Below are 115,343 nucleotides of genomic sequence, written 5' to 3' on the forward strand. Positions count from 1 at the left end.
CTAAATTTTTATCACCCTTTCGATAATTCCGTCGACCGCACCTGCGCCGCGAAAATGCCTTTTTCGAGCGTTTTATCTAGCTCCCCGGCTTCGAACTGGCGCAATGCCGCCTCGGTCGTGCCACCTTTTGACGCTACCGCCTTGATCAGATCGTCGAGCGACTTGTCGGCGGTGTTGATCAGGTGGTAAGAGCCCAACATTGTTTGTTTTACAAGCAATGCGGCTACCGACTCCTCGAAGCCCATTTGCTTACCGGCTTCAATCATCGCTTTCACCACGTAAAAAAAGTAAGCCGGACCGCTGCCGCTCAATGCCGTTACCGCATTCAACTGGTCTTCGTCTTCCAGAAATACCGACCGGCCCGTCGCATTAATCAGGTTTTCTATTTTGCGCAATTGATGAATATCTACTTCGGGGGAGGCCGAATACGCTGTAATGCCCATTCCGAGCATCGCAGGTGTATTGGGCATCGCGCGGATCACCGCCTTGTGGTCCAACGCATTCTGAATGCCTTCGATCGTCACACCAGCCATAATCGACAGCACAACCTGATTGGGTTTGATTACCTCTTTCAACGCGCCGGCCACCGAGAGAAAATCCTGCGGTTTCACCGAAAGGATAATCAGATCGTACTCGCCAATCTGCGGGCCGATAATGCCGGTGATCACCCCCGGTTGGAAGCTTGTGAGGCTTTCCATGCGGTCGGTACTTTTTTCAACCAGTAAAAAGTCCTGGTTTTTGACGAGGTCAAATTTCAGGAAGGCGCGGGCGAAGGCCATGCCCATGTTACCGCAGCCGATGATAGCAATTTTCATTTTGGACTAAACTAATGGTATTGTAAGGATTTTGGCGAATTACGTAACTTTTAAGGAATTATCAGTCCTGGATGAGAGAGCAGATTAATTAATAATGAACGAAGTGGCCAAACAGGCATGTTCTTTACAGATCGTGGTTAGCTTCGCGGGAATATTTTTCCAACCCTGCCGATTGTTCCAAACGTCAAGAAATAAAATTCTGCATTATGGATTTGGATTAGTCGTATATTTTGAAAAATAAGCATAAAGCGTTTGTTTAGAATTATGTATTCTCCGTCGTGCCAAATTATTTGATTTTATAATAATACTCCTATTATGGCTATAAAAGTTGCTATTTCCCATAAGACAAAATATAAGTTCGACCGGAGTGTTTCCCTTTCGCCCCATATTTTCAGGCTTCGTCCCGCACCTCATTCGCGTACGCCGATCGAAGGGTATTCGCTGAAAATTACGCCCGAGAATCACTTCATCAACTGGCAGCAGGACCCATTCGGAAATTACCAGGCGCGTGTCGTGTTCCCGGAAAAAGCAACGGAGCTCAGTATTGACGTGGAGGTGATCGCTAAAATGCAGGTGATCAACCCATTCGACTTTTTTGTGGAGGATTATGCCGATAAATATCCTTTCAAATACGAACCGACCCTGGAAAAGGAGCTCGGCCCGTATCTTGAACCACGCGAGGCGGGACCACTTTTGATGGATTTTATTCAAAAACTGAATATTCAGCAGGATATTAAGACGGTCGATTTCCTCGTCTACCTCAATCAGGAACTGTACAAGGCTATCAATTACAATATCCGTATGGAAGCAGGCGTGCAAACCTGCGAGCAGACACTCACGATCCAAAGCGGTTCCTGCCGCGATTCGGCCTGGCTGCTGGTACAGATTCTGAGGCATCTGGGCATGGCGGCGCGGTTTGTGTCGGGTTACCTGGTGCAGCTTACTTCGGATATCAAATCGCTGGACGGGCCTTCGGGGCCGGAAGCGGATTTTACCGACCTCCACGCATGGACGGAGGCATACGTGCCCGGAGCAGGATGGATCGGTCTGGACCCTACTTCGGGGCTTTTTGCCAGCGAAGGGCATATCCCCCTTTGCTGTACGCCCGATTATGCGAGCGCCGCGCCGGTAACGGGTGCAACCGATATTGCCGAGGTAACTTTTGAATTTGACAACAAGGTTTTTCGCATTCACGAAGATCCGCGTGTTACCAAGCCCTATTCCGAGGAGCAATGGGCGGCGGTAATGCAGGTCGGCTATGATGTGGAAAAGGATTTGCAGGAAAACGATGTGCGCCTCACGATGGGCGGCGAGCCTACCTTCATTTCCATAGATGATTTTGAATCGGCCGAATGGAACACGGCCGCCGACGGGCCGTTGAAGCGCCAACTGGCTTACGACCTTTCGTTAAGACTGAAAAACCGCTTTGCGCACGGCGGGCTGCTGCATTTTGGTCAGGGTAAATGGTACCCGGGCGAGCAGTTCCCGCGTTGGCAATATGCTTTGTACTGGCGGAACGATGGTCTTCCGATGTGGAAGAATGACGATCTCGTGGCCAAGGAAGGGCAGACTAAATTCACATTCCGGGAAGCAGAGACGTTCGCCACGGAACTTACCAGATACCTCGGTATTGATACCAACAACATAACCCCGGCCTACGAAGACCCCATTTACTGGGCAATGGAAGAGGGGAAGCTCCCTGTTAATGTCGATCCGTTAAAAGTGAATTTGAAGGATTCCATAGAGCGCCGGACTTTGGCGAAATTGCTCGAAAAGGGCTTGAATAACCCCGCCGGATTTGTGATACCGGTCAAATGGGAGGAAAGCGGGAAGTACTGGACGAGCACAGCCTGGCAATTTCGAAGGGGCAACTGTTTCCTCATTCCAGGTAATTCGGCGATGGGTTACCGTTTGCCATTAAAATCTTTGCCTGAAATCGCCAAAGAACGCCGCGAGCAGCCAGTGGACCGTAGCCCGTTCGAGGATTTGCCTGTACTGGCGGATTATCAGCCGATCGTGCAGGCACGTTATGGCTCGGTAGCGCCGGAGTATCAGCTGCCTTTGAATCGGGAGCCGGTTGATGAAGACGAGGATTTAAAGAAAAAGAAAGAAGAGGAAGCACAAGATAACCTCCTTTTTGATGTGCCGGTGATCAAAACGGCACTTTGTGTGGAGGAGCGCGACGGCATTATATACATTTTCCTGCCGCCAACCGATTACCTGGAACATTACCTCGACCTGATCGCTTCCATCGAAGCAACAGCTGAAAAGCTCAGAATGCCGGTCCGCATCGAAGGTTATCCAACACCTTCCGATTACCGGGTGCAGAAACTCATCGTCACGCCGGATCCCGGGGTGATCGAGGTGAATATCCATCCGGCCCAAAACTGGCAGGAACTGGTGGACAACATCAGCGCATTGTACGAGGAAGCATTCTTTTCTCGACTGGGAACGGATAAATTCATGGTAGACGGCCGACATACCGGCACGGGAGGAGGAAACCACGTGACCATCGGCGGTGCCAAGCCTGCCGATAGCCCGATATTGCGTCGCCCGGATCTTTTGCGCAGCTTGCTCACCTACTGGCAGCACCATCCTGCATTAAGTTACCTTTTTGCAGGTCCGTTTATCGGTCCCACCAGCCAGGCGCCGCGTATTGATGAGGGCCGCGACGAGCGACTCTACGAAGTTGAAATTGCATTTGACCAGATACCGGAGGATGGCGAGGTACCGTTCTGGATGGTCGACCGTATTTTCCGTAACCTGCTTGTGGATATCACCGGCAATACCCACCGCTCGGAGTTTTGTATGGATAAACTCTATTCGCCCGATTCTTCGACCGGCCGGCTGGGTATCCTTGAATTCCGGGCATTCGATATGCCACCCCACAAGCATATGAACCTCGTGCAGACCTTGCTCATACGGGCACTTATCGCGAAGTTCTGGAAGGAGCCTTACAAGCATAAGCTGATCCGCTGGGGTACCGAGCTCCATGACCGTTTCCTGCTGCCGCATTTTGCCTACCTCGATATGGTGGATGTGGTAAATGACCTGAAGGCAGCTGGCTACAACTTCGATATTTCGTGGTTCGATCCGTTCTTTGAATTCCGCTTTCCGCATTATGGCGGCATTACGGTCGATAATATCCAGCTGGAATTGCGGCTAGGCATTGAGCCGTGGCATGTTCTGGGGGAAGAACTGTCGAATGCAGGCACCGCGCGGTTTGTGGATTCTTCGCTGGAAAGGTTGCAGGTGAAAGTGAGCGGATTTGTGGAAGGAAGGCATATTCTGGTCTGCAACGGTTGCCGAGTACCACTCCGGAGCGCAGGCATAAAGGGCGATCACGTGGCTGGCATCCGCTACAAGGCCTGGAACCCGCCATCGGCGTTGCACCCGACGATCGGGGCTGATGCGCCGCTGGTTTTCGATATTGTAGATACCTGGAATAACCGTATATTGGGCGGTTGCACCTATTTCGTTTCGCACCCCGGCGGGCGTAGTTTTGATACTTATCCGGTCAATAGTTTCGAAGCCGAATCGCGCAAGATCAGTCTTTTCCAGGGTTTCGGGCATACACCATCGGCTACCCGGGAGGTGCCGGTGATCGAGAAGACGACGTCGGGCGTATCCCGGTTTGTGGCGGAAACGAAGAAGGAAATGAAAAGCGACACCCCGATCGAACTGATCAATCCGGAGTATCCCAATACGCTGGATTTACGCAAATTCTGGAAATCGCGATAGATTTGCAGTATAACCCTGACTTTGAATATGCTTACCGAGGCTTCCGTGAACCTGTTACAATCCTATCAAGCCCGCCTGACTTCTTACGACGAGGTGCTGGATACCAACGGAAAGTTGAAGCCTCACTGGCAGGCACTTTTTGCCACCCTGGGAAAACTGGGCATTACGGAGCTTAAAAGCCGGAATCAGGAGATTATCAGCAAATTGCGCGAGAATGGTGTTACCTATAATGTCTACGGCAGTCCCGACGGCATGAACCGCCCATGGCAGCTAGACCCGATCCCGTTCCTGATCGAACACCGTGAATGGGACCGGATCTCGAAAGGTTTGCAGCAACGTGCGGTGTTACTTGACCTGATTCTAAAGGATTTATACGGGCCGAGAAATCTCGTAAAAGACGCTATCGTGCCCGTTGAACTGGTTTTTGAAAATACCGGTTTTTTACGTCCTTGCATTGATATCAAAGTTCCTGGCCCGCGACAATTAACCCTGTTCGCAGCCGACATGGCAAGGGGGCCTGACGGTCAGATGTGGGTACTCGACAGCCGCACACAGGCACCATCCGGATCGGGTTATACGCTCGAAAACCGCATTGTCATGAGCAAGCTCCTGCCCGAGCTGGCCGATGGTATGTATGTGAGCAAGCTCTCGCCTTTTTTTAACAGTATTCAAAATACCGTCCTGAGGCTTTCCGACAAAAGCCGCGATGCTCCGAATATCGTTTACCTCACACCCGGACCCGGCAATGAGGCCTATTTCGAGCACGCTTACCTGGCCTCGTACCTGGGTTACACGCTCGCACAAGGCGATGACCTGCTCGTGCGCAACGGGAGTGTGTGGTTGAAATCCATCGATGGGTTGCAAAAAGTGGATGTGATCGTCCGCCGCGTCGACGACGACTGGTGTGATCCGCTGGAACTGCGCGAGGACTCCCGCCTGGGCGTACCCGGGCTTTTACAGGCGATCCGCCTCGGCAATGTGCAGGTTATGAACCCACCTGGCTCTGGTGTGCTGGAAAACCATGCTTTTCTGGCATTTATGGAGAATATATGTCAGTATTTCTTGGGCGAGAAGCTCCTCATGCCGAACGTTGCTACCTGGTGGTGCGGACATCAGAAAGAACTGGCCTACGTACTGGATAATATCGATGAGCTGATCATTAAAAAGGCCAATCGAAAGTCGAAATTCAGCTCTGTGTACGGTCGTACGCTTTCCAATGCGCAGAAAGCGGAACTGATCGCGATGATCACCCAACGGCCCCATGATTTTATCGCGCAGCAGGAGGTAAGTCTTTCGACGACCCCGTCATTGATCGACGGTGTGATCGAGCCACGGTATGCGGCTTTGCGGGCATTTATGGTGGCGGATGAAAACGGCTATCACGTCATGCAGGGCGGGCTTACGCGTAGCTCGGCGGTGAAAGACCGGTTTGTGATCTCCAACCAGCAGGGCGGCTTTTCAAAAGATACGTGGATTGTTTCAGATAAATCCGACGAGCCGCAGGAAAGGATTGTTCTGAACACACCTGTTGCTGTCAACAAGCATGTTTCGCTTCCCAGCCGCAGCGCTGAGAACCTGTTCTGGGTTGGCCGGTATTGTGAGCGGGCAATGGCCGTGATCAAGTTTATGAACATCACCATTAATGTCCTTAACCTCGACCGGAACTTCGGCGGATCGGCGAAACAGGAGCATATCAAAGTGCTTTTGCAGTCGCTGACGCACGTTTCATCCACGTATCCCGGATTTTTGGACGGCGATGAAAAGCTGAACGATCCGTACAAGGAAATCATCTCATTGATTTCCGACAACGGCCGCCCGGGGTCTATCGCTTCGAATATAGGCTCTTTTTTGAATGCCGTCGGTGCGGTACGAAACCAGTGGGAGCTCGAAATATGGAGGATTGTGGATTTGATCGATAACGGTTACCAGGAAATCCGGAATGCTTCCCACATGAACAGTACCAACATCCAGCGGACGCTCGAAGGCCTGTTCAACAATATGTTTACTTTTCTAGGCGTGATAGCCGAAAGTATGCCGCGGGATAACAGCTATTTACTGCTGGAAACCGGGAAACTGATCGAAAGGATATTGTCACGCGTTAGTGTGATCCAATCCAATTTTGGCGTTGCGCGTACCGCTACGGTGGAGAACGAGCTGATCGAGGCTACATTGATCAACCATCACATGCTGGTGAATTACCGGCAGATCTACAAATCGCATCTGAGTGTGGAAACGATGCTGGATATGATTTTGCTTGAAACACGGTTGCCATATTCGCTGGCTTATATGCTCGATGAGCTGGGTAAAAACCTGGCTGCATTACCTGCGACTACACGTGGAGAGCGATTGAACGACGCCGAAAAGCTCGCACTGAAAGCATCGACATTGATCAAGCTCTCGAATATCCAGGATCTGACGAGGTGCAATGCCATCGATGAGCGCGACGAGCTTTTCAGCCTGCTTTCGGAAGTGGCGCGGCTGGTCAGCTCGGTGTCGATTTACCTGACCAACCAATATTTCAGTCACACGTTGATACACCACTCTTTTGAACCGATGGACTACGATACGGATGAAGTATAAGCTGATCCATAAGACCGAATACAAGTACGCTGAGGCTGTCAACAATTACCATAGCCTTGTGTGCCTCACGCCGCGCATGCTGCCGGACCAGCTTTGCCAGGATTTTAGCATTAAAGTAACCCCGGAGCCGACGCAGATCAGCGAGCGCGTCGATTTTTATGGCAATACCACGCATTATTTTTCCCTGCATTCTCCTCACAAAACGCTGACCGTGCTGACCACCGCGATTGTCGAACGTTTGAAGGAACGTACGGGGTCGCTGTTCATTCCGTCGTCGGTAACAAGCGGGGAGGCCAGGCAGCGGCTCACGGCCGACCGCGCGATGAAGGTTTCTTTTCTGGAATACACATTACCCAGCCCACTCGTGAAATGGGATGCCGATATCCGTGCCTATGCAAGCGATTGCTTCGATGATCATGTGCCTTTGTACGATTGCATTGCGAAGCTTTGTGCCAAGATTTACAGGGAGTTCAGGTTTATGCCGGATTTTACGACTGTGAACACGCCGATCAAGGAGGTACTGGCTGCTAAAAAGGGTGTTTGCCAGGATTTTTCACATCTGGCCATTGCCTGTATCCGCAGTTTCGGTTTCGCGGCGCGCTATGTGAGCGGCTATCTCGAAACATTGCCGCCGCCGGGAAAACCCAAGTTACAGGGCTCCGACGCTTCGCACGCCTGGGTGTCGGTTTTTATACCGGATTACGGCTGGTGCGATTTCGACCCGACGAATAATGTAGTCCCGGGTGAGCGGCATATTGTAACGGCATGGGGCCGGGATTACAGCGATGTGCCGCCCTTGAAAGGCATTATTTTCAGCTACGGAAAACACACACTTTCCGTAGAAGTGGATGTGATCCCGATTTAATACCGGAATGCCTTGCATTTACGACGTTTTTTAACAGAATGGTTCCTGCAAAGAATTTGAGAATTGGCCGGTGTTACCTAATTTTACCAGATCATTTTGAAATAAGTGTACAAACCTCTTTTAATGTAACCGCGCAGGTCGGTCTGTTTCAGATGAAATGATTTTTGCAGTGGTTTCTTCTAAGAATTAATAATTATCAGAATTACGAATGAAAGAAATAGCATTTAGAGATGCCATTCGCGACGCTATGTCGGAAGAGATGCGCCTTGACAAGAGTATTTTTTTGATGGGTGAAGAGGTTGCTGAATACAACGGTGCTTATAAGGCGAGTCAGGGAATGCTCGATGAGTTCGGCCCTGAGCGCGTGATCGATACGCCTATTGCGGAGCTTGGCTTTGCGGGGATTGCGGTTGGAGCTGCCGGAAACGGCCTTCGTCCGATCGTAGAGTTCATGACATTCAACTTCTCGCTGGTGGCGATCGACCAGATCATCAACAGCGCGGCTAAGATTCTTTCGATGTCAGGCGGCCAGTATGGTTGCCCGATCGTTTTCCGCGGACCGACAGGTAACGCCGGTCAGCTTGGAGCGCAGCACTCGCAGAACTTCGAAAACTGGTTTGCCAACACTCCGGGTTTGAAAGTAGTGGTGCCTTCGAATCCTTACGACGCGAAAGGCCTTTTGAAATCGTCTATCCGCGACAATAACCCCGTGATCTTCATGGAGTCGGAAGTAATGTACGGCGATAAAATGGCTGTTCCCGAGGAAGAGTACCTCATTCCACTCGGAAAAGCGGACATCAAACGTCAGGGTAAAGACGTTACCATCGTTTCTTTCGGTAAAATGATCCCCCGCGTGGTAATGCCGGCGGTGCTTCAACTCGAGAAAGAAGGTATCGACGCGGAAGTAGTGGATTTGCGCACGGTTCGCCCGATCGACTATCCTGCTGTGATCGAGTCAGTTAAAAAAACCAACCGCTGTGTGGTGGTAGAAGAAGCCTGGCCGCTGGCTTCGATTTCTTCGGAAATCGCTTACCACATTCAGCGTCACGCATTTGATTATATGGACGCGCCGGTGATCCGCGTAACCAGCCGTGATGTACCACTTCCTTACGCACCAACGTTGATCGAAGAGATCCTGCCAAGCGTGAAGCGGACGGTCGACGCCGTAAAATCGGTACTTTACAAATAATCCTCAGAGATTCCGGACAAAGCCAATACCGAACCAGGTTTTGGCTTTGTTGGTTATACCCCCTGATGTCAGTGTTAGTAAGTTTCTCATTTGAAAGTGGTTATTAATTAAATACTATTCCGAAAAAGGCAGAATACTAGTACTTTTGTGCTTTGAACGCTCCTTGATGTAGACTAACAAATCAATTCAGATTATGCAAGAAGAACGAACAAGATATTCGGAGGAAGAATTAAGGGAGTTTGAAGAACTGATCCGCGGCAAGCTGGAAGCGACAAGAAGTGAGCTCGAATACATTAAAACAGGTTTAAGTAAAAAAAACGATAGCGGCACGGACGTAACTTCCGGCGCGGCAAAACTAGTGGAAGACGGGGCGGACGCCAGTGAGCGTGAAAACCTGAGCCAGTTGGCCGCACGTCTTCAGAAATATTCGGTACAGCTCGAAAACGCGCTGATCCGCATCAAAAACGGCACCTACGGCGTTTGCATCGATACCGGCAAGCTGATCCCGAAAGAGCGCCTGCGCATCGTACCGCATACACAACAAACCATTGAAGCGAAGCTCAGAAGAGCCAGCTAATTTTATCAACGACAAGTAAGAAACAAACGAGGCTGTTCCGGAACCCGAGCAGCCTCGTTTGTTTAATGCGGCCGCAGAGCGGCCTCCTGTTTATAGCAACGGCGCGACGTCACCCAAAATGCGGCCACGGAGTGGCCTCCTGTTTCTATGACGGGCAATATCACAGGTTGACGTTCTCCGCTAGGAGACTCCTAACGGAGTCGAATGGCGGTTGGGCAGATCGATTTCTACAGACAGGATGCTCCTCCGGAGCTATTCAGCCTCGCTGCCCAACACCTCCCGGAAAACCTCCATAAGCCCTTCCGACGGCTCCTGGCCTTTATTTTTACTTTTGAAATACTCCTGGAACAACTTTTCCATACTCAGCGACAGATCGACTTCCGAAGAAGTATCCGCTACTTCACTTTTCTTAATCTGCGGAATGATTTGAATGATGCCCGAATGCGCCTCCATTAATCGTTTTTTGTCGGATGCTTCGAGGTAGTTATCGGAAATGATTGTTAGTTCGATCAGGTCGTCCTGATGCGCGCCCAACCATTCAATAGCGTCATCAATGCTGTGAAAGCTTTTGCGACGCAGTTTTTTGCCTTTTAATAGCTCAATAGGTTTGTAACCGACCAGTTTCCCGGCCTCCGCCTCGATCAGGATCACGTATTTGTTTTGATTAGCCTCTGAAAAGCTGTACGCCAGCGGGCTGCTGGAATATACCGCCGGTGCCGGTACCTTATCGACCTGATGAAACCGATGTAAATGGCCTAATGCAATATAATGGACCTGTTTCGGGAAGTTTTCGGTGTAAATGGCTTGCGCGCCGCCGATATGGAGGATCGGCCGCTCGTCGTCGGGCTCTTCGGGCATCGGGCCGCCCTTTTGCATTACAAACAAATGCGTGGCCAGCAGGTTAAAACCCTTGTCATCGAGATATTGGTCCGCGAGCGTTTGCCAGTGTTGCTGCAAATGCAGGCGGAGCGCTTCTTCCGATTCTTCGACGCCGAGGAATGTCTTCAAACGCTGCTCGTTCGCGTAGGGTGTGTGTAGGACGCGTAAAGGAAATGGTGCGTTGGGAAGCTTGATTTCGATAAATCCGGGGGCGGTTTTTACAATATCAACTTGCCCCTGCGTACAAAACGGCTTGACTTCGGTATTCGGGAAACCAACAAAGAGAATGCCGCAGACTTTCGCGAGCGCGTCAGGTACCTGAATGCGCTCGGGGGAATCGTGGTTGCCGGCGATGGCTATCACGGCCCGTGTGCCATTGGCAGAGAGCCGGTGCAATGTACTATACAAAAGTTCGGTCGCCTCGGACGACGGGTTGAAGTTGTCGAAGAGGTCGCCGGCAACGACGATCGCGTCGACCTGCTCACGTTCCGCTATTTCGCAGATTTCTTCGAGTACCAGCCGCTGTTCGTCGAGGCGGGAAAAGTTATCGAGCTTTTTGCCGATATGCCAGTCGGCCGTGTGTAGTATTTTCATCCGTGTCGTTAATTTAGCGAAAATAACAGATCATTTCCGAAGTTTTGAAATACCTCAACAACTGTTCGAAGGGCCGAAAGGGATTTCTTTTGCTGCTGCTGGCCGCGATGCTCGGGGCATTCTGGGGCTGTGGTAGCCCATCCGGCAAGCCCGGGGCAGGCGGCATCGCCATTTCATTCGACGACCATTTTATCAAAGAATGGTATGAGCTCAGGCCACTATTTCAGAAATACAATGCGAAAGCGACTTTCTTCATTACCTGTCCCGACAGCCTGAATGCGGAAGAGGTAGCAATGTTGAAACAGCTCGAAAGAGAAGGCCACGAAATCGGTTTCCACGGAACAGTTCATGCCAAATCCATCGAACTGATGGCGGCAGGCGGGCCGAAAGGATATATTGAAGCCGAACTCGAACCCGGGCTTCGGCATATGATCGCGGCGGGTTTTAAACCAACGTCCTATGCTCACCCTGGTGGAAACCATAACGATCGTGTCGATTCGGTGCTTTTGGCGAAAGGCTTTATAATTTTACGCGACGTAGCCATTTCAAGAAGGAAATACAAGGGCTTTCAACTCTATGCGTGGCCTCCGCGATGGATGAATGCTATTTACTATCCCTTCGACGGCGGGCAGAAAGTAGATGCCTTAATGATCGATTACGACGAGGTGAATGAAGAAGAAATTACCGAGGCGATTCGGGAAGCGAAGGAGAATGGCAGTGCATTGATGGTTTTTGGTCACGAGCCATTATACAGCGTGCCTCGAAATGGCAAATATGGTTTTAATGTGAGCTTTCTGGCCGTGGTTTTGCGGGAAGCGCATCACCAGGGATTGAAGTTTTACACAATGTCGGAACTGCCGAAGTTGCAATAGTTAGCGGCCGAACTTGCGATCTTTATAAGCGAGAAGTGGTTTTTCGATATAATTAAAAGAAAAAGTAGCCACTGCTACGGAGCCAATAAAGCTCACTACATAAAGCACTACCTGGTAACTGGCATCGCGCCATCCTGGCGCATACATTTCGAACAAGTTGATGATCACCACGATCACCGCCACGTGGTACAGATACAAGCCATAGGATATCTTGCCCAGATGATCCATCACCGGATGTCCCAAATGCACGAGTGTGTTCGGGTTACACGAGACATTCAACACAAAGAATGCGAAGAAAACCGCATATACTTCCAGAAATCCAAAGAAATGCACGCCTGAGAAGAACAGAGCAAGAAGGACCGTGTAAGCGACGATTTGTACGTCTTTCCGGAAAATGAAGTCGAGAAACTTCGTTTTATCCTTATAAACCAGCCACGCACACAAGCCTCCCAATGCCATCGTCTGAATGCGGAATTGGCCAAGGAAAGTGGTAATCATCGATCTGCGCGTCTCTTCCGACGGATCGACCATTTCAAGTCCCAGGTAAAGCAGTCCACCCGTTAGCAAAAGAAAGAATACCAGGATCGGAATGCGTTTTTTGGGATATTTGATCAGCCAGGGCCAGAGGTAGTAAAACTGCTCCTCTACGCCGATTGACCACGTTTGTGCACACCAATAGGGCAGATCGTAGAGGACGAACGCGTAGTTAGGCAAGACCAGCAATAGCAAGGTAAGTCGCTCGGGAAGGTCTACCGTCAGTTTTTCTTCAATACCCGGATAATCAAAAACAGGGATATGCGGGAAAACGAAGAAGGATAATCCAATGATGAGGAAGTAAATGGGCCAAATGCGGAATACGCGGCGCAAGTAGAACTTTTTGGCATCGACATCGCCGAAACGCCCACGTTCTTCGAGGAGCAAATAGGTGATGAGAAACCCGCTCAACACAAAGAAGAGTCCCACACCAAGCCTTCCGGCGTGTTGTATGATGGGTACGTCATATATATTGGCAATACCTAACGCATGCTTGGCCTGTTCGAGATGGTGAAATACCACCAGCGATGCCGCAATGGCACGGATACCGTTCAGATTGGGGAAATAGCGCTTTTTCTTGTCCACTACCAAGTTTTTTATTCAAACCAGGCCATCCATTTTCCCTGCACTTTCATGACCTGTTCGATCAGATCGCGAACGGCGCCACGGCCTCCGTTTTTGGGAGAAATATAGTCGGCAATGGCAAGGATTTCATCTGCTGAATCGGCCGGGCATGCGCCCATCACGCTCGTACGCATCACCTCATAGTCGGGCAGGTCGTCGCCCATAAACACGATTTCATCTTCGGTAAGGCCTGTTTCTGCGAGATACTTTTTGAAAACGGGCAGCTTGCCGTCGGGCGATGTGCCGATGAAAATATCCGTAACGCCGAGGTATTCGAGCCGTTTACGAACCCCGACCTGGCTTTGCGCCGAGATGATAGCGACGCGATAACCCATCCTGATTGCCCGGTTGATCCCGTAGCCGTCGCGCACGTTGAAAATGCGGGGTTGCTCGCCGGTTTCCAGGGCAATGACGCTGCCGTCGGTCATGACGCCGTCGATATCAAAAATAAAGGTAGTAATGCGTTTGAAACGTTCCGTAAGAGTCGAATTCATGAATAGCCGAATTGTGAATCCTGCAAATATAGCCTAACTTTTTTCGCGACAGTGAGGCTTCTTATTATTTTGAAATGTAGAGATTGCGGATTTTGTCGGTGAGCAGGCGGTAGATTTCGGTGTAATCCTCATTGGTTTCCTGCAAATATTCCAGATGGCGTGCCGTGGTTTTCCAGTCGCCGCGCCGGGCAGGGCCGGTTTGCCCGATGGAAGGATCGTCGGAATGCAGGGCTTTTTCAATGGTCGTTTGAATGAGCGGTTTAAGCAGGTCGAAATTGAGCTGTTCGCGGTCGAGGAGGTCGTGAGAGACGGTGAGCATGTAGTTAGTGAAATTGCTCGCAAAAACAGCCGCTACGTGCAAAATGAAGCGCTCGTCGGAGTCCATTCGCGTAACATTATTGCTCACACCCGAGGCAAGCTGCATGAGTTTCCCTTCGATCAGCTCATTACGTGATTCAATGCAAAAAGGCAGCTCGCTGTAATCCATTTCGACGTCTTTGGTGAATGTTTGTAAGGGATAGAACACGCCCGTGTGGACATATACGTCGCTATAAATCTCCACAAGTTTCTGAAATTCAGCGAGCGACCGTGTGCCTGACGTATGTACGAGTATCACGCCCTCCGGGAGTACGACGCGCTGGATCACGCTCTCGATCGCGTCGTCGGTCACGGCGATCACAATCACTTCTGCCTCGCTTTCGGAAAAGTTGAGATCAGGCTGGATATTGGTATCATACAACGATGAAGCCAACTGACGCGCTTTTTGCGTGTCGCGGCTGTACACCTCGCAAATCCAGTGCCCTGCGTCCTCAAAAGCCTGCGCGAGGTGCCAGGCTACGTTACCCGCGCCGATGAAGGAGATTTTCAATTATCTATCCAATTTTCAAGCTGAATATCAGCCAGGTTTGCAAAATCTTTCGTGTTTCGGGTCACTAAGGTAAGGCCGTATCGTAACGCGGTTGATCCAATCAACAGATCGAATTCACTAACAATCCGGCGGCTTCTTCTCAACCTTGCTTTTTCTTTGGCATAAATAGAGAAAGCCATAACGGTCGGTAATGTTTGGGCCGAAAAGACCAGTTCAAAGCTGCGAACACTTTTCAGGTTCTCCTGATATCTGGTTGGTGAACCATTTTCAGCACCGAATAAAAGCTCTGCAATGGTGATTTCGGAAGTATAGCAGTTGTGGAGGCCAGTTTGACGAACCCTATTCTTCAAGTCAAACTCCCCTTTTAAATAGTGTATGCAAATATTAGTATCTAGTAGATATTGACTCATAGTTCAATGTCCCTGGGTGAATCATTTCGATTTGAATATATCATTTTTACAAGTTCCTCCCCAGTTTCCTCACCTTCCCAACTACCAAATAAGCTGGCCAAAAGTGCTTCTTTGGATTCATTGCTTTCTGCAACGTCTTCTACCACGATCTTCAATTTTCTATCGCCAAAAATGTCCCGAACCGATTTGATAAAACGGTTGTCAAGCTCCGAGGCGTTTAACTGAAATGTTTGTTGCATGGCTTTTTAAGTAGGTTGTTAATGCTAATATACTATTTTGCCTACATATAACCCATTCGAGTGCCTTCAATGCACTACCGGTGCCACTTGCTCAGGGGTGGTAATCCCCGATGGCAGCTCCATAATCCGCATATTCCTGAAATGGATCTCGGCGCCTTCGGCTTCGAGGCAGATGTAGCCCTTCTTCCGCTCGGAGGCGCGGAGGCCGTTGACGAACTTGCCGTTCACGGAGAGTTTTACCGTGCCGTCTACCGCCACGACTACATATTTGTTCCATTCACCTTTGCCCTTGCAGCGCTTTTCGAGCGATTTGCTGCGGATGCCGCGCGGATTGTCGGGGATGGCCGTCATGCCCATGGTCGGGAAGAGTTCGCCGTGTACGTAGTCGTCCGTGGCATTATGCTGTGGGGCATAGTCGAGTTCGAGCATTTGTACTTCGATGGCCTTCGTGAGCGGGTCGTGTTCCTGAGGCGTCCCTTCACTCCATATAAATACGCCGGAATTGCCGCCGGCTTCCATATGCTTCCATTCGACTTCGAGGATGAAGTTTTCATATTGCCTGTCGGAACGCATCACACCGATCGGCTTGCCGGAACATATCAAGGTACCGTTTTTGACTTTCCAGGTTTCTTTGGAAGTGTTGACGTCGACCCAGCCGTTCAGGTTTTTGCCATTGAAAAGGGGAACAAACGTCAGGTGGTCGCTGATCTGGGCCTGTAACGGGCAGCTGGATAACGCGTAGAGCATTAATATAACCACTTGCAAACGCCTAAGGCGTGATTTCTTGCGGGTATGAGTTATTATTGTAAAATTCATCATCTAACTAGGGGTTCAGCAATGAAAATTTTAAAAGGACTGATTATTGTTTTATTACTGAATGCCACTTTCACACACGCGCAGCACTATACTTCACCTATCGCAGGCGGTGTGGATGTCGGGGCCGGTGTAGGAAGCCATTCCTGGGCGCCTTCCATCATGTACCACGAGGAAATTGGTTCGCAAAGGCTCCCCTGGCTCCGGCTGGGGCTCGGTTTCAGGGCCTGGGGCTATTACGCCGGGAGGACCAACCTCGATACCAAACGCATTGCGGGAATCGAGGATTATCTGGAATACCGTGATGTTTCAATTAACGGGATAAGCTTTCTTGCGGGAGTCAATGTGAGTTTCTGGAAGTTGGATATCGGTGTCAACACCGACTTGCTGGGCCTTACCTATGGCTCCAAACGGCATGGTTACTATGAGAAAAACGTCCCGACGAATGGCACAGGCAAGCCTTATTACGACAAATGGTTGGCCAGTAAGCCTACGCTGTTTAATGCATTGCCACTGGCCCTTCGGAGAAACAGCGGGCAATCGGAGGCTTTCGTGCGGTTCAAGGCAGGCCGGAGGCTTGGCGTAAAAGTCGGTTACACCTACGGGCGGGTTACCTACACGACCAAAAAAATCGACGGTTTCAATGTTTACCTCGATAACAGCCAGCGACATGTGTCCAAAGTTTACGGCCTTCCGTACGCTGCAGTGGCCTTTGCAGTAGGGGATTAACAAATGAATTTCTCAAACATACTTGTTATTCAATTTGTTAAACTCTATATTTGCACTCCCATTTTGCGATGGACTGTCTTGTTACAGTGTAAATTATTGAAAATCAATTAAATTTTTTGTTAATCGTGGATACGTTAAGCTACAAAACCATCTCGGCGAACAAAAACACAGTAAACAAGGAGTGGATTGTTGTGGATGCTGAAAATGCAATTCTTGGTCGTTTGGCCAGCGAAGTTGCTAAAATTATCAGAGGCAAACACAAAGCAAGCTACACTCCTCATGTGGATTGTGGTGATAACGTGATTGTTATCAACGCCGATAAGATCAAGTTGACAGGTAAGAAAATGACGGACAAAGTTTATGTTCGCCACACTGGTTACCCGGGAGGTCAACGTTTTCAGACTCCTCGCGAGTTGCTCGAAAAACACCCAGAGCGTGTGATCGAGAAAGCCGTAAAAGGTATGCTTCCAAAGAACCGTTTGGGACGTCGTTTATTTACAAACCTGTTTGTTTACGCTGCCGCAGAACACCCGCACAGCGCACAGCAACCAAAGCAAATCCAATTGTAATTCATGGAAGTGATCAACACAATAGGTAGAAGAAAAACCGCCGTTGCTCGTATTTATCTGACACCAGGTAAAGGAGATATCAAGGTAAACGGCCGTGATTACAAAGAATATTTCCCATTTGAAGTACACCAGATCGTTCTTCAGCAGCCTTTCGCTACCATCAGCGGAGGAAATGGTTACGATATCAAAGTAAATGTTAGAGGTGGTGGAATCTCTGGCCAGGCGGAAGCGATCCGTATGGCGGTTTCACGTGCACTGGTTCAATACAACGGCGAATTCCGTGGCGCATTGAAAAAAGAAGGATTCCTTACCCGCGACCCACGTATGGTTGAGCGTAAGAAATACGGACGCGCTAAGGCACGCAGAAGATTCCAGTTCTCGAAACGTTAATTGTTTGGAGTTCAGGGTTCAGGAGTTCAGAGTTCAGATTTTGCTTTACTTTCAACTCATAAACTTTCAACTCATAAACTCCAATTGTCCAGACGTCGCTTATCGTGCCCGATGCTTCGTGCTGCGTAACAAGTCTAAAAAAATATTTTTAAATCAAATTTGGCAATGGCACAAATAGAATATAAAGAACTATTGGATGCAGGTGTCCACTTTGGTCACCTTACCCGCAAGTGGGATCCACGGATGGCTCCATATATCTTCATGGAGAAGAACGGGATCCACATCATTGACCTGAACAAAACTTTGAGCTGCCTTAACGAAGCGGAAGCTGCGTTGAAACAGATCGTTCGTTCAGGACGTAAGATCATGTTTGTTGCTACTAAAAAACAAGCTCAGGAAATCGTAACGGAAGAGGCGAAACGCCTTAAAATGCCTTACGTGACTGACCGCTGGTTGGGTGGTATGCTTACAAACTTTGGCACAATTCGCAAGTCTTTGAAAAAAATGCAGACTCTCGAGAAGATGCTGAAAGACGAAGCCACGGTTAGCAATATTGCGAAAAGAGAACGCCTGATGCTTACACGTGAAAAGGATAAACTGGAAAGAGTACTAGGTGGTGTAGCGGACCTTACTCGCCTTCCGGCGGCACTTTTCATCGTTGATGTAAAACGCGAGCACATTGCGGTTGCAGAAGCAAAAAGATTGAACATCCCCATTTTTGCAATCTGCGACACCAACTCAAACCCTGAATTGGTTGACTTCCCAATCCCATCGAACGACGATGCTTACAAAGCGATTTCGTTGATCACACTGGCGATCGGTAAGGCTATCGAAGAAGGTTTGATGGAACGCAAACAAGACAAAGACGATCAGCGCCTGGTTGAGGAAGAAGAAGCAAAACGCGCGGCTGACAAAGGTGAAGAGGCAGCGCCTCGTGCCGAAGTTGCCAGTGTTGAGGTTGCTGAAAGCGACGAAGAGTAAAAAGGGCAATATGGTGTAGCTTTCGAAGCTGGCCATAGTTGAACATACAGAGTAGCCCATAGCCTCTTGCTATGGGCTACATTTTTTTAAAATTCATTGAGATCGAATTCTTTAACCATTCCATAATTCCCGGTTAACGGATCTTTCGCCACAAAACATTAATACAAATACTTATCACGATCATGGCAATTACCGCACAAGATGTAAACAAACTCCGCCAAATGACCGGCGCGGGCATGATGGATTGTAAAAAAGCCCTGCAGGAAGCAGATGGCGATTTCGACAAAGCCGTTGATATTCTCCGTAAACAAGGACAGAAAGTTGCCGCAAAACGTGCTGACAACGCTGTATCAGAAGGAACTGTTCTGATCAACATCAGCGAAGATGGTACCAACGGTAAACTCGTTGCGCTGGCTTGCGAAACTGAGCCCGTATCGAATGTGGAAGATTTCAAAAACCTTGCACAATCTATCCTTGACAAAGCGGTAGCGGATAACATTGCTGACAAAGATGCGCTTCTGGCAGCAACTTTGGCCGACGGCCGTCCTGTATCGGAACACATGATTGAGCTTACAGGTAAACTGGGAGAGAAACTGGAAATCAGTGCTTACGAGAACGTATCAGCTGATAAAGTAGTCCCTTACATCCACTCAAACGGTAAATTGGGCGTACTGGTAGCATTCGCCGGCGTAAACGGAACGGATGTTGCTGAACTTGGCAAAGATGTAGCCATGCAGATTGCTGCTATGAAGCCGGTAGCTTTGGACAAAGACGGTATCGATGCTGCTACTATCGAGCGCGAGATCGAAGTGGGTAAAGAGCAGGCACGTGCGGAAGGCAAGCCGGAAGCAATGCTTGAGAAAATCGCTCAGGGCAAGCTTCAGAAGTTCTACAAAGACAGCACCCTGTTGAACCAGGAATTTGTGAAGGATTCTTCACTGACCATCCGTCAGCTGCTTGAAAAAACTTCAAAAGGTTTGACAGTAACTACATTCAAACGTGTAGCGATCGGCGGTTAAGCCTTTTAGCAACAAAATATATTGACAACGCCTGGTATCTAATTTGTATACCAGGCGTTGTTTTTTCATATTTACGGAAAGTTAAATGCAATTTAATTTTCAGCACACGCTATCGGCGGCATTTCATCAGACAGAATGGTTGAAATACGGAACGCTCCGTATCAGGAGCATAATTCGACAGACGAAGAACTAGTTAGACTTTTCCTCGAATCGAAGGACAATCGTCATTTTCAGAAACTTTACGAGCGCTATGCTGTAAAGGTCTACCAAAAATGCGTCACACTTACCAGGGACGCTACCCGGGCCGAGGACATTATGCACGATGTCTTTCTTAAACTCATCCATAAAATGGGTACGTTCAAGACCGGTTCCAAATTCTCCACATGGCTTTTTACCATTACCCATAATCATTGCATGGACCTCGCGCGCGTGAGTAAGCGTAAGGTCATACTCGTCCATGAAGCAGCGCCCGGCGCGGGAGATAAGGCAGAAGTATGCCTGCAAGGGCTTTTCGAGGAGGAAGTTAATCTGGCGACACTGAAAGAGGCACTGGACCTGCTCGACCTCGAAGACAAGGCCATGGTCTACCTCCGTTACCTCGACGATCGCAGTATCCGCGACATCGCGGTTATCTTCCGGACGACCGAAAGTGCCGTAAAAATGCGGCTGTTACGGTCGCGCAGGAAGCTTCGCAAGTGGTATCATAAACTTTCAGATGGCGGTAATTTCTTTTGAAAGCATCAGAAATTGCTTTACTTTGACCGTAACCTCCTCATTCTTTATTCGTAAAAAGATGGAAATTAATGAGTATGGTCCCACTAAACACATTGACAATGAACCAAAAACTTCGACGCACATCCTTTATTGCTCTTACTTTACTCGCAGCTCTGACATTCCCGGCCGTTTCCCAAAACAAGGTTGATCTTTCCAATGCGATTGCCTCGGGCCGCCTGAAAACCGCTAACGATACCGCCTGGCACAAGATTGAATTCGGGGCTAACCTGAATCAGGGTTCTTTCAGCTCCAACTGGACGGGTGGCGGTGTGAACTCGATCGCGCTGGGTCTTTTTCTGAATGCATTGAGTGAAAAGAAGGTAGGCAAAAACTCCTGGAGAAATGATTTTCAGGGTCAGTACGGTATCGTCCGCAACAAGGGCCAGCAGAGCCGTAAGAACGTCGACCGGATTTTCTTCGATACCAAATATAATCGTGAACTGACGTCCAAATGGAGCTTATTCGCCAATGTCAACTTCCTGTCGCAGTTTGGTAACGGTTACGAATATTCTGATACCAGCGACGTCAAGAGAAAAGTGTCGGGCATCCTTTCGCCGGCTTACCTGACCGAGGCGATCGGTATCGAATATCGCCCTGTACCATACTTCTTTGTGGACCTCGCACCAGGTGCATTGCGCCAGACTATCGTTGTCGACAAGGATTTGTACGTCAATACGCCTGATCAAAAGAACTATGGGGTACCCATTGGCAAGCGTGTGCGTACGGAAGCGGCTTTAATCCAGCTTGTAGCCAATTTTGACAAGGATATAGCGAAGGACGTTAATTTGAAATTCCGTTATCTGATGTTTTCAAGCTTCAAACATCCTTTGAATATCGATAACCGCCTGGATGCGCAGCTGACGGCGAAGATTAACAAATACGTCAATGTCAATCTTGGTGCCATCATGGTTTATGACGATGACCAGAGCGACAAGATCCAGTTTGCTCAGGCCCTCAGCATCGGCTTTTTGTTTGCTTTTTAATCTATCAACTAACCTCATCTTATTATGTTAAAGGAGTTCAAAACATTCATTGCCCAGGGCAACGTGCTGGATCTCGCTGTCGGTGTCGTCATCGGTGCGGCATTCGGAAAAATCACTACTTCGCTGGTGGAGGACATTATCAACCCGATACTCGGCCTCGTTCTCGGTGGCGTGGATTTCACGCAGCTTAAGGTTGTGCTGAAAGAGGCTGTCGGAGAAACGCCGGAAGTAGCGATCCGATATGGTAACTTCATTCAGACCCTGATCCAGTTCCTGCTCATCGCCTGGGTGATATTCCTGATCGTGAAAGCGGCGAACAGATTGAGACTATCGGAATCACTTAAGAAAGAGTAGAACTACTTTAAGGTTGGAAAATGACAGAAAAGAGGCATATTTCGTGTGCCTCTTTTTTTATCCGTGTTATTGGGAGGGCATTAAAAAAAGTTTTCGGCAAAAGATTTACCTTCGTGGTTATTGCAGATTGTTCAACGTTTTAATTCGATTCTTGTGCAAAAAAAGGTGACGATTCTGGGTGGCGGAGAAAGTGGCGCGGGAGCCGCTATTCTTGCAAAATCCAAAGGTTTTGAAGTTTTTTTATCGGATAAGGGCCAGTTGCATCAGAAGTACGCAGACATTCTGAACAGTAAAAATATTCCATTTGAACAAGGGCAGCATTCGGACGAACGCATTCTTGACAGCGACCTCGTTGTGAAAAGCCCCGGCATTCCCGACAAAGTGCCTTTGATCGTCGGATTGAAGGAAAAAGGCATTCCGGTAATCTCTGAAATCGAGTTCGCTTCCCGCTATACGGACGCAAAGTTGATCGCCATAACCGGCAGCAACGGCAAAACGACCACGACGCTGCTTACCTATCATTTGCTCAAAACCGCAGGCCTGAATGTAGGCCTCGCCGGCAATATCGGCGACAGTTTCGCCTGGGCGGTTGCTGAAAAGCATTTCGATTACTATGTACTGGAAATCAGCAGCTTCCAGCTTGATAATATCATCGATTTCCATCCATACATTTCCGTTCTCCTGAATATCACTCCTGATCATTTGGATCGTTATGGATATGACTTTCAGAATTATGTCGATTCCAAGTTCAATATTATCCGTAACCAGACGGCGGCCGATTACTTCGTTTATTATAAAGAAAGTGAAGTGATTGAAAAAGAGCTAAAAAAGAGAAATCCTGCGGTAGCGAGGGTGGAGGTTTCGCTGGACAATGTGTTAGAGGAAGGCGCATATTTTAAAAATGGCGAGCTGATTTCCAATATCAACGGTCAGACGTTTGAGCAGGCATTCAGCGAGTTGCCGATCAAAGGCCCGCATAATGCCATCAATGCATTATCGGCGGTTTCGGTGGCGCAGTTGCTGGGTATCCGTGCTGAAAAGATCAGCGAGGGTTTGAAATCGTTCACCAATGCCCCTCACCGCCTCGAACAGGTGGAAGTGATCGGTGGTGTAACCTATGTAAATGATTCAAAGGCTACCAATGTGGATTCTGTGTTTTACGCGCTGGGAAGCTTTGATCAGCCCGTGATCCTGATTGCCGGGGGAGTTGATAAGGGAAATGACTATTCTCAAATCGATGAACTGGTGAGGGATAAAGTGAAGGGATTGATAGTTTTGGGAAAAGACCCGGCGAAGCTTGAAAACTACTTTTCGGGTAAAGTCCCGCAAATATATGCCACTGAGGACGTTCAGGATGCCGTCAATAAAGGACGGGAATGGGGCATTCCTGGCGATATCGTTCTGCTTTCACCCGCGTGCGCGAGTTTTGATCTGTTCAAAAACTACGAAGACCGGGGTGACCAATTCAAGGCTGCTGTCAGAAATCTTGTTCAATAACCATCCCTGACAACCACTGACTTTTCTTGATAACCAATCATTAGCCGGCAAAAGACATGGATTTCCTGAACAAGACAAGGGAAGATACCCAGGCATGGTTTAGCAAAAACCTTAAAGGCGACCCCTGGATATGGGGGATATGCATTATTATGCTGATGTGGAGCATTGTAGTAGTGTACAGCGCTTCCGTCAAGGACGCGTACAGCCAGATGGGTGGTAATACCGAATACTACCTCTACAAACACGCATTGCTATGCGTGCTGTCGCTGGGCGTCATGTATTTCGTGCACCGCGTCCCATATATCAAATTCGTCTACGTGACGAGGCTGGCCGTGTGGAGTTCCATTTTGCTGTTGATATTCACGATGTTTTTCGGAACGTCGGTGAACGACGCGGCCCGATGGATCGAAATTCCGGTGATCGGGCAACGCTTCCAGCCCTCGGAATGGGCCAAGGTGGCCTTGGTCGCCCATTTATCGCTGATCCTGGCGAGGCATATCAAAGGCGGCTGGAATACCCGTGAGCTTTTTATGGAGCCACTCGCGCTCGTAGGTGTCGTGTGTGGATTGATTTTCGTAAGTAATGTATCGACGGCGGTCATGCTGGCCGGCATTTGCTTTTTGCTGATGTTTGTAGGCAAAGTACCGCTGCATTACCTCGCATTTACGGCCCTCGGCCTCGTATTTTTCGCGACGATCGCCATTTTACTTAACTCTACTCAAAGATCAGGAACCGCGCAGAGCCGCATTTCGACCTTTTTCGATAAAGATGTAGTGGTTTACCAATCGCAGCAATCATATATGGCCATGGCCCGCGGCGGACTGTACGGCGAAGGAGTTTCCAAAAGCCGCCAGCGCCGTTTCCTTCCCGAGCCTCAGAAAGACTTCATTTTCGCAGTGGCGGTGGAAGAGTACGGCACATTAGGCGGCACTGCATTGATTATCCTCTATCTCATACTTCTTTATCGCGGTCTCAAAGCAATCGAAGCTACCAAGCGACCGTTTGGCGGACTGTTATCGGCCGGGCTTACATTCATTGTGGTGAGCCAGGCGTTTTCGGCTATGGCTGTTACGGTAGGGCTGGTGCCGGTGACGGGGCAGACATTGCCGTTTTTCAGTCAGGGTGGAACGTCGTTGCTCTTTACGGGTATTGCAATGGGAATGATCCTGAGCGTGAGCCGGGGCGAGATCGTCGAGGAAAAACGCATTTAACATGGCAAAAAGAGTAATTATTAGTGGAGGAGGCACCGGCGGGCATATTTACCCTGCCATCGCGATTGCCAATGCGTTGCAGCATAAGGAGCCGGATACGGAGATTCTGTTTGTGGGTGCTTTGGGTAAAATGGAGATGGAAAAGGTGCCCCGCGCCGGTTACAATATCGTAGGGCTGCCTATTGCAGGTATTAAAAGGAGCCTTTCGCTGGAAAACCTGACGCTTCCTTTTAAGATGTTCAGGAGTTTGATGAAGGCGAAAGAGGTGATTAAGGACTTTAAGCCGGATGTGGCGGTCGGCGTAGGTGGTTTTGCCAGCGGGCCGTTACTGATGATGGCGTCGATGGCCGGCATCCCAACCTTAATTCAAGAGCAAAATTCCTATGCAGGTGTTACGAACAAGTTCCTATCCAAACGGGCGGCGAAAATATGCGTGGCCTATCCTGGTATGGAGGCTTTTTTCCCAAAAGAGAAAATTACAATGCTCGGTAATCCCGTTCGAAGCGACATTACCTACGTGCATTTGAAAAGGGCCGCTGCTTTGGAGCATTTTGCATTGAGTGAGGGGTTGAAGACATTATTCGTGATGGGCGGTAGCCTTGGCGCGCGCTCGATCAACGAAAGCATTACCGAGGGGCTGGGCAAGTTGGTGGAAGCAGGTTACCAGGTATTATGGCAAACTGGTAAAAACGATATCGATAAGGCGAAAGCGGCCATTGAAAAACTGGGAACCGATGGCGTGAAGGCCTTTGACTTTATTTACACGATGGACCTTGCATATGCGGTAGCGGATGTAGTGGTATCGCGCGCAGGTGCATTGTCGGTTTCGGAACTATGCCTTGCAGCGAAACCGGCCATTCTTGTCCCGTTCCCGCATGCCTCGGAAGATCATCAGACCAAGAATGCGATGAACCTCGTCGATAGTAATGCAGCCATTCTCGTGAAAGACTCGGAAGCACGTGAGAGGCTCGTCGATCAGGCGCTGGCCTTGCTCGACGATGTAACGCGTCAGCGCGAATTGCAAATGAATATCAACAAACTGGCGCGGCCCAGTGCGGCCGACGATATTGCCGCGGAAGTTTTTAAATTGATACAGTAACCCCAAGATTTGAATATGATGTCATCCTCTGTGACAAACTGGAAATATATCTATTTTGTAGGAATAGGCGGGATCGGTATGAGTGCGCTTGCCCGCTGGTTTAAAGCCAATGGATTTGAAGTGGCCGGCTATGATAAAACGATGACGCCACTGGTCGGCAAGCTGATGGAAGAAGGCATTCCGGTGACGCTTGAAGATGAGGTTTCGACCATTCCAGAGGCATTTAAAGCCGATTCACAGCAGACGCTCGTGGTTTATACCCCCGCCGTACCGGTGCAGCATAAGCAAATGCATTATTTCCGCGACGAAAATTTCATGATCCTGAAACGCTCGCAGGTACTGGGAATTTTGACCAAAAACCTGAGAACGATCGGCGTCGCGGGCACACACGGGAAAACGACCACATCCTCGCTCGTAGCGCACATCCTGCGTCACGCGCACGTGAACAGCACGGCGTTTTTGGGAGGTATCACCCAAAACTATGGCACCAATCTGCTGCTTAATGAGCCTACCGACAACCTGGAAGAGGTTTTCTGTGTGGTGGAGGCCGACGAGTTCGACCGCTCTTTCCTGACATTATTCCCGGAAATCGGGATCGTAACGTCTACCGATGCCGATCACCTCGACATTTACGGCAAACATGAAGCCGTCCTCGAATCTTTCCGCGACTATGTGAGCCAGATCGATGAAAACGGTGCATTGTTTATGCGCGACGGACTCGAAATAGCGGATAGCAGCAAGGCCAAGGTATTTACCTACTCGTTAAACAGCGGACCCTACCATTCAACCAATATCCGCATTGAAAACGCCCGGTTCGTATTCGACCTGGTGTATCCCGAGGGGCTGATCGAGGGCATTGCCATGAAAATCCCGGGTTACCATAATATCGAAAACTCGATCGCTGCGAGCGCGGTCGCATTGTATATCGGAGTGGAGCCGGCGAAAATCAAGGAAGCGCTTGAAAGTTACGGAGGCGTAAAACGCCGTTTTGAATACCAGGTGGAGGAGGAAGGCAATGTATATATTGATGATTATGCCCACCATCCTACCGAAATTGAGGCATTTCTGTCCTCTGTGAAAGGTTTGTACCCCGGCCGCCATGTGACAGCGATCTTTCAGCCGCACCTGTTTACCCGCACGCGCGACTTTGCAGACGGGTTCGCAGAAAGTTTATCATTGGCCGACCGCCTTTTGTTATTGGACATTTACCCCGCGCGTGAATTGCCGATAGAGGGTGTGAATTCTGAAATGATCCTCGGCAAAGTAACCTCGTCGGATAAACAACTGGTTGCAAAAGAAGAAGTTTTACAACTTTTAAAAGAATTAAATACGGATATTGTAGTCACGATCGGCGCCGGTGATATCGATACTTTGGTAGGGCCGATCCGCGATTTGCTGCAAAATCCAGTTGCGAATAATTAGTCAAAGCATTTTTAATATTACTAAGATGTTACGTAAATTTGACTATTCATGGCTTTTGTTGAAACGTAGTTTGTGGCTTATTTTGCCAATTGCCGGGATCGGCATGGCGGAAAGCAGGCTCGGTCAACAGCGTTGTACAAATCTCGTAATATCGATCCAGGGCGATTCGGGTACACGATTCCTGAATCAAATGGACGTACAAATGCTACTGACGGAGAACGGCGGTGATCCGTTGATCGGAAGCAGGCTCAGCGATGTGGCTCTGCACGATCTGGAAAACCGCGTCAGCCGTAACAAACTGATCAAGAAATGTCAGGTTTTTCGTGACCTCAGGGGCAATATAGTAGTCGAAGTAGAGCAGGAGAAACCGCTTGCTCGCTGGATTAACACTTCGGATAATGGGGAAATGCGGAACACATCGGGATACTATATCAACCACGAGGGCGTTTTTTTTCCTCTATCAGAAAGTTATTCAGCAAGAACGTTACTGGTTTCAGGGGCGTATTTCCAGAACCCTCAAAAGCTGAGGTCCGAAAAGGGCGCTCAGGTTTTGGAGTTATTGCGTTTTCTGAACACCGACCCATTCTGGAAGGCTCAGGTTACGCAAATGAATGTGGATAAAGATGGTGAGATAGATCTGACAACATTGCTGGGTGACCAACGGGTCGAGCTGGGGATGGCGGAGGATTTCGAGTCCAAATTCAAAAAGCTCCGCATCTTTTATGACAAGGTGTTGAGCAAGGATTGGGGCAGGTATAAAAGAATTAGTGTTAAGTTTCAAGATCAAATAGTTTGTGAATAATAATTCACCATCAGCATGGCACACGATAAGATTGTAGTTGGGGTAGATATTGGAAGTACGAAAATAACCGTGGTTGCTGCGCAAGGTTCAGCGACGCGTCGGAACAATATCGAGATTTTGGGCTTCAGCGAAGTCCCTGTGCCGTCGGGAGCAGTAGTAAACGGCTCCGTTGAAAACATTAAACAGGTTGGCAGCGCGATCAAGGAAGCACTGGCGGAAGCGTCGTCGCGATCAGATCTCGATATTGGAGTAGTAAATGTAAGCTTTGGCGGTACGCACGTAAAAGTGAGCCCGCAGAGCGATGGAGTGATCAGGCCATCGGCATCGTCCGGCGAGGAAGTAACCCAGCGGGATGTGGACCAACTGGTCGACGATATGTACCGCGCGAAAATCGAACCGAATTTTGATGTGCTGCATGTGCTGCCGATGGATTTTACGGTCGACAACTCGACAGGCGTACGCGAGCCGGTAGGGCGCACAGGAATCAAGCTGGGAGGTAATTTCCTTGTGATTTCTGCTAACAGCCAGTCGGTGCTACGTACCAAGAAAAGCCTGGCAGAAGCCGATCAGGGGTTGAAATGTGACAAGCTGGTACTTGCCCCATTGGCAACCAGCCTGGCGGTTCTTACTGAAAATGAAATGAAGGCCGGCATCGCGATGGTGGATATCGGTGATCATACTACCGACCTGATCATTTACCACGACCGCATTGTGCGTCATATAGCCTCATTCCCTATTGGAGGAAGGCACATTACCGCCGACCTCGAAGTAGGATGCGGCATCCAGTTTGAGAATGCGGAACATTTAAAGAAAGAATACGGTGTGGCAGTTTCCGCCGACGTTCCCCTGAACGTGGAAATCCTGATCAATTACCTGGCTGGCCGCCAACCCAAACCGGTTCTGAAAAAGAATGTCGCATTGATCATCGAAGAGCGTTTGAAAGAAATCGCAGCGATGGTTTATGCGGAGATCATCAAGTCGGGATATGCCGACCGGCTGATCGGTGGACTCGTTCTTACCGGCGGATCGGCGAACATACCGGAAATAGAGGCCTTGTTTGAGAGGATTACCGACATGTCGGTACGTGTAGGTTACCCTGAAAACCTGGATCGGACCGCGAAAGCCGATGCGGTAAGCAATGCTTCGTTCAATACGGCTATCGGACTGGCCTGGGCGGGATTGAAATCGGTGGATTCGCGTATAAAGTCGGTTTGCAGACCCGCATCGGCATTCAATACAGGTAATGTGGTGCAGAAGGAGCCGGCGAAAGAAATAAAAGAGCCGCAGAAACGCAACGGAACGTTTTGGGACAATATAACCGGAATAATCGGAAAGAAAGACGATAGTCTGGGAGACTATTAACAGCCATATCACGCATACTCAACCCCGGAAAGAATATGAACAATAGCTTGTTGCACGCATTAGACCAGGACTATATAGTGAACGAAATCATCAAAGATCCAAACGGAGAAGGCCAGGGCGAGCCTGCTATCATCAAGGTGATTGGTGTCGGCGGAGGTGGTAGCAATGCTGTGAACTACATGTTTGAGAAAAAAATCAAGGATGTCGAATTTGCGGTTTGTAATACAGACAGGCAAGCACTTGCCAACAGCCCTGTGCCTGTGAAAATCCAGTTGGGTGCGACTTTGACACAAGGCCTGGGAGCCGGGACCGATGCTACGAAAGGTAAGGAAGCGGCTCTGGAAACGATCGAGGAGATTAAAGGTCTTTTGGGAGGTTCTACGCAGATGGTATTTATCACCGCCGGTATGGGTGGTGGAACAGGAACAGGCGCCGCGCCGGTAATCGCCCAGCTTGCCAAAGAAATGGGCAAACTGACGGTGGCCGTTGTGACAGCGCCTTACACCTGGGAAGGACTTGACAAGAAAGAGCAGGCGCTCGAAGGTATCGAGCAGCTGAAAGAATATAGCGACACCGTCCTCGTGGTTTTGAACGACAAGCTCGAAGAGCTATACGAGGACATGACATTGACGCAAGCTTTCGCGGAAGCGGACGGCATATTGCTCAATGCAGTGAAAAGTATCTCCGAGATCATTACGACGAACGGTAATATCAACACCGACTTCAAAGATGTGGAGAAAGTGTTGAAAAGTGCCGGGCAATCGGTCATGGGAACGGCGGAATCCACCGGGGCCGACCGTGCGCAGAACGCGATCAAGGAAGCGCTGGATTCGCCGCTTTTGAACGACCGCGACATTCGCGGAGCAAAAAGGATCCTCGTAACGCTTGCTACCAGCAAGAAAAAAGAGGCTACGATGCGGGAACAGCGCGAGATCTGGCAATATGTGCTCTCACAAGTGGGTGGCGAAGCACGCATGTTCAAGCTGGGAACGATCACCGACGATTCGCTGGGCGATAAGCTCCGGGTTACCGTTGTGGCTGCCGGTTTCGACAGTATTGAGTCGCCGATACCCGGTATTCAGCTCAAAGGAGTTAAAGGACAACCTCAGCAAGCCCCGGTTGTATTGGAAGAGCCGAAAGACGAACTTCCGCCCGTTGAAGTAGAAGAAGAGCTGGTATTAACCGGAGAACTGGAAGAAAATACGCCAACCGGTTCAATCGACCTCGTTCTGGACGATGAAAGGGTAACCCATGGCTTTGATCCTATCAATATTTCGCTGACGGAAATCGAGCCGACGAACGACTGGACCGATGAAGACGCGCTGAAAATGGAGATGATGATCAAATCATTCCGCGACGGGCTCGTGAAATATTCGGATCTGGAAGGTCCGGCTTTCCGCCGGAGCAGGGTAGAGCTCTGGAAGCGGCCCGCCATTCCGGCACATGAAATGGAGCAGCACTGGCTGAAATAGCAAAAAAGGGAGCGACGAGCTCCCTTTTTTAATGCACTAGAAATGGATGATCTGCCCGGCCTGTATTTCGAGCAGTTCCTTATATAATGCATTTGAAATCACATTCTCGTTGTAATGCGAGCGTATCTGCGCGAGTTTGACTCGTAATGCGAGCGTGTTCATGCCCAGGTAGCTGAAAACGTCGTTGAGGTGGCTTAATGCGATGGCTGCTCCCTGCATATTGGACGACAATCCTACCAATGCGGCTTTTTTATTGGAAAAACTGTTGGGGTAAGGGAGCCCATCGATAAATGCTTTCAGTACGCCCGGGTAGGAACCGTTGTATTCGGGCACGATGAAAACGAACTTGTCGGTTTGTTCCAGCAATGATTTCAGGTTGTTGAATGCTTCATTCTTGCCCGTATTTGCATACAATGCCGAGACCGTAAAGTCGTCGGGCAGGTTTACCAAATCGAGGATAATGCTGGGGGCATGCAGCTGTTGAAGAATTTCCTGATAATATTCCGCTATTTTCCTGGACATCGAGTTGGGCCGGTTGGTACCAACGATGATCACGATAGGAGATGTGGATGGAGTCATGTGCCGGTTAATGTTCTTGTAACTGGTAACAAATTATGTTTGAAATTGTTCTAACGGCGCCGTTATCAGCAGCAAAACTAACCGTCAAACCGACACGTTACCAGGGCGGTTTTCATGATACACAACAATTATTGTTATATTTGAGCCCGTTATTCATCTTGAAATTTCAATAATTATCTGGTTTTCAGATTGTTATACATAAATCAACCCACATAAATATGTCCTGGTTTATTCGCAAAGAAAAAGGTATTAATACACCGACTGAAATGAAGCGCGAAGCGCCGGACGGTTTGTGGTACCAATGTCCCAATTGCAAGAAAATCACTCCTACCAGGGAACATAAGCAAAATGCTTTTACCTGCCCGCATTGCAACTACCACGAAAAAGTGGGGTCGGATGTGTATTTCAACCTGCTTTTCGACGACAACGAGTTTATCGAGCTCGATGCCAACCTCATTTCTGGCGATCCATTGGGCTTTGTAGATACGAAGGCTTATCCTGACCGGATCAAGTCGACGATGAAGAAAACCGGGCTGAAAGATGCTGTACGTACAGGACACGGAAAAATGAATGGGCTGGACCTGGTGATCGCTTGTATGGATTTCAGCTTTATCGGTGGCTCGATGGGTTCGGTAGTGGGAGAGAAAATCGCACGTGCGATCTCGTACTCGCTTGAAAAGAAGATCCCGTTCCTGATGATTTCGAAGTCGGGAGGGGCGCGGATGATGGAGGCAGGGTTTTCGCTGATGCAGATGGCCAAGACTTCGGCACGCCTCGCGCAATTGTCGGAGGCCAAGGTACCTTACATTTCGTTGCTTACCGATCCTACAACGGGCGGTGTTACAGCGTCTTACGCGATGCTTGGGGACTTTAATATTTCGGAACCCGAGGCATTGATCGGTTTTGCCGGTCCGCGGGTTATCCGGGAAACGATCGGTAAAGATTTGCCCAAAGGTTTCCAAAGTGCAGAATTCGTTTTGGAACACGGCTTTCTGGACTTTATCGTCGATCGTAAGGATTTGAAAGATAAATTGACTAGTCTTCTGAGTATGCTCAGCTAGGCACTAATATTCAGCAAAGCGGCCCGTCAGGTTATCTGGCGGGCCGCTTTGCATTTATGATGTTGGTTGTATGGATCAGGGGCAGGCCTCCTTACGCCGCGTGTCGGTAATGTCGTTGATTTTCCAGCCCGTGCCGGTTTTGATCAGATTAAAAACATTGACGCCGCAATGCGAGAACTTGTCTCCAAGATAAAACTTGTATGGCGCCCAGACAACCGCCATCGGGCCATCAATGGACACCTTTACATCGTAAATGCGCTCGTCCCATTTGTCGTTATGTGGGGTGCCCACTGCTTTCACGAATCCATCAATGCTGCCTTTGTGCGTGACGGTGGAATCGGCTGCGTTTTTGGAAATGGAAGTCAACGCGGCGGTTTTGGTAAACACACTTCTTACGAGGGTTGAATCACCATTGCGCATGCCGGTGAAGAGCTTATCGACGACCTCACGTGCGGCTGCGGCCTCTTCCTGTGCATGGGCGCGATTTGGGGTTGAGATAATAATAGTAATGAGCAGAACTAGTGTCGGGAAATGGCTAATATGTTTCATTGGTATAGTTTTAACAAAAACTTAATTTTGAGGCCCCTTATAAATTCTGGGAATCGATATGTCGGAAAAAATAGTTAAAAAAGTAGATATAAGGAACAGACGGGCCTCATTCGAGTATTTCTTTCTGGAAGAGTTCACAACCGGTATGGTGCTAACAGGTACCGAAATCAAGTCGATCCGGCAGGGTAAGGTCAACTTTCAGGACGCTTACTGCCTTTTTATGGATGGCGAGTTGTTTATCCGAAGCCTCCATATTTCACCTTATACCGAAGGAACACATTATAATCACGAACCTATGCGGGATCGCAAGCTCTTGATTACCAAGCGAGAGCTCAGGAAGCTGACAGAAGGGTTGAAGGATCAGGGGCTGACGATTATACCAGTACGGTTGTTTACCAGTGAGCGTGGTTTAGCCAAGCTACATATTGCATTAGCCAAAGGTAAAAAGCTATACGATAAGCGCGACAGCATTAAGGAGCGTGACGTGAAACGCGAGAACGACCGCGCGGGCTACTGAGCAAGTGGTTGGATAAGCCCTCAAAAAGGGCTAATACAGTGATCCTCGGGCGTTTCTGTTAATTTCTTTCAACAATATTTGAGAATACCGGATCGTTTTTTCTGGTGAAAAATTCTTATATTGTGAGAATTAACTACCACAGGGCTCATGGGTAAAGTACTGGTTCTGAATCAAGATTATAGCGCACTAAGTGTTTGCACAGTTCCGAAGGCGTTTCTGCTGGTTTATATGAAGAAGGCTGAAATGCTCGCCGAATCTCAGTTGGAGCATCTCAGGACTGTCAACGACAGGTATCCCATGCCGGTCGTCATACGTCTCCATCGCTACATACATATACCGTACAGGGGGGTGGTCATGACCAGGCAAAACCTCTTCAAGCGGGACGGCAACAGGTGCCAGTATTGCGGAACCCACGATAATCTGACGCTGGACCACGTAATGCCGAAAAGCAGGGGAGGGAAAACCACCTGGGACAATTTGGCCACCGCATGTAAAAGATGCAACTCCCGCAAAGGAGACCATACGCCGGAAGAGGTTGACATGCCGTTAAAGCAGCGACCGTTCCGGCCTTCTTTTTTAATGTTCATCCGGGATTTTTCAGGCATGGCCGATGACGAGTGGCTGCCATACCTCGGATCGAAAGAGCGTTCTTGCTGATCTGCGGGCTTCATCGCTGATTGTCAGGCATTGTCATTTGTTGTCAGGAGGTTGAAAACAATGTCACGTACGGTCATTGATTGTCAATCTTGCTCTGCAACATCTGATCAAATTCTTCTCCAATTTATGTTCCTGACCATCTCCGGCCACTCCTGACACTTAATGACTACACCTGACAACTTCCTGACCACACCTGACTAACCCTGACCATTTTACGCCGAATCGGCACCATATCTCCCCGTTGCTAAATTAAATCGCTCAACCGTTCGGAAATTGTTTTCGAATCGCGTAATTTTGCGTCCTAATTTTTCAAAAATACTTGTTGAACTAATTTTCAGCCGATTAGCCTGGCGGCTGATGTATTTAAGGGCCATTATTCCTATTTATGTCTAAGGAAAAACAAAATCAACCACTTCCCGAATTCGATTGGGATAAAGCATCAGACAAAGGTTTCGGAACCGCTTATTCATCAGCTGACCGTACCCGTCTGGAACAAATGTATGAAACTACCCTTTCGCCGGTTTCGGAAAAAGAAGTAGTTAAAGGTGTTGTAGTAGGTATTACAGACCGCGAGGTGATCCTGAACATCGGTTTTAAATCTGACGGTATCGTATCATCCAATGAATTCCGCGACCTGCCAGGTTTGAAAATTGGTGACGAAGTGGAAGTTTACGTAGAGAACCAGGAAGACGCACAAGGTCAGCTGGTACTTTCACGCAAAAAAGCGAAAGTTATCACTGCATGGGATAACATCCAGAAATCATTCGATGAGGATGTTGTTATCGATGCAAATGTTAAGAGAAGAACCAAAGGTGGTCTTATCGTTGATATTTTCGGCATTGAAGCATTCTTGCCAGGTTCACAAATCGATGTGAAGCCAATCCGTGACTTCGACGTTTTCGTTGGAAAGCGTATGGAAGTAAAAGTTGTGAAAATCAACTACGCTAACGATAACGTAGTAGTGTCACACAAAATCCTGATCGAAAAAGATCTTGAAGCACAACGTCAGCAAATCCTGAACAACCTTGAAAAAGGTCAGGTATTGGAAGGCGTGATCAAAAACATGACCAACTTCGGTGTGTTCATCGACCTTGGTGGTGTTGACGGTCTGTTGCACATTACCGATATTTCATGGGGCCGTATCAACCACCCATCTGACCTTCTTTCACTGGATCAGAAATTGAACGTGGTTGTTCTCGACTTCGATGAAGAGAAAAAACGTATTTCTTTGGGTCTGAAGCAACTTCAGTCTCACCCATGGGATTCTCTTGCAGAAGAAATCCAGGTTGGATCGAAAGTTACAGGTCGCATCGTTAATGTTGCTGACTACGGTGCTTTCCTTGAAATCAAACCAGGTGTTGAAGGTTTGATCCACGTTTCTGAAATGTCATGGTCTCAGCACCTGCGCAATCCTCAGGAGTTCATGAATGTGAACGACGAGATCAGCGCGGTTGTATTGACGCTTGACCGTCAGGAGCGCAAAATGTCTCTTGGTATCAAACAATTGACAGAAGATCCTTGGACTCAGGGCTCATTGAAAGAGAAGTATGCTATCGGTACCCGCCACAAAGGAGTAGTTCGTAACCTGACCAACTTCGGTCTGTTCATCGAATTGGAAGAAGGCATCGACGGTCTGGTACACGTTTCTGACCTTTCATGGACTAAGAAAATCAAGCATCCTTCCGACTTCGTGAAAGTAAACGACGAATTGGAAGTAGTTGTACTTGAACTTGACGCGGACAACCGTCGTCTTGCTTTGGGCCACAAGCAGCTTGAAGAAAACCCGTGGGATACTTTCGAAAGCATCTTCGAAGTAGGTTCAGTACATAAATCTACGATCGTTGCGAAAGGTGATAAGTTTGCTACTCTCGAACTTCCTTACGGAATCGAAGGTGTTGCTTCTATCAAGAACCTTGCGAAAGAAGACGGAACGTTTGCGGAAGTAGGTGAGAGCCTTGACTTCACTGTTCTTGAATTCCTGAAAGACGAGAAGAAAATCGTTCTTACTCACTCTAAAGTGAAAGGTGTTCCTGCTGAGGAAAGAAAAGAAGCAAAAGCCCCTAAAGCTCCTGCTGCTGAATCAGCGAACAAAGAAGCTGAGAAATCAACTTTTGGAGACCTTAGCGTTCTGTCTGCTTTGAAAGAGCAGTTCGAAGAGAGCGAGAAGAAAGGAAAAAAGTAAAATAAAATATGGTGCGGAAGAATTTTTTAATACTTTTGCACCCGGATTAGCTGTCGGCCTTGCGCAGACAGCTAATCTTTAAAAATGGTTCCGTGGCCGAGTGGCTAGGCAGAGGTCTGCAAAACCTCGTACAGCGGTTCGAATCCGCTCGGAACCTCCCCTTGAATTGTGGCTTTTTTTCCCGGATTTGGGACACAATAAAATGCCTGAAAAATACCATTTGGAATCCGTTTTTTTAACGAGCTCTAAATGGTATTTTTTTTGCTAGTCACTTGAAAATCAGTCGGTAAAAATTTTGTAACCGATGTTAAATTAATCCAACAAATTAGACAAATTATAAATAAGAAGGTGGGGTAAAATATCCCTTAAATACTTTTGTGGATAAAAAATCGTAAGCTAGTTTTGTCTGTTGAAGAATAATGAATAGTTGATTATGAATATACCATTCCGAATGGACGCTAAGTTTTGTTCCTTCTTTAATTACTCAAAAACCTTTGTAGCTATCCTCTTAGCTATCTTTTTAAGCGTACCTACTTTAGTATCTGCGCAGGATAGCACTGCTGCTGCCGGTGCAGCTCCCGCTGGAGGTGGTGATGCTGCAAAAGGTGAATCGATCTTCAAAAACAACTGCGCCCAATGCCACGCACCTACTGACGAGCGTGTAGTTGGTCCGGGGTTGAAAGGAGCAAGCTCCCGTCACGATTTTGCCTGGCTTTCCAAATGGGTACGCAACTCTTCGGCAGTGATCGCATCGGGCGATCCTTACGCTGTCAAAATTTACAACGAATATTCGAAAGCTCAGATGACGAGCTTCCCGAACCTTTCGGACGATGATATCAAGGCGATCTTCGCTTACGTAGACCAGGCGTCTGCTGCTCCTGCCGCTCCTGCGGGTGGTGGTGCTGCCGGAGCTACTACGGCGGCGGCTGGAGATGCCAAGGGCAGTGCTCCTTCTGACTTGTTCGTGATCGTACTGGTTGCATTGGTGGTAGTAATGGTATTGGTATTGGGTGTTTTGCTCGTTATCGTATCGCTTCTTTCCAAAGCCGTTAAAGGCGGAGGCGCTGAAACTGAGGCTCCTGCCGGTGAAAGTTTCGGTGGTTTGCTGAAAAGAATCACTGTTGATCCGGCTATCCGTTCCGCGACACTCTGGATCTTCGTTCTCCTGGTTTTAAAGGCAACTCTGGACGGTGCGTTTAGTGTAGGGGTTCAGCAAGGATATGCCCCCAAACAGCCTATTTCATTCTCTCACAAGTTGCATGCAGGCGAATATAAAATCGACTGTAACTATTGCCACACCGGTGTTAACCGCGGTAAGTCGGCGCACATCCCTTCTGCTAACATCTGTATGAACTGCCACGGTGTTATCAAAAAGGAATCTCCTGAAATTCAAAAGATTTATACTTCCATCGAGAACAACCAGCCGATCGAATGGGTGCGCGTTCACAACCTGCCTGACCTGGCTTACTTCAACCACGCACAGCACGTGAACGTGGGTGGCCTCGAATGCCAGAACTGCCACGGCGAAGTTGAGAAAATGGAAGTAATACAGCAACGCTCGTCACTGACGATGGGATGGTGTATTGATTGTCACCGTAAAACTGAGGTAAATACCAAAGACAATCAGTACTACGATAAGCTGGTACAGTTGCACGCTTCTGAAAGCAAAGAGGCTTTGAAAGTAGCGGATATTGGTGGTTTGGAATGTTCTAAGTGCCACTACTAATCAAGAAATTAATACCGGATACAACTCATTGTATTGAATAGTTTTATGGAAAATACTAATAAAAGATACTGGCGGGGACTTGAAGAGCTGAGGAATGATGAGAAGTTTGTAAAAGACGCAAGTTCAGAGTTCCCAAGCGCACCGACCGAAAGCCAGTATGAAAGTCTGGTGGATGGCGTAGGTACCCATCGCCGTGATTTCCTTAAAGTTCTGGGCTTTGGAATGGCGGCGGTATCCCTCGCGGCCTGCGAAACCCCGGTTAAAAAAGCCATCCCTTACGTTAATAAGCCGGAAGGCGAATTCCCTACTATATCTAACTGGTATGCATCCACTTACGCAGAAGGGGGAGATTATGCGAGTATCCTGGTCAAAACCCGTGAGGGCCGACCTATTAAAATAGAAAGCAATTCCCTTTCAAAAGTTTCTTATGGTGTGAGCTCACGGGCACACGCTTCGTTGCTCGGTTTGTACGACAATGAGAAACTGAAAGGTCCTAAAAAAGGAGAAGATACAAAAGTAAGCTGGGAAACTGTTGATAAGGAGATCTCTGATCAGCTTGCACAGATCGCAGCAAAAGGCGGAGCGATCCGCATTCTTACTTCTACGATATTGAGTCCGTCGACAAAGGCGGTTATCGCAGACTTCACTGCAAAATATCCAACCACAACCCATGTGGTTTACGATGCCAATTCATCTTACGCATTAGTAAAAGGAAATGAATTGTCATTCGGTAAAGCTGTTATCCCTTCTTACGATTTCAGCAAAGCGAAAGTAATCGTTGCTATCGATGGCGACTTCCTCGGAACATGGCTTGCGCCCGATACATTCTCGAAACAGTTTGCCGATACACGTCGTGTAAGCAGCGAGAAAGACGGCAAAAAAGAAATGTCCCGTCTGTATCAATTCGAATCGACGCTTTCGCTGACGGGCGCCAATGCGGATTATCGTACTGCGGTGAAGCCTTCGCAAATCGGTCTGGTTGCAGCTGCACTATATAATAAGGTAGCAGCGAAATTGGGCGGTACTCCTGTTGCAACGGCTGCATTGAACATCGATAACCTGGACAAGGCTGCTGCTGAACTCGTTGCGGCGAAAGGACAGGCGTTAGTTGTATCGGGCATCAACGATCCTTCGGTACAAGTAGTGGTGAATGCGCTGAACAGCCTGCTGGGAAGCTACGGATCTACCATTAACCTTGACAAACCTGCTAACTACCGTCAGGGTAATGATATCGCTACCAACCAGTTGATCGACGAGATCAAAGGCGGCAAAGTTTCCGGATTGATTTTGTGGGGTGCCAACCCGGTTTACGATCACCCACGTGGTGCGGAACTGGCCGCAGCATTGCCGCAGGTTTCATTAAGCGTGTCATTCAACGACCGTGCTGATGAAACTTCTTCCCTTTTGAAATACATCCTTCCTGCACCGCATTATCTCGAATCATGGGGTGATGCAGAACCGATTGCAGGATCATACAGCTTGATGCAGCCGGCGATCAGTCTGATTTTCAGCACTCGCCAGGCACAATCTACCCTTTTGAAATGGGCAGGTGCATCAACTGACTACCACGAATATGTAAAGGCATATTGGAGAAAGAACATCTTCCCGCAAGCCGGAGGTGGTGATTTCGAGAAATTCTGGATTAAATCTCTGCACGATGGTGTGTTGGACGTGGCTTCCGCTGCGACCGGCTCCGGTGCCGTATTCTCCGGAAACCTCGCTGCTGCCGCTGCTGGTATTGCTAAAAGATATAAGGCGTCATCATCAAGCCTGGAACTTGCGATTTTCGAAAACGTAGGTTTAGGTACCGGTTTTGCTGCCAACAACCCTTGGTTGCAGGAAAATCCGGATCCTATCACGAAAGCTTGCTGGGACAACCACGCTGGTCTGTCACAAAAAACGGCGAAGGAACTCGGCCTTGCGCAGGGTGACGTTGTTAAAGTGGATGTGAAAGGTAAATCAGTGGAATTGCCGGTGATTATTCAGCCGGGTCTTGCACAAGGAACCGTAGCCGTTGCGATTGGTTTCGGCCGCGAGAAAGCAGGTAAATCTGCTAACGGTGTTGGTAAAAACGTTTTCCCGTTTGCAACATTCACCGATGGCTTCCTGAACTTCACTCCGGGCGAAGTAACCCTGACAAAAACAGGTGATACCCGTGAAATCGCTCAGACTCAAACGCATAACACAGTAATGAACCGTAAGTCGGTCTTGCAAGAGACCGTATTGGCTCACTTCCAGAAAGATCCGATGGCCGGACGTTTCGTTCCGAAAATCCAGACGTCGGATGGCGAGGTAGATGCGACTGATCTGTCGCTTTGGAACGGACATAAATACAAGAACCACTCGTGGGGTATGGTGATTGATTTGAACACCTGCTTCGGTTGCGGATCTTGCGTGATCAGCTGCCAGAACGAGAACAACATTCCGGTAGTTGGGCGTCAGGAAATTATCAACTCACGCGAAATGCACTGGCTGCGTATCGACCGCTATTACAGCAGCGATGCAGACGTCGAAGATTTGCGTGGACTGGAGATTGCTTCCGAGAATCCGGAAGTTACATTCCAGCCGATGCTTTGCCAGCATTGTAACAATGCCCCTTGCGAAACGGTATGTCCGGTATTGGCGACTACCCACAGCTCCGAGGGCTTGAACCAGATGACTTACAACCGCTGCGTAGGTACAAGATATTGTGCAAACAACTGCCCATACAAAGTACGTCGCTTCAACTGGTTCAAATATTTTGATAACGACAATTTCGATTACGCATTCAACAATGACCTCGGTAAAATGGTCATTAACCCTGATGTAACGGTACGTTCAAGAGGGGTTATCGAAAAATGCTCGATGTGTGTTCACAGAATTCAGGAAGCAAAACTGACTGCGAAGAAAGAAAGAAGACGCATTATCGATGGTGAAGTAAACGTGGCTTGTGCATCTTCTTGCCCGACTGACGCGATTACTTTTGGTGATATGAACGATCCGGAAAGCAGAATTTCGAAAATGCTCGAAGTCGAAAGAGAAGGACGTGCATTCCACATGCTGGAAGAAATCAACGTTCGTCCACAGATCTCTTACCTGACCAAAGTCCGTAACAAGGATGCTGCGAAAGCGGAGAAGGTTGAAAAAGAGCACGCCTAATATCAGAGTTTAGAATTATTGACGATCCAATCATTATAAATAAATAGTAGTATGCATGTTACTTCACCTGTAAGAGAACCGCTGATTCAAGGTGGGAAAACGTACGCGGACGTAACGGAAGACATATGCCGCCACGTGGAGGCGACTCCGACGAAAGAATGGAAGATCGCTTTCGGACTTTCGCTGATCGTTCTGGCATATGGATCTGTGTGTCTCGCATGGACCTGGTGGGAAGGCCTCGGAGTTTGGGGTTTGAATAAAACGGTAGGTTGGGCGTGGGACATCACCAACTTCGTATGGTGGGTAGGTATCGGTCACGCGGGAACGCTGATCTCTGCGATCCTCTTGCTCTTCCGCCAGAAATGGAGAACTTCCATCAACCGTGCAGCGGAAGCGATGACGATCTTCGCCGTTATTTGTGCTGCTTCTTTTATTTTGATGCACATGGGTCGTCCCTGGATGGCTTACTGGGCTCTTCCATTACCAAACGCATTCGGTTCACTTTGGGTTAACTTCAACTCACCACTCGTTTGGGACGTATTTGCGATCAGTACTTACTTCTCTGTTTCACTGGTTTTCTGGTACATTGGTCTTATCCCTGACCTTGCTACCATCCGCGACCGCGCTACCAGCAAAGTTTCGAAATTCATGTACGGAACATTTGCAATGGGCTGGGACGGTTCAGCAAAAACCTGGGCTCGTTACGAATACATTTCTTTGATCCTTGCGGGTCTTTCTACGCCTCTTGTACTTTCGGTACACACCATTGTAAGTATGGACTTTGCTACCTCGGTAATTCCGGGATGGCACACAACGATCTTCCCTCCTTACTTCGTTGCGGGTGCGATCTTCTCCGGATTTGCAATGGTACAAAACCTGATGCTGATTACACGCGTAGTTTACAAACTGGAAGACTACATTACGCTTGAACACATTGAGACGATGAACAAGGTAATCACGCTTACCGGTTCGGTAGTAGGTGTGGCTTACATTACTGAGTTCTTTATCGCATGGTACGGTGGTGTTGAATATGAATACTACGCATTCTTCAACCGTATGACCGGTCCTTACTGGTGGGCATACTGGGCGATGATGACCTGTAACGTAATCTCTCCACAGTTGTTCTGGTCTAGAAAACTGCGTCGCAGCATTACGTTTACATTCTTCATCTCCGTCATTGTAAACATCGGTATGTGGTTCGAGCGTTTCGTAATTATCGTGACCTCCCTGCACCGTGACTATATTCCTTCAAGCTGGGCTATGTTCTCTCCAACGAGATACGACATCGGGGACTACATTTTCTCCTTCGGTTTGTTCTTCACTTTGTTCCTCCTGTTCTCGAAATATCTGCCGGTAGTAAACATGGCAGAAGTAAAAGCGGTACTGCGTTCGACATCTTCGCAGCTGCCAGCAAAAATCGCCGGAGTTGCGAAAGTAAGACAGCGCGGAACTGCTGAACCCGTTTACAATAAGGATCAGGAATAAAAGCATAGCGAAAAAGCGAATTATAGAGATTATAATTAAGTAATAGTATGGCAGAATTATCTGGTAAATATTTGGTCGGAGTTTACGACGATGACGATACTGTTCTTCACGCGGTACCCAAGCTGAGAAAAGCCGGTGTGAAAATTAAAGAAGTATACTCTCCATTCCCTATTCACGGGTTGGACGAAGCACTGGGGCACCCAAGAACGCGTATTGGTATTGCTGCCTTTATGTTCGGTGTGACGGGCTGCTGCTGTGCATTGACTCTGATGATCTGGACGATGGGTATTGACTGGCCGATGATCATCGGTGGTAAAGATCCGATCTCGATCCCTAACTACATTCCCATCACATTCGAGTTGACAGTACTTTTTACTGCATTCGGTATGGTGATCACATTCTTTATTTCCAATGGACTAGGGCCCGGTACGCATTTCCACCCACGGTTCGATGTACGGTCAACAGACAACAAGTTTGTGATGGCGATCGACATGAGCAGAAACTCAATGAGCGAAGAAGAGATATCGAGAGCGTTGAAAGACAGCGGCGCAGAAGAAGTCAACATTAAGCAATTCTAATGGAGTTTAAAGCAATGAAATTTAAAAGTTTATATAGATATCTATTGGTTGCTGCCGTATTGCTTACTGCTGCCGCTGGTTGTAAAAAGGATCCCAGCAATCCTGGAAAGGAATATGCACCAAACATGTACCTCCCGGTAGGTTACGAGCCTTACAAGCAGGAAAAAGCCAACCCGATCAACCCGCAGGGATTGACGATGCGTTTGCCGGTGGCTGGTACAGTTGCGAGACGTAACTACCACACAAGCTTCGGATCATCTGATTCAGCAGTTGTTGACCTGATGGTTTATAACATTCCTGCAGACAGTATCGAGATTGCCGAAAGAGTACTTAAAAACCCGGTTCCTTTGAACGAGAAAACGTTGGCAGAAGGAAAAGTACTTTACGACAGATATTGCCAGCATTGCCACGGCGCTACCGGTGCCGGTGACGGAAAAGTAGGAGCGATGTACAAAGGGGTTCCCAATTACGCGAGCGATGCTTACAAAAACCTGAATGAAGGACATATTTTCCATGTGATCACGCACGGAAAAGCGCGCATGTGGCCTCACGGATCGCAAATCAATCCGGAAGAACGCTGGAAGATCGTACACTACGTACAGAAATTGCAGAAAGGGGCTTAAGTACAATTTTGAAAACAGAGAAATAATTTAAATAATGGCATCAGCACATTCGATTCCTTCTATTGAAGAACGGTTTGAATTTACATCGGGAGCTAAGAGAAGTTTGCTCATTGGTGGCGGTGTAGGACTGGCTCTTGTACTATTAGGAGCATACCTTGCAGCCAATGGCGGTGGTGGTCATGAAGTGGCTGCGCACGGAGCGGAACATGCTGCGGCGGCAGGCCATGCGGCTGCTGAGCACGGAGCGGCGGCTGCGGCACACGGTGCGGACGCACACGGCGCTGCGGCTGAGGGCGGTCACCACGCCAAGAGCTGGGTGGCACGCATCTGGGCTAACCTATGGGTAAATGGTGTATATTTTACCGGGATGTCCGTTGTGGGGATGTTCTTCCTTTCTTATAACTATCTGGCACAAGCTGGCTGGTCAGCGGTATTTAAAAGAATCCCTGAGGCGCTTCCTGCATTTCTTCCTTTTACAGGTGCAGTGCTTCTCATTACTTTCCTTTTAGGTGGACATGACTTGTTTCACTGGACGCACAAAGGATTATTTGAAGTAGGCGGCGCGGAATATGACAAGATCATTGCCGGTAAGCAGGGATACCTGAACACGCCTTTCTTCCTCGCCCGCCTGGTAGCGTACTTCGCGATCTGGTATTTGTTGTGGAAGAAAATTCGTACACTTTCATTACAGGAAGACGAAATCGGCGGAACTGACTTTTACGAGAAATCAATCCGTATCGGAACTGCATTCCTTGTTGTATTCGGGGTAACATCTTCTACTTCTGCCTGGGATTTCGTAATGTCGATCGACACACACTGGTTCAGTACCATGTTCGGTTGGTACACTTTGGCTAGCTGGCACGTTGCTGGTCTGGCCGTGATCACTCTTACGATCGTATTGCTTCGCGAAAGAGGTTACCTGAGAGCCGTTAATTCAAGCCACTTGCGTGACCTTGGTAAGTTTATATTCGCGTTCAGCATTTTCTGGACTTATGTCTGGTTTGCTCAATTCCTTCTGATCTACTACGCTAACCTTCCGGAAGAAACGATCTACTTCATCGAGCGTTTCCGCGGACACGGTGGATTCTACAAGGCGCCTTTCTTTATCACATTGTTCCTGAACTTCTTCTTCCCGTTCCTCGTCCTGATGACCCGCGATGCGAAGTTCACGCATTCAATCCTGAAAGTGGCTTGCTGGAGTGTGATTATCGGACACTGGTTCGATTTCTACACCAACGTTATGCCTGGAACAGTCGGTGCAAGTGCTGAGATTGGTCCATTAGAGTGGGGCTTCTTCCTGATCTTCCTTTGTGCATTTGCATATACAATCGCAAATCAGTTGACTAAGGCAAATCTGATCCCGAGAAATCACCCAATGTTGGAGGAGTCACTGCATCACGATATCGCCTAATTGCAAAACCAGTAAATCATCATGTATATTATTATCGCATTAGTTGCTCTTGTATTTATTGTCCTCACCGGGGTGGTTATATCCAGGTTGCAGGGTGTTTTGAAGAGTATCGACAAGACCGGTTCTGAGGAGGTTGAAACGTCTGGTAATAAAGTAAACGGTGCTATGTTTATCGTTATACTGATTGGGGGCGCTATTTCCATTACCTGGTCATATCTGCATGCACGTGAGTTTTTTCTTCCCGAAGCATCTTCGATACACGGTAGAAGAACCGACGACCTGTTCTGGTTCTCCATGGGAATCCTGACCATCCCTTTCATATTGGTAAACTTCCTTGTATTCTTCTTTGCGTGGAAATACCAGCATAAAAAAGGACACAGAGCTACATTTTATCCAGAAAACCACAAGCTTGAACTAATCTGGACGATCATCCCTGCTATCGTAATGGCATTGCTGGTATTCACCGGCTGGAAAGCATGGTCGGATATTACAGCAGAAGCACCACGCGATGCGGAAGTGATCGAGATCACCGGTAAGCAGTTCAACTGGATCGCACGGTATGGTGGTGTTGATAATAACAAGCTTGGTGATTACAACTATAAACTGATTGATGCACAAAACGAAGTAGGTATTGATTTGTCGGATGAAAATTCTTTCGATGACTTTACGAACCCAAGTGAAATGCACATCCCGGTAGGCCGTCCGGTGCTGTTGAAAATCCGCGCCCGTGACGTGTTGCACAGTGTGTTCATTCCTCACATGCGTGTGAAAATGGACGCAGTCCCAGGTATGCCGACCAAATTCTGGTTCGTGCCGGACAAGACGACCGCTGATATGCGTGCTGAAACCGGCAATCCGAAATTTGACTATGAGATCGCTTGTACGGAGGTATGTGGACAAGGTCACTTTTCAATGAAAATGAGATTGATCGTAGACGACGAGGCTACATACAAGAAATGGGTTTCAGAACAGGCTACTTTCCTGTCAACTTACCCAGAATATCTTGCAAAAGTTCCTGAGAATCTGAAAGCAAAGGCCATGAAATATGTGCCTGCCGAAGCAGCGACTCCTGCGGCTGACAGCTCAGCAACATCTGCTGGCGGTGCCGGAGCAAGTTCTAGTCTACGATAATTCTATTAATTAAAATTACAATAAAAGTATATGTCAGCTATTGAAGGATTGGAAACAGCTCACCACCACGCAGACGAGCATGACCACCACCACGAAGCACAAAGCTTTTGGCAGAAATATATATTTTGTGAAGATCACAAGGTAATTGCCAAGCAGTATCTGATCACGGGTATTTTGTGGGCTGTTATCGGGATTACCATGTCGGTGATCTTCCGTATCCAGCTTGGTTTGCCCGATTCTAACCTGTCATGGTTGAAGCCAGTTCTGGGCGGATGGATCAGCGATGCAGGGAAGCTGGACCCTAACTTCTACCTGGCTTTGGTTACAATGCACGGTACCATCATGGTATTCTTTGTATTGACGGCCGGTTTGAGCGGTACATTCAGTAACTTCCTGATCCCGCTTCAAATTGGAGCGCGCGACATGGCGTCAGGGTTTATGAACATGCTTTCTTATTGGTTCTTCTTCCTGGCGAGTGTGATCATGTTTGCGTCATTGTTCCTGCAACAAGGACCGGCGGCTGGTGGCTGGGTAATCTACCCTCCATTGAGCGCATTGCCGCAAGCACACCCGGGCTCGGGCATGGGTATGACATTGTGGTTGGCTAGTATGGCATTCTTTATCGTATCGCAGCTGTTGGGTGGTATAAACTACATTACGACCGTTATCAACCTGCGTACAAGAGGTATGTCTTTCGATCGCCTGCCCCTGACGATCTGGTCGTTCCTGATTACCGCGGTACTGGGTCTGATCTCTTTCCCTGTATTGCTTTCTTCCGTATTGCTGCTGATCTTCGACCGTCACTTCGGTACCAGCTTCTATCTTTCTGACATTTACATCAATGGTGAAGCGCTGCCAAACGTGGGTGGTAGCCCGATCTTGTTCCAACACTTGTTCTGGTTCCTGGGCCACCCGGAGGTATATATCGTACTTCTCCCGGCTTTGGGTATCACTTCAGAGGTAATCGCGACGAATTCACGCAAGCCGATCTTCGGTTACCGTGCGATGATCGCCTCTATGTTGGGTATTGCATTCCTTGCATTTATCGTGTGGGCGCACCATATGTTTGTAACTGGTATGAATCCGTTCCTGGGATCGGTTTTCATGTTCCTTACATTGATTATTGCAGTACCTTCTGCGGTGAAAGGTTTTAACTACATCACCACACTCTGGAAAGGTAACATCGTATTTACACCAGGTATGTTGTTCTCGATCGGTCTGGTTTCCCTGTTTGTGTCAGGGGGTTTGACTGGTATTATTCTGGGTAACAGTGCATTGGATATTCAATTGCACGATACATACTTTGTAGTAGCCCACTTTCACCTTGTAATGGGTGCTGCGTCGGCATTCGGTCTGTTCGCGGGGGTTTACCACTGGTTCCCTAAAATGTTCGGACGTATGATGAGCACCACACTCGGCCAGATTCACTTCTGGATGACGTTCATCGGAATTTACCTGGTATTTATCCCGATGCACTACGTAGGTATTGCAGGTTTCCCTCGTCGTTACTACCAGTTCACCAGCTACGACTTTACGCATAAGTTCATGGATATGAACATGTTTATCTCTGTTGCAGCGATATTCACGTTCCTTGCACAGTTCATATTCCTTTGGAACTTCTTTTACAGCATTTTCAAGGGAAGAAAAGCCCCGCAAAACCCATGGCGTTCAAACACGCTCGAATGGACTGCGCCTATTATTCCGGGTCACGGAAACTGGGAAGGCGAAATTCCTGCGGTATATCGTTGGTCATATGATTACAGCAAACCGGGTGCAAAAGAGGACTTTATCCCTCAGAACATCCCGTATTCTCAAACGCCTGAATCGAACTTCCCTCATGAGAATGAGCTGATTGCTACAGAAAAGGCGATTGAGTCACAAAACTTCAATGACCAGTTCAAAACACATCATTGATCTTAAAGCGAATCGCCGGTTCCGGCGATTCGCTTTAAATACACTCATTACGCTCTATTTGGTCGTAATAGCCGGGGGAGTTGTAAGAAGTACAGGCTCAGGAATGGGCTGTCCCGACTGGCCGAAATGCTTTGGCCGATGGGTACCACCCACCGAGGCATCACAACTTCCTCCCGATTACAAGGAGATTTACGGTGCCAAGCTAAAAGGAGAGGTCGAGTTTAATGCGACCAAAACCTGGACTGAGTATGTGAACAGGCTCGTCGGGGTGTTCACGGGTATCATGATTTTCCTGACGCTGCTCGCTTCCATACCTTTTCTGAAATCCGGAAACAAGCAAATATTTTTTTTAAGCCTAGCAGCTTTTCTGTTGACGGGCTTCCAGGGTTGGCTGGGTGCAAAAGTCGTTTCTTTCGAATTGCACCCGTTGATCGTGACAGTACACATGCTGCTCGCCATAGTGATCATTTTCATCGTGCTCTACGTGTTTACGTGGGCGGGTTACGCAGGGAAAGTGCTCACATTACGCGAAGGCAGTGAAAAGCTGCTAAATGGAATTGGGATACTGGTTATGGCGCTGTCGCTTTTTCAGATTCTCCTGGGTACGCAGGTGCGCGAGGCAATGGACGTGGTGATTATGCGGCTCGGATATAGTGCCAGATCTCAATGGATCGATGAATTGGGAGCTAATTTTTATATACACCGGTCATTTTCAATTCTGGTCTTTGTTGTGAATGCAATCTGGATCAACAAGGTTTTGAAATCCGGTAACCAGGGAACAGTAGCTGGCAAAATTGCCAAAGCATGTCTCTGGATTCTGGTAGCGGAGATCGCAACGGGTGTGATCATGGCCTATTTCGGGGTTCCCGCGTTTGCACAGCCGATACACCTGACATTCGCGATTCTTTTGATCGGCTTGCAGTTTATAGTCTGGTTGGTCGTGAATGGTAAGAAGTATTTAAAATACAATGGCGTGGCCGCGACGGTCGGAAGCCAGTTTTAGAATTTTCAATTTCTGTAATAATGATTTCAGTAGAGGAAAGTGTAAGCGGGGTTGCGAAGATCAGAGAGAGATTAGGGGTTTTATTTGAATTATTGAAATTCCGGTTGGCGTCGTTGATCGCCTTTTCGGGGGCAATGGGCTATTGCCTGGGCTCACGGGATGTGAAGACCGGCGACATGGTACTTTTTGTACTGGCGTCTATCGGTATCACAGGTTCAGCGAATATTATCAACCAGATTCTGGAAAAGGATCTGGATAAAATGATGAAAAGAACGGCTTCACGGCCGTTGCCAAGCGGGCGAATTACCGTGGAGCAGGCTATCGTATGGGCAGTGGTTCTGGGCGTAGCTTCGCTAGCCATATTTGTAATAGTATTTAACCTGACAACGGGGCTTATTTCCTTGCTGTCGCTCGTGCTTTACGGCTTTGTTTACACTCCGTTGAAGCGCGTAGGTCCGATCGCGGTGTTTGTGGGAGCATTTCCCGGGGCATTTCCCCCGATGATCGGTTGGGTAGCGGCTACAAACCATTTTGGTCTGGAACCTGGTATCCTGTTTGCGATTCAGTTCTTCTGGCAATTCCCGCATTTCTGGGCCATTGCCTGGGTATTGGATGAAGATTACAAAAGAGCAGGCTTCAAGCTTTTGCCAGCCAACGGTTTGAAGGACTCTGATACGACTTTGCAAATCATGATTTATACCTTGTTCCTGCTGCCGATTGGCTGGCTGCCATACGAACTGGGAATGACGGGTATCAATTCGGCATTCATTGCGACGGTTTTTGGGGTGTTGTTCCTCGCGCAGACGTTCCACCTGATGCGGAAGTGTACGGACAAAACCGCGAAGCAGCTGATGTTCGGATCGTTCATTTACCTGCCTATCGTACAGATTGCTTTTTTGTTGGATAAATTGTGATATTGAATCGAGAGAAAATGGAAAACGTTCAGCAATATAAATTGGAAAGAGAGCCGCAGGAGACGCTTGCAATGGACCCGAAGAAGTTTATTCTTTGGTTGTTCCTCGTAACGATCATCATGCTTTTCGCTTCTCAAAGCAGCGCCTACCTCGTGCGCCGCGCGGAAGGGAATTGGCTCGAATTTGAAATGCCGCAGATCTTCTGGTACAGTACAGTGGTGCTGTTAATGAGCAGTGTAGCGATGCAATGGGCCTATTTTTCGGCAAAAAAAGATCAGTTCCAACAATTGAAAATAGCAATTTCTATTACTTTTGTACTCGGCCTGATCTTCCTTTATATGCAGTTTCAGGGCTGGAAAGAGCTGGTGGCGATGAATGTCTATTTTGTTGGAAACCCGTCCGGCTCGTTCTTTTACGTGTTTACAGGACTTCACGGTTTCCACATCATTACCGGCCTGATTGTTTTGGTGTTTGCGCTGTTCTCAGCATTTAAGCTGAATGTGCATTCCAAAAATCTGAGAAGGATTCAGATCAGTGCAACTTACTGGCACTTTTTAGATATACTCTGGTTATACCTTTTTGTTTTTTTATTGACCTTTAATTAATAATTTTTTTATCAATGGCTGCAAATGTAACAACACCCGGCGCGGTAGAACCCAAAATGTGGTTGGGGGGTATTGAGCCTATGAAAGCGAGTTACGGTAAACTGATGATGTGGTTCTTCCTCATCTCGGATACCTTTACTTTCTCTGCCTTGCTGGTGGCATATGGTACAGCCCGGTTTAGTTTCCCTGCATTCACCGGAAAACACGAAGATTTTACATTCTCCAACATGTACTGGCCGGTGCCTGAAAGGGTTTATGAGGCCGTACCATTCCTGCATGGTATTTCTCTGCCGCTGGTGTTTGTTGGTATTATGACATTCATCCTCATCGCTAGCTCCGTTACCATGGTACTTGCAGTGGAAGCCGGTCACCGCATGGACCGCGCGAATGTTGAAAAATATATGCTTTGGACAATCCTCGGTGGTTTTACCTTTTTGGGTTGCCAGGCTTGGGAATGGAGCCACTTCATCCACGGAACCGACTCGGGTACGGTAATGAAGGTGATTGAAAATGGTACCTGGATTGAGAAAACCATTTTTGGGGCCAACCTGACTGAAAACCAATACGGTCCTCCTGCATTTGCCGACTTCTTCTTTTTCATCACCGGCTTCCACGGAACCCACGTATTTTCGGGTGTGATCCTGAACATTCTGATCTTCTTCCGTGCAGCGACAGGGTTCTACGATAAGAGGGGAAGCTACGAAATGGTCGAGAAGGTGGGTCTTTACTGGCACTTCGTGGATTTGGTTTGGGTGTTTGTATTTACATTCTTCTACCTGGTTTAAATAATAGGACAATATTAAAATTGAAGTAAAATGGCAGAAGTACATCATCACCACGTACATAACCAGGATCCCGAAGCAGGAGCTGAGCAGCGTAAGGCTATCTGGAAAACCTTTTGGATTCTTTTGATCATTACCTCACTCGAATTCTTGATCGCGTTCACAGTTCCCCATGGAATTCTTAAAATCACGATCTTCATTGTGATGACAATTGTGAAAGCGTTCTATATCGTTGGAGAATTTATGCACTTGAAGCATGAAACAAAGACATTGATCTGGTCGATACTCGTGCCGGTAATTTTTGTGGCTTGGCTGATCCTGGCGCTCATGCTTGAAGGAAATGCAATTTTCGAAGCGATTTTCGGATAATAGAATAGAATGAAGAAATTTCCCAAAGCCGGATTACTGATCGTCACATTAGTAATTCCGGCTTTGATTTTTGCTTTACTAAAACTGTTCGGGACGAACCATTACGACCTACCTTACTTTGTGGCGGAAAAGGATGGTAACGGCTCGATCATCGTGCAAAACGGCGACACGCTGTTTCATCAGGTTTCAGGGGATTGCGGTGTGTTCGAAGGTGTAAACCTGGATGGGCGATTGACAGTTGTAAGCCGGATGCCATCAAACTGCGGAGAACCTTGTGAGAGGGCAACCGATGAAATGGAACGCATTGCGGCATTGAAAGCTGCGATTCCCGAATTGCAAGTGCTCTCGATTGCTGAGGATACCGTAAGACGCGGTAGTTGGCAGTTGGTTAAAGCGGACAGCGCGGCGATTGCAAGCTGTTTTTCGAAAGAATTGACAGATGCTGTAAAAGGAAGCGACGCTTCGAATGGTCGGGCAGGACAAATTGTGCTGATCGATCGTAACAGACACGTGAGAGGCTTTTACAAGGCCGGAGATGGAGAGGAAACCGACCGGCTGATGGCCGAGATCAAGATCCTGGATTATGAAAAGAAGAATGAGAAATAAGCGGGTATGGCTACATTAACAATCGAAAGAAAACCAAAGTACGAACGTATTATCAATATCCTGGCAGTCGTCATTCCGGTGGTGGTTGCATTATTGTTGGGAATCCGGCAAAAAATTGATTTGGGCGAATGGACGAAGGTGCTGCCGCACGTAATTGGCGTGATCAATACCGTGACGGCCATGTTGCTGATCATGGGCTTTTATTTTATCAAACAGAAAAATATCTCCGCGCACCGGCAGGTAATGACAGGTGCTTTCTTGCTGGGTTCGGTGTTTCTCGTATGCTATGTGCTTTATCACATTTCGAATGAGGCAACCCCATTCGGCGGTACAGGATTTATACGGCCTGTTTATTACTTTTTGCTGATCTCGCATATCGTGTTGTCGATCGTGGTCGTTTGGTTTGTATTGCGTGCGGTATATTTTGGGTACACCAACCAGATCACAGAACACCGGAAAGCCGTTAAATGGGCGATGCCTATCTGGCTTTATGTGAGTGTTACCGGTGTAATCGTTTATTTGATGATTAGTCCCTATTACGTATGAAGAAGTTTTTGGCAATATCCGGATTGGTAATAATGTTCGTACTGAACAGTGTCGGCGTATTTGCGCAATGTGCCATGTGCCGCGGATCTGTAGAAAGTTCAATGGGTAACGGGCGGAATAATGTGGGTGTAGGTTTAAATACCGGCATTATATTCCTGTTTGTGATCCCTTACATTCTGGTAGCGGTGATCGGCTACCTTTGGTACCGCAACTCCAAGCGTGCGCAGGCCGAGCGGCAGTTTGTGGCGGCGCGGGTGCGGTCCGCATACGATAACTAATCTGCCGAAAGATATTTGAGGGCGGGGCCAATGCGGTCCCGCCCTTTTTTATGCATTTGTTTTTGACAAAATATTCCCTCGTAGTGGCGTAGATAATGCTTTGTGAGTCTTTAAAGAAAAACACTATCCAATCATGCGCCGGATTTTCTACATTCTCCTCCTGGTACTTGCCCGAATTGCCAATCTCAACGCACAGCAAATGTCCACAGCTAAGCCCTGGACCTATTGGTGGTGGATGGGTAGCGCGGTTACTAAGGCAGATATTACGGCCCAACTGGAGTATTTCAGTAAATCGGGTTTAGGTGGTGTGCATATCATCCCGATTTATGGGGTTAAGGGATATGAAAAGGCGGCGATACCATTCCTGGGAACGCAATGGCTGGAAGTAATGCAGCACACGATTCGTGAGGGGAAACGTCTCGGATTGGGCGTCGACATGACTACCGGAACGGGCTGGCCGTTTGGCGGACCTAATGTAACTCCGGCTACCGCGGCACAGACCATGTCGGTTGTAGACGGAAAGCCCACGGTGAAACCCACAGAGCAAAAAGTGAAACGCGCCGCGCCGGGGGGAGAGGGTTTCGTACTAGACCCTTTCAGCGCAACCGGAATGACGCAGTACCTATCGCGGTTTGATTCCGCATTCAGTAAGACCGCCGAGAAGCCAAGGTCGATGTACAATGATTCCTATGAAGCCTACGGGGCTAACTGGACGGAGGATTTTGCAGCGCAGTTCAAATCACGCAGAAAGTATGACTTGCTGGATAAACTAAACCTGCTCAACGACTCGACCGGCAATGCGGAAGCAACATTAGTCAAAATAGATTACCACCAGACGCTGGCCGAACTCCTTTTGGAACGATATGCAAAACCCTGGACCGATTGGAGCCGCCAACATGGCTTCGTGACGCGCTACCAGGCGCACGGCTCGCCGGGCAATTTGCTCGATCTGTATGAAGCCGCCGACATTCCGGAAACGGAATCATTCGGGACCAGCCGTTTCAATATCCCCGGCCTGCGCATTGATCCCGATTATTCGATCGATCAGTTCGGAACGCCTAATCCACTGGCGATGAAATTTGCTTCTTCGGCGGCACATTTGTCGGGTAAAAAGCTGGTGAGTTCTGAAACCGGTACCTGGCTCGCTAACCACTTCAAAGTGTCGCTTTCACAGGTTAAGCCGCAGATCGACGAGCTTTTTACGGCGGGTATCAATCATATTTTCTATCATGGATCAACCTATTCCCCCGAAAAGGAAGGGTTCCCGGGCTGGCTCTTTTATGCTTCCACTAATTTTGGCAAAACATCTCATTTCTCGGAGCATTTTCTATTGCTGAACGAATATGTGGAATGGTGCCAGAAACTATTGCAGGATAGCAGGCCCGATAATGATGTGTTGGTTTACTTTCCGATCCACGATTTGTGGGCTACCAAAGCAAAATCAGGCGGCGGTGTGCATTTGCTGGAAGTGCACCACGTCGACCGCTGGTTGCTGGATCTGCCTTTTGGAAAGCTGTCCGAGAGGCTTTGGAACGAAGGTTATGCATTCGATTTTGTGTCCGATTTGCAGTTGAAGAAATTTAAGGTTGATGCAAATGGTGCTTTGAGCTCTGGAAGCGTCACATATAAGACGTTGGTCATCCCTTCAACGACCTATTTGCCAGAGGAAACCTTGAAAGAGCTGTCGCGACTGGCTAGTGCCGGTGGAAAAATCGTGTTTGAAGGAAAGTTGCCCGATGTGGTTACTGGTAACGCAGACCATGACGACCGCCAGAAGGCATTTAGAGAGAGTTTAGCTCAAATTTCAAAACTTGGTAGTGTACGGGTATCGGACAACCTGCAAGCCGATCTAAAACGAAATGGAGTGGTGAAAGAGCAGTTGGCGGAAAAAGGGCTCACATTTATCAGGAAGACAGGTGCAAATGGCTTGCCGCTTTATTTCGTGGCAAATCTTGGAAATACATTCAAAAGTGATTGGGTTCGGATCGGGAAGGGCGAGATAATGTCACTGAATACACCGCTACGAGGCGAATCCCTCATGTACACAAGGACTGTAAATGGGCAGGAGGAAGTATTTCTAAGCCTCCTTCCCGGAGAATCAACCTTTCTGGAAGGTGCAGCGGATGGGTCGGATTTCCCATTCGCGAGCAAACCTGCGAAGGAATTAGAGATTAAGGGAAGTTGGGAAGTAACATTTGTCGCTGGAAAACCTTCCTTACCGGCGCCCGCGAAGTTAGCGACGCTTAAATCCTGGACTACATTACCCGATTCCGCTGAATATTTCTCGGGAAAGGCCCGCTATCGAATCACATTTGATTTGAAAGGGCCATTAAAACAATACGAAGGCGCAGGAATCAGTTTGGGTGATGTTCGGGAAGTGGCTCATGTAAAATTGAATGGGAAAGATTTAGGAACAGCCTGGCATATTCCATTTCAACTTTATGCTGGTGATGTATTAAAAGTAAAAGGCAATGTCCTTGAAATCGAAGTCACGAATCTCTCAGCCAATTACATGCGCCTCCGCGATCAGCAACTGCCCGATTGGAAGAAATTTTATGACATTAATATCGTAGACATTACCTATAAAAAATTCGATGCGACTCGCTGGTCACCGATGCCGTCGGGGTTACTCGGGCCGGTGAAACTGGTTTACTAATGCATTATTCCCACAGCGGATAATGTTCCAGCTGGATTTGCCGACCGAAGAAAATGTTGGTCGATTGCTCGAACGATAAGGTATAATCCGAAACATAGAACTGCCGCTTACCTTCTCCTTTCTCGTTGATAAGGTAATGCTGTTCGAGCCAGGCTTTCAACGACCGTGCTACAATGTCCGAAGTATCGAGCGTTTCCACGGTATCGCCGTAGAATTTGCGGATCTGACTTTTGATCAGCGGGTAATGTGTACAGCCAAGGATCAATGCCTCGATACCATTCAAAGATGGGTCAGAAAGGTAATTGGCAATCACGCTTTCACTGATATTGTTATCAAAAAAGCCTTCTTCAATCATCGGCGCGAGTAACGGCGTAGCCAGCGATTTCAGGTGGATGTTCCTGTCCAGCGCATCGACTTTCTTTTTATAAACATTGGAAAGTACCGTTTGCTTGGTCCCGATGAGGCCAATGGTTTTTCCTTCGTAATGCTCCTTCACATAATCGACCACCGGATCAATTACATTCAACACCTTCGCTTTGCTCCCTACGTACTCGCGCACGAGCTCATAGGCGGCCGCGGACGCGGAGTTGCAGGCAATGAGGATCAGTTTACAATTTTGCTGCAAAAGCATATTGCAGATTTTGATCGAATAAGCCTGGATGGCTGCTGTGGATTTGTCGCCGTAAGGCAAATGTGCCGTGTCGCCAAAATAGATGGTGTTTTCTTGGGGAAGCAACCGGGTTACGGCGCTGGCGACGGTCATACCGCCGATTCCGCTGTCAAAAATTCCGATAGGCGCAGAGGAGTCGAGCATTGGGGAAATGTCCTTTTGGTGGTAGATGAATGATATTCGCATCAAAGCTAAAAAAATATCAAAAAACTTTACCGGACACATGCAACCTCACGCAGAGGAATGCGCATCTTGCTGTTGAAACCACCAATGAGAATGGGTCGAATTTTAGCACTATTTAGTCAGGAAGCACAGCTCGTTAAAGCCCTCAGGAAGGAAGATCCTAAGGCGCAGCGACAGTTGTACGACAAGTACAGCCATCGAATGCTGGCTTTGTGCTTCCGCTATGTGTGTGACGAAATGGCGGCCGAGGATGTGATGGTGGAAGGATTTTTAAGGGTTTTTGAAAAAATAGGTCAGTTCAGCGGCGAGGGAAGTTTCGAGGGATGGATCAGGAGAATAATGGTGAATGAGTCGCTGGGATACCTCCGGAAACAGAAGCGGATCTTGGAAGACAACCTTTCCGACGAGGCCAATAACATCCCGGACTACATCCACGCCGATCAGAACCTGGAAACAGAAGAGCTAATGGCGCTCATCGAATCGTTGCCTGTGGGTTACCGGACAGTTTTTAACCTGTACGCGATTGAAGGCTACGCACACATTGAAATCGCCCAGATGCTGGGTATTACTGAAAGTACATCGAAATCACAGTTGCACCGCGCCCGGGCATTGTTGCAGAAAATGGTCGCGGAATGGCAGAATGATTATAAAAAAAAAGTAGACTATGAAAAAGCATCCTGTTGATGATCTTTTCAAACGTAAACTCGAAGGACTGGAAAGAACACCTTCGGAGCATGCGTGGCTGAAAATTCAGGAAAAGCAGCCCGGGAGTCATCGCTCAGCGAGGCATCGCTCGGTTGTGTGGGGTTGGTATGCTGCCGCCGGTGTAGCCGCGGCGGTGATGGGAGGTTACCTGGTTTGGCAAAATCAGCAGGCTTCACCGGGAGGTATCAAACCGGAGCAGACGATTGCTGCGACGAAACCAGATCAAAAGGATTCAGTAGTTTCCCCCATTGAAAATTCAAGAGTACCGGTTGATCAGCTGGCATCCATTGAAAAGGGAGGTAACGGATTGGTTAATGATCCAAAGGATTTGAAGCCGGCCGCTAATGCATCGGAAACTGCAAGGGCGAAAAGAGCCGCAAAACAAATACGCAAAACTGCCATTTCAGATGCTGAACAAATTCAGGAGGCACCGGTTGTGGCCATTACAGAAAAACCATCGGTTCCGGCCAACACAATACAACCGGAACCTGTAAATGCCCCTGTTTTACAGGGAGTAAAGACTTTGCCTGATGAGCCAGCTGTTAGTCAGGTAAGCAAGCCGGAACCGGAACCGACAAGAACGATTGTCGTGGCCGTGGAGACCGGTACTAATGAGGCGGATGACAAACCACGCGGTTCCCGGTTTTCACGGGTTTTCCGTCAGCTCAAAAACGCGAGGGCTGGTGAGAAAGTCGATTGGGATGAAGTGGGTTTTAATCCAAAAAGCCTTGTAGCACGTGTGGACGATCGCCTGCGTAACAAGGAAGAAAGAAGTTCAGACAAAGATCACCCTAAAGACAAGACAAAACTGTAATCTATTGTGCCATGAAAAGTAAAACATATGCGATGGCGATGCTGGTACTGCTGGTTGCCATTGGCGCGCGCGCTGGTTCTTTGAAATCCAACGATGAGTTTTTCCGCCCCGGCACCGGGGACAAGGATTCGATCATCGTAACATTCGGAGATAAAACACGGCTGATCATCTACGGAGAAAACCGGACCGAGCTTGAAAAGATCATGAAATATGACCTCAATGCATTGTTAAGGGACCTCAAAGTGAGATTAGATAGCACACAGGCCGACACGACGTTTTTGAGGGAGGAGTTCAACGGGAACAAATATCTGAAGAACCCGGACCAGGCGGCAGATAAGGATTACGTCAGGATTGGCCTTCGAGGTATTCACATTAAAGATGGCGACACGAAGGTTTCGATCGACGGCTCGGGTGTGGAAGTAAAGGAAGGCGACGAAGTCGTAGGTTCGGATTCAACTTACAGGCGTATCGGAAAGCGGTTTCACAGGAGTTCGTGGGGCGGTTCAAGTCCGAGGAAGGGATTTAATATCGCATTGGGCCTTAATACCTATGGTACCAATGAAAGCACACCGGGTTTCACAAAAAGCGATTACGACCTCAAACCGTTCGGCTCCCGCTTTGTGAGCCTGGGTTACGTGGCCAGCGCAAACGTGATCAAGGGGAAAGATGCCAGGCTGCACCTGGACTTCGGGATCGATTTTTCATGGTACAATATGATGTACGATGGCAACAATACGATCATCAAGACAGACGAGGGCGTCGAATTTCCGCTCGTGAAAGACGATGCCGGTCAGGAAGTTGAGTTAAAGAAATCGAAACTCGTCGTGCCATATGTGAACCTGTCGGTGATGCCGACGCTGAGTTTTTCCAGGTCGTTCATTTCCTACATCAGTGCGGGCGTATATGGCGGGTACCGCCTGGGCAGCTACACGAAGGTCCGGCGTGTGGGAACAAAGGATGTCGACCACGATAGGCGAAATTTCTACATCGAAGATCTGCGCTATGGTTTAGCAGCCGAAATAGGGATCCGTAACTTTCCTGACTTATTTGTGAGCTATGATTTGAACAATCTATATGAGGCTAATCGGGGGCCTTCGGTCCGTATGCTGAGTTTCGGGGTGAGATTGTTTTAAGTCGAAAAGTGCCTCTGGGGCCCGGAATCGCTGTTTTTGATTCCGGGCCGCTTTTTTTTTATTTTTTTTTCGAAAAGAATTTGAGAATCTAAAAAATGGGTATAATTTTGCGACTCCAAATTGTGAAACAAACGGTTTTCACGCTTGTGTTGAAATGTTGTCTGGGGGTGTACCAGAGTGGCCAAATGGGGCAGACTGTAAATCTGCTGGTGTATGCCTACGGTGGTTCGAATCCATCCGCCCCCACAGTTTGAGTCTGAAAAATGCTTCAAATATTACCAGTTTTGAGGCAATGACGAAAACAAATGCGGAAGTAGCTCAGCTGGTAGAGCGATAGCCTTCCAAGCTATAGGTCGCGAGTTCGAACCTCGTCTTCCGCTCCATTAGAAGCATCATCGAAGCGATTAGCGAAAACATTCAATAGATACTTTTTCGCTAATCGCTTTTTGGTTCTAATAAAGATTGCTTTTGTAGCTCAGGGCGGTCCGCCGATGCGGTAGAGCGTTTCCTTGGGAGGAAAGAAAAAGAAGTAATATTGCTTTTGTAGCTCAGGGGTAGAGCACTTCCTTGGTAAGGAAGAGGTCAGGGGTTCAAATCCCCTCAAAAGCTCACGATTTTTTGAGCACTTCCATTGGTAAGGAAGAAGTCAGGGACGGTCCGCCGCGCGGTTCAAATCCCCTCAAAAGCTCAGAAAGCAGGTTCCTCCTGCATTGGTTTTGATCCTGGTTTGGTAACGATTGCGGTGTTTGATTGCAGGAAGCCAGCGAGGATCAATTAGTAGTGTATAATAAATTCGTAATAACTTTTAATTTTAAGCGTACTTAAGTCATGGCAAAAGAGACGTTTGACCGCTCGAAACCCCACGTAAATATTGGTACTATCGGGCACGTTGACCACGGTAAAACTACCCTTACAGCGGCGATTACAACTGTGTTGGCTGATAAAGGTTTTGCACAGAAACGCGACTTCTCATCAATCGACAATGCTCCTGAAGAGAAAGAGCGCGGTATCACAATCAATACTTCACACGTAGAATACCAGACAGCCAACCGTCACTATGCGCACGTTGACTGTCCAGGTCACGCTGACTATGTGAAGAACATGGTAACTGGTGCTGCTCAGATGGACGGCGCGATCATCGTGGTTGCTGCTACTGACGGTCCTATGCCACAAACTCGTGAGCACATCCTTCTTGCCCGTCAGGTAGGTGTTCCTCAGCTTGTTGTGTTCATGAACAAAGTGGACATGGTTGATGATCCGGAACTTCTTGAACTCGTTGAGATGGAAATCCGTGAGCTTCTGAGCTTCTACGAATTCGATGGTGACAACATTCCAGTTGTACAAGGCTCTGCTTTGGGTGGTCTTAACGGCGATCCGAAATGGGTGAAAACAATCGAAGAATTGATGGATGCTGTTGATAGCTGGATTCCAATTCCTCCACGTATGACTGATCTTCCATTCTTGATGCCTGTTGAAGACGTATTCTCGATCACTGGTCGTGGTACTGTTGCAACTGGTCGTATCGAGCGTGGTGTGATCAACTCTGGTGATCCTGTTGATATCCTCGGTATGGGTGCAGAAGGTCTTAAATCTACCGTAACTGGTGTTGAGATGTTCCGTAAGATCCTTGACCGCGGTGAAGCCGGTGACAACGTAGGTTTGTTGCTTCGTGGTATCGACAAAGAAGATATCCGTCGTGGTATGGTAATCTGTAAGCCAGGTTCAGTTAAGCCTCACCTGCACTTCAAAGGTGAAGTTTACGTACTGTCGAAAGAAGAAGGTGGACGTCACACTCCATTCTTTAACAAATACCGTCCTCAGTTCTACTTCCGTACCACTGACGTGACAGGTGAAATCTCACTTCCAGCAGGTGTTGAGATGGTTATGCCAGGTGACAACATCACTATCGAAGTGAAGCTGATCAACAAAATCGCTATGGAAAAAGGTCTTCGTTTCGCGATTCGTGAAGGTGGACGTACCGTAGGTGCTGGTCAGGTAACTGAAATTCTTGACTAATCAAGATAGCAATAATAAAACAAGTGCATTTCTTCTGGAATGCACTTGTTTTTTATAAAAAAATCGTATCTTTGCAGCCCCAATGAGTGGGTTGCGCGATAAACGGGTGTAGTTCAAGGGTAGAATAGCGGTCTCCAAAACCGTTGATGGGAGTTCGAATCTCTCCACCCGTGCATAAATCGAAAAGGTGAAATGGAAAAATTTACTTCTTTTTTGAAAGCGTCCTGGGAAGAAATGACCCAGCATGTAACATGGCCGCCTTTCAACGAGCTGCAAGCCAATACCACTCTGGTGCTTGTAGGTTCGCTCATTTTTGCCTTTGTGGTAGGTGTGATGGATTTCGTTTTCGAAAACGCACTGAAACTGTTTTACCAGTCTTTCTAAGGCTATTTTATCAAAGATAACCCCTCGAAAGGTATGAGTAGTCTAAATTGGTTTGTATTAAGGGCAGTGTCTGGGCAAGAGAAAAAGATCAAGTCCTACATTGAAAATGAAATCACACGCCAGAAGTTAAACGAATTTGTTCCGCAGATCCTGATCCCTTCCGAGAAGATCTATGAAATGCGCAACGGCAAGAAGCGTGTGCGGGAAAAGAACTTTTTCCCTGGTTATATTATCATTTCAGCCGATCTGTCCAAAGGAGAGGTTCTGCACATTATTACAAGTATTCCCGGCGTAATTGGTTTCCTGGGCAATGCCGAAGGAAATTCCAAAGTGCCTGTACCTCTTCGCCAGTCGGAAATTAACCGGATCCTCGGTAAGGTCGACGAAGCAGAGCAGCACGAAGAAGCGCCAAGCATGTCTTTCATCAAAGGCGAGACTGTGAAAGTCGTAGATGGTCCGTTCAGCGGGTTTATCGGTCTGGTGGAAGAAGTATTCGATGAGAAGAAAAAACTCAATGTAGTTGTAAAAATATTCGGGCGTAATACACCCGTGGAACTCAGTTACGCACAAGTAGAAAAGGATAGTTGAGCGAATAGCGGGCAGGTAGGCTTCCAACTGCATGTGAGCCGCTAGTCAATCAATGAACCGACAAATTCCAAAACAATGGCAAAAGAAATAGGTGGATACGTCAAACTGCAGGTGAAAGGTGGCCAAGCCAACCCATCACCTCCGATTGGTCCTGCATTAGGATCGAAGGGTTTGAATATCATGGAGTTTTGCAAGCAGTTCAATGGCCGTACCCAGGATAAAATGGGTGTGGTATTGCCGGTAGTTATTACATACTACAAAGACAAGTCTTTCGACTTCGTCATCAAAACCCCCCCGGCCGCTATTCTTCTTCTGGAAGCCTCAAAAGTGAAGACAGGTTCGGCTCAGCCAAACCGTATTAAGGTAGGATCAGTTTCATGGGATCAAGTTAAAACGATCGCTGAAACTAAAATGCCCGACCTGAACTGCTTCACCGTAGAGTCTGCTATGAAAATGATCGCGGGAACGGCTCGTAGTATGGGTATCACCGTGGCTGGCAAGGCCCCATGGGAAGAAAACAACTGAGCGTAGATTTATAGATACGCCAAAGAAACAAAGAACATGGGAAAATTGACCAAAAAGCAAAAAGAAGCTCTTTCAAAATACGACGCAACCCAGGCTTATACCCTGGAAGCAGCTGCGGATGTTCTGAAAACGATTTCCTATACCAAATTTGATGCTTCCGTAGATATCGACGTTCGTTTGGGCGTAGATCCTCGTAAAGCTGACCAAATGGTACGTGGCGTGGTAACACTGCCACACGGAACCGGAAAAGAAGTTCGTGTATTGGTGCTGTGTACTCCCGACAAGGAGTCAGAAGCGAAAGAGGCAGGAGCGGATTATGTTGGTCTTGACGAATACATTACAAAAATCGAGCAAGGCTGGACAGACATCGACGTGATTATTACAATGCCGAGTGTAATGGCAAAAGTAGGTAGACTTGGAAAAGTGTTGGGTCCTCGTGGTCTGATGCCAAATCCTAAGTCAGGAACTGTAACTCCGGATGTAGCGAAAGCTGTAAAGGAAGTGAAGGCTGGTAAAATCGACTTCAAAGTCGACAAAACCGGTATCATTCACACCAGCATCGGAAAGGTATCTTTCGGGACTGATCAGCTTGCACAGAACGCAACGGAGGTTATCAATACCTTGGTTCGCCTTAAGCCTTCATCGGCAAAAGGTACTTACGTAAAAAGCATTCACTTGTCAAGCACGATGAGCCCGGGTGTTATTATTGACAAAAACACGATTCCAGGACTGTAATATGACACGGGAAGAAAAAGCAGTAATTATTGACGAATTAAGTCAGAAATTCGCCAGCACGCCATACTTCTACATTACCAACGCAACCGGCATGACCGTGAGCGAGGTAAACACTCTCAGAGGCCTTTGCTTCGAGCGTGGTGTTGAGTATCGTGTTGTGAAGAATACATTGATAAAAAAAGCGCTCGAAACACTAGATACGGACTATTCTTCTTTCGACGAGGTGTTGAAAGGATTTTCCGGAGTAATGTTTCACCCGGAGTCAGGTAAAGTACCTGCGCAACTGATTAAGGATTTCAAAAAGAAATCAGGTAGCGACAAACTGAAGTTCAAAGGAGCTTCTGTGGACACTGCCCTATTTGTTGGAGAAAGCCAGCTTGACGTTCTGATTTCACTGAAATCGAAACAAGAACTGATCGGCGAAGTAATCGGATTGCTGCAATCACCTGCCAAAAATGTTATCGGCGCTCTTACAAGCGGCGGACAGAACCTGGCCGGTATTCTGAAAACTTTATCTGAAAAAGAGGACTAATTTGAATAGCCAGGTTAAGCTCTCCGGGTTAAAATAAATAGAGCTTTTTTAAAATCATCTTATTGTATAATCAAAAAAATCTAAATAAAAATGGCAGATTTGAAAGCTTTCGCAGAACAGCTTGTTAACCTTACGGTTAAAGAAGTGAACGAATTGGCTGCAATTCTTAAAGACGAGTACGGTATTGAGCCAGCAGCTGCTGGTGCAGTAATGGTAGCAGGTCCTGCTGGTGGTGCTGGTGCTGATGCTCCTGCGGTTGAAGAAAAAACATCTTTCGATGTAATCTTGAAATCAGCTGGTGCAGGTAAACTTGCTGTTGTGAAGTTGGTTAAAGACCTTACTGGTCTTGGCCTGAAAGAAGCGAAAGAACTCGTTGACGGCGCTCCAAAACCTGTAAAAGAAGGTGTTGCGAAAGACGAAGCTGACGCTTTGAAAAAGCAACTTGAAGAAGCTGGTGCAGAAGTTGAAGTGAAGTAATTTGCTCCACAGCATTAGACGATAAAATTCTACGGGAATAGGCCTGACAACCGTCAGGTCTTTTCCTGTTTTGTATACCAACCAAACGAAAAAGGCTTTTTTATCGTTCTGGTAAAGGTGGTAACGAGATTGCCCCCTGTAATCCCCTCAAGCTGATTGCCCGAAACACTTCTTTACTCGTAGGAAAGGAGAACAGGGGCGTCAACTTTACTCTTCTACGAGGCAATAGATTAGGTTAAAACTAATTAGTTTTTCTGCTAACCCAAATCACACATAGCCTTGGCTACAATTAATCCAAAAACACCAAGAAAGAACTTCTCTCGGATTAATCAGATTATCGATTATCCGGATCTTTTGGGAATCCAGGTACAGTCGTTCCGTGATTTCTTTAGTCTGGATACCTCGGTTGAAGACCGTTCCGGAGAAGGATTGTACAAAGTTTTCGCTGAAAACTTCCCCATCGCCGACTCCCGTGAGAATTTCGTTCTCGAGTTCATCGATTATCTCCTTGAACCACCGAAGTACTCTGTCGACGAATCCATTGATCGCGGTCTGACTTACGCAGTACCTTTGAAGGCCAAACTGCGGCTGATCTGTAACGACGCCGATCATGAAGAATTTGAAACCATTGAGCAGGAAGTGTTCTTAGGGAACATTCCTTACATGACTGAACGCGGTTCGTTCGTGATCAATGGTGCTGAGCGTGTAATCGTTTCTCAGCTTCACCGTTCACCAGGCGTGTTCTTCTCGATGAGCAAGCACACCAACGGTTCTAAACTATATTCTGCGCGGATTATTCCATTCAAAGGTTCCTGGATCGAATTCTCTACGGACGTGAACAACGTGATGTATGCGTACATCGACCGTAAGAAAAAATTCCCTGTAACCACACTTTTGAGAGCGATCGGTTTTGGATCTGATAAAGACATCCTCGACCTGTTCGGCCTTTCGGAAGAAATCAGCGCGACACCTGCTAACCTGAAAAAGGCAGTTGGACGCCGGTTGGCGGCAAGGGTTCTCCGCACATGGACTGAGGACTTCGTGGATGAGGATACCGGCGAGGTAGTCTCGATTCAGCGTAACGAAGTATTGCTGGAACGTGATTCTTCCATTTCAGCAGATGATATCGATGTAATCCTGGAATCAGGACAGAAATCGATCATCATGCACAAAGAGGACATGAACGTTGCGGATTATAACATCATTTATAATACGCTTCAAAAAGATAGCTCAAACTCCGACAAGGAAGCTGTTGAGCAGATTTACCGCCAGCTGCGTAACGCAGAAGCACCGGATGAGCAAACTGCACGTGATGTGATCCAGAGCTTGTTCTTCTCTGACAAACGTTATGACCTGGGTGATGTTGGCCGTTACCGTATCAACAAGAAATTGGGATCGGATACCAGCCTGGACGTTCGCGTTCTGACAACTGGTGATATCGTTTCCATTGTGAAATACCTGATCGGTCTGATCAATGCGAAAGCGGTGGTCGATGATATCGACCACTTGTCAAACCGTCGTGTACGTACGGTGGGTGAGCAGCTTTACGCACAGTTCGGTGTAGGTCTTGCGCGTATGGCGCGTACGATCAAGGAACGTATGAACGTGCGTGACAACGAAGATTTCAAACCTGTTGACCTGATCAATGCAAGAACATTGTCATCGGTAATCAACTCGTTCTTCGGTACCAACCAGCTTTCTCAGTTCATGGACCAAACGAACCCATTGGCTGAGATTACGCACAAACGTCGTATGTCGGCACTTGGGCCAGGTGGTCTTTCCCGTGAAAGAGCAGGATTCGAGGTTCGTGACGTTCACTACACCCACTACGGGCGTCTGTGTACAATCGAAACGCCGGAAGGTCCGAACATCGGCCTGATCTCGTCACTTTGCGTATTCGCGAAAGTGAACGGTATGGGCTTCATCGAAACACCTTACCGTGTAATCGATAGCACAGGTAAGCTGACGAACGAGCTGATCTACATGACGGCGGAAGAAGAAGATTCCAAGTACATCGCTCAGGCTAATGCCTCTGTTGATAAGGAAGGAAACTTTACCGTTGAAAAAATCAAAACACGTTTCGAAGGTGACTTCCCGATGGTGGATCCTTCGCAAGCGTCATATATGGACGTTGCCGCGAACCAGATCGTATCTGTTGCGGCTTCGCTGATTCCGTTCCTGGAACACGATGATGCTAACCGTGCCTTGATGGGATCCAACATGCAGCGCCAGGGTGTGCCTTTGTTGCGTCCACAGGCTCCTATCGTAGGAACTGGTCTGGAACGCCGCGTGGCAATGGACTCACGTGCATTGGTAGTAGCGGAAGGCGACGGCGAAATCGAATTCGTAGACGCGAAGAAGATCGTTGTGAAATACGACCGTACGGACGAAGATCGCCTCGTTAGCTTCATCGAAGACAGCGTTTCTTACGACCTCGTTAAGTTCCGTCGTACCAACCAGGATACCTGCCTCAACCTTCAACCAATGGTACTTAAAGGCCAGAAAGTGAAGAAAGGCGAGCCGCTTTGCCAGGGATATGGTACAGAAGGCGGTGAACTTGCATTGGGCCGTAACCTTCTGGTTGCATTCATGCCTTGGCAGGGATACAACTTCGAGGATGCGATCGTAATCTCTGAAAAAGTGGTACGCGACGATATCTTTACTTCGATCCACATCGAAGAATTCGAACTCGAAGTGCGTGATACCAAACGCGGAGAAGAAGAATTGACCGCTGAGATCCCGAACGTAAGCGAGGAAACTGTTAAGAACCTCGACGAAAACGGTATCGTACAAGTAGGTACGGAAGTTAAAGAAGGTGATATCCTGATCGGTAAGATCACTCCAAAAGGTGAATCTGATCCTACCCCGGAAGAGAAACTCCTTCGTGCGATCTTCGGTGATAAGGCTGGTGATGTGAAGGATGCTTCCAAAAAAGCACCGCCATCGATGAAAGGCGTCGTAATCGATACCAAACTGTTCTCGCGCCCAACCAAAGAAGAGCGTGCAAAACACAAAGACGAGCTTCGTCTGTTGATGAAAAAATACAGCCGTGACCTGACCGCATTGCGTGGTCGTGTGATCGACAAGCTGGTTACATTGACTGACGGCAAAACAAGTTCAGGCGTTAAGCACAAATTCGGTGACGAGTTGATCAGCAAAGGAATGAAGTTCAACGTGAGAAATATCTCCGAGAATCTTTTCCCTGCCAATAACCCGTACCGCGATGAAAGCCAGTATGCGGTTCCCGAAGAGGTTAACCTCATCGGAGACGTTCTGACTGATTCTTGGACCGAAGATGCGGATACCAACCGTCAGGTTTCTCTGGTATTGAAAAACTACCTGAACGCCCGCAGCGAAATCATGGGCCGCTTCAAACGCGATCGTTTTGCATTGGAAGTAGGTGATGAATTGCCTGCTGGTATCGTGAAACTGGCGAAAGTATATATCGCTAAGAAACGTAAACTGAAAGTAGGGGATAAAATGGCAGGTCGCCACGGTAACAAAGGGGTTGTTGCCCGTATCGTACGTGACGAAGATATGCCATTCCTGGAAGACGGAACGCCGGTTAACATCGTGTTGAACCCACTTGGGGTACCTTCACGTATGAACATCGGTCAGATCTACGAAACCATCCTTGCATGGGCTGGTCTGAAACTCGGCCGCCGTTACGCAACACCGATTTTTGACGGTGCTACGGAAGCGGAAGTTGCTGCCGAGCTGAAAGAAGCAGGTCTGCCGGATTGGGGACGTACTTATCTGTACAATGGTTTGACTGGTGAGCAGTTCGACCAGCCGGTAACAGTCGGTCTGATGTACATGATGAAACTGGGCCACTTGGTTGACGATAAAATGCACGCGCGTTCTATCGGACCATACTCGCTTATTACGCAGCAACCGCTGGGTGGTAAAGCGCAGTTCGGTGGACAGCGTTTCGGTGAGATGGAAGTGTGGGCGCTTGAAGCGTTCGGTGCATCGCACATTCTTCAGGAGATCCTTACCGTGAAATCCGATGATGTGGTGGGCCGCGCGAAAGCGTATGAAGCGATCGTGAAAGGTGAAAACCTTCCGAAACCAAATATCCCAGAGTCATTCAACGTACTTGTTCACGAGCTTCGTGGACTAGCATTGGAGATTACACTGGACTAATTTCTAGTCGTTGGCGCGGGCAACCGCGCCATAGAAATGCAAACAAATTAGTTTCGACTAACAGACAAACGACTCTTTATTATGTCTTTCAAAAAGAATAAAAAATTAAACAGCGACTTTTCCAGAATGACGATCAGTCTGGCGTCACCGGAGTCTATCCTAGAAAGCTCCTTCGGTGAAGTAACCCAGCCTGAAACCATCAACTACCGGACCTACAAGCCGGAGATGGGAGGTCTGTTCTGCGAGCGCATTTTTGGTCCTGTAAAAGACTGGGAATGTCACTGCGGGAAATACAAGCGCATTCGCTATAAAGGAATTATCTGCGACCGTTGCGGTGTAGAGGTGACCGAGAAAAAGGTTCGCCGCGAGCGCATGGGTCACATTGAATTGGTGGTTCCTGTTGCACATATCTGGTATTTCCGCAGCTTGCCGAACAAAATCGGTTACCTGCTGGGACTTTCTACCAAGAAACTCGACCAGATCATTTATTACGAACGGTACGCGGTTGTTCAGCCAGGTATCAAAGAAGAGGACGGCGTTGGCTACCTTGACTTCCTGACCGAAGACGAATACCTCGACATCGTAGACAAGCTCCCACGCGAGAACCAATTGCTTCCTGACACGGATCCCAACAAATTCATCGCGAAAATGGGTGCCGATGCTCTGGAAATGCTGTTGAGCCGCATTAAGCTCGACGAACTTTCTTATGAACTCCGTCACCAGGCTGCTACCGACACTTCTCAGCAACGTAAAGCGGAAGCTTTGAAACGTCTGAAAGTGGTTGAAGCGTTCCGTGATGCGAACACCCGTATCGAAAACCGCCCTGAATGGATGGTGATCAAAATGGTACCGGTTATTCCACCGGAATTGCGTCCGCTTGTACCTCTGGATGGTGGTCGTTTCGCGACCTCGGATTTGAACGACCTTTACCGTCGTGTAATTATCCGTAACAATCGTCTGAAACGTCTGATCGAGATCAAGGCACCTGAGGTGATCTTGCGTAACGAGAAGCGTATGTTGCAGGAAGCGGTTGACTCGCTTTTCGACAACAGCCGTAAAGTGAATGCGGTACGTTCAGAAGGTAACCGCGCTTTGAAATCACTTTCAGACATGCTGAAAGGCAAACAAGGCCGTTTCCGTCAGAACTTGCTTGGTAAGCGCGTCGACTACTCTGGTCGTTCGGTTATCGTGGTAGGTCCTGAGCTGAAACTGCACGAATGCGGTTTGCCGAAAGATATGGCGGCTGAGCTTTTCAAGCCGTTCATTATCCGTAAGCTGATCGAGCGCGGAATCGTTAAAACTGTAAAATCAGCGAAGAAGATCGTAGACCGCAAGGATCCTGTGATCTGGGATATTCTCGAAAACGTATTGAAAGGTCACCCGGTATTGCTTAACCGTGCTCCGACACTTCACCGTTTGGGTATCCAGGCATTCCAGCCTAAACTGATTGAAGGTAAGGCGATCCAGCTTCACCCATTGGTTTGTACGGCATTCAACGCTGACTTTGACGGTGACCAGATGGCGGTACACGTACCACTGGGTCAGGAAGCCGTATTGGAAGCGTCCATGCTGATGCTTTCTTCACACAACATCCTTAACCCTGCCAACGGTGCGCCGATCACGGTACCATCTCAGGACATGGTTTTGGGTCTGTATTATGTGACCAAAGGACGTGTAAGCACAGAACAATACCCGATTATCGGTGAAGGCAAGATCTTCTATGGTCCGGATGAAGTGATCATCGCGATCAACGAAGGCAAACTTTCGAAACATGCCAATATCAAATGCCGTCTCCGCGTACGTAACGATGACGGAACATTTGAAACCAAATTGGTTGATACCGTTGCCGGACGTATCCTGTTCAACCAGGCTGTTCCCGAAGAAGTAGGTTATATCAACGAATTGTTGACTAAAAAGAAACTTCAGCAGATCATCGGTTTGGTGTTCAAACAAGCTGGTGTGGCACGTACAGCACAATTCCTTGACGAGATCAAGGAACTTGGTTTCCAAATGGCCTTCAAAGGTGGTTTGTCAATGGGATTGGACGATGTAATGGTTCCTAGTGAAAAAGAAAAACTCATCGAGCAGGCGAAAGCGGATGTTGAAAACGTCTGGAACAACTACCTGATGGGTCTTATCACTGAGAACGAACGTTACAACCAGGTTATCGATATCTGGACGCGCGTTAACTCACGCATTACAGAGACGTTGATGAAGCAGCTGGAAACAGACAAAGGCGGATTCAACTCTATCTATATGATGATGCACTCGGGAGCCCGCGGTTCACGCGAGCAGATCCGTCAGTTGGGTGGTATGAGGGGTCTTATGGCCAAGCCTCAGAAAAACATCGCTGGTGGTGCGGGTGAAATCATCGAAAACCCGATCCTTTCCAACTTTAAGGAAGGTCTCGACGTTTTGGAATACTTTATCTCTACCCACGGTGCGCGTAAAGGTTTGGCCGATACAGCATTGAAAACTGCGGATGCGGGTTACCTGACCCGTCGTTTGCACGACGTTGCACAAGACGTGGTAGTAGTGGAAGAAGACTGCGGCTCGCTCCGTGGTATCGCGATCTCGGCATTGAAAGACAATGAAGATATCGTAGAGCCATTGTCAGAGCGTATCCTCGGTCGCGTAAGCGTACACGACGTGTTCGATCCGTTGACCAACGAATTGATCCTTACGTCGGGACAGGAAATCACAGAAGAAATTGCTTCTTACATCGATGAGACGGCGATTGAAACTGTTGAAATCCGTTCGGTACTGACTTGCGAAACCCGTGACGGTGTTTGTGCAAAATGCTACGGACGTAGCTTGGCGTCTGCCCAGATGGTGAACATCGGTGAGGCAGTAGGTGTAATCGCTTCCCAGTCAATCGGTGAGCCGGGTACACAGCTGACACTCCGTACATTCCACGTGGGTGGTACGGCTTCCAACATCTCTGTTGAAGCCAACATCAAAGCGAAATTCGACGGTTTGATCCAGTTCGAAGATCTTCGTTTGGTACAATCTGTTAACTCAGAAGGCGACGAAGTGACAGTAGTAATGGGCCGTTCAGGTGAAGTGAAAATTATCCACCCTGAAACGAAACAACTCCTGATCTCGAATAACGTGCCTTACGGTGCGCATTTGCAGGTGAAAGAAGGTGATACCGTATTCAAAGGACAGGAACTTTGTACCTGGGACCCTTATCACGCGGTAATCCTTTCAGAATTCACCGGAACCGTTTCCTTCGACGCTATCGAGGAAGGTATCACATTCCGTGAAGAATTTGACGAACAAACAGGCTTCCAGGAGTCGGTGATCATTGAAACGCGTGACAAAACCAAAAACCCGGCTATCGTGGTGAAAGGTAAGTCTACCTTGTTGAAAGATCAGACTGAAAAAGGTTATAACCTTCCTGTGGGTGCACGTTTGGTTGTGAAGGCAGGTGCAGCTATCAAGGCTGGTCAGCCGCTGGCGAAAATCCCACGTGTTGTTGGTAAAACACGCGATATCACGGGAGGTCTGCCACGTGTAACCGAATTGTTCGAAGCACGTAACCCGTCGAACCCTGCAACGGTTTCTGAAATCGACGGTGTGGTATCTTATGGTGGCGTAAAACGCGGTAACCGTGAAATCCATATCGAATCGAAAGATGGAACGCAGCGTCGTTACATGGTACCTCTGTCGAAACACATTCTGGTTCAGGATGGTGACTTCGTAAGGGCCGGTGACCCGCTTTCCGATGGAGCTATTACCCCTGCGGATATCCTTTCTATCAAAGGGCCAACCGCGGTTCAGGAATACCTGGTGAACGAAATTCAGGAAGTATACCGTCTGCAAGGTGTGAAGATCAACGATAAGCATATCGAATGTATCGTACGCCAGATGATGCAGAAAGTGGATATCCTGGATGCTGGTGACACCAACTTCCTCGAAATGCAGGCTGTGGACCGCGTTGTATTCCGCGAGGAAAACGACAAGATCCTGGATATGAAAGTGGTTGAGGACTCTGGTAGCTCCGAAACACTGAAGCCTGGTATGATCGTTTCGGTACGTCGTTTGCGCGATGAGAATTCGAGCCTGAAACGTCGTGACCTGAAACTGGTTACCGCCCGTGATGCGCAAGCTGCGGTTGCGAGACCTACGTTGATGGGTATCACACAGGCTTCTTTGGGTACTGAAAGTTTTGTTTCCGCGGCGTCATTCCAGGAAACAACCAAAGTACTGAGCGAAGCGGCTGTTCGTGGAAAACGCGACGAACTGAAAGGTTTGAAGGAGAACGTGATCGTAGGTCACCTGATCCCTGCCGGTACAGGTATGCGTCAATACGAAAACCTGATCGTAGGTTCGAAAGAAGAATACGATGCGTTGTCAGATTCTCGCGAGAGACAATCACGCAAGAAAAAAGAGTTGGCGTAATCCAGCTGATTATAAGTAAACAAAGAGCCGGCCTGCATTAGCGGGACCGGCTCTTTGCTTTTCGATGCCCGGTATTTTTAGTAATTTCCCCAGTAAATTCAATAGCGCAGCTATTTAAAACCAGCAATGAAAGAAGAAACTAAGGAAAACGAACAACAGATCAATGTCGAACTGTCTGAAGAAATGGCAGAGGGCGTGTATTCCAACCTGGCGATGATCGCCCACTCCAATAGCGAATTTATTCTTGACTTCATCCGCCTGATGCCCGGCGTTCCCCGTGCCAAGGTGAAAGCGCGCATTATCGTGACGCCCGAGCATGCAAAGCGCCTCGTAGCTGCATTGCGCGATAATATTCAAAAATACGAAGACCAATATGGCCCCATCCAGAATTCACAGGACAGTGAGCCAACATTCAACTTCCCTATTAGTTTCGGAGGCCCGGGCGGCGAAGCGTAAGCGCGGCTATATCGCTATCAGTCAAGCACTTCGCGAATAAGGAGTTTGGCTTCATTGGTGATTTTTTGTAACTTTTGCCAAACTCTTAATCACCATGGCATTATTCAAACTTACAATCAACAACCGCGCATATAGCGCAGAAGTGGAGGGCGACACTCCGCTCCTGTGGGTATTGCGTGATAATCTGGGCCTTGTAGGTACCAAATATGGATGTGGTATCGCACAATGCGGAGCCTGCACCGTTCACCTCGATGGCAAGGCGGTACGTTCCTGTGTACTGCCGGTCTCGTCGGTAGGCAAGGCAAAAGTGACCACGATCGAAGGACTATCCGAAAAAGGCGACCACCCGGTTCAGAAAGCCTGGGACGAAGTGGATGTGGCACAATGTGGTTACTGTCAGGCAGGCCAGATCATGACTGCCGCTGCATTCCTCAAAGAAAAACCCAAACCAACCGAAGAGGAAATCGTGGGAGCGATGAGCGGCAACCTCTGCCGCTGCGGAACCTATCACCGCATTCGTGAAGCAGTGAAAGTTGCAGCCACTAAAACCAACTGACCATGAGCACAATCAATCAAGCATCGCGTCGCGACTTCATGAAGATCGCGGCGGCGGCCGGTGGCGGTTTGTTCCTGGGCTTCAACTGGTCGGATTCAAAGGCGGCACCTGTGGTGGTGGATGCCAAACATATAGCCGCAGGGTCAGTGAAATTCAATAGCTACCTGTCAATCGGTTCAGATAATAGTATTACCATTGTTTCTCCAAATCCCGAGATCGGGCAGGGCATCAAAACGGCATTTCCGCTGGTAGTGGCCGAAGAACTCGACGCCGACTGGAAACTGGTGAAGACCGTACAGGGTAACCTGGATACTGCGCACTTTGAACGCCAGGTAACGGGCGGCAGCGGCGCGGTACCGCATTCCTGGGAGCGCTTGCGAAAGGCCGGTGCCACCGCACGTCATTTGCTGATCAATGCGGCCGCCGCTAAATGGGGCGTGCCGGCTTCCGAAATCACCACGGCGGATAGCAAGCTCTTCCACAAAGCATCGGGCAAATCCGCTAGCTACGGGGAGTTTGCAGAAGCGGCGGGTAAGCTCACAGCACCAGGCGACATCAAACTGAAAGACGAAAAGACTTTCAAGCTGATCGGACAATCGGTCAGGAATGTTGATAACAAGAATATAGCAACCGGTAAACCGCTTTTCGGGCTTGATTTCTATCGGGAAGGAATGCTTTTCGCATTGATCCAGCGCCCTAAGGCATTTGGATTGAAACTCAAATCGGTGGATTCGGCAGCAGCCAAGGCCATGCCGGGTATCGTCGATGTCGTTACTTTCGAAAACAGCGTTGCGGTAGTCGGAAAATCAACCTGGCAATGCAAAAAGGCGAAAGACGCCCTTAAAATTGAATACGAAAAAGCCGCCGAGCTGGAAAGTTCCGAGGACCATAACCGAATTTTCTCCAATCTTATGGACAATGGCGAAGCCACTGTCCGTCGTAAAAACGGAGATGTGGAGGCGGCATTCAAGAGCGCTGCGAAAGTCATTAAGGCAGAATACCAATGCCCGTTCCTGCCCCACAGCCCGTTGGAACCGATGAATTTCTTCGCACACGTACGCGAGGACGGCGTGGAGCTCGTAGGCCCGACGCAAACGCCTGACCGCGCACGTGGGGAGGCAGCCAAAATTACCGGCTTCCCGCCCGAAAAAATCACCGTGGAAATCACACGCCAGGGCGGTGGTTTCGGACGCAGGCTTTCCGCCGACTTTGCGATCGAGGCCGTACACGTATCCAAACTGGTGAAAGCGCCGGTTAAGGTAATATGGACGCGGGAAGATGATATGACCGGCGGCACGTACCGTCCGGCAGTGCGCTATCGCTTTGAGGCTGCATTGGATAAAAACGGCGAAATGATCGGTTATAAGCTGCGTGGCGTAGGTATCAACTCGGGTAATCCTACCCGCGAGGATAACTTCCCGTCCGGTTCGGTGGATAATCTCCTGATCGATTCGGTGGAGCACAAATCGGCCATTACCACCGGCCCGTGGCGCGCACCGATTACCAACTTCCTGGCCTATGCCGAGCAGTCGTTTATCGACGAAGTAGCGGAAGCAGCAGGAAAAGACCCCATCGAATTCCGGCTTGCGCTTTTGGAAAAGGCAAAAAAATCGCCGGCAGGCGAAGTGAAATATGATGTCGACCGGATGATTGCGGTGATCAAACTGGCAGCCGAGAAAAGTAATTGGGGTAAGAAAAAAGGCGTTCACCAGGGTTTCAGCGTTTACTTCTCGCACAGGTCGTACGTTGCGCAGGTGGGGGAAGTAGTCGTTGAGAAAGGAAAACCAACTTTGAAAAATATCATCGCGGCGGTGGACTGCGGCATTGTGATCAACAAAAGCGGCTCATTGCAGCAGGTACGCGGCGGGGTTGTGGACGGGATCGGCCACGCAATGTTCGGCAATATGACTTTCAAAGGCGGCGCGCCCGACCAAAGCAATTTCAACGGCTTCCGGTTGATTCGCATGAATGAAATTCCGGAGGTGGATGTGCATTTTGTTGACAATGGCATATCGCCAACCGGCCTGGGAGAACCCGCATTGCCGCCTGCCGGAGGTGCGGTAGCGAATGCATTCTATAAAGCTACCAAACAACGCCTTCGGAATCAGCCTTTTATTAATGAAGAGGCATTCAAAGGCATTTCGTAAGTATTAATTCGTGCAAATTCCAAGACAGTAAGATGAAAATGTGGTACCGCATTTTTATCTTACTGTTTTTATTTATGTTCTTCCTAAACCATTGAAATACAAATGAAAAAAAATATTACCCTGTTCTTTGCATTGCTGTGCCTGGGTATAGCCGCATTCACGGCTGCGGATTTCCCGGAAACCGATATTTCCAACGGCATTATCAAAGCTAAGCTGTATTTGCCCGATGCGAATGAAGGTTATTACCGCGGCGTCCGGTTCGATTGGGCAGGTGTGGTGCCCAGTTTGGAATACAAAGGGCATTCCTACTTCGGTACATGGAACCAGGCCCCGTACGATCCGAAACTGCACGACGCGATCATGGGTCCCGTGGAAGAGTTTACGCCGCTGAATTTTGACGATACAAAGCCCGGAGAGCAATTCGTCAAAATAGGCGTCGGCGTACTGACTAAGCCCGACGACAAAAAGTATTCGTTCGCGACGAACTATGCCATCAAAAATGCAGGTAAATGGTCGGTAACGAAAGGGAAAGATCAGGTGGCTTTTGCCCATGAATTGAAGGACGAAACCGGGTGTGGCTATGATTATCACAAGACTTTGAAGCTGGTGAAAGGAAAGCCACAACTGGTTCTGGAACATACTTTGAAGAATACCGGCTCGAAACCCATTGTGGCGAGCACTTACAATCATAATTTTTTCATGATCGACAACGAGCCGTCGAATGAGAATATCCGCATTGTGTTTCCTTTTGAAGTGAAAGGTGAGGGCAAAGGTTTTGGAAGTATTATCAATGCAAATGGTAAAATGCTGAATTACTCTCGGGAGGTTGGAAAGGGCGACCAGGTTTTCAGCGCTGGCTTGCAGGGCTTCGGGACTACTGCGAAGGATTATGACATCCGGATCGAGAATACCAAAACAAAGGCAGGTGTGAGGATCACGTGCGATCAGCCGCTGGAAAAGCTCGTTTACTGGGCTTGTCCAACTACTTCCTGCCCCGAGCCTTACATAAAGATCGCTGCCCAGCCGGGACAAGAGATCAAATGGAAGGTGACTTACGACTTTTACACCTTTTAACGTAGAGCGGCCGGATTTTTCTAAATTCGCACCGCATTTCAACAAACTAGTCAATGGGTTCGCATAAACACCTGGATAAAGCATCGGCCGCCGGGCTTCTGGTCGCATTAGGAATTATTTACGGCGATATCGGGACGTCGCCCCTTTATGTAATGCAGGCGGTAATCGGTACCAGTCAAATAACCAATGATGTGGTTTATGGGGCCGTATCTTGTATTTTCTGGACGCTCACGTTACAAACGACGATCAAATATGTGATCCTGATACTCAGGGCCGACAATAAAGGTGAAGGAGGGATTCTCGCACTATTTGCCCTCGTACGGCGGCGCGCAGCCTGGCTGACGGTCCCGGCTATCATCGGGGCAAGTACCCTGTTGGCCGACGGGATCATTACCCCGCCCATTTCGGTTTCTTCGGCGGTAGAAGGTTTGCGTATACTTTATCCGGACATTCAGACGATCCCGATCGTAATCGGTATCTTGACATTGCTCTTCATTATCCAGGTTTTTGGGACCACCATCGTGGGCCGTGCATTTGGCCCGGTGATGATGATATGGTTCATTATGCTGGCTGTGCTGGGTATTTCTCAGGTGATCGATCATCCGGAGATCATGAAGTCGCTTAGCCCGGTTTATGCATATCGATTGCTGGCGAACCACCCCGGAGGTTTCTGGCTGCTAGGCGCCGTGTTCCTCTGTACTACGGGTGCGGAGGCGTTGTACAGCGACCTCGGGCATTGCGGGCGGGGAAATATCCGTATCAGCTGGATTTTTGTGAAGACTTGTTTAATCCTCAACTATTTTGGCCAGGGTGCGTGGCTTATCGTTCATTCGGGCGACCTCCTGGACGGCCGGAAGCCTTTTTATGAGATCATGCCCGACTGGTGGCTGCTGCCGGGGATCGGTATAGCTACAATGGCCGCCATTATCGCCAGCCAGGCCCTGATTACCGGCTCATTTACACTCATTTCTGAGGCTATCCGTCTGAACTTCTGGCCAAAAGTAAGGCTGGTTTACCCAAGCGACCAGAAAGGTCAGCTATATGTGCCGAGTGTGAACTGGCTGCTTTGGGCGGGATGTATCGGTATTGTCTTGTATTTCAAAGAATCCTCGCACATGGAGGCCGCGTATGGGCTCGCGATCACGCTTACGATGATCATGACGACGATCCTGATGTCGGTGTACTTGCATGTAAAGCGGGTAAGTAAATGGGTGGTAGTGGTTTTTCTCGTCATTTACCTCGCGATTGAAGGCTCGTTCCTCGCTGCCAACCTGTTGAAATTCACACACGGGGGGTGGGTTTCGCTCGTACTTGCCACCGTCATTGGACTGGTGATCACCGTTTGGCTGAAAGCATACTATATCAAATTGAGGCTGACCGAATTTGAAAGCCTGGAAAAATACATCGGCCCTCTGAAAGAACTGAGTAACGACATTAGTATTCCCAAATATTCGACGCACTTGATCTTCATGTCGAACGCCTCGCGCGAAAGCGAGATCGAGAACAAGATCATTTATTCGATCTTCTACAAACGTCCGAAGCGGGCTGATATTTATTGGTTTGTACACGTGGAAACCACCGACGAGCCCTACACCATGGATTACCATGTGAATATCCTGGCGGAGGACGACGTGATCAAGGTGACATTCCGTCTCGGCTTCCGGATCGAACAGCGCATTAACCTGTTCTTCCGTAAAGTGGTGGAGGATATGGTGCTCAACAAGGAAGTGGACATTACCAGCCGTTACGAGTCGCTGAGCCGGCAGAACATTACGGGAGACTTCCGTTTCATTGTGCTCGAACGCTATCTGGCGCTGGAAAACAATCTGCCTTTCATGGAGGAACTGATCATGAAGATCTATTTCGCGATTAAAAGCATTACTACTTCGGAAGATAAATGGTTTGGCCTGGATAGTAGTTCGGTGAAGGTTGAGAAAGTACCATTGGTGCTGACGCCAAGTGAGAAAATCCGGATGAAAAGAGTGTATAGCTAAGAAATTGAATGCGAAGTATTTCGAAACCAAAGTTTCATTTCAAAACCAACACTTATCTAACGGCTTATCGCCCATTCTGGGTATATCGATACGCATTTTGGGGATGAGCCAGCGGCATTGGTACAATGCCGTCAGGTACTTATGGCAGTCAAAAGGGATCTTTGATAAGTAAAATGATCACTAGGTAAAATTATATTTAGTAACGGACTAGCTGACGAGTTCCTGGAACGCTTTTAGTGCAAACAAGCGCCGGAGTATTGGTAACTTTTTGTTCACTAAACCAGAATGGTCATGAAATACCTTGCATGCATATTCACAATGCTTCTGGCGATTGCCGGGGCATTTGCACAGAACCCGGTGACGCCGGAACCGTCTGTGCCACAGCCAGTACCGCAAACAAGTCCTGTTCCAACGACAGCACCTGAAACGAAGCCTGAATTCAATTCACCGCAATCGCCTGCCCGACCTGCCCAGATTCCTTCTGAGGATACGCTAATCAAAGGACAAAAAAGCTCGGGCGCCGTAATACACGACACGCTGATGCCTACTGATAAGCGAAAAGACCGTTCGGAACGCCGTAAAAACCGTAAAGGAACCGCGGAAACTGACGATACACTTTCTACGCAGCCACAAACAGACCCAGCCAAAAAACCCTGACACAAACAAGCAAGCCCGGAGTCGATTCCGGGCTTGCTTGTTTTAATGTCGAAGAGAGGAACAGTTTTCGGGATTAGTGTGTGTGATTAAGAGAGGGATAGTCATGGCTTTCGGCTTGCCTGTGGGTGGCTGGTTCGAGGTCGTCTTCCCAAAACGGTTGCGTAATCACCGCTTTGTTCTTATTAATCCAGGTACACCAAACCTTTCCACTGAAAATCCGTCTTGGAACGGGGAACGTCGCCGATCCGTTCAGGCTGTCAACAATCTCGACGATCTGGTATTCGTCAACCTGCATTAGCTGGCTGCCGCCTTTTTCCTTCACCCAATCGTCTTTCATAAACTTAAAAGTATCCATCGGTCTTGCGGTTGATTTTATGCAGGGAAACAGGACTCAAATCCTATGCCACGAATTAAACATTTTCAAGAATGCAATGAGTTGAGTGTGTCTATCGAATTAACTAGTAGAACTATTTCAACAAAGCTACGACACAGCAAAACCGCCCGCCTTCCTATCACTCACCCGCAAGCTACGCTTGCTGGATAAAAATGGATGAAGCCATCAATGAATGTTTTATTGAGGATTTGATAGACATTCTTGAATATGAAGGACTTCATTAGATTAGGATTATTTGCTGCTATTTTGCTAATCGGCCATCATTTGCAGGCGCAATGGGGTGCTCCCTACGCCAACAGCTGGATCGACTACGGCAAGCCTTACGTAAAAATCGGAATCCTGAAAAAAGGTTTACACCGGGTCCCGTTTTCATCGTTACCCAAAGGTTTCCCCACCGATTCTCCCGAGAAATTCCAGCTTTGGCGGAGGGGAAAAGAAGTATCCATCGTCAGCACTGCCAACCGGGAGATTCTTTTTTATGCCGTTCCAAACGATGGTGCAAGTGATTCGCTGCTGTACCGGCCTATGAGCTCGCGGGTTAATCCTTATTATAGTTTGTATGGGGATGAGGGGGCGTATTTTTTGACGGTTGCGGATAAACCGGGTAACAGGACCAAGGTAGTGAATGAGTCCATGAACGGAAATGCATCCCTATTGATGTACCACAATGAACACTTGCTTACCGTTTTTCAGCAGGACTATTCCTTGGGAACCAAAAGTTCGGTCAATCCGAGCTTCTTCAACAGTTTTTTCGAATTGGGCGCAAGCCGCACGGGCGAGGTTTATAAGGAAGGAACCGATTTGTTACTCAATTTCAAACTGGAAGACTTTGCCGGTATTTCCCAGAATCCCATTGCCAGATTGCTTTTGCACGGAAGGAGTAACAATGGCCGAAAAATTGAAATATATGTTGGCAAAAACAAGAACACGCTACGCCTTGTCAAAGTACTGGACAATTCCGGCTTCGCCGCCACTGAGTATGCATTTGAAATAGAGCCGGACGATATGGACTCCGGAAAAAATGGTGTGTTATCGATCCGGTCGGTAAGCGGTGAACGATTGGAGCGGTTTTCGCTGGCTTATTATTCGATCGAATATCCCCGGCAGATCAAAATCGGGAATAAACCCAGCATGGAGTTGAGGTTGGGTGAGGTTTCTGAAAAATGGAATAGACTTTCGGTCAAAGGCGTTTCCCCTCAATTTGCATTTCTGGACATTTCCGATGCAGATCATCCGGTTGTGTTAAAACGTGCCGCCGAAAGCCTGATGGTACCGCGCGAGCCGGGAAAAAGGCTGATTTTGTTAGCTACAAGTGAATTGATCGAGGTGGGTCCCGCAAAAATAAAGGAGGTACACTTTAATGCCTATGACCGCGATGCGCCCAACTACGTCATTATTACAACCGAACAACTTCGTGCCGGCGCAACGGCTTTCGCAAACTACCGTGCATCGCAGGCAGGAGGAAATTTGAAACCTGCGATTTTCGAAATCCAGGATATTTATAACCAATTTAATTATGGCGAGCCAAGCCCGGTTGCGATCAAGAAATTCATGACTTACATGCTTGCCGATGGCATTAGGGATAAGTACTTGTTTCTGATCGGGAAATCCATTTCGCAGAATGAGCGGATGATAAGAGAGTTACCGGAGGAGGTGCCAACGATCGGCTTTCCTGGCTCGGATGCATTGTTGGTCGAAGGGATTGCCGGAGCGCCACTCAATGTGCCGGCTATTCCCGTCGGGCGTTTGTCGGCCGTTACCAACGAGAACATTACCGATTATTTACAAAAAGTAAAGGCATATGAGACTAGCGAGCCCGGAGAGTCGGGCTGGCGTAAGAAAGTGCTTCATCTCAGTGGGGGCAAAACTACTGGCGAAATCGTGGAGCTACGGGAAAACCTCCGCGCATTGGAGCCTGTGGTAGTGAAAGGCGTTATGGGTGGGACTGTCAAATCCTACGTAAAGCAGCAACCTGGCGAAGAAGTGGAATATGTGGATATCACTAAGGATGTGAATGAAGGTGTTGGAATGATCACATTTTTCGGGCATGGGTCCACGATCGTCACAAATCCGGATATCGGCTACGCCAGGGATGTTGCCCGTAACTATCATAACCGGAATAAATACCCGGTGATGTATTTCAACGGTTGTGGAGTAGGAAATGTGTTCAGCAACCGGTTCAACGCCAATCCGGCCAACCCAAAAGCAAGCGACCGGATTACCCTGTCGCTCGATTGGCTCGTAGCGCCCGACCGTGGTGCGATCGCGATTATTGCGAATTCATTTGAAAGCTTTGTCAGCCCGGGAGTTACGTATCTCGAATCGCTCTATCGGCATATGTTCACGAATCCAACAACGGTCGGTTTGCCCATCGGCAAAATTCAGCTTGCCGTCGCCAACGACATTTTATCCAAATACAAAGACAAATACAATATCGCTTACGTCCATCAGTCGCTACTGCAAGGCGATCCGGCATTGCGGCTGGCAACGGTAGCCGAGCCCGACTACGCAATCGGACACGATGAAGGCATTACATTGCTTTCCGAATCAGGCGATAAAACGATCGGAGAATCGGATTCGCTGAAAGTAAGCATTGTCATTGCCAATTCGGGAAGGTTTGTGAAAGGTCAGCTTGTGCCGGTTGAAGTGACATTGACGTCAAAAAACGGAACATATACCAAAACGATTGAGGCGGAAGCATTTGCTGCTGAGAAAATTTTGCAGGCAGCATTTTTCAACAAAAAGGATGTCAGATCCATTAAAGTTCAAATCGATCCAAACCAGACGCTGAGGGAAGTAAGCCGCGACAATAACGTATCGGAATTGCATATCGACTGGGATTTCGTAAGGGACCTGTCCTTGTTTTCGAATAAAGCGGCGAAAGACAATATCCCGCCACTACTTTCGGTGAAGGTTAATGGCCGGCCCCTCAAACAAGACAAGCCCTTATGGCCTGAGCCGGAGATAAGCATTGCGCTCTCCGATGACCGGCAACTTTCTCCCGACACGACGCTGGTCGATCTTTTTATCAAACCCTGCACAACGGACGCCTGCGAGTTCGAACGGATCACCTATGAAGGCAACAAAGTGGTCATAAGCGCCTCGGGCGGGGAGCTGAGGCTTAGTTTTCCGACGCACCTGATTCCAGGCGACTACGAAATGTTGGTGAATGCAAAGGACGTTGCGGGAAATGCAGTCCTGCAACCGTATCGGATGGCATTTGAAATTGGCAAGCCGGAAGAGACACAATACAGCCTGGTCGTGAGTCCCAATCCTGCTACTTCCTACTTACGGTTTGAGTTAAAATCCCCGAAGGCGATGTTCGTTAAATCGGTTCGTTACCTTATTTACGACCAGCGGGGAAATGAACTGGAAAACAAGGCCCTAATGGTTTCAAATGAGTCATCAACAACCGAATGGTACTGGGAGAGAGGGAAAGTTGGAGCAGGAATTTACACTTATAAGGTTCTTCTGATAGGGGAGCAAGGCAGGATACTTAATACAAAGAGCGGCAGGGTGGTGCTAGTGCCGTGAAATAGCAGTAAGGGCAGCTTTACCCCGGGAAAATCTTACTGATCATCCGCCCGATCTCCACAAAATCGTCATGGTTACTGACCGACCGCTTTTCTGTCTCGTCCACGTTTTGTTTTGAGAAAGGATATATCAGCAAAAAGTTATTTTCGAGCGCGTGCTCGTTCAGGAAATCCGGTATTAGTCCCATTTTTGGGAAATAGGATTCCATCCCGCGTTTGGCCATAAATACGATCAGCCCTTCGTCTACCGTGATAGCCGCAGCTGCCTGTTCGGCTTCACCCCAGTAATCAATGGTATGCAGGGACAGTTCTATTCCGGATTTTCGTGCCACTCTTTCAAGGATCAGGATGATGGGCGCGCTGGCATAAAATGCCATTTCGGCTCCTGATGACTTTCCGATGTTCCAGATACGAAGTAGTGCGTGAAAAAAACCTGGCTCCTTGTCTGCTTTGGGCGGAATAAGTACGATGTATCGTTTGATGGTAGAAATGGGCTGAGCAGCGTGGTAAATCAGCGTGTTTACATGGTCGTTTTGTAAGTAGCCATTAGTAAGATTGTAAACGAGCGAGGGGGTAAAACCATTGTCGGCCTGCAATGCGAGCACCAGATCCGTGATTTTTTGTTCCTTGATGACATTGCTGATTCCGGTAGCGACATCGCTGTCGTATCTGGTGAGTGGCTGAATCTGAACATCGGCTGCCGCAGCTGTAGCGACTGCTGCATGGAGCGTCTTCTCGGCATTTCTGACAGAAGACTCGTTTTTTTCGTCATTGATTACATTCAATGCAAAAAGCCGGTTTCTGTTGTTCGCCGCCTTAATTAACAAGCCAAAGTTCACGGTCCTTTCGACCGTTTCCTCGTAATTCACAGCAAGCAGAATGTTTTCGGACTCAGGGTTATTACCCGATGCCGTCGCCTCGTTATCGGCTTCCGCGATTTTTGCCGCACTGGACATCGAGACAAATGAAGAAACGGTACATGAAATCAATATCAGCAGGATGCTGCCATTAAGCACGTGTTCGCTCAGCAGGCGTACCGGTTCGCCGCTGTCGGTTTCTGAAACGATAATATTGTAACCCACCATTACCGCCGCCAGTGTCGCCGCGGCTGATGCCGAACTTAATCCGAAAATGACCATTCCTTCATCCTTTGTCAGTCTGAACGTCTTTTGTGTAAAAACCGCCGCCAGGTATTTTCCGCCGATGGAAGCAACGAGCATTACTGCAGCTACGCCAAGCGTTTCGAGGCTTTTGAAGAAGACGGTGAAGTCAATCAGCATTCCTACGCTGATGAGAAAGAAGGGAATGAAAATAGCGTTGCCCACAAATTCTACCCGGTTCATCAGGGCTGAATTGTGAGGGATAAGCCTGTTGAGGGCAAGTCCCGCGAAGAAAGCGCCGATTATTGCCTCGATACCCGCCAGCTCAGCCAGTACCGCGGCCAGATAGATCATGACCAATACAAATATGTACTGAGATATTTTATCATCGACCTTTTTGAAAAACCACCTTCCTATGATTGGAAAAATAAACAATACAGTGAGGCTGAAAGCCAGTACGGAGAGACCAAGGCGTAGCCAGAATGCCGTAGTTACTTCCCCCTGGGTCATCCCGACTACCACCGCCAAAACGAGCAGCGACAGAACGTCCGTGAGCATTGTGCCGCCTACGGTGATGTTAACGGATAAGTTTTTGGCAATGCCCATCTTGCTAACCAGCGGATAGGAGATAAGTGTATGGGAAGAGAAAAGGCTGGCAAACAGTACTGTTGTGAGCACGGGAAAATGCAGTACGTAATAACCGCCAATCATTCCTAAAATGAAGGGAATAGCAAATGTGAAAACTGTAAAAGTGATGCTCTTACCCATATTCTTCTTAAAATCGCCCATGTCGATTTCAAGTCCTGCGAGGAACATGATGTAAAGCAGGCCCGTCGTGCCGGTAACTACAACACTGCTGTCGCGGGAAAGCAGGTTCAGGCCATTTGGACCTACCAGGGCACCGGCAATGAGGAGGCCCAGGAGGTGTGGCACCTTGATTTTATTGAGCAGAAGCGGAGCACTGAGAATAATGATCAGTTCAAGGAGGAACTTTAACACCGGGTCTTCAATCGGTAGACTGCCGATGTGGATGTTGAGCAACGGCATAAGCTAGCGGTTTGTTAAGCGGGTTAGCTCGATGGAAAATTTCGCGGTGCAGGATTTGTCAATACCCGCAGTCTGCATTCCTTTGATCAGGTTTGGGTTATCGCGGTTGAGCTCGACGGTCAGGTCGAGGTTCCTGGTAGCCGACGTGTCGCTGCTGTACCGGAGCTGAATGCGCGTACTGTCCAATGTCGCGGTAAAGACGCGAACCACCTGATTGTTGTTGATCACGCGGGTGTACAGACCTGTCGAATCGCTGATAAATTCCCAGGTATTTGCGCGCTGGTCTCCAATGACATATTCGCTGCAACTGGATTCGCGGCAGACCGATCTGGCGCTCCACAAGCCCGCAATATCGTCGGGCCATTGCCGGATGAGTACCGATGTGTCTCTTTTTGTAAGAAGACTGTCGCGCATTCGGAGCAGAGATTGATAGTCGGCCTCCTTCATGGCAAATTCGTTCTCCCTTTCAAGAATTTTCTGCTCCCGGAGTTCAAGATTACGCTCCCTTTGTCTGTCCCGGCAGCCCCAGCAAAGACAAAGGATCGTCAGGCCAACAAGATAGTATTTGTGATTTACCATAGGAGAAGGTTCTGATGGGAAATACGGCGCTAAGTAGCTGTTTTTCTTTTGTGTGGCCAGGCAAGTTAAAAAAGTATTCTTTTAAACAAGGACAAATCAACCTGAATGTGCTTGCAAAAGGCTGCGATAGCGGTCGAGTAGTCTCGTTTTGGAAATAAAGCCGATATAACGGCCGTTGGGATCGGTAACGGGTAAATGGCCCGAGCTGGTCTGGTCAAATCGTGCTATGACCCTGGCCACCGGTTCGGTATCCGCGACAGTTGCCGCCGGCTGCCGCATCAAGGAAGCAATGGACAAATTCTGTTCATTGGCAGAAGTAAACAGGTATGGATACAGATCTTCTATGGAAATGATCCCGCGCAAAATCCCTTCATTATCGACCACTGCGATCTGGCTATGCCGGTTTTCGTGCACAACATCCAGAAAATTTCCAAATGGCAGGTCGATGTTCACTACCGGGGCGTCCCTATCGATAAATTCCCACGTATTCAGCTGGGAGAGGAGGTTACGGTCATGTTCCCGGGTAAATATTTTGCCTTCGTCGGCCAATCTTTTAAGGTCGGGAGAAATAGGCGAGAACCATTTTGAAATAAGAAAGGCCATTACGCCTACTACCATTAGTGGAATAAATAGATCGTAACCCGAGCTTGATTCGGCGATGAGGAATATCGCTGTCAACGGCGCATACAGCACACCACTCATTACTCCTGCCATTCCCACCAACACCAGGTTGGCGACCGGGACATCGGATATGCCGATGAAATTACAGAATACCGCAAATACAAATCCGAGTGTTCCGCCCGCAAAAAGCGAAGGGGCAAAATTACCACCATTGCCGCCACTGAAAATGGTGATGGAGCTGGCAAAAGCTTTTAATAGACATACGATTGTAAGGAACACCAGAACAGCCCACCGCTGGCCGCCGATCATTCCAAAAAAGCTATTTTCCATCAGTAACCCGACCTGCCCGTTTACCAACGCCTTAATGGTTTCGTAACCTTCCCCGAAAAGTGGCGGGTACAAAACGCAGAGTGCCGAAAGAATGGCTCCGCCGATCATAGCTTTACGAAGCCGGCCGCCTTTGAGATTTGCGAAAAATCTTTCGACCTGGTGCCCGATCACGACAAAGTACCGGGCATAAAGTCCACATAAAATACCCAAAACGAGGTAAAAGGGCAGATTGTAGTAATTGAATGGATGGCGGCTGCTGAAATGAAACAGTACTTCTTCGTTGAGCAGCATCCTCGAAAGAACATTGCCGCAGACAGCCGCTAATACGAGCGGAATAAAGTCGGTGAAAACCACACCGGTGAGCAGGATCTCGACGGCGAACATCATCCCCGCGATCGGCGCATTGAATGCCGATGCGATGCCCCCGGTTGCCCCGGCCGCCAGCAGCAATGTGCGCTCGCGGTAATCGAGCTTGTAGACACGCGCAAAATTGGAACCGATGGCCGACCCGGTTACCGCAATGGGGCTTTCGAGCCCGGCCGACCCGCCAAGTCCGACTGTAATAGCGCTTTGTATGACTTGCGAATACATTTTTACCGGAGCAACAATACTGGAATTCTGGGCTATTTCGTGGAGAATTGCTGGAATTCCCTTACGATCCTGGCCGCCGAAAAACAAGATGACGACTAGGGAGGTCAGGACAATACCCAGGAAGGGGAAAATGGCATAAAAGAAAATCTGAGTCTCGAAATGGACTTTATGGGTAATCAGGTTATGGATGGCGTGCACCAGCGATTTGAGTATGACCCCTGCTAATCCTGCGCTGCCTCCCACTAAAATCCCGGAAAGGATGAGAAATTGTGATCGCGTCAGAATGCTTTTGAGCCAAAAGATGATGACTTCATATAGTTTGAATTTCCTTAAACTATAAGCAGTAAGTCCTCTTTTGAATTTCAAAAATGAATGAAATTTCCTGATCGTCGCCTGTTTCACAGTGATAGTATAGTCATTTACGATACACGCCGGTTAGCCCGTTAAAGTAAAGGTAAAAATCCAGGCCTGGCAAATCAGGCAATGCGTACTATAACATCCTGACCCCATCAAGACTTCGATACTCAATTTAATCACAATCGGTTACAACCAAATGCATTCAAACTTCATCTTTCTCGTATATGCTAATTCACCTTAACGAATTGTCTTATGAAAATTTCAAAATCAGTATTACAGGCCGTTGCCGTTGCAGTTACTGTTGCTGCGCTTGCCACAGCTTGCACCGACAACGCTGTTGGTCCGAACGGCGAAAAAACGAGCAAAACTAAAACTGTGGACCCCTGCCCGGCTTGTGGAATGGGTTGATCGCGCTGATCAATGTCTGGAATCTACTCATCAATTGCCTGCAATCTGGATGCCCATATTTTGCAGGCGTCCCTGCCGTTATTCGAACAAGAAAAGGTGGAGGCCATTGAATGGTCGTTTGATACGCTTTTCAGGTTTGACGAAATCCCGGCATGGTTTACCGACCTGGTGACCGAGTTTAGTAACGGTGACCGGTTAATCGGGCACGGCGTGTATTTCTCATTATTTTCCGGAAAATGGTCGTCCGGGCAGCAGGAATGGCTCGATAAACTCCGGAGGCTATCCAGGCAATTTCAATTCGATCATATTACCGAGCATTTCGGTTTTATGACCGGGGAGGATTTCCATAAAGGCGCTCCGATCAGCATTCCTTTTACTTCCGGCACGCTGGCGCTGGGCAGGGACCGCCTGCGAAGAATCCAGGACGCATGTCAATGCCCGGTCGGACTGGAAAACCTGGCTTTTTCCTATTCAATTGATGAGGTCAGGAAACATGGGACTTTTCTGAACGAACTGGTGGAGAGTGTCAACGGCTTCATTATTCTAGACCTTCATAACATTTACTGCCAGGTTCATAACTTCGACATCGCTTTTGATGACATTATAAAGTTGTATCCGCTAAACAAAGTGAGGGAAATCCACATTTCCGGCGGCAGTTGGGAAGATACGCAGATGCTTCCGGGCAAGCCGGTGAGGCGGGATACGCACGACGAATCGGTTCCGGAAAGGGTGTTTGAATTGTTAAGTGAAGTAATCCCCAAATGTCCTAATCTAAAATTCGTGGTGCTCGAACAGTTGGGCACTGCCCTTGGTGACCATGCAAGTCAGGCAGTTTTCCAGTCGGATTTTCTTCGTATGGATAGCATTATCAAATCATCGGCCTCTGATTCTCCTCAAAAATCCGCATACGCATTTGCCCCTGTTACAGGGAAAGCGAACGCCATTCCACTAGAAGATCCCGATTTATACCGGCAGCAGGTTCAGTTATCGCACATTCTGGAAACAGCCGCAAGTGTGAGCGAGGCAAAGGCAATGTTACTTTCTTCGGACTTGCATAACACCGCCTGGGAGGTTGAAAATTGGGCTCCCTACATGCTTGAAACGGCCATAGCTATTGCACAGAAGTGGAAAAATGGCTTTGCCTGAAAGAGCAGTTTCAATACTCCAGTTTGCAAGTGGCTTCGTTCTACTATTCGTTTCGAAGTGAATTTACAGGATTAGTCAGCGCTGCTTTTACACTTTGAAAGCTCACGGTTAGCAATGCAATAGCTACCGTCACCAATAGTGCCAGTACGAAGATTGCAGGCGTTAGCGCAATCTTGTACTCAAAGTTTTTCAGCCAGCCGTTCAAAGCCCACCACGCGGTGGGCGTAGCCAGGATAAAGGAAATGCAGATCAGCTGTATAAACTCCCGGCTGAATAACCACAGAATGCTCTCCGCACTCGCGCCCAGGACTTTACGTACGCCTACTTCCTTCCTGCGTTGCGTTACCATGAACAGCACCAACCCATACAAGCCCATGCAGCCGATAAGCAGGGCAACTCCGGCAAAGAAGTTGATCAATCGTCCCATCGTCTGCTCCTGCTGGTAAGCCAGCTGGATTTGGTCGTCTACAAACTCCGGATCGAAGAAATTATCTGCATAGATTTGGTTGTAGGCTTTTTCCAATTGTTTTAACGCTCGTGCGTAGTTGTTCGAACGCAGCTGAATGTTGGCCGAATAGTAGCCGGTTGCCATCGTGGTAAGGAACATAGGCCTGATCTGCTGCCTGAGATCCGATTGGTTGTAATCTTTCAAAACACCCACGATTTCCATGGGTACGGAGCTTTTATAAAGGGTTCTACCCAATATATCCGCTGGCTTGCTGAACCCGAGCCGTCGCATGAACGTCTCGTTGATGAGCGCTTCGCGAATTGTCTCCGAAGGCCGCAGGTTGCGTCCGGCAACCAGTTTCAGAGCATACAAACCTACATAATTGGCGTCCACCCACACCTGCTGGGGCGCATAAGGTTCTTCTTCGGGTCGCGAATCGAAGCGTACAATGGTCTGGCTAGTCGAGCCTGACTGAGGCGGCCCGGACATGGAGTAGCTGAAATTATTCACGTCGGGCGAGGCAATGGCCAGGTTACGGAATGCGGTCATTTTGCCGATATCCTGGGAAGGAAGGTTAGGTAAGCCTACCGTCAGGATCGCGTCCTTTCGAAACCCTAAATCTTTCGTCCGGACATATTTGAGCTGATTGGCCACGACAATGAGGCCGATGATGAGCATTTGCGAAATCGCGAACTGTGTGACGACGAGTCCGCGCCTGACAGAAAAACCACCCGTCCCGGAGGTGGTGAGCCGTCCGGCCAACGCCACCACCGGGCGGAAACCTGCGATGATCAAGGCCGGATAGAGACCCGCGATGAGTATCACCGTCACGGCCAGAAGGGCCAGCCAGCCCAATATCGATGGCGAGAAATAGAATGTAAACCGAAAAGCACCGTGCAGGTAAGTATGGGCGAGCGTATGGCCATATTGGAATATCACTATTCCCAGCGCCAGCGCGACCAGCACGATAAGCGCCGTTTCGCCCATAAATTGCCAGAATAACTGCGTTTTTGTACTACCCAACACTTTGCGGACGCCCACTTCCCGCGCCCGGTTGAGCGCCTGTGCCGTGGCAAGGTTGATAAAATTGATGCTCGCGGTGCCAATGAGCAAAAGGCCGATCAGGGTCAGCGACAGCAACAATCCCTTGCTCACACCGCCATACTCGGGCAACAAGTGCATTTTACTGAATGGAATGGCCGGGTACGACGTTTCCCTGATCTTTTTGGGGTTGTATTTCCGGACGAAGGCAATCTGCTGGCGATTCCAGTCGGCGGCCGTAAAGCGGTCGCTGAAAAGTGCGAAACAATGGGTACTTCCATTGGTATTATCGAACGGTTCGTTCTCGGGACGTGCATTAAGCTGTTCTCTGAGCGATCCCCACGAAGCCATAATCGAATAATCCAGGTCGGTATCGTCCCGCTTATCAGCGTACACACCTACCACACGGGCTGGGATACGGGCTTCCAGGCGAACGATCCTGCCTATGACGTCGGTGGTGCCGAAGCATTTGCGGGCCATCCCGGCACTCATCACCACGGTCCCAGGCTGGGCAAGGTCGTCGGGGCCACCCGCGATCCATGTGTAGTCGAATATTTGGAAAAAGGCGGGCTCTACAAATGCGCCCTCGTGGCTCTTGTCCTTAATTTTCTTATCCGCCCGGCCTGCGACGGGTACCGCAATCAGCGGCCCATACCATTCGTCCAGCATGGTCACACGTTCGATTTCCGTGTGCTCGTTACGCACGGCCTGACCGAACGGATACGGGACTCCCTGAATATTGAAGTCGCCGGTAGCCGATGTGAACCGGGATGTAAACTGATATATCCGGTCATAATTCCGGTGGTGACGATCGGTTTGGTAATGAAAGCGGACAAGCGCAAAAATCAGCAAGGCGCATCCCATGCCGAGGGCAAGCCCGGATATATTGATGAATGCGTAGGCTTGATTTTTACGCAGATTACGCCAGGCAATCTTGATATAGTTTCGTAACATGTTTCTGAGCCGTGTCCCTCCGGTTTGGGCGGTTTAGTTTGTTGTTACCCGACGAGTCAATTACCGTACCAAGCACCAAAATCGTGAATAGCAATAAGTCTGAGCCGATTTTGAGCGGAGGACTGTACGAATTCGGACAATCCCTGTTCATTTATAATAGGGTTTGTTCTTAAATAGTCTGTCCTGCATGCTATTTAGCTACCTGAAATAAAAAGACAATCCAAGCCGAAAGAGGTTGCCTCTGATCATCTCATTTATGTTCGAGTCGACAATGATCGGCAAGTTATATTGCGTTTGCAATGCCGCGTACTTCCCGACCCGCAGGCTTAAACCAACCGCACCGAACATGACATAATTGTTGGTATTGATGGATACTTTTTTGTCGAAAAAATCATCCCTTGCTTTGAATTTACCGAAGTTATAACCTGATGACAATTGTAAAAATGGAGTAAACCGAAACGGTAGCACATAATAACGTGCATATACCTCCGGTGTGAATGCGTATTCCTTTATTCCCCCACGTTTCATGCTTATCCAGCTTCTTTCTTCCTTGGAAAATCGATTGGCCAGAGACAATTGAAGTCCAACCACCAGACGATCAGCGACTAAATATCCGGCCTGGGATGTCAAAGACCAGCCTGCCTTTTGCACACTGTTATTGCCGGAACCGTTCAATGAAAAAGTAAAAGCTCCTTTCTTCAAGTTTCTATAAGCCGGAATATCTATTGAATTATCAATTTTATTGGATTCTGTGCCCTGTTGTGCAAATAGGTTAATGGAAAGCATCAGAAGACTGGTAAAAAGGAAGATGGACGCATTTTTCATAGTCAATGTTGATTATTATCAGGAATACTTTAAAATTTAAGGGTATAACCTATATACGGCAGTATAGGGAAAAATGAAACCTGCTTGAATGTGATGCCGGTTGGCACAAAATCTCGATTTCGTTCAGTTTTTATATCCAGATATAAAGGATTGTTTCTGTTATAGGCATTGTACACGCCCAGGCGTAACTGAGCATTGCGCTTGCGAGGAGTTACTACCGATTTGCTTGCGCCGATATCCAGCCGATGAAATGCAGGCATTCTCCCGTTATTTCTTTTATCATATATAAACCTCGGGCCGTTACTGTTTTCAGTGATAAAAGCTGCTTCGGGTAAAGTAACAGCATGCCCCGTCTGGTAAATAAAACTCGCACTTAATGTCCATTTTCTACCAATGCCGTAGTTTGCAGTTGCTGCCAAAAGATGCCGCCGGTCATACTTCATCGGGAACCACCAGGCACCATTGATTTCCGAAAACTTTCTTTCCGACTTGGATAGCGTATAGGAAACCCACCCATTAAAACGACCGGATTTTCTACTCAGCATTACTTCAATTCCTTTTACACGCCCCACGCCATTTTTGATAACAATATCATCCCACGAGGCTGCAAGTAAGCCTGAAAAATTCGTTCCGTCGGGATAATCAATCAGATTTTTCATCCTTTTTATATAACCTTCCAACGACAGATCCAGACCGAGCTGAGGAAGATTCTTATATAGTCCGATGGATAATTGCGAGCTTCGTGAAGGTGTTACCTTATCCGTTGAAGGTACCCAGGCATCGTAGCCGAATCCAAAACCATTATTAGTGAGGAGATGCACATACTGATTCATAATTGCATAGCCTCCCTTGATAGACCAGTTCGCAGGAAGCGACCAGTTTAATCCTAAGCGCGGCTCCGGATTTGAAAAAGTCCGGTTATTGACATGGTACAAGCTATACCGTATGCCAGGATTAAATCGCAAATTGTGAGTAATATTTATAGAAGCATCCGCGTAAAAGTCCAACTGCGTGGCAGGGAATTTTAGTTTTCCCGTATCATCGTGCGGGCTACTGTAATTGCTTTTTGTAATAAAGGGACTAAATGAATGCCGGGTGGCGTCCAAACCAAATTTCAGGTTTGTTCGATTGGAAAGGAAATAATCGAATTGAACCTTGCCGCCCAGATCCGCTACTCCCGCATTCGTGTTTCGGTAAAGCCTGATGTGTTCGGTGTTCGGATTATTATCCTCAAAGCTATTGGTCAATTCACTGGTGTATTTGGAGTAGAGCAAAATGAACCTGGCAAAAAGCCTTTGCGAGAAGATCTTGCTATATCTTAGGGTTGCAGTGGTGTTTCCCCAATTATTGCCCACGGAAGTTTCCGTTTCCCTTCCATCATTTGCGCTCCATTCGCTGTACATAAAGCGGTCAAAACCATTGTAGAGGCTCAAATAAATCTGATCCGTTTTACTAATCTGATAATTGAGTTTTGCATTGAGATCATAAAAGCGATACTTCCGGCTTTCCCCGTATCCGCTTGATTTCTTTGGCCGTAATAAGGAAGAGAGTCCTAATGTGGAAACCCTTCCTGATACGATGAATGAGGCTTTATTTTTAACGATCGGCCCTTCGAGAGCCAGGTTTTGATTGAGAATGCCAATACCTACTTCCCCGCCAAATTTTTGGTTGTTACCGTCTTTCATGGCGAGATCTATTACCGAAGCAAGCCTGCCGCCGTAACGCGCGGGGAATGCTCCTTTGTATAAGTCAACTGATTTCAAAGAACTTGGATTGAAAACTGAAAAGAATCCACCCAAATGCGTGACATTGTAAACAGGGACTTCATCCAGCAGAATCAGGTTTTGATCCGGGGTTCCTCCCCGGATATATAGACCGGCGCTGCCTTCCGTGCCTGTGGAGACACCCGGTGTAAAGCTTAATGCTTTCAGTACGTCTACTTCACCTAACAGGGCCGGCATTAGTTTTAATTTATTCATTGGGATAGACAAACTTCCAACGGGCGCTTCCTTGTTTTTGACTTCCTTTACCGTCAGTTCTTTCAGAAAATTAGCGGGTATTAGTTTGATGTCCAGAGGGAATTTATGTTTGGTAAAATCCTGAATGTACTGAGGGGTATAACCTACAAAGCTGATTTTAATGGAGGATCTGCTTGCGGGAATTTCCAGACTGAAAAAACCATAGGCATTGGTTTGCACGACCGTTTGAGAAATACTGTCCTGAACAGTGGCACCCACCAGGAGTTCTCCGTTTGCCGCATCCCGAACGGTTCCGTTGATAGTTAGTTTCTGAGAGAAGACTGTGTGCGCATTGGAAGCAAATAAAAGGATCGTTATTAAGTATTTTATCATGGTATTTCGATCACTTTTTCATTAGAAGCAAAAATTAGCCCGTAACCATTTTTGATATTGGTCAAGGCTCTTTGCGGAGGAAGTACGAGGTGATCGACGCCCTCTGGCTGATCATATTCTATTTTCGCATAATCAAACGCTTCTTTTGTAACGACTTCAATCCTCATGGTAACCTTACGCGCCCATTGCGGATTGTCGAGTGATCCTTTGCCCGTTTCGATATAGAATTTTATTGGCGTATTCGGGCCAGGCAGGCATGTACTTTTCATTAAAAAAATGGAAGCGAAACGGTCAAAAGTAATTCCAGCAACATCATTGCGATAGGCAGATATCTTTTCATAGGCCCAGGTATGACAATCCTCTTCTTTGGCAGGTATATTGTCCGTTGCACCATAAGGATTAGCCGATACGGTATCTTTCTCATAATAAGATAAGAATGTGAGTGTGAAATATTTTTCTGCCTCAGTCTGTTTTTTTGGAAAATACAGATCTACTAAATCCTGGGGCGTTTGATGGTTGATTTCACCCGGAACGTTCCGGATTCTTAGTGGTTTAATATCCGGTACCTCGGAAGGAATAAATACAGGAGCAGATTCGGCGCTTGGCAGCATCGGCGCTGAAACTTTTACGATGTAGGTTGCTCCTGGTTGTATAACATGATCCGATATATAGATGCCTTTTTCATTGGGTGCCGAAAACAATTCAATATATTCCTTGTCATTTATTAATAATCCCACTTGCGCATCTGCGACACTGATATCCAGCGGAATAGCTCCGGCTGGGTTAAAGGTTTTCGTTACTTGAATTCTAGCGGGTGCCCCTGCTTTGAGTTTTCCCCATAAAACGAGCTTGTCACCTGAGTAGGGAATATTGAGATCGAGATTGGTCTCCTTGCAACCAAGTACAAACAGTAATAGTAAAAAGCACACAAACTTCATGCGTAAAATTTTTAACTGGGTATATAACAGATATTAATATTATTAAAGCCCGGTTCAACCAAAATATAAGGATGTTGCTGATGGTATCGATATGATAAATAGTTTAGGATACCATTGCGTATCTAGTGAAATTCAAGATGGCTGAAAGTATTGTGGCCGTTACAATTTAGGAGTATTACCATTCATTTCGTAATTTCTGATCAAATAAACTGATATCGTTATGATACGCTTTTGCAGCATGATTTTGTTGATTTTATGCTATGAATTATTTACGAGAGAGTGTTATGCCCAGCCGGGAAACGCTATGCCATGTAAAGAAGTAGAGAGGATTGATCTTGAAAATGACCCGGTGAAAAGTAAAATTCTATTTGATTACATCTAATATTGCGAGACCAAAGGAATGGAAGAATGATAAGGGAATTGGCATGTTGATCGAATATATCAATTAAGACGGCAAGCAATGTTGGTTGCCTGCCCCGAGTATAGATGATCGCTACAAGGATAACCTACCCAGGAAATTTGCGACGTTTCACGGCGATATTGTATTGATATTCGAGGGAGATTGAATGCATAACATCAAGCCTGCTTCCGGGGACGAGGACAGGCTGAATAGCTGCTTGGAACAATTGATCGGCGACCGTGTTTATATCGACCAACTGTGAAAACTCGTTGGGCCGATGGTTTTAGACCATTTACGAATGAAAAAAATAAAGAGGGGCAACGAAGGATATACGGTGGTAATGGCGGGACTCTGATGATCATTTTTAATGGTGACGGAACTTACAAAAAAGGGATACCTGTATAGCGGGGGTAGATATTTGTGTAACGAAGCTGTTCGACCTAATGAAAAAAGCCACTCACAATTTTCATTGTAAGTGGCTTGAAATCAATGTCGGGATGACAAGATTCGAACTTGCGACCCCTAGCACCCCATGCTAGTGCGCTACCGGGCTGCGCTACATCCCGAACTTTTGCAGATTGCTCCGCGGTATTCTTTGGGGTTGCAAATCTAAGAATGTTTTGGATTATTGTCCATTTCAGGCTGAAAAAAATTGATTTAACCTGAAATGAACAATAATTAAACGGTGTGACTAGATCGTCTCGCTCTGCCAATTCGGGTTTACGACCTCGGTTTTGCCCTTGCGGAACCATTTGTCGCGGACACGCTCGTTGACGTAGTACATACACGGTACCATGATCAGCGTCAGCAAGGTTGAGAATGTGAGACCGAAAATGATCGTCCAGGCGAGGATGTTCCAGAATACGGAGCTAGGTCCGCCGACGATCAGGTGTGGTTCGAGGTCACGGAAGAGGCCTACGAAATCGACTGTGATACCCAATGCAAGTGGTACCAGGCCAAGTACGGCGGCAGAGGCGGTAAGCAATACCGGTGTCAGACGGATTGCACCGCCTTCGATAATGGCCTCGCGCATCGGGTACCCGCGCCCACGGAGCTCTTCGATAAACTCGATAAGAAGAATCCCGTTTTTAACCACAATACCGGCCAATGCGATGATCCCTACGCCGGACATGATGATCGAGAAATCTTTGTTGAAGATGATAAAACCGAGCAACACGCCGATCAGCGACAGTATGATCGTGAAGAAGATAATGAACGGCTTGATCACGGAGTTAAACTGCGTGGCCAGTATCAGGTAAATCAGCATGATCGCAGCACCGAATGCAGTCCCGAGGAATGACATCGACTCATTTTGTTCTTCCTGCTCACCACCCATTTTGATAATATACCCGTTGGGCACTTCCATATCTTCTATCAGCGTCTGGATCTGCGCAACAACCTCGTTGGCGTTGTAGCCCGGCAGTACGTCCGATCCCAATGTAACGATACGACGCTGGTCCTGGCGGTTGATCTGGCTGAATGTAGTGGAGTAATGGATGTTCGCCACAGACGTGATCGGGACCTGGCGTAATGCTCCGCCCATGTTCATGTCGCGGTACACTACATTGAGGCTCAAAAGCTTCTCAATCTGCTCACGGTCGTCTTTTTCAAGTCTTACCATGATCGGGTATTCGTCTTTGTCGTCGCGGAATTTAGATACTTCCAAACCAAACAGGGCCGTACGGACCGCCAATGCGATTTGCTGAGAACTGATGCCTTCGCGTTGCGCCTTTTCACGGTCAATGTCGATAACGATCTCAGGTTTGTTGGTGACAAGATCCGAACGGAGCTGGTCTATCCCTTCAATACCCGAATTCTGGACGCGTTGCAATACCGTCTTTTCAAGTTTCTGGAGCACTTCGAATTCATCTCCCGAAATCTCGATGGAAATAGGCTTGCCGGTCGGTGGGCCCACTGCCTCGCGTTCTACGGAGATTTCGGCACCCGGGATACCCGCGACAGCGTCGCGGATCTTGCGGAGTATTACTTCGGAAGATCTTCCGCCACGTTCGGTACCATACACGAATGCAACCGTTACTTTCGACTTATGTGGTGTCGCCGAACGGTCCGGATTGTAAGGGTCTCCGGCGTTTTTGCCGACGTTGGCAATCACCGAATTTACCATGTCCATCGCTTTTTCTTTTTCGAGAACATCAAAAACACGTTTCTCGATAATCTTGGTCACGGAGTCAGTTACCCGCGCGTCGGTACCGATCGGTAGCTTGTTGTAGACATACACATAATCCGGGTCACCGCTTGGGAAGAACAACACTTTGGGTTGAACAATGCCGGTTAGTACGAATGTGAAAATCAATAACCCAAATACCAAAACAATGGCCACAACCGGTCTCCAACCTCTCAAAAGCCAGTCGATCAGCTTGCGGTAGCCGTTTTTCAATGCCGGCAGCAGGTTGTCCTGGAACGGAACGAGAATTCGTGGCGTCAGTATGTAGTGGTTGAAAATCCAGAGTATCAATATAAATACAAAGAAGTTACCCACACCGCGGTCGATCAGGTAACCGATTGCTGCGGCTACTACCAGGATAATTACCGGCCGGCGGATCGCTTTGAAACTGGTATCGTGGGCTTCTTTTTCGTCTTCATGACGACCCATGAACGACACCGCGAACACCGGGTTCATGACATAAGCTACAAAAAGCGAGGCTCCGAGCGTGATAATGAGCGTCAAGGGCATGAATTTCATGAATTCCCCGACTATACCCGTCCAGAAAAGAAGTGGGAAGAACGGCGCAATGGTTGTGAGTGTACCGGAAAGTACGGGAATAAACACCTCGCCGGCGGCCGCTTTTACCGCCTGCTGGATCGTCCAATCCTTATGCATGTTGAACAAGCGGTGCGTGTTTTCAATCACCACAATCGCGTCATCGACTACCAGACCGATACCCAGCAAGAATGCGAAGAGTACAATCGTATTCAGTGTGAATTCAGTGCCTACCATCGGACCGATAATCGGCATTAATACAAATGCGACCAATGCTGATAGTGGCACCGAAAGCCCCACGAAGATCGCGTCACGCACGCCCATGAAGAACATGAGCACGAGCACGACGAAAATAAAGCCAAGTACAACCGTATTGATCAGGTCATGCAGATCGGCACGTGTCTGGATTGATTGGTCAGCGGTGATTTTAACGTCCAGACCAGCCGGAAAGCGGTTTTCTTTAAAATCCGCGATGACATTTTCAATCTTATCCGCTGCCTCGACCAGGTTTTCTCCCGACCGCTTGATCACGTTCAGTGTGATGACCGATTTGTTGGCCAGACGGGCGAAATCCTGCTGCTCTTCAAAGCTATCGGCCACTTCCGCAATGTCGCCCAGGCGGACCGTCGCGCCCGTGGAGGTGCGGATACGGATATTTGCCATATCGCTCACGTTCGTATACTCGCCTTTCACGCGCAGCGTGCGACGTACGCCCTGCACGTTCAATTCACCACCCGAAACGTTGATGTTTTCCCCCTGGATCGCCGTTTGGACATCGTAGAATGTCAAACCGGTCGATTTCATGCGGTCGAGATTCACATTGATCTGGATCTCGCGGTTCAATGCACCCAGAATATCCACGCGGGTAATCTCAGGCAATGCTTCGATCCCGTCCTGCAAGTCTTCGGCATATTCTTTCAATTGTTTCAAAGAATAATTGCCCGCAATGTTGACGTTCATGATCGGGAACTCCGAGAAGTTCACGTCCTGGGCCGTCGGGCCGGAGTCGAGGTTTTGAGGCAAATCGGTTTTGGCTTTATCCACCGCATCCCTTACACGTTGTAAAGCTACTTCCACCGGTACATCCGGCGTAAACTCCACGAGGATTACCGAAACATCCTGCAATGCATTGGATTTGATCTTTTTGACCCCGTTGAGGGATTTGAGCTGCTTCTCGATCGGTTTGTTGATCGTGTTTTCGATATCGGCCGGGGCGGTTCCGAAATACACCGTGTTGATGTAGATCTGCGGAATTTTAATGTCCGGGAACTGCTCCTTGGGCAGGTTATTGTATACCATGAACCCTGCCAACGTGATGATGAACGTAAAGATGTAGACCGTCGTCCTGTTCTCGACGCACCAGTTGGTGAAGCCTAAGGTTTTATATTCGCTGAATTTCATAGAATCAATTTTGAATGATTGACCGGGTCGCCGGTGCGATGACTGAATGAGTGAATGAGCGTTTGCATTCCTGACAACTCTTGACTATAACTGACTTTTGACGGTCTGTCACTCTTCATATTAGTAGCTAATCGGCTGGCCGTCTGAAACTTCCTGGTAACCCAGTGTAATCAGGGCGTCGCCTGCTGACAAACCGGAAAGGATCTCGACCTTGCCATTGTAGCTGAGGCCGGTCTTAACTTCTCTCGCTTTGGCTACCTTTTTGTTGCCTTCGGTCACGGCTACGTACACCACATTCCCTTTCTCCGTGCTCTGAACATAGTTTTGGTCGATAGCCAGCGCATTTTTGCTGGTAGCGTCATTGATCTGCACCTGCGCCATCATATTCGGCTTGATATCGCGGTCGGAAGGCAAACTCGCTTCGATCGTAAATGTGCGTGACAATGGGTCCACCGCCGTACTCACGAATGTTATACGCGCTTTGTACTCCTTTTTCAAATCAGGGAACTTCACGATCACTTCGTCGCCTTTTTTCACGCTGGCCGCATAAACATCTGATACTTTCGCCGAAACTTTGAGGTTGCTCAGGTTTACAACACGCACTACGCCTACGCCCGGAGAAGCCATTTCACCGACTTTGACATTGACCATATCGACCACACCTGCCATCGGTGACACGATGTTCGTCTGGGCAATCTGAGAATTCAGTGTAGCCAGTTTTCTTTCCAGCGCTTCTTTATTGTTTTTGGCCTGAAGGTATTGCAGCTCGGTGCCGATCTTCTGGTCCCAAAGGTTTTTCTGCTTCTCAAAAAGCGTGTTTGCCAGGCTTAGTGAGGTTTTCAGTTCCTCCACGGATTCGGTCAGAATGCTGTTATCGATCTTGCCGATCACGCTTCCCGCTTTCACTGCGTCGCCTTCCCTCACGTACATGGCCACGATGGCGCCACCTGTTTTAGGGGTAACGAGCACATTGTTTTTGGCATCAACCGTGCCTTGTAATTCCACGTAGTGCTTGAAAGTTTCCGCATTCAGTGTGTCGATCGATACGGGTTTCACCTTGGCTTCCGTCGTTTTCTTGGGGTCCAGTTTGCCGATTTCGATTTCGAGTGCTTTAATTTTCTTTTCGTTCTCGACCTGCTGTGCTTTCAGCTGAACGAGCTCTTCTTTTTTGCCTTCCAAACCTTCTTTCTTGGCTGAGCAGGAAGCCAGGATGGTGGCAATAGCGGTTATTATCAGAATATTGCTTTTCATGGTATTGGTAAGTAGCTGTTTCAAATTTTGTTAAGTGTTAATGCTTTTATTCGGAATAGAGCTCGCCTTTGGCCTTGCTTAGATCGACTTTGGCGATCATCAAGTCATACAATGCGGTAAAGTAGTTCGTCTGCGCTTCCTTTAATGAAGATTCGGCATTGATCACCTCGATGTTCGAGCCTACTCCCTCTTTATATTTAATTTTTGTCACCCTGACGATTTCTTCTGCCAGCGTGAGGTTACGCTTTTGGGTTTCCAGCGTAGCGAATGCATTTTTGATATTGATGCTCGCCTGGCTGTTTTCCAGATCGATCGACTGTTTCAGCAGGTTCTGATTGTTCTTAACCTTGTCGATAGCGATCTTTTTCTGGTTGATCTGGTATTTTTTGGAAAAGCCGTCGAAGATCGGAATGTTCACGTTGACGGCCAGGACCATATTATTGAACCACTTGTTGGTGAATACCTGCGAAAAGGTGTCGGCACCGACATTGTACCCGTAACCGAGGGAAGCCGAAACGCTGGGCAGATAACCGCTCCGTATATTGCGTAAATCAAGGTCCGCCAATTTCTCCTGCGTGTTAAGCAACGAGAATTCGATTCGGCTTTCATAGTTGACACCGGTGCTTTCGGAGGCAGCCCTCACGGCATCGACATCGACTACATTAATATCGTCTGTCAGTTTGATCGGCTCGTTAGCAGCCATTCCCATCTGGAATCGCAGCAATGCATAGCTGAGTTCGATCAGGTTCTGCACTTTCTGACGTTCGGTTTGCAGATTGTTGACCTGCACTTCGAGCCTGTTCACATCCAGCAATTCCACAAAGCCGCTTGCATTCAGGGCTTTCGTCTCGCGCATGGACGAATCCACGCGGGCGATGTTCAGGTCGAGGAGCTTGGCGCGTTCTTCGGCTACCTGAGCGGAATAGTAAGCTTTCGTAACTGCCTCTGCTACCGACACTTTCGACGAAGTTGTGCTCTTCTGGGCCAGTTCGCGATAGGTCGCGGCCGCTTTCAAACCGATAAAGTAGGATCCGTTGAAAACGAGCTGGTTCAATGTGGCGGATGCGGAACCCTGCCACGGAATCCCGAATTCTACTGCCGTCGGCGGCGCGTCGGCGGGTTGCGATGGGTCGAAGGTGCTGGCTGGGAGGAAGAATCTCGGGATGATAATGTTATTGGTCAACGAAGCGGCGCCGGTCACTTGCGGCAAACCGGTGGCGCGAATCTCTCCAATGCGTGCTTCGGCAGAAACGGCGTCGAGCTGCGCATTTTTGACATTCAGATTGTGCTTAACTGCGTAATCAACGGCCTCTTTGAGAGAGTATCCGGTTTGTGCATGTAAAGGGACAAAACTTATCAGTGCCGCGAGCAGCATCAAAGTGCTACGTATTGTTCTGGCATTTTTCATGGATATTGAGTTCAGTTGCTGGTTTATCTTTTATGGTGTTGTAGTATTCAAATCCTTTTTCCGAAAGTATTCCCCTTAAAAAGTGCATGAGAAACTGGGTTTGCACATGCATCATGTTGAATCTTTTGGCTGGGTAAACGGTCGGGTCGAAAGCGAGTACAATCTGCTCCACACGCAGGAGCGAAAGCACATCCACGTCGATATCAGGGCGGTAGAGGCCCATTTCGATGCCTTTTACCAGATTGTCACGGATATTCCGGATAATGTACTCATGCTTGTAGTTCTGGAAAAGCTCCCAGGCATTGGGATAGTATTTTTTCAGATCGTACAAAAGCGTCGGGTTCATGTCCGCGAGTGTATCCTGCATCTGCACCGTGGCATACATTGCTTCCTCTATCGGGTTTTCGGCGAGCTCTTCCAGTTTCTCCATTTCGCATTTCTGCGCCCGGATCTCCTCCTGGATCACGAGTGCAAGGATGGCCTCCTTGTCCGAGTAATGCTGGTAAATAGTTCGCTTCGAAATTCCAAGGTCACGGGCAATGTCGTCCATTGTGACGCTTCGGATGCCATAGCGCCAGAAAAGGTTCAATGCCGATTTTATAATTCGCTCTTTCACAGCGACAAATTTGAAATTTTCGAATGAAAAAAACCAAGAAAACTTTGATAATGTTTAAAGTTTTCTGCGAATTAGTAATCGAATATTGATAGAGCAGGCACAAGAGGAGCTACTATAAGTGCTTAAACAGCGTTAATTAGCGGATTTTGGCAATATTTTGGTCTTTTGACAAGTATTGCCGCGTCGGGAAGAGTCATAGGAATGGTTTTTAGCTGTTGAGAAATGTAAATATCTTGAATAGGATTATATCGAGAATAAATAGTCTCAGTACAAAACACTGGAAATGAGGAGAGAACCGGGGAAGTGTGCTCCGATTTCCGGATTTCCGGCCTGAAAATAGGCAGTGAGCAGCCGGTTGGTCAATTAAAAAATTATTAAGCGGGTATTTTCAGGTATGAACTTGGCAAATAGAGAGATAAATTGCTTTCGAATGGGAATGATTTGACGGTGATCCGTGTTTGGAAATGACACATATTCTGCCCAATTTTCGGGTCGTTTTCGTTCCTATTTTTTAACACCCAATTCACTAATTGCCATCGCGACAAACAAATCAATGAAAAGCTACATTGACCTGATTCAGCAGACGTTCGAGTTTCCAACCATGGAGTTCAACGTCGATAATAATCAATTGCTGTTCAACAATGTACCCCTGATGGATATCATCAAGGAACATGGTACGCCATTAAAGATTAATTATCTGCCTAAGATCGGGGAACACATCGAGAATGCCAACATGTTCTTCCGGAATGCCTTCAAAAGACATAACTACAAGGGCACCTATACCTATTGCTACTGCACGAAATCGTCCCATTTCAGCTTCGTGCTGGAAGAAGCGTTGAAGCATAATATCCATATCGAGACGTCTTCCGCTTTCGATATCCCCATTATCCGGGAGCTTTACCGTCGCGGCAAGGTGAACAAGGGCACGTATATTCTTGCGAACGGCTACAAGCTGCCGCGTTACACACAGTACCTGAGCGAGCTGATCAACGAAGGATTCAATGTGGTGCCTATCCTGGATAACCTCAAAGAAATCGAATCGTACGAGCAGCAGGTGACGGCTGACACGGTCAATTTCGGAATGCGCATTGCGACGGACGAGGAACCGAATTTTGCATTCTACACCTCGCGTCTGGGCATCCGCTATAACGATGTACAGCAGCTTTATAAGGAGAAGATCGAGTCAAACCCTCGCTTCAAGCTCAAAATGCTGCATTTCTTCATTAACACAGGTATCAAGGACAGTGCCTATTATTGGAGTGAGCTGACGCGCTTCATGTTCAAATACTGCGAGATGAAGAAGCTCTGTCCCGATCTCGATTCGATCGACATTGGCGGCGGTCTTCCGATCCAGACTTCATTGCAGGCCGGCTACGATTACCAGCAGATGATCGACGAGATCATCGAGAACATCCAGTGGATCTGCAACAAGAACAACGTGCCGGTACCACATATTTTCACTGAATTCGGTAGCTACACCGTGGGCGAAAGCGGCGCGGTGATTTATGAAATCATTGATAAGAAGCTTCAAAATGATAAGGAGCTTTGGTATATGATCAATGGATCATTCATTACCCAGCTTCCCGATTCGTGGGGCATGAACCAGAAATACATCATGCTGCCGATCAACAACTGGGATAATCCTTATCAGAAGGTTAACCTCGGTGGTTTGACGTGCGACTCGCAGGATTTTTACAACAGCGAAATGCACAGCGCCGATTTGTACATGCCGATTTTCGAGGATAACGAGCCGCAATACATCGGTTTCTTCCACACGGGCGCTTACCAGGAATCGCTAGGCGGTTACGGAGGTATTCAGCATTGCCTGATCCCTGCGCCGAAGCACGTGCTCGTGGACCGCGACGAAGAAGGCCGCATTACCACACGTGTTTTTGCCGATGAGCAGAACAGCGATTCGATGTTGCGGATCCTGGGTTTCAAAGAGGAGCCCTTCGGAGCGCAGGATGGAAAGCAGGTTGTGGAAAAGCCACGCGTGGAGCCCGAAGAAGAGTTGGCAGAAACAAAAATCTGATGCCGTATATAAAGTTCTTTGAATGAGTTCGTTATTAGTCAGGCTAAAACGCTCATTCAAAGAACTTAATTTTATATTTTTGTAGTGACAAAAACTTATACGAACTGGAAAATGAAAAAGATCTTACTTCTTCTGGCTGTTTGCGGAACATTGGCGGTTGCATCATCTTGCACCAAACACGCCTGCCCTGCTTACGGATCAGTACAAAAAATCCAGCCTGCACCGGCAGTAAAAGCTTAATTTACTGCTCCAATATCAGCCTGGCGGCTTCCAGCAAATTTACAGCGGCATAATCTCCCGTCGACTCTTCTGCATGCGGGATAATATGCACCGTTCTCAAACCCACATTCTTTCCTGCTTCCATATCCCTATCCCGGTCGCCAACCATCCATGATTGCGTGGGATCGATGTCATATTTGGCCATTGCTTTTTCAATCAGCAGTGAGCCCGGCTTCCGCGACAACGAATTGCCGGAATATGCCGGGTGATAGGGCGAGAAATACAGGTCATCTAAGGCATTCCCCGACACTTTTTGCATTGCCTCGTGGATGGCGTACACGTTATCGGCCGTGTAAAGCCCTTTTGCAATCCCTGCCTGATTGGTAATGACGATCAGCAAATAGCCTGCTTCTTTCAGCAATTTCAAAGCTTCGGGAACTCCTTCCGGAATCACCAACTCTTCCAGCTTATACAGATAATCCGGGCAGTCCTCATTGAGCACTCCGTCGCGGTCGAGGAATACGCATTTATTTTGATGCAAAGCCATATTTACAATGAAGAGTACTCTTTGACGGCCTCTATAAAGCACCTTACCTTGTCGGGATCGGTGTCGGGATACACGCCGTGGCCGAGGTTGGCAATATAGCGCTGCGTACCAAACTGGCCTACCATTTTCTTCACTTCCGCCCGGATCTGATCGAAAGAAGAATACAGTACGCAAGGATCAAGATTGCCCTGCAATGTCTTATTCGGGATCAGCTCGCGCGATTCGGCGATGTCCATGTTCCAGTCGAGGCCAACGACCGAGCAGCTTAGTTCACCGATTTCTTTTCTGGCGAAGAATGCACCCTTGGCAAATACGGTCACCGGCACTTCGGTAATGGCATCGCAGATTTGTTTGATATAGGGCAATGAAAATTCGCGGTACTGTTCAGGCGACAGTATGCCGGCCCAGGAATCGAAAAGCTGTACAATGTCAGCACCGGCAACGATTTGCGCTTTCAGGTACGCGATTGTGCTGTCGGTAATCTGTTGTAGTAATGTATGTGAAAATTTGGGGTCGGCATACAAGTGTTTTTTGGCGACCGAGAATGTCTTGGAGCCTTTGCCTTCCGTCATATAACAGAAGATCGTGAAAGGCGCTCCCGCGAAACCGATCAGCGGAACGCGGCCGGCCAGGCCTTGTTTGGTGATCTTGATAGCGTCCAACACATATTTCAGATCCGTTTCGGGCTCTGCGATATGTAACTTTTGCAGGTCTGCTAAATTATGGACGGTCGATGGGAAAACCGGCCCCCGCTGTTCCGCCATTTCGTAAGGCAGCCCCATTGCTTCGGGGATTACGAGAATGTCGGAAAATATAATGGCAGCATCTACGCCCAGCAAATCCACAGGTTGCAGGGTCACTTCCGCTGCCATTTCAGGTGTAGTAGCAAGCTTGATAAAACTCCCGGCCTTCTCGCGAACGGCCCGGTATTCGGCCAGGATCCTTCCGGCCTGGCGCATCATCCAAACAGGCGTGCGTTCGGTCTTCTCCCCCCGCGCCGCCCGAAGCAAAAGGTCATTTTTCAGATTCATGCGGCAAAGGTAGGGAGAAAGTGGTTATGGCTGAGCAATGGGGTGGATTTATAGTAGCTCAAAGTCGGTTCGCGATGTACACCTAAAGGCAAATGGTCGTTTGCCTTTGCAATGCTTCTTTATATCGCGCCAGCGTTTGATGATTTGTTCGACCATCTCCCAATATTGATAACCGGTCTTGGAAGGCGGGCTTAGAAAGAACACACCAACATTGTGCTGCCGGTATAGCTCACGCTGATGATGATTTCTGTGAATATTGTAGTCTTGCGTAATAACGACTGCATTTTCGTGGCCAATTTTAGCGAGCCAATCTTCGTCAGAAGTGCCGGTTCCAAAAACCTTCTTGATAGAGAGTACTTCAAATCCGTCACGGTTCGGAGCTTCAAGAATATTCAATCCTTCTGCAATGTTCAGGGGAAGGTTCTCATCGATGTAAATTTTTGTCATGCCGCCTTACTATAATAGTTGATTACATCATTGACCTGGTCTACTGACAGTGCATACAAGCTGGTGATTGTTTCAACGGACTCTCCGCCGCGGTGAAGGTTGTAAATGGTTTCCGCCAGGATATTGGTATTGCCAACCACCGGCTGGCCGAATTGTCTCTTGGGGTCGATGACAATGCTGTGATCCTTGCCCATTGGGTAAAAACGTTTGACCAGGTCGTCGTCGCTAAATTCCACCTTTTTGCAAAACGGTTCAATCGCTTCTTTGATATTGATTTGCAGTGTTTCATCAGCCTGAATAATGTTTCCTGCATCGCCGTCGAATAGAACCTGTTCCCCGTCGGTCAGAAGATTAGATTTAGCAAAAGGGTATTTTGTACGGAATGTCTTCGACAGAATCTGGTGGGCCTTTACAATTTTTTGCGCACTAACTCCTTCCTGCCGAAGCTGGTAGAACGTGAAAAACTCGATTAATGTGAGGAAGTTGGTGACAAGTTCTTTCCCCGATCTATAAGAGAATTCTGAATATGATGACGAACTGAACCGGAGCTGCCAATACTCATGCATCCATCTGCGAACTTTTGCGGCAGGCAACCGAAGAATGCTGGCAACATCGGCAAGAGTATAAATGCCAGTGCCTACACCAATAACATTTTGTGTTTCGAAGGTTTCCATCTGTGAGTGTGAGAATGAAGTAGAACCAATACGGCAATTTAAGAAATAAAAAACGGTTCAGGCAGCATTGCCTGAACCGTTAGAAAAGTGATGTTTGGGTTTAAAACCTAAAATTAACCCCAACCAAAAAATTCCGTCCCGCCTGCGGAAAGTAGAAATTCTCCTGCGTGAGCGCACCTCCGGCGATGTATCCGTACGTGTAGCCGTTCGATTCGTACTTCTCATCCAGTACATTGTTTACGAGCAGGTTGAATGCGATTTCATTCGCCCAAGATGGTTTGATAGTCCACGACAGACGAATGTCATTGGTCAGATAGGCGTCCAGTTTGCGGGTTTCGGTCGAGGTGTTGTCCAGGTATTGCTTACCCACATATTTCGTCAGCAATGCGAGTTCGAGGTTCTTTCTGAGTGAATAAGTGAACTGGCTCCCGGCGATCACATTCGGGGAGAATGAAATATCCGATTTGCCGTGATCCACTGTCGTGTATCCGCCATTGTCGTAGTTGACGATGTACTCCGTAAAGTTTTTGATCTTGTTCTGACTGAAAGTGGCATTCGCATTCCATTTCAGATAGCGGTTGAAAGCCACGGCTCCTTCCAGTTCGATGCCGGTGCGGTAGCTTTTAGGCACATTCACTCGCACCGAACCGCCCACATCGTTGATCTGACCGGTGAGTACGAGCTGGTTTTTGTAACTCATCAGATAATAGTTCGCCGCGAAAGCCCATTTGCCCTGCTGCGTCCGGAAACCGGCTTCGATATTCTGCAAACGCTCGCTTTTCGGGAACAGATCAGCAGTGGAATTGGTGAAATCATCTCGGTTAGGTTCGCGGTTCCCGACGCTATATGAGGCATAGACAGAACTTTGTTCTGCCAATTGGTAAGTCAGCCCAGCCTTTGGATTAAAGAATGAATAGGATTGATCAAATGCAAGGTTCACCAGGTCATTATCCGTTCCGTGAATGGCATGGCTCACGCGACGGTATTGCAGGTCGGCGAAGGCCGTCAACTGATCTGTAAATGTGTAATAGACTTTTCCGTATAGGTTAAAATCCTTCTTTTTGCCCGTACTGTAATAGTATTGATGCTCATTCTCGATGTTTCCGGCATTGCGCGCCCAAATGATCTGTCCATAGTGATCGCCATCATATTGGTTCCAGCCACCGCCAAAACTTGCCGTCAGCTTTTTGAAGCTGTTATAATCGAATGAAAAAGTGGTTCCGTAAAAGTAATTGTCCAGCCAGCGGCGACGGATAAAATCGGTGCTGGTGAGGGTGTCTTTGCCTACGATCACATTTGGAAGGTTGTATTTGCTGTAATCGTCGCCGGCGCGGTATTGTTCGTAATAGCCAAGGCCCCGGACGAGGAAAGCGTTGAGGTTAAATGTCAGTTTATTACTCAGGTTATGGGAAGAGACGATCTGGTAATGGTCCTGGCGATAGTTATCGACTTCGTTTTTGTATGTGTAGGAATTATAAGTGCGGTTATCGGAATTGAGGAGATTTGCGGCGTCTTTTTCGCTTAAATAATTTCTGTCGATGTAGGATAGAATGCCTTCACGATCGCCACGTAGCTTAGCTTCCGGTACGCCGTTCCACGACTGGTAAGTGCGCTCCTTACCCGAAAACACATTCACCCTTACAAAACTCTTCTTGCCAAAATACCCGCCTGACAAGTAGTGGGAATGCAGTTCCGAAGAAGCCCGGTCCACAAAGCCATCCGACGAAACCCGGGATAACCGCGCATCGAATGTGAATTTGTCTTTGATTAATCCCGAACCCACTTTCAATGTGTTCTTAAATGTATTGAAAGACCCGTAAGAGTTATTCAATTCCGCATAAGCCGTCTCACGAAACGCATTGGTATTGATATTCACCGAAGCTCCGAATGCACCTGCGCCATTCGTCGAAGTACCCACTCCGCGTTGTATCTGAATGCTGCTGACCGACGAGGCGAAGTCGGGCATGTTGACCCAAAAAACACCCTGACTTTCAGCATCATTATAAGGAATGCCGTTGACGGTCACGTTAATGCGCGTCGCGTCGGAGCCTCGTATGCGTATGCCTGTGTAGCCCACGCCCCCGCCCGCGTCGCTTGTGCTCACGAGGGAAGGAGAAAAGTTAAGGAGCACGGGCAGGTCCTGCCCCATATTCTGCTTGTCGATTTGCGCGGCTGTGACGTTGGTATAGGCCATACCGGTCTTATCGTTCACGCGGGTGGCGTTGATGATCACCTCGTCGGCCTGGTAAGTGCTTTTATTTAGTTTGATTTCGAGTTCATTAGGAGTGCCGAGAGATACTTTCGAGGTTTGGTAACCAACATAGGAAATGTCGAGGGCGTCGATATTCGCGGAGATATTTTTCAAAACAAAATTCCCGTCCTTATCGGTACTTGTCCCGCGGATTGCGCCCGCTTTAATCGTGGCACCAGGAAGCGGTTTGCCGTCTTCGGCATCGGTAACACGCCCGGAAACAGTTCTTTGGGCCAAAGAGAGGAGTGAGGCGGTGCTCAACAGCAGCACCAGCAGATAGGTAGTAATTTTTCGCATTGCGATCAATAATTACAACAGGCAGGGGCCACCTATCAGAAAGTTCGATAAAATGTGTAATAGAAACAGCCGGTTCCGGCTTTCTCTCCCTACGCCGGCATTACCCGGATCAGGTTAAATGGGTATGATCTCAGCCCGTTCGGTAGGGCACCCCTTGAGATTATGATGTAAAATTAAGTGTTCGCGCGGGATGTTTCAAGTAAAAGCGCTTATTGTTTGCGGCCCTGTCCTTCACTAAGGTCCTGACTTGTATGCCAAACACCCAATATGACAACAATCCGCTGCTGTGCATCCACGTCAAAATGAATCATGAAAGGGAAACGCCAGAGCAATGCCGTCCGTGTTTTTCTGTAACGAACTGCGTATTGATAAGGATTTTCACCGATCAAGACAAGTTTACTTCTTATAGCGTGTGTGAATCGCTTGCCTAAGCCCGATTGCTGTTTGTCATACCATTGCGCAGCATCCCGGATGTCCTTCCTGGCCCGATTCAGGAATACGGTTTTGTACATTAAAGTTATTAGTACAGGTCTTTTTCAATGTCGTTTAAAGCTTCGTCGGTATCAAATAATTCTTCAAGCCCATTTTCATATGCCTCGATCCTTTCTACCAGCAATTTTTTATGCCAATCGGGTATTTCGGGCATTTCCTCCCTGCCGACATTCCGAGATTTAGCTTTTAATCCATTCCATTCGCCGATTGGTATCAAAAAGCCTTTTGTTACGCTTCTGTGCCCCGATATATATTGAAGTTTCATGATAGCCTGCCGAATAGTGTCGCTTTTTGCCTTTTAACAAATATAGTGAAAGTCGGCCAGGCGTTTAAATCTGTTTCGCCCCAATTTTCTAACGGTTTTGCTTAATTTTACCTAACTTAAACCAACATCGTATCGATACTTACACCATGCCAAACTATACAGACACAATGAATATAACCTTCTCCCAACATGCCATAGAGCTCGAATACCGCTATGGGGCGCATAACTACAAACCAATGCCGGTAGTTATCGAGCGGGGTGCGGGAGTTTTTTTGTGGGATGTGGAAGGAAAGCAGTATTTCGATTTCCTTTCGGCATATAGCGCCGTGAGCCAGGGGCATTGTCATCCGAAAATTGTGGATGCCATGATCCGGCAGGCACAAAAGCTGACGCTTACTTCCCGTGCATTTTATAACGACCGCCTCGGCGAATGCGAGAAGTTCCTTTGCGAATACTTCGGGTATGACAAAGTGCTGATGATGAACTCCGGTGTCGAAGGTGGTGAAACGGCGCTGAAACTGACGAGGAAATGGGCGTATAAAGTAAAGGGTATCGAGCCCGGCAAAGCCAAAACAGTGTATGCGGCCGGTAATTTCTGGGGCAGGACGCTGGCGGCGATATCTTCTTCGACGGACCCGTCGTCGACCAATGATTATGGGCCATTTCTTCCGGGCTATGAAATCATTCCTTATAACGACCTTGGCGCCCTCGAAAATGTACTGAAAAGTGACCCGGATATTGCCGGTTTTATGGTGGAGCCCATTCAGGGAGAAGCGGGTGTAGTAGTGCCGGATGAAGGTTACCTGAAAGGCGTCCGCGATTTGTGCACGAAATACAATGTCCTTTTCATCGCCGACGAGGTGCAAACCGGCATCGGGCGCACAGGCAAGCGCCTGGCGTGCGACTGGGAAGGTGTAAAGCCGGACATACTCGTTCTCGGGAAAGCATTGTCTGGCGGTACCATGCCGGTTTCCGCTGCATTTGCCGACGACGAGGTGATGCTGACGATTGCTCCCGGCGAGCACGGATCCACGTATGGAGGTAACCCGCTGGCATGTGCCGTGACGATCGCCGCATTACAGGTAGTACAGGACGAAAACCTCGCGGATAATGCCGAACAAATGGGCCGGATCTTCCGCGGACGTCTGCAGGAACTCCAAAAGCAATGTTCTCTGATCGAAAGCGTTAGAGGAAAGGGGCTGCTCAATGCGATTGTGATCAACGACTCCGAGGACAGCAACACAGCCGTGGACCTTTGTTATAAGATGATGGAAAAAGGGCTGTTATGTAAGCCTACCCACGGCAACAAAATTCGTTTCGCCCCCCCGTTGGTCATCAGTGAGCCGCAAATGGACGAAGCTTGCCGTATTATTGAAGAGGTATTTTTAGAAATGAACGGAAATCTATGAAACTGAGACTTTTCCTGCCTGTGATTGTGCTGTCCGCGCTTATTTTTTCGTGTAAGGACAAAAACGTAGATCCAAAAAATGATACCGAAACCAACCAATGGATCTATACCAATATGAAATACTGGTATTATTGGACGGATCATATTACCTCGTCGCCGGATTACAACAAAACGCCCGGCGATTTTTTCAACTCGCTGCTCTACAAGTATGACGCGACAGCGCGCCCGGATGGCGACCGGTTTTCCTGGATGCAGGAAAGTGCCAAAGAGCTCGAAGCATCTTTGGGAGGCGAGTCGAAAACCAGCGGAATGGAATACAAACTCGTATATTTTCCCGCTAATACCAGCAATGTGGTCGGCATTGTCCTCTACGTAATCCCTGACTCGCCCGCCGCGAAGGCTGGTTTTATGCGCGGCGATGTTTTCAGCAGTGTGAACGGACAGAAACTGACGGATTCGAATTATTCCAAATTGTTGAATACCCAGGACAAGGCAACTTACACCCTGGCTGACATCAAGGATGGCATATTGAAGGAAACCACGACAACCAGGGATGTAACACCGGTTGTGTTGCAGGAAGATCCGGTATTTTTCGACTCGGTTTATACTGTCGGCGCCAGTAAAATAGGTTATGTGGTTTACCACCAGTTCATCCCGGAGCCGTATCAGACAAGCAACAAGGCGTACGACAAAAAACTGGATGCTATTTTTTCGAAATTTAAGAACAGCAATGTCAATGCATTGGTCCTCGACTTGCGCTATAATCCCGGAGGCTATGTAAGTTCAGCGACAAATCTGGCCAGCCTCATCGGCAAGGTTACAGCCAACGACGTATTTTATTACAAGGAGTACAACAAGCAGGTTACCGAAACGAGTCTCAAAAAATATGGCGAATCCTATTTCTACGACAAGTTCTTGTCCAAAAGCGAGAATCTTGGCAGTAATCTGCAACACC

General features: G+C 48.1%; 96 protein-coding genes, 6 tRNA genes and 1 riboswitch (1 of these 103 running past the window's edge). Of the genes, 71 read left to right on the forward strand and 31 right to left on the reverse strand.

Going from position 1 to position 115,343, the window contains the following annotated elements; translation table 11 throughout:
- Window positions 1-11: 11 nt before the first annotated feature.
- Entirely contained in the window at window positions 12-815 is an 804-nt protein-coding gene (gene proC / locus AAHB90_RS17230) for a pyrroline-5-carboxylate reductase (protein ID WP_342086453.1), read from the reverse strand.
- Window positions 816-1,130: 315 nt separating this feature from the next.
- Between proC and AAHB90_RS17235 the strand changes: the two genes are divergently transcribed.
- From AAHB90_RS17235 to AAHB90_RS17255, 5 genes are all read left to right on the forward strand, one after another.
- Window positions 1,131-4,556 carry a transglutaminase family protein gene (locus AAHB90_RS17235; protein WP_342086454.1) on the forward strand — a complete coding sequence of 1,142 codons (3,426 nt, stop codon included), beginning with the start codon at window positions 1,131-1,133 and terminating at the stop codon, window positions 4,554-4,556.
- A 27-nt stretch (window positions 4,557-4,583) separates the two neighbouring features.
- Window positions 4,584-7,136, forward strand: a complete 2,553-nt coding sequence (locus AAHB90_RS17240) for a circularly permuted type 2 ATP-grasp protein (RefSeq protein WP_342086455.1) — start codon at window positions 4,584-4,586, stop codon at window positions 7,134-7,136.
- Window positions 7,126-8,001, forward strand: coding sequence for a transglutaminase family protein (locus AAHB90_RS17245; RefSeq protein WP_342086456.1), 876 nt, complete (start codon window positions 7,126-7,128; stop codon window positions 7,999-8,001). Before AAHB90_RS17240 ends, AAHB90_RS17245 begins: the two co-directional genes overlap by 11 nt.
- A 208-nt stretch (window positions 8,002-8,209) precedes the next feature.
- Window positions 8,210-9,190 (forward strand): pyruvate dehydrogenase complex E1 component subunit beta, encoded by a 981-nt coding sequence (locus AAHB90_RS17250; protein WP_342086457.1) that lies wholly within the window; start codon window positions 8,210-8,212, stop codon window positions 9,188-9,190.
- A gap of 190 nt (window positions 9,191-9,380) precedes the next feature.
- Complete coding sequence (locus AAHB90_RS17255; RefSeq protein ID WP_188938823.1) at window positions 9,381-9,767, forward strand: TraR/DksA family transcriptional regulator; 387 nt, start codon at window positions 9,381-9,383, stop codon at window positions 9,765-9,767.
- A 252-nt stretch (window positions 9,768-10,019) separates the two neighbouring features.
- On the opposite strand, the gene AAHB90_RS17260 is transcribed toward AAHB90_RS17255, so the two are convergent.
- A complete protein-coding gene (locus tag AAHB90_RS17260) occupies window positions 10,020-11,240 on the reverse strand; it encodes a metallophosphoesterase family protein (protein ID WP_342086458.1) in 1,221 nt (406 codons plus the stop codon).
- Window positions 11,241-11,284: 44 nt separating this feature from the next.
- Here AAHB90_RS17260 and AAHB90_RS17265 point away from each other — a divergent pair, with 44 nt between their 5' ends.
- Window positions 11,285-12,112 carry a polysaccharide deacetylase family protein gene (locus AAHB90_RS17265; RefSeq protein ID WP_342086459.1) on the forward strand — a complete coding sequence of 276 codons (828 nt, stop codon included), beginning with the start codon at window positions 11,285-11,287 and terminating at the stop codon, window positions 12,110-12,112.
- Here AAHB90_RS17265 and AAHB90_RS17270 read toward each other — a convergent pair whose 3' ends face one another.
- The 6 genes from AAHB90_RS17270 to AAHB90_RS17295 all read right to left on the reverse strand — a co-directional run bounded on the left by AAHB90_RS17270 (window position 12,113) and on the right by AAHB90_RS17295 (window position 16,028).
- Window positions 12,113-13,231, reverse strand: a complete 1,119-nt coding sequence (locus AAHB90_RS17270; RefSeq protein ID WP_342086460.1) for an acyltransferase family protein — start codon at window positions 13,229-13,231, stop codon at window positions 12,113-12,115. It lies immediately after the preceding gene.
- An 11-nt stretch (window positions 13,232-13,242) separates the two neighbouring features.
- On the reverse strand, window positions 13,243-13,764 hold the full coding sequence (locus AAHB90_RS17275; protein WP_342086461.1) for a KdsC family phosphatase: 522 nt from the start codon (window positions 13,762-13,764) through the stop codon (window positions 13,243-13,245).
- Between the two features lie 64 nt (window positions 13,765-13,828).
- Window positions 13,829-14,632: a Rossmann-like and DUF2520 domain-containing protein gene (locus AAHB90_RS17280; protein ID WP_342086462.1), complete on the reverse strand. Its 804-nt coding sequence runs from the start codon at window positions 14,630-14,632 to the stop codon at window positions 13,829-13,831.
- Window positions 14,629-15,042 (reverse strand): PIN domain-containing protein, encoded by a 414-nt coding sequence (locus AAHB90_RS17285; protein WP_342086463.1) that lies wholly within the window; start codon window positions 15,040-15,042, stop codon window positions 14,629-14,631. Before AAHB90_RS17285 ends, AAHB90_RS17280 begins: the two co-directional genes overlap by 4 nt.
- Window positions 15,039-15,281, reverse strand: coding sequence for a hypothetical protein (locus tag AAHB90_RS17290; protein WP_342086464.1), 243 nt, complete (start codon window positions 15,279-15,281; stop codon window positions 15,039-15,041). Before AAHB90_RS17290 ends, AAHB90_RS17285 begins: the two co-directional genes overlap by 4 nt.
- Window positions 15,282-15,347: 66 nt before the next feature.
- On the reverse strand, window positions 15,348-16,028 hold the full coding sequence (locus AAHB90_RS17295; protein WP_342086465.1) for a 3-keto-disaccharide hydrolase: 681 nt from the start codon (window positions 16,026-16,028) through the stop codon (window positions 15,348-15,350).
- Window positions 16,029-16,118: 90 nt separating this feature from the next.
- Here AAHB90_RS17295 and AAHB90_RS17300 point away from each other — a divergent pair, with 90 nt between their 5' ends.
- The 15 genes from AAHB90_RS17300 (at window position 16,119) to ftsZ (ending at window position 30,758) form a co-directional block, all read left to right on the forward strand.
- Window positions 16,119-16,823: a hypothetical protein gene (locus tag AAHB90_RS17300; protein ID WP_342086466.1), complete on the forward strand. Its 705-nt coding sequence runs from the start codon at window positions 16,119-16,121 to the stop codon at window positions 16,821-16,823.
- A 125-nt stretch (window positions 16,824-16,948) separates the two neighbouring features.
- Window positions 16,949-17,392, forward strand: coding sequence for a 50S ribosomal protein L13 (gene rplM / locus AAHB90_RS17305; protein WP_234668409.1), 444 nt, complete (start codon window positions 16,949-16,951; stop codon window positions 17,390-17,392).
- 3 nt (window positions 17,393-17,395) lie between these two features.
- On the forward strand, window positions 17,396-17,782 hold the full coding sequence (rpsI, locus tag AAHB90_RS17310) for a 30S ribosomal protein S9 (RefSeq protein ID WP_015812950.1): 387 nt from the start codon (window positions 17,396-17,398) through the stop codon (window positions 17,780-17,782).
- A 165-nt stretch (window positions 17,783-17,947) separates the two neighbouring features.
- On the forward strand, window positions 17,948-18,763 hold the full coding sequence (rpsB, locus tag AAHB90_RS17315) for a 30S ribosomal protein S2 (protein WP_342086467.1): 816 nt from the start codon (window positions 17,948-17,950) through the stop codon (window positions 18,761-18,763).
- A gap of 182 nt (window positions 18,764-18,945) precedes the next feature.
- Window positions 18,946-19,782 carry a translation elongation factor Ts gene (gene tsf / locus AAHB90_RS17320; protein ID WP_342086468.1) on the forward strand — a complete coding sequence of 279 codons (837 nt, stop codon included), beginning with the start codon at window positions 18,946-18,948 and terminating at the stop codon, window positions 19,780-19,782.
- A 135-nt stretch (window positions 19,783-19,917) separates the two neighbouring features.
- Complete coding sequence (locus tag AAHB90_RS17325) at window positions 19,918-20,517, forward strand: RNA polymerase sigma factor (protein ID WP_342086469.1); 600 nt, start codon at window positions 19,918-19,920, stop codon at window positions 20,515-20,517.
- Window positions 20,518-20,615: 98 nt separating this feature from the next.
- Window positions 20,616-21,539, forward strand: coding sequence for a DUF3078 domain-containing protein (locus AAHB90_RS17330; RefSeq protein WP_342086470.1), 924 nt, complete (start codon window positions 20,616-20,618; stop codon window positions 21,537-21,539).
- 24 nt (window positions 21,540-21,563) lie between these two features.
- Entirely contained in the window at window positions 21,564-21,893 is a 330-nt protein-coding gene (mscL, locus tag AAHB90_RS17335) for a large-conductance mechanosensitive channel protein MscL (protein ID WP_342086471.1), read from the forward strand.
- Between the two features lie 153 nt (window positions 21,894-22,046).
- On the forward strand, window positions 22,047-23,390 hold the full coding sequence (murD, locus tag AAHB90_RS17340) for a UDP-N-acetylmuramoyl-L-alanine--D-glutamate ligase (protein WP_446717912.1): 1,344 nt from the start codon (window positions 22,047-22,049) through the stop codon (window positions 23,388-23,390).
- 56 nt (window positions 23,391-23,446) lie between these two features.
- A complete protein-coding gene (locus tag AAHB90_RS17345) occupies window positions 23,447-24,601 on the forward strand; it encodes an FtsW/RodA/SpoVE family cell cycle protein (RefSeq protein WP_342086472.1) in 1,155 nt (384 codons plus the stop codon).
- 1 nt (window position 24,602) lies between these two features.
- Window positions 24,603-25,700, forward strand: coding sequence for an undecaprenyldiphospho-muramoylpentapeptide beta-N-acetylglucosaminyltransferase (gene murG / locus AAHB90_RS17350; RefSeq protein ID WP_342086473.1), 1,098 nt, complete (start codon window positions 24,603-24,605; stop codon window positions 25,698-25,700).
- Window positions 25,701-25,715: 15 nt separating this feature from the next.
- Window positions 25,716-27,122 (forward strand): UDP-N-acetylmuramate--L-alanine ligase, encoded by a 1,407-nt coding sequence (gene murC / locus AAHB90_RS17355; protein ID WP_342086474.1) that lies wholly within the window; start codon window positions 25,716-25,718, stop codon window positions 27,120-27,122.
- 25 nt (window positions 27,123-27,147) lie between these two features.
- On the forward strand, window positions 27,148-27,924 hold the full coding sequence (locus tag AAHB90_RS17360; RefSeq protein ID WP_342086475.1) for a cell division protein FtsQ/DivIB: 777 nt from the start codon (window positions 27,148-27,150) through the stop codon (window positions 27,922-27,924).
- A gap of 15 nt (window positions 27,925-27,939) precedes the next feature.
- Entirely contained in the window at window positions 27,940-29,286 is a 1,347-nt protein-coding gene (gene ftsA, locus AAHB90_RS17365; RefSeq protein WP_342086476.1) for a cell division protein FtsA, read from the forward strand.
- A gap of 35 nt (window positions 29,287-29,321) precedes the next feature.
- Window positions 29,322-30,758 carry a cell division protein FtsZ gene (gene ftsZ / locus AAHB90_RS17370; protein WP_342086477.1) on the forward strand — a complete coding sequence of 479 codons (1,437 nt, stop codon included), beginning with the start codon at window positions 29,322-29,324 and terminating at the stop codon, window positions 30,756-30,758.
- 36 nt (window positions 30,759-30,794) lie between these two features.
- Here the strand turns inward: ftsZ and AAHB90_RS17375 are convergent, their stop codons facing one another.
- A complete protein-coding gene (locus AAHB90_RS17375; RefSeq protein WP_342086478.1) occupies window positions 30,795-31,337 on the reverse strand; it encodes an NADPH-dependent FMN reductase in 543 nt (180 codons plus the stop codon).
- A gap of 218 nt (window positions 31,338-31,555) precedes the next feature.
- Between AAHB90_RS17375 and accD the strand changes: the two genes are divergently transcribed.
- Complete coding sequence (gene accD, locus AAHB90_RS17380; RefSeq protein WP_342086479.1) at window positions 31,556-32,398, forward strand: acetyl-CoA carboxylase, carboxyltransferase subunit beta; 843 nt, start codon at window positions 31,556-31,558, stop codon at window positions 32,396-32,398.
- A 75-nt stretch (window positions 32,399-32,473) separates the two neighbouring features.
- On the opposite strand, the gene AAHB90_RS17385 is transcribed toward accD, so the two are convergent.
- Window positions 32,474-32,947, reverse strand: coding sequence for a nuclear transport factor 2 family protein (locus tag AAHB90_RS17385; RefSeq protein WP_342086480.1), 474 nt, complete (start codon window positions 32,945-32,947; stop codon window positions 32,474-32,476).
- A 58-nt stretch (window positions 32,948-33,005) separates the two neighbouring features.
- On the opposite strand from AAHB90_RS17385, the gene smpB reads away from it, so the two are divergent.
- From smpB to AAHB90_RS17490, 21 genes are all read left to right on the forward strand, one after another.
- A complete protein-coding gene (gene smpB / locus AAHB90_RS17390) occupies window positions 33,006-33,464 on the forward strand; it encodes an SsrA-binding protein SmpB (protein ID WP_342086481.1) in 459 nt (152 codons plus the stop codon).
- Between the two features lie 147 nt (window positions 33,465-33,611).
- The gene (locus tag AAHB90_RS17395; RefSeq protein ID WP_019944881.1) at window positions 33,612-34,121 is read left to right on the forward strand and encodes an HNH endonuclease; all 510 of its coding nucleotides are present in this window, start codon (window positions 33,612-33,614) and stop codon (window positions 34,119-34,121) included.
- A gap of 385 nt (window positions 34,122-34,506) precedes the next feature.
- On the forward strand, window positions 34,507-36,303 hold the full coding sequence (gene rpsA, locus AAHB90_RS17400) for a 30S ribosomal protein S1 (protein WP_342086482.1): 1,797 nt from the start codon (window positions 34,507-34,509) through the stop codon (window positions 36,301-36,303).
- An 86-nt stretch (window positions 36,304-36,389) separates the two neighbouring features.
- Window positions 36,390-36,460: transfer RNA gene (locus AAHB90_RS17405), tRNA-Cys, on the forward strand.
- 294 nt (window positions 36,461-36,754) lie between these two features.
- Window positions 36,755-38,029, forward strand: a complete 1,275-nt coding sequence (locus tag AAHB90_RS17410) for a c-type cytochrome (RefSeq protein WP_342086688.1) — start codon at window positions 36,755-36,757, stop codon at window positions 38,027-38,029.
- A gap of 45 nt (window positions 38,030-38,074) precedes the next feature.
- Window positions 38,075-41,167, forward strand: a complete 3,093-nt coding sequence (locus tag AAHB90_RS17415) for a TAT-variant-translocated molybdopterin oxidoreductase (protein WP_342086483.1) — start codon at window positions 38,075-38,077, stop codon at window positions 41,165-41,167.
- A 51-nt stretch (window positions 41,168-41,218) separates the two neighbouring features.
- Entirely contained in the window at window positions 41,219-42,652 is a 1,434-nt protein-coding gene (gene nrfD, locus AAHB90_RS17420) for an NrfD/PsrC family molybdoenzyme membrane anchor subunit (RefSeq protein WP_342086484.1), read from the forward strand.
- A gap of 47 nt (window positions 42,653-42,699) precedes the next feature.
- On the forward strand, window positions 42,700-43,230 hold the full coding sequence (locus AAHB90_RS17425) for a DUF3341 domain-containing protein (protein WP_342086485.1): 531 nt from the start codon (window positions 42,700-42,702) through the stop codon (window positions 43,228-43,230).
- Window positions 43,230-43,853 carry a c-type cytochrome gene (locus tag AAHB90_RS17430; protein WP_342086486.1) on the forward strand — a complete coding sequence of 208 codons (624 nt, stop codon included), beginning with the start codon at window positions 43,230-43,232 and terminating at the stop codon, window positions 43,851-43,853. The genes AAHB90_RS17425 and AAHB90_RS17430 overlap by 1 nt, the downstream gene beginning before the upstream one ends.
- A gap of 34 nt (window positions 43,854-43,887) precedes the next feature.
- Window positions 43,888-45,264: a quinol:cytochrome C oxidoreductase gene (locus AAHB90_RS17435; protein ID WP_342086487.1), complete on the forward strand. Its 1,377-nt coding sequence runs from the start codon at window positions 43,888-43,890 to the stop codon at window positions 45,262-45,264.
- A 21-nt stretch (window positions 45,265-45,285) separates the two neighbouring features.
- A complete protein-coding gene (locus tag AAHB90_RS17440; protein ID WP_342086488.1) occupies window positions 45,286-46,395 on the forward strand; it encodes a cytochrome c oxidase subunit II in 1,110 nt (369 codons plus the stop codon).
- A 30-nt stretch (window positions 46,396-46,425) separates the two neighbouring features.
- Window positions 46,426-48,309: a cytochrome c oxidase subunit I gene (locus tag AAHB90_RS17445; protein WP_342086489.1), complete on the forward strand. Its 1,884-nt coding sequence runs from the start codon at window positions 46,426-46,428 to the stop codon at window positions 48,307-48,309.
- A complete protein-coding gene (locus tag AAHB90_RS17450) occupies window positions 48,284-49,312 on the forward strand; it encodes a COX15/CtaA family protein (RefSeq protein ID WP_342086490.1) in 1,029 nt (342 codons plus the stop codon). Before AAHB90_RS17445 ends, AAHB90_RS17450 begins: the two co-directional genes overlap by 26 nt.
- A gap of 20 nt (window positions 49,313-49,332) precedes the next feature.
- A complete protein-coding gene (cyoE, locus tag AAHB90_RS17455) occupies window positions 49,333-50,226 on the forward strand; it encodes a heme o synthase (RefSeq protein ID WP_342086491.1) in 894 nt (297 codons plus the stop codon).
- A 17-nt stretch (window positions 50,227-50,243) separates the two neighbouring features.
- A complete protein-coding gene (locus AAHB90_RS17460) occupies window positions 50,244-50,831 on the forward strand; it encodes a cytochrome c oxidase subunit 3 (RefSeq protein WP_291200752.1) in 588 nt (195 codons plus the stop codon).
- A 14-nt stretch (window positions 50,832-50,845) separates the two neighbouring features.
- The gene (locus AAHB90_RS17465; protein ID WP_342086492.1) at window positions 50,846-51,616 is read left to right on the forward strand and encodes a cytochrome c oxidase subunit 3; all 771 of its coding nucleotides are present in this window, start codon (window positions 50,846-50,848) and stop codon (window positions 51,614-51,616) included.
- Window positions 51,617-51,646: 30 nt separating this feature from the next.
- Window positions 51,647-51,982, forward strand: a complete 336-nt coding sequence (locus AAHB90_RS17470; protein ID WP_291200749.1) for a cytochrome C oxidase subunit IV family protein — start codon at window positions 51,647-51,649, stop codon at window positions 51,980-51,982.
- Between the two features lie 9 nt (window positions 51,983-51,991).
- Entirely contained in the window at window positions 51,992-52,588 is a 597-nt protein-coding gene (locus AAHB90_RS17475) for a hypothetical protein (RefSeq protein ID WP_342086493.1), read from the forward strand.
- A gap of 6 nt (window positions 52,589-52,594) precedes the next feature.
- The gene (locus AAHB90_RS17480) at window positions 52,595-53,134 is read left to right on the forward strand and encodes a DUF420 domain-containing protein (RefSeq protein ID WP_342086494.1); all 540 of its coding nucleotides are present in this window, start codon (window positions 52,595-52,597) and stop codon (window positions 53,132-53,134) included.
- Entirely contained in the window at window positions 53,131-53,412 is a 282-nt protein-coding gene (locus AAHB90_RS17485; protein WP_342086495.1) for a hypothetical protein, read from the forward strand. Before AAHB90_RS17480 ends, AAHB90_RS17485 begins: the two co-directional genes overlap by 4 nt.
- A 133-nt stretch (window positions 53,413-53,545) precedes the next feature.
- Window positions 53,546-56,068 carry a glycosyl hydrolase gene (locus AAHB90_RS17490; RefSeq protein ID WP_342086496.1) on the forward strand — a complete coding sequence of 841 codons (2,523 nt, stop codon included), beginning with the start codon at window positions 53,546-53,548 and terminating at the stop codon, window positions 56,066-56,068.
- A gap of 4 nt (window positions 56,069-56,072) precedes the next feature.
- Here the strand turns inward: AAHB90_RS17490 and murI are convergent, their stop codons facing one another.
- A complete protein-coding gene (gene murI, locus AAHB90_RS17495; protein ID WP_342086497.1) occupies window positions 56,073-56,882 on the reverse strand; it encodes a glutamate racemase in 810 nt (269 codons plus the stop codon).
- A 132-nt stretch (window positions 56,883-57,014) separates the two neighbouring features.
- Between murI and AAHB90_RS17500 the strand changes: the two genes are divergently transcribed.
- The 22 genes from AAHB90_RS17500 to AAHB90_RS17605 all read left to right on the forward strand — a co-directional run bounded on the left by AAHB90_RS17500 (window position 57,015) and on the right by AAHB90_RS17605 (window position 80,264).
- Window positions 57,015-57,605 (forward strand): RNA polymerase sigma factor, encoded by a 591-nt coding sequence (locus tag AAHB90_RS17500; protein ID WP_342086498.1) that lies wholly within the window; start codon window positions 57,015-57,017, stop codon window positions 57,603-57,605.
- A complete protein-coding gene (locus AAHB90_RS17505) occupies window positions 57,586-58,440 on the forward strand; it encodes a hypothetical protein (protein WP_342086499.1) in 855 nt (284 codons plus the stop codon). The genes AAHB90_RS17500 and AAHB90_RS17505 overlap by 20 nt, the downstream gene beginning before the upstream one ends.
- Window positions 58,441-58,451: 11 nt before the next feature.
- The gene (locus tag AAHB90_RS17510; RefSeq protein ID WP_342086500.1) at window positions 58,452-59,573 is read left to right on the forward strand and encodes a hypothetical protein; all 1,122 of its coding nucleotides are present in this window, start codon (window positions 58,452-58,454) and stop codon (window positions 59,571-59,573) included.
- Between the two features lie 163 nt (window positions 59,574-59,736).
- A tRNA-Tyr gene (locus tag AAHB90_RS17515) sits at window positions 59,737-59,819 on the forward strand.
- A gap of 61 nt (window positions 59,820-59,880) precedes the next feature.
- A tRNA-Gly gene (locus tag AAHB90_RS17520) sits at window positions 59,881-59,956 on the forward strand.
- A gap of 154 nt (window positions 59,957-60,110) precedes the next feature.
- Window positions 60,111-60,182 (forward strand) — tRNA-Thr (locus AAHB90_RS17525).
- A 219-nt stretch (window positions 60,183-60,401) separates the two neighbouring features.
- Window positions 60,402-61,589: an elongation factor Tu gene (tuf, locus tag AAHB90_RS17530; protein ID WP_342086501.1), complete on the forward strand. Its 1,188-nt coding sequence runs from the start codon at window positions 60,402-60,404 to the stop codon at window positions 61,587-61,589.
- A gap of 102 nt (window positions 61,590-61,691) precedes the next feature.
- Window positions 61,692-61,762: transfer RNA gene (locus AAHB90_RS17535), tRNA-Trp, on the forward strand.
- A 19-nt stretch (window positions 61,763-61,781) separates the two neighbouring features.
- Complete coding sequence (secE, locus tag AAHB90_RS17540) at window positions 61,782-61,973, forward strand: preprotein translocase subunit SecE (RefSeq protein WP_138368217.1); 192 nt, start codon at window positions 61,782-61,784, stop codon at window positions 61,971-61,973.
- Between the two features lie 33 nt (window positions 61,974-62,006).
- Window positions 62,007-62,561: a transcription termination/antitermination protein NusG gene (nusG, locus tag AAHB90_RS17545; RefSeq protein ID WP_015812908.1), complete on the forward strand. Its 555-nt coding sequence runs from the start codon at window positions 62,007-62,009 to the stop codon at window positions 62,559-62,561.
- A 75-nt stretch (window positions 62,562-62,636) separates the two neighbouring features.
- Window positions 62,637-63,086: a 50S ribosomal protein L11 gene (rplK, locus tag AAHB90_RS17550; RefSeq protein WP_019944910.1), complete on the forward strand. Its 450-nt coding sequence runs from the start codon at window positions 62,637-62,639 to the stop codon at window positions 63,084-63,086.
- A 36-nt stretch (window positions 63,087-63,122) separates the two neighbouring features.
- Window positions 63,123-63,821, forward strand: coding sequence for a 50S ribosomal protein L1 (gene rplA, locus AAHB90_RS17555; RefSeq protein ID WP_342086502.1), 699 nt, complete (start codon window positions 63,123-63,125; stop codon window positions 63,819-63,821).
- Between the two features lies 1 nt (window position 63,822).
- Window positions 63,823-64,353, forward strand: coding sequence for a 50S ribosomal protein L10 (gene rplJ / locus AAHB90_RS17560; RefSeq protein WP_090381982.1), 531 nt, complete (start codon window positions 63,823-63,825; stop codon window positions 64,351-64,353).
- A 90-nt stretch (window positions 64,354-64,443) separates the two neighbouring features.
- Window positions 64,444-64,830 carry a 50S ribosomal protein L7/L12 gene (rplL, locus tag AAHB90_RS17565; RefSeq protein ID WP_015812904.1) on the forward strand — a complete coding sequence of 129 codons (387 nt, stop codon included), beginning with the start codon at window positions 64,444-64,446 and terminating at the stop codon, window positions 64,828-64,830.
- A 279-nt stretch (window positions 64,831-65,109) separates the two neighbouring features.
- Window positions 65,110-68,976: a DNA-directed RNA polymerase subunit beta gene (rpoB, locus tag AAHB90_RS17570; RefSeq protein WP_342086503.1), complete on the forward strand. Its 3,867-nt coding sequence runs from the start codon at window positions 65,110-65,112 to the stop codon at window positions 68,974-68,976.
- An 81-nt stretch (window positions 68,977-69,057) separates the two neighbouring features.
- On the forward strand, window positions 69,058-73,380 hold the full coding sequence (gene rpoC / locus AAHB90_RS17575; protein ID WP_342086504.1) for a DNA-directed RNA polymerase subunit beta': 4,323 nt from the start codon (window positions 69,058-69,060) through the stop codon (window positions 73,378-73,380).
- 126 nt (window positions 73,381-73,506) lie between these two features.
- Complete coding sequence (locus AAHB90_RS17580; RefSeq protein WP_342086505.1) at window positions 73,507-73,836, forward strand: DUF3467 domain-containing protein; 330 nt, start codon at window positions 73,507-73,509, stop codon at window positions 73,834-73,836.
- Between the two features lie 94 nt (window positions 73,837-73,930).
- Entirely contained in the window at window positions 73,931-74,392 is a 462-nt protein-coding gene (locus AAHB90_RS17585; protein ID WP_342086506.1) for a (2Fe-2S)-binding protein, read from the forward strand.
- 2 nt (window positions 74,393-74,394) lie between these two features.
- Window positions 74,395-76,539 carry a xanthine dehydrogenase family protein molybdopterin-binding subunit gene (locus tag AAHB90_RS17590; protein ID WP_342086507.1) on the forward strand — a complete coding sequence of 715 codons (2,145 nt, stop codon included), beginning with the start codon at window positions 74,395-74,397 and terminating at the stop codon, window positions 76,537-76,539.
- 102 nt (window positions 76,540-76,641) lie between these two features.
- Window positions 76,642-77,613 carry a hypothetical protein gene (locus tag AAHB90_RS17595; protein WP_342086508.1) on the forward strand — a complete coding sequence of 324 codons (972 nt, stop codon included), beginning with the start codon at window positions 76,642-76,644 and terminating at the stop codon, window positions 77,611-77,613.
- A gap of 53 nt (window positions 77,614-77,666) precedes the next feature.
- On the forward strand, window positions 77,667-79,607 hold the full coding sequence (locus tag AAHB90_RS17600) for a KUP/HAK/KT family potassium transporter (RefSeq protein ID WP_342086509.1): 1,941 nt from the start codon (window positions 77,667-77,669) through the stop codon (window positions 79,605-79,607).
- Between the two features lie 291 nt (window positions 79,608-79,898).
- Entirely contained in the window at window positions 79,899-80,264 is a 366-nt protein-coding gene (locus AAHB90_RS17605) for a hypothetical protein (RefSeq protein WP_342086510.1), read from the forward strand.
- Window positions 80,265-80,337: 73 nt separating this feature from the next.
- Here the strand turns inward: AAHB90_RS17605 and AAHB90_RS17610 are convergent, their stop codons facing one another.
- Entirely contained in the window at window positions 80,338-80,619 is a 282-nt protein-coding gene (locus AAHB90_RS17610) for a hypothetical protein (RefSeq protein ID WP_342086511.1), read from the reverse strand.
- Between the two features lie 246 nt (window positions 80,620-80,865).
- Between AAHB90_RS17610 and porU2 the strand changes: the two genes are divergently transcribed.
- Entirely contained in the window at window positions 80,866-84,192 is a 3,327-nt protein-coding gene (porU2, locus tag AAHB90_RS17615) for a putative type IX secretion system sortase PorU2 (RefSeq protein ID WP_342086512.1), read from the forward strand.
- Between the two features lie 19 nt (window positions 84,193-84,211).
- On the opposite strand, the gene AAHB90_RS17620 is transcribed toward porU2, so the two are convergent.
- From AAHB90_RS17620 to AAHB90_RS17630, 3 genes are all read right to left on the reverse strand, one after another.
- A complete protein-coding gene (locus tag AAHB90_RS17620) occupies window positions 84,212-86,338 on the reverse strand; it encodes a cation:proton antiporter (protein ID WP_342086513.1) in 2,127 nt (708 codons plus the stop codon).
- A 3-nt stretch (window positions 86,339-86,341) separates the two neighbouring features.
- Entirely contained in the window at window positions 86,342-86,917 is a 576-nt protein-coding gene (locus AAHB90_RS17625; RefSeq protein ID WP_342086514.1) for a hypothetical protein, read from the reverse strand.
- Window positions 86,918-87,013: 96 nt separating this feature from the next.
- Window positions 87,014-88,825, reverse strand: a complete 1,812-nt coding sequence (locus tag AAHB90_RS17630; protein ID WP_342086515.1) for a chloride channel protein — start codon at window positions 88,823-88,825, stop codon at window positions 87,014-87,016.
- A gap of 243 nt (window positions 88,826-89,068) precedes the next feature.
- Between AAHB90_RS17630 and AAHB90_RS17635 the strand changes: the two genes are divergently transcribed.
- Together AAHB90_RS17635 and AAHB90_RS17640 are read left to right on the forward strand one after the other, a co-directional pair.
- Window positions 89,069-89,224 (forward strand): chryseobasin-related MNIO class RiPP peptide, encoded by a 156-nt coding sequence (locus AAHB90_RS17635; RefSeq protein WP_342086516.1) that lies wholly within the window; start codon window positions 89,069-89,071, stop codon window positions 89,222-89,224.
- A 12-nt stretch (window positions 89,225-89,236) separates the two neighbouring features.
- Window positions 89,237-90,370: a multinuclear nonheme iron-dependent oxidase gene (locus AAHB90_RS17640; protein WP_342086517.1), complete on the forward strand. Its 1,134-nt coding sequence runs from the start codon at window positions 89,237-89,239 to the stop codon at window positions 90,368-90,370.
- Between the two features lie 43 nt (window positions 90,371-90,413).
- Here the strand turns inward: AAHB90_RS17640 and AAHB90_RS17645 are convergent, their stop codons facing one another.
- From AAHB90_RS17645 to AAHB90_RS17685, 9 genes are all read right to left on the reverse strand, one after another.
- The gene (locus AAHB90_RS17645; RefSeq protein ID WP_342086518.1) at window positions 90,414-92,813 is read right to left on the reverse strand and encodes an ABC transporter permease; all 2,400 of its coding nucleotides are present in this window, start codon (window positions 92,811-92,813) and stop codon (window positions 90,414-90,416) included.
- Window positions 92,814-93,011: 198 nt separating this feature from the next.
- Entirely contained in the window at window positions 93,012-93,638 is a 627-nt protein-coding gene (locus tag AAHB90_RS17650) for a hypothetical protein (protein ID WP_342086519.1), read from the reverse strand.
- Between the two features lie 29 nt (window positions 93,639-93,667).
- Entirely contained in the window at window positions 93,668-95,989 is a 2,322-nt protein-coding gene (locus tag AAHB90_RS17655; protein WP_342086520.1) for a TonB-dependent receptor, read from the reverse strand.
- Window positions 95,986-96,927, reverse strand: coding sequence for a DUF4249 domain-containing protein (locus AAHB90_RS17660; protein WP_342086521.1), 942 nt, complete (start codon window positions 96,925-96,927; stop codon window positions 95,986-95,988). The genes AAHB90_RS17655 and AAHB90_RS17660 overlap by 4 nt, the downstream gene beginning before the upstream one ends.
- Before the next feature lie 892 nt (window positions 96,928-97,819).
- Window positions 97,820-97,893: transfer RNA gene (locus tag AAHB90_RS17665), tRNA-Pro, on the reverse strand.
- A 125-nt stretch (window positions 97,894-98,018) separates the two neighbouring features.
- Entirely contained in the window at window positions 98,019-101,450 is a 3,432-nt protein-coding gene (locus AAHB90_RS17670) for an efflux RND transporter permease subunit (protein ID WP_342086522.1), read from the reverse strand.
- Between the two features lie 120 nt (window positions 101,451-101,570).
- Window positions 101,571-102,701: an efflux RND transporter periplasmic adaptor subunit gene (locus AAHB90_RS17675; RefSeq protein ID WP_342086689.1), complete on the reverse strand. Its 1,131-nt coding sequence runs from the start codon at window positions 102,699-102,701 to the stop codon at window positions 101,571-101,573.
- Window positions 102,702-102,747: 46 nt separating this feature from the next.
- Window positions 102,748-104,109 carry a TolC family protein gene (locus AAHB90_RS17680; protein WP_342086523.1) on the reverse strand — a complete coding sequence of 454 codons (1,362 nt, stop codon included), beginning with the start codon at window positions 104,107-104,109 and terminating at the stop codon, window positions 102,748-102,750.
- Window positions 104,084-104,725, reverse strand: coding sequence for a TetR/AcrR family transcriptional regulator (locus AAHB90_RS17685; protein WP_342086524.1), 642 nt, complete (start codon window positions 104,723-104,725; stop codon window positions 104,084-104,086). Before AAHB90_RS17685 ends, AAHB90_RS17680 begins: the two co-directional genes overlap by 26 nt.
- Before the next feature lie 553 nt (window positions 104,726-105,278).
- On the opposite strand from AAHB90_RS17685, the gene AAHB90_RS17690 reads away from it, so the two are divergent.
- Window positions 105,279-106,757 carry an arginine decarboxylase gene (locus AAHB90_RS17690; protein WP_342086525.1) on the forward strand — a complete coding sequence of 493 codons (1,479 nt, stop codon included), beginning with the start codon at window positions 105,279-105,281 and terminating at the stop codon, window positions 106,755-106,757.
- Between the two features lie 241 nt (window positions 106,758-106,998).
- Here the strand turns inward: AAHB90_RS17690 and AAHB90_RS17695 are convergent, their stop codons facing one another.
- The 7 genes from AAHB90_RS17695 to AAHB90_RS17725 form a co-directional block, all read right to left on the reverse strand.
- Complete coding sequence (locus AAHB90_RS17695) at window positions 106,999-107,523, reverse strand: D-glycero-alpha-D-manno-heptose-1,7-bisphosphate 7-phosphatase (RefSeq protein WP_342086526.1); 525 nt, start codon at window positions 107,521-107,523, stop codon at window positions 106,999-107,001.
- A gap of 2 nt (window positions 107,524-107,525) precedes the next feature.
- On the reverse strand, window positions 107,526-108,554 hold the full coding sequence (gene hemE, locus AAHB90_RS17700) for a uroporphyrinogen decarboxylase (protein WP_342086527.1): 1,029 nt from the start codon (window positions 108,552-108,554) through the stop codon (window positions 107,526-107,528).
- Between the two features lie 48 nt (window positions 108,555-108,602).
- Window positions 108,603-109,001 (reverse strand): PIN-like domain-containing protein, encoded by a 399-nt coding sequence (locus AAHB90_RS17705; RefSeq protein ID WP_342086528.1) that lies wholly within the window; start codon window positions 108,999-109,001, stop codon window positions 108,603-108,605.
- Complete coding sequence (locus tag AAHB90_RS17710; protein WP_342086529.1) at window positions 108,998-109,675, reverse strand: DUF433 domain-containing protein; 678 nt, start codon at window positions 109,673-109,675, stop codon at window positions 108,998-109,000. Before AAHB90_RS17710 ends, AAHB90_RS17705 begins: the two co-directional genes overlap by 4 nt.
- Before the next feature lie 100 nt (window positions 109,676-109,775).
- On the reverse strand, window positions 109,776-112,223 hold the full coding sequence (locus tag AAHB90_RS17715; RefSeq protein WP_342086530.1) for a TonB-dependent receptor: 2,448 nt from the start codon (window positions 112,221-112,223) through the stop codon (window positions 109,776-109,778).
- 70 nt (window positions 112,224-112,293) lie between these two features.
- A riboswitch (TPP riboswitch) is annotated at window positions 112,294-112,388 on the reverse strand.
- Window positions 112,389-112,432: 44 nt separating this feature from the next.
- The gene (locus AAHB90_RS17720) at window positions 112,433-112,735 is read right to left on the reverse strand and encodes a type II toxin-antitoxin system RelE/ParE family toxin (RefSeq protein ID WP_342086531.1); all 303 of its coding nucleotides are present in this window, start codon (window positions 112,733-112,735) and stop codon (window positions 112,433-112,435) included.
- A gap of 8 nt (window positions 112,736-112,743) precedes the next feature.
- Window positions 112,744-112,980, reverse strand: a complete 237-nt coding sequence (locus AAHB90_RS17725) for an addiction module protein (RefSeq protein WP_342086532.1) — start codon at window positions 112,978-112,980, stop codon at window positions 112,744-112,746.
- Between the two features lie 146 nt (window positions 112,981-113,126).
- On the opposite strand from AAHB90_RS17725, the gene rocD reads away from it, so the two are divergent.
- Complete coding sequence (gene rocD / locus AAHB90_RS17730; protein WP_342086533.1) at window positions 113,127-114,389, forward strand: ornithine--oxo-acid transaminase; 1,263 nt, start codon at window positions 113,127-113,129, stop codon at window positions 114,387-114,389.
- On the forward strand, window positions 114,386-115,343 hold the 5' portion of the coding sequence (locus AAHB90_RS17735; protein WP_342086534.1) for a S41 family peptidase. The gene runs 434 nt beyond the window's last position; 958 of the gene's 1,392 nt are visible here — the first part of the coding sequence; its start codon is at window positions 114,386-114,388; its stop codon lies off the right edge, out of view. Before rocD ends, AAHB90_RS17735 begins: the two co-directional genes overlap by 4 nt.

The organism is Dyadobacter sp. OTU695 (assembly GCF_038440355.1).
Taxonomy (GTDB): domain Bacteria; phylum Bacteroidota; class Bacteroidia; order Cytophagales; family Spirosomataceae; genus Dyadobacter.

What these genes read in the sequence shown, in the direction of transcription:
- proC (WP_342086453.1), bottom strand. Translation starts at nt 815, where the DNA reads ATGAAAATTGCTATCATCGGCTGCGGTAACATGGGCATGGCCTTCGCC.
- AAHB90_RS17235 (WP_342086454.1), top strand. Translation starts at nt 1,131, where the DNA reads ATGGCTATAAAAGTTGCTATTTCCCATAAGACAAAATATAAGTTCGAC.
- AAHB90_RS17240 (WP_342086455.1), top strand. Translation starts at nt 4,584, where the DNA reads ATGCTTACCGAGGCTTCCGTGAACCTGTTACAATCCTATCAAGCCCGC.
- AAHB90_RS17245 (WP_342086456.1), top strand. Translation starts at nt 7,126, where the DNA reads ATGAAGTATAAGCTGATCCATAAGACCGAATACAAGTACGCTGAGGCT.
- AAHB90_RS17250 (WP_342086457.1), top strand. Translation starts at nt 8,210, where the DNA reads ATGAAAGAAATAGCATTTAGAGATGCCATTCGCGACGCTATGTCGGAA.
- AAHB90_RS17260 (WP_342086458.1), bottom strand. Translation starts at nt 11,240, where the DNA reads ATGAAAATACTACACACGGCCGACTGGCATATCGGCAAAAAGCTCGAT.
- AAHB90_RS17275 (WP_342086461.1), bottom strand. Translation starts at nt 13,764, where the DNA reads ATGAATTCGACTCTTACGGAACGTTTCAAACGCATTACTACCTTTATT.
- AAHB90_RS17285 (WP_342086463.1), bottom strand. Translation starts at nt 15,042, where the DNA reads ATGAGTCAATATCTACTAGATACTAATATTTGCATACACTATTTAAAA.
- AAHB90_RS17290 (WP_342086464.1), bottom strand. Translation starts at nt 15,281, where the DNA reads ATGCAACAAACATTTCAGTTAAACGCCTCGGAGCTTGACAACCGTTTT.
- AAHB90_RS17295 (WP_342086465.1), bottom strand. Translation starts at nt 16,028, where the DNA reads ATGCTCTACGCGTTATCCAGCTGCCCGTTACAGGCCCAGATCAGCGAC.
- AAHB90_RS17300 (WP_342086466.1), top strand. Translation starts at nt 16,119, where the DNA reads ATGAAAATTTTAAAAGGACTGATTATTGTTTTATTACTGAATGCCACT.
- rpsI (WP_015812950.1), top strand. Translation starts at nt 17,396, where the DNA reads ATGGAAGTGATCAACACAATAGGTAGAAGAAAAACCGCCGTTGCTCGT.
- rpsB (WP_342086467.1), top strand. Translation starts at nt 17,948, where the DNA reads ATGGCACAAATAGAATATAAAGAACTATTGGATGCAGGTGTCCACTTT.
- tsf (WP_342086468.1), top strand. Translation starts at nt 18,946, where the DNA reads ATGGCAATTACCGCACAAGATGTAAACAAACTCCGCCAAATGACCGGC.
- AAHB90_RS17325 (WP_342086469.1), top strand. Translation starts at nt 19,918, where the DNA reads ATGGTTGAAATACGGAACGCTCCGTATCAGGAGCATAATTCGACAGAC.
- AAHB90_RS17330 (WP_342086470.1), top strand. Translation starts at nt 20,616, where the DNA reads ATGAACCAAAAACTTCGACGCACATCCTTTATTGCTCTTACTTTACTC.
- mscL (WP_342086471.1), top strand. Translation starts at nt 21,564, where the DNA reads ATGTTAAAGGAGTTCAAAACATTCATTGCCCAGGGCAACGTGCTGGAT.
- AAHB90_RS17345 (WP_342086472.1), top strand. Translation starts at nt 23,447, where the DNA reads ATGGATTTCCTGAACAAGACAAGGGAAGATACCCAGGCATGGTTTAGC.
- murG (WP_342086473.1), top strand. Translation starts at nt 24,603, where the DNA reads ATGGCAAAAAGAGTAATTATTAGTGGAGGAGGCACCGGCGGGCATATT.
- murC (WP_342086474.1), top strand. Translation starts at nt 25,716, where the DNA reads ATGATGTCATCCTCTGTGACAAACTGGAAATATATCTATTTTGTAGGA.
- AAHB90_RS17360 (WP_342086475.1), top strand. Translation starts at nt 27,148, where the DNA reads ATGTTACGTAAATTTGACTATTCATGGCTTTTGTTGAAACGTAGTTTG.
- ftsA (WP_342086476.1), top strand. Translation starts at nt 27,940, where the DNA reads ATGGCACACGATAAGATTGTAGTTGGGGTAGATATTGGAAGTACGAAA.
- ftsZ (WP_342086477.1), top strand. Translation starts at nt 29,322, where the DNA reads ATGAACAATAGCTTGTTGCACGCATTAGACCAGGACTATATAGTGAAC.
- AAHB90_RS17375 (WP_342086478.1), bottom strand. Translation starts at nt 31,337, where the DNA reads ATGACTCCATCCACATCTCCTATCGTGATCATCGTTGGTACCAACCGG.
- accD (WP_342086479.1), top strand. Translation starts at nt 31,556, where the DNA reads ATGTCCTGGTTTATTCGCAAAGAAAAAGGTATTAATACACCGACTGAA.
- AAHB90_RS17385 (WP_342086480.1), bottom strand. Translation starts at nt 32,947, where the DNA reads ATGAAACATATTAGCCATTTCCCGACACTAGTTCTGCTCATTACTATT.
- smpB (WP_342086481.1), top strand. Translation starts at nt 33,006, where the DNA reads ATGTCGGAAAAAATAGTTAAAAAAGTAGATATAAGGAACAGACGGGCC.
- AAHB90_RS17395 (WP_019944881.1), top strand. Translation starts at nt 33,612, where the DNA reads ATGGGTAAAGTACTGGTTCTGAATCAAGATTATAGCGCACTAAGTGTT.
- rpsA (WP_342086482.1), top strand. Translation starts at nt 34,507, where the DNA reads ATGTCTAAGGAAAAACAAAATCAACCACTTCCCGAATTCGATTGGGAT.
- AAHB90_RS17410 (WP_342086688.1), top strand. Translation starts at nt 36,755, where the DNA reads ATGGACGCTAAGTTTTGTTCCTTCTTTAATTACTCAAAAACCTTTGTA.
- AAHB90_RS17415 (WP_342086483.1), top strand. Translation starts at nt 38,075, where the DNA reads ATGGAAAATACTAATAAAAGATACTGGCGGGGACTTGAAGAGCTGAGG.
- nrfD (WP_342086484.1), top strand. Translation starts at nt 41,219, where the DNA reads ATGCATGTTACTTCACCTGTAAGAGAACCGCTGATTCAAGGTGGGAAA.
- AAHB90_RS17425 (WP_342086485.1), top strand. Translation starts at nt 42,700, where the DNA reads ATGGCAGAATTATCTGGTAAATATTTGGTCGGAGTTTACGACGATGAC.
- AAHB90_RS17430 (WP_342086486.1), top strand. Translation starts at nt 43,230, where the DNA reads ATGGAGTTTAAAGCAATGAAATTTAAAAGTTTATATAGATATCTATTG.
- AAHB90_RS17435 (WP_342086487.1), top strand. Translation starts at nt 43,888, where the DNA reads ATGGCATCAGCACATTCGATTCCTTCTATTGAAGAACGGTTTGAATTT.
- AAHB90_RS17440 (WP_342086488.1), top strand. Translation starts at nt 45,286, where the DNA reads ATGTATATTATTATCGCATTAGTTGCTCTTGTATTTATTGTCCTCACC.
- AAHB90_RS17445 (WP_342086489.1), top strand. Translation starts at nt 46,426, where the DNA reads ATGTCAGCTATTGAAGGATTGGAAACAGCTCACCACCACGCAGACGAG.
- AAHB90_RS17450 (WP_342086490.1), top strand. Translation starts at nt 48,284, where the DNA reads ATGACCAGTTCAAAACACATCATTGATCTTAAAGCGAATCGCCGGTTC.
- cyoE (WP_342086491.1), top strand. Translation starts at nt 49,333, where the DNA reads ATGATTTCAGTAGAGGAAAGTGTAAGCGGGGTTGCGAAGATCAGAGAG.
- AAHB90_RS17460 (WP_291200752.1), top strand. Translation starts at nt 50,244, where the DNA reads ATGGAAAACGTTCAGCAATATAAATTGGAAAGAGAGCCGCAGGAGACG.
- AAHB90_RS17465 (WP_342086492.1), top strand. Translation starts at nt 50,846, where the DNA reads ATGGCTGCAAATGTAACAACACCCGGCGCGGTAGAACCCAAAATGTGG.
- AAHB90_RS17470 (WP_291200749.1), top strand. Translation starts at nt 51,647, where the DNA reads ATGGCAGAAGTACATCATCACCACGTACATAACCAGGATCCCGAAGCA.
- AAHB90_RS17475 (WP_342086493.1), top strand. Translation starts at nt 51,992, where the DNA reads ATGAAGAAATTTCCCAAAGCCGGATTACTGATCGTCACATTAGTAATT.
- AAHB90_RS17480 (WP_342086494.1), top strand. Translation starts at nt 52,595, where the DNA reads ATGGCTACATTAACAATCGAAAGAAAACCAAAGTACGAACGTATTATC.
- AAHB90_RS17485 (WP_342086495.1), top strand. Translation starts at nt 53,131, where the DNA reads ATGAAGAAGTTTTTGGCAATATCCGGATTGGTAATAATGTTCGTACTG.
- AAHB90_RS17490 (WP_342086496.1), top strand. Translation starts at nt 53,546, where the DNA reads ATGCGCCGGATTTTCTACATTCTCCTCCTGGTACTTGCCCGAATTGCC.
- murI (WP_342086497.1), bottom strand. Translation starts at nt 56,882, where the DNA reads ATGCTCGACTCCTCTGCGCCTATCGGAATTTTTGACAGCGGAATCGGC.
- AAHB90_RS17500 (WP_342086498.1), top strand. Translation starts at nt 57,015, where the DNA reads ATGGGTCGAATTTTAGCACTATTTAGTCAGGAAGCACAGCTCGTTAAA.
- AAHB90_RS17505 (WP_342086499.1), top strand. Translation starts at nt 57,586, where the DNA reads ATGAAAAAGCATCCTGTTGATGATCTTTTCAAACGTAAACTCGAAGGA.
- AAHB90_RS17510 (WP_342086500.1), top strand. Translation starts at nt 58,452, where the DNA reads ATGAAAAGTAAAACATATGCGATGGCGATGCTGGTACTGCTGGTTGCC.
- tuf (WP_342086501.1), top strand. Translation starts at nt 60,402, where the DNA reads ATGGCAAAAGAGACGTTTGACCGCTCGAAACCCCACGTAAATATTGGT.
- secE (WP_138368217.1), top strand. Translation starts at nt 61,782, where the DNA reads ATGGAAAAATTTACTTCTTTTTTGAAAGCGTCCTGGGAAGAAATGACC.
- nusG (WP_015812908.1), top strand. Translation starts at nt 62,007, where the DNA reads ATGAGTAGTCTAAATTGGTTTGTATTAAGGGCAGTGTCTGGGCAAGAG.
- rplK (WP_019944910.1), top strand. Translation starts at nt 62,637, where the DNA reads ATGGCAAAAGAAATAGGTGGATACGTCAAACTGCAGGTGAAAGGTGGC.
- rplA (WP_342086502.1), top strand. Translation starts at nt 63,123, where the DNA reads ATGGGAAAATTGACCAAAAAGCAAAAAGAAGCTCTTTCAAAATACGAC.
- rplJ (WP_090381982.1), top strand. Translation starts at nt 63,823, where the DNA reads ATGACACGGGAAGAAAAAGCAGTAATTATTGACGAATTAAGTCAGAAA.
- rplL (WP_015812904.1), top strand. Translation starts at nt 64,444, where the DNA reads ATGGCAGATTTGAAAGCTTTCGCAGAACAGCTTGTTAACCTTACGGTT.
- rpoC (WP_342086504.1), top strand. Translation starts at nt 69,058, where the DNA reads ATGTCTTTCAAAAAGAATAAAAAATTAAACAGCGACTTTTCCAGAATG.
- AAHB90_RS17580 (WP_342086505.1), top strand. Translation starts at nt 73,507, where the DNA reads ATGAAAGAAGAAACTAAGGAAAACGAACAACAGATCAATGTCGAACTG.
- AAHB90_RS17585 (WP_342086506.1), top strand. Translation starts at nt 73,931, where the DNA reads ATGGCATTATTCAAACTTACAATCAACAACCGCGCATATAGCGCAGAA.
- AAHB90_RS17590 (WP_342086507.1), top strand. Translation starts at nt 74,395, where the DNA reads ATGAGCACAATCAATCAAGCATCGCGTCGCGACTTCATGAAGATCGCG.
- AAHB90_RS17595 (WP_342086508.1), top strand. Translation starts at nt 76,642, where the DNA reads ATGAAAAAAAATATTACCCTGTTCTTTGCATTGCTGTGCCTGGGTATA.
- AAHB90_RS17600 (WP_342086509.1), top strand. Translation starts at nt 77,667, where the DNA reads ATGGGTTCGCATAAACACCTGGATAAAGCATCGGCCGCCGGGCTTCTG.
- AAHB90_RS17605 (WP_342086510.1), top strand. Translation starts at nt 79,899, where the DNA reads ATGAAATACCTTGCATGCATATTCACAATGCTTCTGGCGATTGCCGGG.
- AAHB90_RS17610 (WP_342086511.1), bottom strand. Translation starts at nt 80,619, where the DNA reads ATGGATACTTTTAAGTTTATGAAAGACGATTGGGTGAAGGAAAAAGGC.
- porU2 (WP_342086512.1), top strand. Translation starts at nt 80,866, where the DNA reads ATGAAGGACTTCATTAGATTAGGATTATTTGCTGCTATTTTGCTAATC.
- AAHB90_RS17620 (WP_342086513.1), bottom strand. Translation starts at nt 86,338, where the DNA reads ATGCCGTTGCTCAACATCCACATCGGCAGTCTACCGATTGAAGACCCG.
- AAHB90_RS17625 (WP_342086514.1), bottom strand. Translation starts at nt 86,917, where the DNA reads ATGGTAAATCACAAATACTATCTTGTTGGCCTGACGATCCTTTGTCTT.
- AAHB90_RS17635 (WP_342086516.1), top strand. Translation starts at nt 89,069, where the DNA reads ATGAAAATTTCAAAATCAGTATTACAGGCCGTTGCCGTTGCAGTTACT.
- AAHB90_RS17640 (WP_342086517.1), top strand. Translation starts at nt 89,237, where the DNA reads ATGTCTGGAATCTACTCATCAATTGCCTGCAATCTGGATGCCCATATT.
- AAHB90_RS17645 (WP_342086518.1), bottom strand. Translation starts at nt 92,813, where the DNA reads ATGTTACGAAACTATATCAAGATTGCCTGGCGTAATCTGCGTAAAAAT.
- AAHB90_RS17650 (WP_342086519.1), bottom strand. Translation starts at nt 93,638, where the DNA reads ATGAAAAATGCGTCCATCTTCCTTTTTACCAGTCTTCTGATGCTTTCC.
- AAHB90_RS17655 (WP_342086520.1), bottom strand. Translation starts at nt 95,989, where the DNA reads ATGATAAAATACTTAATAACGATCCTTTTATTTGCTTCCAATGCGCAC.
- AAHB90_RS17660 (WP_342086521.1), bottom strand. Translation starts at nt 96,927, where the DNA reads ATGAAGTTTGTGTGCTTTTTACTATTACTGTTTGTACTTGGTTGCAAG.
- AAHB90_RS17670 (WP_342086522.1), bottom strand. Translation starts at nt 101,450, where the DNA reads ATGAAATTCAGCGAATATAAAACCTTAGGCTTCACCAACTGGTGCGTC.
- AAHB90_RS17675 (WP_342086689.1), bottom strand. Translation starts at nt 102,701, where the DNA reads ATGAAAAGCAATATTCTGATAATAACCGCTATTGCCACCATCCTGGCT.
- AAHB90_RS17680 (WP_342086523.1), bottom strand. Translation starts at nt 104,109, where the DNA reads ATGAAAAATGCCAGAACAATACGTAGCACTTTGATGCTGCTCGCGGCA.
- AAHB90_RS17690 (WP_342086525.1), top strand. Translation starts at nt 105,279, where the DNA reads ATGAAAAGCTACATTGACCTGATTCAGCAGACGTTCGAGTTTCCAACC.
- AAHB90_RS17695 (WP_342086526.1), bottom strand. Translation starts at nt 107,523, where the DNA reads ATGGCTTTGCATCAAAATAAATGCGTATTCCTCGACCGCGACGGAGTG.
- hemE (WP_342086527.1), bottom strand. Translation starts at nt 108,554, where the DNA reads ATGAATCTGAAAAATGACCTTTTGCTTCGGGCGGCGCGGGGGGAGAAG.
- AAHB90_RS17705 (WP_342086528.1), bottom strand. Translation starts at nt 109,001, where the DNA reads ATGACAAAAATTTACATCGATGAGAACCTTCCCCTGAACATTGCAGAA.
- AAHB90_RS17710 (WP_342086529.1), bottom strand. Translation starts at nt 109,675, where the DNA reads ATGGAAACCTTCGAAACACAAAATGTTATTGGTGTAGGCACTGGCATT.
- AAHB90_RS17715 (WP_342086530.1), bottom strand. Translation starts at nt 112,223, where the DNA reads ATGCGAAAAATTACTACCTATCTGCTGGTGCTGCTGTTGAGCACCGCC.
- AAHB90_RS17720 (WP_342086531.1), bottom strand. Translation starts at nt 112,735, where the DNA reads ATGTACAAAACCGTATTCCTGAATCGGGCCAGGAAGGACATCCGGGAT.
- AAHB90_RS17725 (WP_342086532.1), bottom strand. Translation starts at nt 112,980, where the DNA reads ATGAAACTTCAATATATATCGGGGCACAGAAGCGTAACAAAAGGCTTT.
- rocD (WP_342086533.1), top strand. Translation starts at nt 113,127, where the DNA reads ATGCCAAACTATACAGACACAATGAATATAACCTTCTCCCAACATGCC.